We start from the raw sequence: 115,343 nt of genomic DNA, 5'->3' as shown, positions 1-115,343 counted from the left end.
TGATTCATATTGTTTAGTAGTTTCATTAAATATATATTTTACATTTATTATGGGACTATGATAATCATACCCTTCCTCCTCACATGAATTAATACCTGATACCACTTTAAAATTTGAGCCTATATTAAATTTAAGTGTTATATCAAGATTATATTCTTTCTGTTTTTCTCCCATTAATATTCTTGCTATATCTTGGAGAATATTATTTTGTATAAAATTATTAGAATTTAAATTATTGCTATCCGAAAATATATTTTCTGGATTAGAAGTATCAATGTTTCTATAGTTTACATTTATAAAATACTTATTTTCCTTTTTTTCTAATATATTATCACCATTGTCTTTTTTTCCAATTAAGTTATAGTGTAAATCTTTTAAATTGTTATTAGGTTCACTACTTCCAGAATCAATGTTACCTAAATTAGCAGTAATTATATTATTATATCTTTTTTCTCTTATACTATTTATTTCATCCTGTAATCCATCCTCATTTAAATTAATACTACCTCCACCAATTATAATTATATTTTTAGTGGCAGCTCCACGTCCTTCATCAATTTTATTAGTAAATGGTTCTCTGATTCCATCATCAAGAATTTGCCCTGCAAGTTTTAATGCTTGGCTTATATTTCTTTTATTAGAATCATATAAATAAATGTTATTAAGTACATTAGTTTTGAATTTATCAGCATAATCACTTTCACTATTACAGCTGATATCAATATCATCAATAGATGTATCACATACTTTATGACAATAAGTAACTATATCATATCTGGTTTTTACACCTTGTAATAAATTATTGCTTAATAATTTATTAAATATTGATTGTTCTACTATTCCATCCACTCCCTTTTGTGGTTTATTATTAGATGCACTTGTATTTTCTCCAATCTTATCTTTCATTGCAGTTGATACATCTAATAAAATAACCACATCTTTAGGACTACTAATTTCACTATTACTATTAAACTTAAATGGTTCTGGTGCTACTATACAATTAAAATTAATATTTTCGTTCAATGTGCATTCATTCTTATTAGATTTAACTTCTGCATTTATATTAGGTAAGTTATTTTCTGATATATTTATATTTATTCTAGACACATTAAGTTTTATATCCTCATTATTCCAAGGAATATTTATAAATGAGTCTTTAAATATATCTTCATAGGTTCCAGGCGCTTTTCCTTTAATTATAAACGAGAATGGCACTGGTTCTGCATGATAAACTACTTCCTTATTATCGCTTCTTCTCTCATCAACTATATATTTTATATTATTTATATTGACTGAATTTCCACCTATATTTAAACTGAAATTATCATTTAAATTTAGATTTAACTTAACATCTTTAATAGTATACCCAGCAATTATCTTGTCACCTATATTGTTAAACACTTCATTTATAGCATTTTCATCTGACATAAAAAATGTTCCATCTTCTCCTACAATTCCGCCCATAGATTCATGTATCTTCTTCATTAACATATTTCCTGTACTATTCTCATCTCCTAGTGCATATCCAATTGAATATATATTATATTTCTTTGTTTTGATTATATTACCTATAGTAGTCGCATAATTAGTTGATTTATCTACATTATTTGATTCTTCTTTACCACTACCTTCAACTCTAGGATTTCTTTTATTAATTTCCCAAATATGATCATCTGTATAAATCATTTCATTATTTATTTCATCATAATATGATTTATACGGAAATAGCTTAAGAAAATCCCACCAATAGTATTTTGCTAGTATAGAATAATAGGTTGGCATTCCATCTGACATAAATACAATAGATTTATCTGCATTCTTATTTTTTTCTAAATCTAAAATATAAGTAGCTTTTCTTAAACCTTCTCCAGTATTAGTTCCGCCATCAGCTTTAATAGAATTTATAATTTTTAATAAATCTTTTTCTGTATTTCCATTATTTAAATAAGTATAACCGCTAGTTGAATAAGTAACTATATCAATATCTAAATTAGGTATTTTCTTTATTTTATTTACAAACTCTATTGCTGCATTCTTCATTTTTTTTATTTTAGAATCTTTCATACTTCCTGAAGTATCTAGTACTAATACAATTTCTTTTTTAGGAATATTACATTTAAAATCACTTGGAATTATCTTTCCATCAACCTTTATGTCTTCTCCAATAACTGGATTTTCTGGAGTTACTGATGTTATTTCCACATCAAATGATGGCTTATCAGAAATTCCTCTATCTATTGCATTGACAACTATAAGTTGCCCACTTATCATAGCCACAATTAAAAAGATACTTACAACCCCAATGAAAGTATCTTTCCTTCTCTTTGTATTTATTAATTTAGACATATAACTTTTGATTTTTCTCATTAAATTCACCCTCTTTATTTTTATATGAAACTCTAAAACTTTCATATACTATTAGGTTTAAATAACTTTGTCTTTAATATTTATTTCTAAATGCAAATTTTACATTCACTGGATATTTTATGTCACTATAACCCATTTTTTTAGATAATATAATCTCTATTTGTGCAGATTTATCATTTCTAGATTTTATATTTATTTTATTTAAATTATTTGACAACCTCTTTGTGCTTATTTTGTTTTTTTCTTCTTCACCTTCAATGATAGTTTCTTTATATTTAACTATAGTAAGCTCTGTACCCTCTTTCTTTATTTCAAATTCACTCTTACTTTCATCTTCATTCAATACTACAAAATTTATAGATTTTACATCATTGTTTTCTTCTTTATAATCCATGCTATTTGCTTGCATTCCAATTTCACTTAATTTCTCTTGTATTGCTTGTCCTTCATTTTGTAAAGTGGATCTAATGTCTACATCAGATATAATTCTATTATTAGTATTAAACATTTGAAATATCATTCCTAATATAACAAGTGTTAACGCCATAACTATTATTAGTTCTGTTAAGGTAAAACCTTTTTTCTTTATCCTAAACATTAAATCCACCTCCCTACTATCTTATTATCTTCCATAACCTGCTACTTAAGAATTTATTTAAATCATAGTCAACATTTATAAATCTTGTTTCATCATCAGTACTATCTTTTAAGTCCTTTGTATCATCAACAAATACAGAATTAAATACATCTTTATTATATTTATATATTTCCTCTATAGTATCGTTATCATAAGTTATAGTCTTATCTCCAAAGCCTTGGACTTTTAAATTTCCTTCTGTAATTATATTTCCTTTAAATTTAACATTTCCATCAATAATTACATCACCAGCTGTAACTATAACAGCATTTAAATTTACATTTCCAGCATCTAATATAATTAATTTGTTATTTTCCCAATCATTACTAGTGGTTGATCCTTTTCCTTTTATAACTATAGTTGTATCAGAATCACTATTAAATATGGCTTTTTTACTTTTATTTATTGAATCATTTAAATCATAACTATTTGGTATATTTTCTAAATTTATAATTGATTCAATAGGATTTTTGTTATTTCCCATATTGTTATATAACTCCATTGCAATATCCTTAGATGTTTCTCTACTTAAATTATAAACTTTCTTACCGAACTCCTCTTTTTTTGATCTTATAGAATCTTCAACATTAATTTCATAAGTTTTATCTTTAATAACTGTATTTCCATTTGCATCTTTATATACAATAGCCCCTATGGCATAAGTTTTTTCTGGAAGCTCTATCCCACCAGTATCAATTATTTCTTTTCTACCGTCATCCCAATAATTAGTAAACTTTTCACTCTTATCTTGAAGATTTCCTGATATATAATTTCCTACATCATAGGGATCATTTGATCTTGCTATTTTCTCGTCTACATAAGCTATATAATTTCCCTTTACCCCTGTTGATTCTCCAGTGGTATATGAAATATCACCATCAGCTATATGTGCAACCCCCATAATATATGCTGAATCTGTTATTTTTACTCCTGATTTTTTATTACCGTTAACTATAATGCTACTAGATGTTCTTTCTAGTTTATCTGAAGTATTGTTTTTAGATGACTCAATATTCTTATCATTTAATCCATAAAATTCTTTTATTTTTATACTTGTATCTACACCTTTAAGTGTTAAGTCATTATCTAATACAGCTTGCCCATTTATATTTAAACTAGAACTTCCCCCAAATTCATTGGCATATTTTCCATCAGTAGTTTTACCTGCAAAAATATTCAGTGCATATAAGTCTCCATTTACTGTGGATTTCGCATTATCTTCAATATTGAATGTACTTGCTGTAGTTACTTCACCATTAAATATAATTTCACTATTATTTATATTTATTCCACCCTTATATTTGTCATAAACACGATTATTCTTGTCTTCTTTATTTCCTTTAACAAATATATTTCCATTAACATTAAGACAACCTAAATGGTTTCCTAAATTATCTTTCCCATCAATTTTCATGTTGCCGCCTACAATCATTGATGACACATTTTTAACATCATCAAATGTACCAACTATAGCCGTACTTTCCCTAAAACTTACATCTTCATTATTAGGGACATTTATTGTATAGGTTTCTTGAACTATTCTAAGATTATTTTTAGTAATATCATTATTGTTTTTGCTTTTATCTATAAATTTTGAAGTTACCTGAATCTTAAATGCATCATTGTTTGAATCATAAGAAATCCCATCAATATCATCCTTTATTGAAGTCAAATCTTTGTCTTTTCCATCTTCATTTACTATTTCTTTTAGCTTATCTACACTATCCTTACTGCATACAAAAAGTTCTGGTTTACTTTCTTCATTTGTAAATTCTATTGATAATGAATATTTAAAATCATTTGACTTTATATCCTCTTCTAGGTTTTTATCTGATAAATCAATATCACTATATCTTTGATTACAAATTGAGTATGCTAGTATGTTGTTAGGTATATCTCCTTCTGAATCAGTGTCTGGACTCTTTTCTTTAGATATAAACACTCTAAAACATCTCTTAAATTCTAAATCCGATAACATTTTTACTTTTTCATTAAACTTTTTTTCTGCTGCTCTTATAGCTTTTCTTCTTTTTTCATCAGTACTATAAGTTTTTTTCTTAGCAGCTTCAAATTCTTTTTTAGCCTCATTATATTTTTCTAAATTAGGACCACCCTTACATTGTCCAGCTTTAAGCTGTCTTGCTTTAAAATCTCCAAATTTAACTGCACCATCAAATGTTTTAACAATAACATCATATGCCACATCTAAACCTGAATCTGATGAATATAAATTTTTAATTTTTCTACTTTCTTTAATTCTCATTTTGTAGTCTCCAACAGTCATAGATAACAATGCTGTTCCTACCGTAATTAAAATAGTAAAAATAATAACTACAGTAATTAAACTAGATCCTTTTTGTTTTTTCTTCATTTAATCACCGCCTACTTTATATAAATATTGTACATAGCATTACCTACAAATTCAGTATTTCCTTTGTTATATTCTATTTTAACTTCTATATCATATAATTCACCTAACCCAAAATCTTCGTTCTCTAATCTATTAGTAAACTCTCTTACTTTCCCTTCTTTAGTAATTAAACCTACTTTTAATTCTTTTGATTTTTGCAATTCTATATTTAATGGAATATTATCCTTATTATATACTTCTATCTCTACATCCTTATATTGAGTTTTTCCGTCTACATTTTCAAATTTTAAATTATAAAAATTAAAAATTATCTTTATCTGATTATCTTTACTACCACTATTTATTGCTTTGCTGTCTTCTAACTGCCCAGATGAATTATTTGATTTTATTAATACATTCTTTTTATTTGAAACGGTCTCTGTTTCTATAATAATATTTAATTTTTCATCAACATTAGTAATTGTAATATTGTTACCTTTACTGTTTTCTATTTTTACTGATGAACCATTTTCATAAGTTTCAATATTGTATTTAAATTCATATACTTTATTATTATTTTCACTTTCCTTATTTAAATAATAATTATTTTCTTCTAAGTTACTGCTATCTTTATCTAAGGAAATGCTATTTACCTTTTTTAAAGCTATCTTTGCACTATATCCATTGCCAAATTCTTTATCCCCTTGAAATTCTTTTTTGTTCTCATTGGAGGAAATCTCTTTAAAGTTTATTCCTGAAAGTTCATAATTTATATCATCATTTTTTTTCATTTCTCCACTCTTAATATCTTCAAATATCTGCTGTCCATATAAAGCAGCTTTCTGTTTAACTTCACCTGCTTTATTATTTCTCATAGATGTCATAACGATTCCATATGTTCCACTCATTATTATTGCAAAAATTGCAAATGCTAATATTACTTCTACCAGTGTGAAACCTCTGTTTTTGTGATTTATTTTTAAAGTAAACTCTCTGTCCCTTTTATACAAATTTTTCATAAATCATCCCTACTTATTATTAACACTTATATTTTTACTATCACCATCTACTGTTACTCTTGCATTTTTTGAATCATCGTTATCTATTTCTACATTAACTAATTTATCAGTTTTATTTATAATATTTATTTTTAATCCTGATTTATCATTTGAATTAACTCTGTTTTCGCTTAAAATTCTTATATTTATATTATCTGAATTCGATGTAAATTCTTGTCCTAATCCATTGTAATCAATAGGATAGCTTCCATTTGATGTCTTATATTTATAGTAGTATTTATCATCCATTTCTGTTATTATAATTTCCGCTTCTTCTACATCATTATTATTTGCATATATATAAGTAGCCTTTGATTTATCATTGCTTTTTCCCATTATAATACTTGGTAATTCTGAAGTTATTGACTTTACTGAAATTAAAAAATCACTATCAAGTTTATCTTGATCTGTTATTACATTTCCAACTGAACCATCTAAGCTAAAAGGCGACGATTTACCATAAATATTATTTACAGTCCAGTTCAAATATTTTTCCAAGTCATCATTTATTTTAGGCATAGCATATATCTCTAAACTCATTGTTCCTGTTACTTGATCTATAGTTTTTTCAGATACAATTATAGAATTTACAATTATCTTTCTTTCATAATTTCTAATAGAATTCAAAAATATGTTTAAGGCAGTATAGCTTCCTGAAAAATTCAATTCAAACTTTATTTGTTCTACCTCTTCCTTGTAGTTACTATCATTTCTACCTAAACTATTTTCATTATCCCTTGATGACTTACTTTTATGTTGTGTATCTTTTGAATCATTTAATAAAGACTCATCTGAATTTGATTCAATTTTTGAATTATCACTCTCAGATGAAGAATTATTTTTTTCAATAATACTATTAATCTTATCATTATATTTTTCAGTCATTTGAGTAATTGTACTTTCCTTTAAATTCTCCTGAGTTTTCTCTGTTTCAGGCACTTCTGCCACCTCTATCTTGTTAAATATAAAACCACCTTCAAGACCACTATCTTTTAACAACTTGTCTAATTCTAATATTAAATGTTCTTGACTTATAGTTGGATAAAACGAATCTGCTTTATATGACACTTTAGTATTTAAAATCTTTATTTCACTTTTCTTGTCATCTAATGAATTTATAGTATTTATAATATTATTATATTTTTGTTCTAATTCATTTTTATTTTTACTCTTATCTGCTATCTTTGAAGTTTGATTTAAGTATATAAATTTATAATAAAAAAATCCAATAAGAACAATCGCAAGTACACTTAACATTACTTTTTCCCTTTTACTTATTTTCATATTAAATTACCCTCCTTTAAGGCACATTTAATATGCCTAATACACATTTAATATCAAAGGAATATTGACCTTCTATTGAACTATCAACATCTATAGAATTAACAAATACTTCTTTCATAATTGATAATTCTTTTAAATTATGTTGAAATTCCCCTACTGCATCCCTACTTGATGATACTCCTTGAATTGTTAAGACATCATTATTAATTTGTAAAGTTTTAAATGAAATTTGAGATGGTATGGTTGAATTGATATCAGTTAATACTAAATCTGAAACATTATTCCTATTATTTACCCTAGATAATACATCATTTAATGTTGTATCATATTTAGTCAAAGTGCTTATTTTATCATTCACTTTTTCAGCTTCAGAAAATTTTTGCTGTATTTCTGAATTATTTAGTTTTTCATTATAATTCTCTATATTTTTATTTAATATTAATATCCTAGCACTATTAAAAATTAAAGTTATGATTATTAATCCTCCAATAATGCCCATAGCTCCATAAATATATATCATAGCACTTCTTTTTTCTTGATTCTTTCCTTTATAGGAACTAAAAAAGTTTATATCTCGCATATTAAACCTACCCCCTATAACCTTATAAGTGAACCAATAACATTAATGAAGTTATCTATATTTTCACCAATATCAATATTAGAATAATTAATTATTTGGGGAATATTTCTTATTTTTATTGTTTCTATTCCAATTCTAGATGTTATATACTCTTCTAAATTTTTAATCCTGGATGTTCTTCCATATATGAATATTTTATTAACATCATCACCAAAATTTTTAGTCTTATAAAATTGTATTATTTTTTCTACTTTATCTATCCATTCATCTAAAGTACCTATAATTATATGATTTTGAAAATCTAGTTCGTCTTCTTTTAAATCTATGTTATTTACTTTAAAATTTTCTAATTCTTCTATTGGAATATTCACATTTTCATATAAAATTTCATCGATATATTTTCCGCCCGCCTTTATTATTCTTGTGAATTTTAATATTCCATTATTATATATATTTACATCCAAACTAGTTGCTCCCATATCAATAAATACAACAGCCTCTTCAATATTTAATTTATGTTCATTTATAACCTCTATATAATTAAGTAATTTATTTAAAGCATTATAGTTAACATCTAAAGCAAGTGGCTTTAAATTTAAAGCCATTAAAAGATCATAATATCCTCTAGCCATCTTTTCTGGATAAGCAATTGCTCTAACTTCTAATTTTTTACCATCATCAGAAAATTCTTCACCTATCATAGTGATTTGTAATATATAATCGTCTAAGTTTATAGGTAAATATTGCTGTATTTCATACCTTACAACAGTATCTAATTCCTCTTCTTTTACATCTGGAATAAGAATTTCTCTATTTATAATTAAAGATGAATTATTTGTACATATTCCTTCCTTTGCATTTATTCCATTATCACTTAATACCTTTTGCAAAGTTGAAACAAGTGCTTGTTTTTTTTCAATACTACCATCAATAATTGCTTCAGCTGGTGTAACAGTGTCTATTAATTTTTCAACCGATAATACACCTTTATAATATGTGCCCTCTGCTATCTTTATATTTGTACTTCCGATATCAAAAGCTACAACTTTTCTCTTTTTTTCTTTTCTAATTTTAATAGATTTATGTTCTTTATTCTCTTTAAATAATTTAGTTTTTAAATCTTTTATGTCTAAATTCATAAAGTCTTTTAATTTACTAAAATCAAAATTTAATTTACCCACTTTATTAAAAATTCCCTCCCTTATTAAAATACTTATCTTTTATGTCATATATTTAATCTGAAAAGTTTATAATTTTAATTTCAAGAACCATGATTATCAAAATTCTTAAATTGTTTTAATTTGTTTTAATTTGTTAATCTTAAACTTTAAATATTATGTATATATTAAATTGTAAAGTTAAAACAAACTTTACAATTTAACTTCTTTAAATATAATATTTTTATTTATCTGCTCCTTTATTTTCAAGATTATATATTCCTTTACCATTTGGATATACTTCTATTACATCTTCACCAGTCTTATTAGTGGTTACAAATACTCTTATATCATCCATTTTATAAATTCCAACTGCAAATTCATATCCATCTAATGCTTTAACTTTAGGATATTTTTCTCCATCAAGTCTAGATTCTACAGCTTTTGTTACATTGTCCGGATATTCTCCAGTGCTTGGCTTAATTGCAATAGTACCATCTGCTATTAGCGTCGCTGCTACTCCATGTAAAGTTTTAGCACTGGCAATATCAGCTGCTATATTTGCATCCTTAGTCACTTGTCCAAACTTAGGAATAGCAATACCTGCTAATATTCCAACAATTGCTACAACAATAATAAGTTCTACTAATGTAAATCCTTTTTTTCTTTTCTTTAATGTGAATCTTAATACTGAATCCTTAAACATTATTAATGTCCCCCTTTAAATGCAAAATTTATATTTTAATTAAAATATAATAACCCACTATGTTATTTTTAAATTTTAACTTTACTTATCTACATATTAGAAAGTGTAAAGCCTAAAATTAGACTTTACACTTAGATATAGTTATTTAATTATTTATTTTCTTTAACTTAAAATTGTCGTTACTTATTATCTTTGTTCTTATCTTTGTCTTCACCTGTTATCTCTGCATATTTTGTAGAATCAGGATATATATCCTTTTCTCCATCAGTTACTGTTATGTCCCCAGTTTTATCATCAATTTTTACAACAAAGTCTTTATTAGTTAATTTTGTTGTTGTTTTTTTACCATCAATATTTTCCCATACTTTATCAGTAGTTATATCTTTTTCACCTTGTGCTACTAGCATTGCTGCTACACCATGAAGATTCTTTGCAGTTGCAATATCAGCTTTTACATTTGCATCCTTAGTTACTTGTCCAAATTTAGGAATAGCAATTGCTGCCAATATTCCAATAATTGCAATAACGATGATAAGTTCTACTAATGTAAAACCTTTCTTCTTTTTCTTTGAGATTTGATTTGACATTGATTTGATTGATAAGTTATTCATAGAGAATCCCCCTTATAAATTATTAATCTTGTTTTAAATTATTATTAATATTTTAGTATAATGGCGAGTTGGCATTGAAATTTGCTTTTTAGAATTCTTAATAAAGATTTGTTGAATTAATTGCTTGTCCAAATATTTCATTTGGAGCACGCATTAATTAGACTAATCTTTGTTCTAGTATTCTTAAAGTAAATTTCTCAGTCCAATGAGCTATATACTATAATATTAAAACTAACCAAATTATTAAATTTGATTATAACTATCAAACATCGGAATCATTATTGAAATTATTATAAATCCTATTATAAGACCCATTATGACTATTAATGCTGGTTCCATTAGTGCAACTGTTCCTTGTATTGTTGTTTCCAATTCTTCATCATAAAAATCAGCGGTCTTATTTAAAATCTCATCGAGAGATCCTGTTTCTTCACCGATTTTAATCATTGAATACAACATTTGTGGAAAAACACCAGTTTCTTTTAATGAGGAGTTTAATGTTTCTCCTCTTACTACTTGTTCTTTAACTTTTATTATTGCATTTTGAGCTATTTTATTATCAATAACACTCATAACTATATCTAAAGCTTGTACTAATGGTAATCCACTTGAAAGTAATGTTGATAAAGTTCTTGTAAATCTGGACACTATAATCATTTCATTAAGTCTTCTAATGACTGGTAATTTGAGCTTTAACTTGCTTGCTGCAATTACGCCACGTTCTGTTTTAAAAATATATTTTATTGCAATAATAATTCCTATTATTGCAAGCAAGATCATAAACCAATTTTCCTTTAATGAACCACTTAACCAAAGTAAAAATCTAGTACTCCATGGTAAACTTATTCCATTTTCAGTAAACATAGTCGTAAATGTAGGCATAATATAAGTTAATATAAATATGACTGCTGAAATTGCTACCAATCCCAATATTATTGGATATATCATTGCATTTTTAACCTTATTATTTACTTTATTTTCTTTTTCATAATGATTGGCCATTCTAAGCATTATGCTATCTAAGTTACCACTTTCTTCACCTGCCGCAACTAAACTTACTAAAAGATTTGGAAAAACTTCATTATGTTTTCTCATGGCATCAGATAGTATTCCTCCTTTTTCTACATCCTCTTCAACTTCTTTTAATGTTTCCTTTAGTTTTTTATTTGTAGTTTGACTAGTCAATATATCTAAACAAGTAAGTATTGGTACGCCTGCATCTAACATTGTATAAAATTGTCTACAAAATATTGAAAGATCTTTAAATTTAACTTTGTTATTAAATTTAAATTCAATTTTTTTACTTTCAATTATTTCTTCTACCATTAAGGGGTAATACCCATTAGATGAAATAAATTCTATGACTTCTCCCTTAGAATCAGCTTCATGAGTTCCTTCAATTTTTTCTCTATCTGTATTCATTGCTCTATATTTAAAGTTAGCCATAGCTTCTCCCCCCTAATAAAATATGATCCTTTGTATAATAATTTATATATATTAATTATATTTTTAATAATTTAAGCTATAATTAGCATTACTATTCTTTTATAAGCGTTACTGTAGCAAGTTCTGTTATTGTAGTTATTCCTTTAACAACTAAGTCTATACACTCCATTCCTAAAGTTGTCATACCATTCTTCAATGATATATCTCTTAAAATATCAGAATTAGCTCCATCATTTATAGCCTCTCTATGCTTTCTTGTCATTTCCATAATTTCATATACACCAGTTCTTCCTGAATATCCTGTGTTATTACAATATCCACAACCTTCACCCTTATATAAAGTTAATTTTTCTCCTGATTTTACTCCTAATATTTCCTTTTCATATTTACTGGCTTCATAAGATACTTTACATTTATCGCAAATCTTTCTCACTAGTCTTTGAGCTAATATTCCAACAAGTGAAGTAGAAACTAAATATGGTTTTATTCCCATATCTATAAGTCTTACTATTGATGATGGTGCATCATTTGTATGGAGTGTACTTAATACTAAATGTCCTGTTATAGCTGCTTTTATAGCTATTTCTGCTGTTTCATTATCTCGTATTTCACCAATCATAACTATATCCGGATCTTGCCTTAATATACTTCTAAGTCCACTTGCAAATGTAAGTCCTGCTCTTGTATTTACATTAACTTGATTAATTCCTGGTAAAGTATATTCAACAGGATCCTCTACTGTAACTATATTTACATTAGTAGAATTTAATTCACTTAAAATACTATATAATGTTGTTGATTTTCCACTACCTGTTGGACCAGTAACTAATACTATCCCATATGGATTTGATATTATTTTATCTATTTTCTTTAAATTTTTTTCATTTATACCCAATTTATCCTTGCTTACATTATAATTAGATGTATTTAATATTCTTATAACTACTTTTTCTCCATGTACTACTGGCAATATTGATACCCTAAGATCTACATCATTTTCTCCTATATTCGCCATTATTCTTCCATCTTGAGGTATTCTTTTTTCTGCTATATTAAGCCCAGCAAGAATTTTTATTCTTGTTATCAATGGACCTAAACTATCTATATTTAAAACATTTACTGTTTGTAATTGTCCATCTATTCTATACCTTATTCTTATCTCATTTTCAAATGGTTCTATATGTATATCTGATGCATTCATCTCTATTGAATTTTTGAACAGATATTCAACCATTTTTACAACAGGTGCGTTCTTTACATCATCTATTTCTTCAATATTTATAATATTTTTCTTTTTTAACTCTGAACTTTCTTGAGCTAGCTGTTTAGCAGCCATACTAATTTGCTGACTACTATAATATACTTCTATGAATTTTTTTATGTCATTCTTTTTAGATATGAATGTTTCTATTTCAAAACCCGTTGAGATTGCAACATCATCTATTGCAAAAATATTAAGTGGATCTACCATAGCTACTTTTATTTTATTATTATCAAATCCGAAAGGTATTAGTGAATATTTGTTACATAAGTTTTTAGGTATTATTGATATTGCTTTTTTATCAAAGCTTATTGTATTTAAGTCTACCTTTTTTATTCCTGTTTGTTGTTCAACAGACTCTATTATTTCTTCTTCTGTAATAACATTACTATCTACTAGTATCTCTCCTAGTTTTTTCCCAAGAATTTTTTGTGATTTTAATGCTTCTTGCAACTGATAACTATTTATTTTTCCTGCATTTATAAGAATATTACCTAATCTTTTTTTTTCAATTGCCATGAAACATTCACCCACTCTCTTCTATTTCTTATATTACAATCTCTCCTATATTTAAAAATATTTTATATTATGGCTACTATTCTAAAATAAATATTTATTATCATGTCTCCCCATAACATATACATAATTGCACCTATGGATAAACATGGACCAAATGCCATGGAATCTTTTGCATCTTTTAGTTTTAAAGCTAAAATAATAACTGCAACTATTCCCCCTATTATTATTCCTAAAAACAAAGTCACAATTACTCCCTTTATTCCTAAAAACAAACCACAAACTAATGTAATTTCAGCATCTCCAATGCCCATACCTTTAGTTATTATAACTATAATTCCTAATGCTAAAAATCCAATTATTCCCCCTAAAATATAAGTTGAAATTGCATTTTTATTAACTAAATAATCTATTATTATAAAAATCACGCTAGATATTACTCCAAATATTATAGTTGATGTATATATATCTTGAGTTTTATAGTCTATCATTCCTATTACTATTAATAATGAACTTAATATACTATATTTAAAAAATTCTAAACTTAATCCATAATTTAAAAATATAATAATATATAATATGGAATTAAGTATTTCCACTAATGGATATATTATTGAAATTTTTTCTTTACAATATCTACATTTACCTTTTAAAAATAAGTAACTAAATATTGGAACTAAATCTATTGGTTTTAATTTATGATTGCAACTTGCACAATGAGATGGTGGATAAGAAATTGATTGCTCAAGTGGAATTCTATAAATACATACATTTAAAAAACTACCTATAACTAATCCTAATATAATTACTAATCCATAATTTAACATTCATATTCCTCCCACTCCAATTCCAATGTGTTTAATTAAATATATTTATATATAGAAAAAACCAACAAATTAGTTAAATTAATTAATTTAACTAATTTGTTGGCCGGGTGCACCATTAACTCATAATCCTCAAGGTGCCCAAATTAAGAGAACTATTCACAGTTTCCAACTTTTATTCTATAATTTATTATTTTTTACTTTTATTATATTTTTTACTTTTATTTGTTAATATAATTATACCAACCTTTTATTAAAATTGGAATTATTTTTTAATTTTTATTATTTATAAAACCATTTCATAATAAATACAAAATTAACTTTATAATAAAAAATAAACCAATTTAAATTGATGTTCTCTCAACTTAAATTGGTTTATCTTATTCAAATTTATATTTTAAAAAATTATTTCTTATTTAGCTTGAGTATCTTCTGGAATCATCATATTCATAAATTGTTCTTGTGTGAAAGTTACTCTATTAACTGGCATTGAAACATCTTTTACTTCTGCCTTCTTACTAGTAGAGTTAACTTTAATATTTATTTTTGCCATACCAGCTATTTGCACGTTCATATTAAATTCTGCAGTATAGCTATCATCAGTAAACTTTTCTTTAGTAGAAATATTTGATCCATTAAGCATAGGTTTTGCTTGTTCTAACATTGTTTTAAATGAAGGATCTTTTACACCCTCTTTTAATGTTTTTATCATTTCTTCATTTAGTCCTAATTTAAATGTAGAATTACTATTATCTAAGTTTTCTGATAAACCTGATATTCCTTTTGATACTAAGTCAACTATTTGATCACTATCCATATTTACAGAATATTCTCTACCATTTTGTTTCATTGGTATCTCTACATCATTATTTTTTCCGAATAATTGAGTAGATAAATTTGATAAATAGTCAGGTGACTTAGTTAATTCTATTAATGAATTCATATCTAATCCTGAATCTATTCCAATATAGTCAGCAGATATATTACTAATACTCTTTGGCGCTTCTATTCCATTTAGTGTGAAATTTTGTGTATAATAATTCTTGCTAATATATGATATTCCGTTATCTAAATACATATCTAATTCTGGTATATTTATTTTTCCTGACTTACTATTAAACTTAAAGTTCATATGACCTTGAGTTTGTCCTTTCATATAGCTTGTACCAGAAAATGTGAAGTTTTCATTTTCTCCATTAGCTTCTATAGACATTTCTCCTGTAAATTCTGAAGATGTTGCCTCCCATTTTGTTAAATTATTTAATTCTTTTGAATAATTCTTTCCTTGCTCGCTACATCCTGCAATAGTAAAAATAGATAATGTTGCTGCCATAACAATTGATAATGTTTTTTTAAGTTTCATTTTTTTACCCCCTATTTATACTTGTTTTTAAATTAATTCAATTTATAATATCTTAAGCTTAATCTAAAACATATTAAAAATCAGATAATTTTTTTCTTTTAAATAAATATATTATTTGCCTTAATAAGTTTTATTTCAAATTAAGAAGTATTAACATTATTTAATAATTTTACTGTCTTTATTATCCTATTATAACTCAATTTTCCTGATACGCATATCAACATTTTCTTAAATTAACCTTAATTTTATAATTGTTTCTATACATCCTTATTTTCACAAATATAGCATGATATTAAGTATGATATTGCTCCGACAACTATTATTGTAATAATAGTTGTAATTCCTATAATTGTTTTATTAGCTATCATAAGATTTAATATATTATTAGGAATAGTTCTTTCACTTAATATAGATGGTAATGCAAATATAAAAAATGCTGGAACCATATATACTAGCATTAGAATAGCTCTTCCCTTTTCCATTCCAAATTTATAATAAACAGAATACTGAATCATGCATACGATTGTAGCAATTATCCCTGCAAAACATATTAAAATAATTTCAGACATCTCGATTGAACCAATATTATAAAAATGTATCATTGTAGAAATTTCTATCACCCATACAATAATATTTAATATTATTAAATATAAAAATCTTCCCATTACCATACTTGATGTTTTAGACGGAAACATATAATACATTTCTGTACTTTTTTTATTGCCTTCTGAACTAAATGGTAATATTGCAACAATAATTAAAACAAAGAATAAGTAACTCATTGCATTAATATTATTCTCTGAATAAAGCATTGATATGGCAAAGGCTATAAAAAACAATGAATAATACTTCAAGTTTCCTTTTATTATTCTAAAATCAAACTTTAAATAATTTATAGCATTCATTATTTATCCTCCTTTCCACTATTTATATAAAATACAATTATTTCCTCAATAGATGGTTTTTCAATTAGTAATTCATCATCTAAATATTTTTTATCCTCAGCATATATTACCCCTTGAAATCCAACATTTGATTTTTTATATCCTATCAATTTGTCCTTGATATTAGTAGTTAAGTCTTCTTTTCCACCTTTGACCACAAAATGTTTTTCTAAAATGTTATCTTTAGTATCATTAAATATCATCTTTCCTTTATTTATAAAAAATATATAATCAGCTATCTTTTCTAAATCACTTGTAATATGTGTGGAAAATAATACGCTCTTTTCACCATCTTCTATATATTCCTGTAGTAATTCTAAAATATTATTTCTAATAACAGGATCAAGTCCACTTGTTGGTTCATCTAATATAAGTAATTTAGTTTTTCTTGCAAATATACTTGCAAATGTTAGTTTTATTTTCATTCCCTTTGAAAACTCTTTAATTTTTTTATCCCTTGGTAGTTCCCACAAATTTACATAATGATTAAATTTATCTTCATTAAATGATGGATAAAAATCTTTTAATGTATTAATCACGTCTTTTAACTTAAAACCTTGTGGGAAGTAACATTCATCCCCCACAAATCCAATCATATCTTTAAATTCAACTTCATTTCCTTTGTACTTCTTTCCAAATACACTTATTTCTCCACTATCTGCTTTTAACTGCTGCATAATAAGTTTTATAGTTGTAGTCTTTCCTGCCCCATTTTGCCCTACATACCCTAATATATATCCCTTAGGTAAGCTTAAATTTATATTTTCTAAGCTAAAATCTTTAAATTTTTTATTTAAATTGCTTATTTCAAGTGCATTCATTACTTATCCTCCTCAATCAAATTTTCTAAAATGATAATAAGTTCACTTTTTGAAACCTTTGCTAATTTTGCATTTTCAATTGCAGCAGTAAAAGCTTCTTCAATTCTTTTTAAATATTGCTCTTTTACCATTTCATTATCCTTAGGAAGTACAAAACTTCCCTTTCCCCTAATAGTTGCTATAAATCCTTCTTCTTCTAAATCTGAATATGCCCTAGTTGTTGTAATAACACTTATACCTAAATCCTTAGCTAATTGTCTTATTGATGGTAAAAATTCATTTTCTGCAATTTTACCAGACATTATCTGTTCCTTAATCTGTGTTTTTATCTGCTCATAAATAGGTAAATCAGATTTATTAGATAATAATATCTTCAATCAGTTTTTCCTCCTTAAAGTATGTACTGTATATGTTGTATTATATACAGTATGAACACTATAGTCAATAGTTACTAAAATTTTTTCTATAATAGTTGCTATGTCTCAAAATAAATGTACTATATAAAAAAAGTTGATATTGCTCATAAAGCTTATAGGCAGAGGATTTTAAAAGTAACTTACACAGAAAAAGAGCCATTGAATTCACATTACTAAATTCAATAACTCTATTTTAAAAATTGGCTATGTTTTAAAACAGTGTTGATATATGCAATAGGTGAAGTGGCATTGTAAATGGACTTTTAGAACCCTTAATGAGTATTGTTACATTTACTGCTTGTCCTAATTTTATATTGGGAACAAGCTAAAATGGGACTATACTCATTTTAGTGTTCTTAAGTTCAATTACTCCGCCCACTTTGCTTATGCATATATCAACACTCTGCTAAAACATATCCTAAAAATTATAAATTAATTTTACCTTCTTGTCTGAAATAAAATATTCAACTCATATTTAAACTATTATTTTACTTCATATAATAATTCATTAACTGGTAACCCTATAACCTCTGCAATTTCTTCTAAATTTAATCCCATCAATAATAATTTACTTGCAATTTCTAATGATTTTTCTTTTTTTCCACGCTCTTCGCCTCTTTTTTCTGCATTACTAATCATACTAGCACTTTCATATAGAGAGCTTTCTTTCCACCATAAATCATTATTATAATCTTTTTTTTCAATCTTATTTATTATTTTTTTTATTGCTAAATCCATTCCTATTACTTCTTTTAATGTTATTTTAGATTTTATAATTTCCATGAGAATTGACCACCTTTCAAATATATGTAGTGTAGCCCAAGCTAAACTTATTGTATTTATTTTATTAATAAACTACATATGAACAATGTAGTTTAAGTTTATTTTTTAAAATTCTATATTTATATCGTACATACGTTCGTATATTTTTGCAAGTTAATTTATTAATCTAAAGATTAATTCTTCACATATTTTTCTAGTTTTATCTCGCTTTTTCTTTGTTTTTCTAATCCATAAATTTTATTTTTATTATTGGTTGTATTTTAAATATATGTTAATATATGCAATAGATAAAGTTCAATTACTACGTCCAATTTGCTTATGCACATATCAACACAATACTAAAAATTTCCCTATTATTATATTAGGTAATATAATGTATATCTTTTAAAACACTATTTATACTTTTGTACTCAAGTAATTCATTGTTAATATTGAATTTAAATTACCTTTGTGGGATAATTTACTTGTATTTATATTTTGACCTTATTATTACATAAAACAAGGGGGAAAAACTTATGAAATTAAATAAGTACTTATTTCCAATAATATTAGGTATATTATGTAACATCTTTATCGCTTTTGGTACAGATAACTCTATTGTAGAATTATCTTTATCACTAATTACTCTGCTTATAATAATTTCTTATTTATATTACTGTGATAAATCTAAATCCAACGATAATAGTGATGATAACGATTTATCAAATGATAAGGATACAGTATTTAAAAATGTACACTCTATGATTGAAACAATGGGATTTGATGTTGAACATCTTTTATGGATTTCAAAACAAAGTAAAGAAGCATTTTCTCATTTAGTTGAAAAAAATAAAGTTATTTCTGACTTTTCTACTACTAACTTAGCATGTATTGAAACTGTTGAATCTGGTATACATGAAGTTGTTTCTAGTTGTGAAAAAATTGATGAAAGTATATCAACTGTAGAAACCGAAACAAATGATACCCTTACAGTACTTGAAAAAAGTAAAACTTCTATTAGTAATATAATTTCACTATTATCAGAAATGAAAATAATTTCTGATGATTCTTTACAAATAAATTCAAAATTACATGATTCTTCAAAAAGCATAATTAAATTTGTTGAATACATACATGATATTTCTAGTCAAACAAATTTACTTGCTTTAAATGCATCAATTGAAGCTGCTCGTGCTGGTGAAGCAGGAAGAGGCTTTGCTGTTGTAGCTAATGAAATACGAAAACTTGCTGATGAAACAGATAAATTTGCAAGAGAAATAGATGGTATAGTTAAAGATCTTCTTGATAATATAACTGATACTAATTCAGCTACTGAGAATTCTAAAAAAACAATAACTGAACTTGATTCTATTTCTAATGAAACTATTGAAATTTTATCTGACAGCTATGTAGCTATGGGACATATTAAGACTTCTATTTTAAATTTAACAGATGTATCAAAATCAAATACTCAAATTGCATTTGATATTGAACAAGCTCTTACACATTTAACTCATACTATAGAGGATACAAATAGAGAAACTCTTGACTCAATAGATATGATTGAAAGACATGAAAATAAAACTGATCAATTACTTGATTATTGTGCTGCACTAAGTAGTGTATCTGAAAATTTACAATATCAAATGAGTCACCTTAAAGGAGAAAATGAAGTTATAGTTGGTATTAATCCTTTCACATCTCCTGCTGATATAAAGAAGATGTATCTTCCTATCCTAGAAAGATTACTTAAAGGAATCAACTTAACTCCAAGAATGATAATTGTTAAAGATTATGATGCTCTTAGCGATCAAATCAAAAAAGGTACTATTGATATGGGTTGGTTTTCACCATTTGCTTATGTTATAGCTAAAAACAAAGCAAATGTCACACCACTGGTAACCCCTAGAGTTAATGGCAAAACTTATTATAATGGATATATAATAGCTAACAAAAATTCTGGAATTAAAACATTAGCAGATTTGAAAAGCAAAAGCTTTGCTTATGTAGATAAAAATAGTGCATCAGGATACTTATATGCTAGACATATTTTAAAAACAAATAAAATGGATCCTGATAGATTATTCTCTAATGTTTCTTTTGCTGGAAGCCATGATAATGTAATAAATGGAGTTTTAAATGGATCATTTGATGCTGGTGCAACTTATAATGAGGCTCTTGATAAAGCAAAAGAAAATGGTATTAATTTAGATGATTTAATTATAGTTTCTATGACTGATAATATTCAAAAAGATGCTATTGCTGTTAGTCCAGATATGGATTTAGACAGAGCAGAATCTATTAAAAATGCCTTTGTACACTTCAACAATTTCCAAGGTATAACTACACCAGTTAATGGATTCATTGAAGCAAATGATAATGACTATAACTTAATTAGATCAGTTGTGAAAGATTAATTCATAACTATCTATTTTTAATTAACCATTATACTTTAAAATATGTTAATATATGCATACGAAAAGTGGACTAAGTAATTGAAATTAGTCCACTTTTCCTATTGCATATATCAACATGTTAGTAAAACATAGCCGTTAAAAATCTTATTTTATTTCTACAACATCATAACCTTCTTCCTCTATTGCTTCTTTTAAAACAGAATCACTTTCTGTTGTTTCTACTGTAGCACATTTTTCTTGTAAATTTACTTCTACTGATGTTACATTAGCTAAGTTTTCTAATGCCTCTTTTACATGACCTACACAATGATTACAGCTCATTCCTTCAATTATAATTGTCTTTTTCATAAATCTATTCCTCCTTAAAATATTATTTTCTATTTACACTTTAAAATAAGGCTATGTTTTAAAACAGTGTTGATATTGTAGTATAATGGCTAGTCTAACATTAAGCTTTAAAGTTCCTTAGTCTTAGTGCATTTAATAATACTGATACTGAACTAAAACTCATAGCACCTGCAGCTATCATAGGATTTAGTAATGGGCCACCAAATATATGTAGTATTCCCATTGCTACTGGTATTCCTAATATATTGTATCCAAATGCCCATGCTAGGTTTTCTTTTATATTTCTAATGGTTGCTTTACTTAGTTTTATTGCTGTAGTAACATCCATTAAATCACTTTTCATAAGAACTATATCTGCTGATTCAATTGCTACATCAGTTCCTGAACCAATTGCTATACCAATATCAGCTTTAGCAAGAGCTGGAGCATCATTTATTCCATCTCCAACCATTCCAACTTTATCTCCATCTTTTTGCAATTTTGCTACTTCATTTGCTTTATCTTCTGGCAATACTTCTGCTAAAACTATATCTATTCCAACTTGTTTAGCTATTGCGTTTGCAGTATTCTTATTATCACCTGTAATCATGGCAACTTTTATCCCCATTGAATGTAAACTCTCTATAGCTTCTTTACTATTTTCTTTTACAGTATCAGCAACAGCTATTATGCCTTTTAATTCAGAATTTATTGATATATACATAGGTGTTTTTCCCTCATTAGACAATCTTTCTGATTGTTCATCTAATGACGATATATCTACATTTTTTTCTTTCATTAGCTTCTTATTTCCCAGGAAAATATTTTTTTCGTCAATTAATACCTCTATACCGTGACCTGGGATTGCATTAAATTTATTAATTTCTTTTAACTTTAATTTCCTATCTTCAGCTTCTTTTACAATTGCTTCTCCAAGTGGATGCTCTGACCCCTTTTCAGCACTTGCTGCTAAGCTTAATATTTCATTCTCAGTTATATTATTAACTAAAACATCTGTAACTTTAGGTTTTCCTTCAGTTATAGTTCCTGTTTTATCAAATACTATTGTGTTTAATTTATATGTTGTCTCTAAGGCTTCTCCACCTTTTATTAAAACTCCATTTTCTGCACCTTTTCCTGTTCCAACCATAATTGCTGTTGGGGTTGCAAGACCTAATGCACAAGGACATGCTATTACTAATACAGATATAAATATAGTTAATGCAAATATCATTGACTCTCCTGCTACAAGCCATGCAACTGCTGAAATTACAGCTAAACCTATAACTATAGGTACAAAATATGCTGAAATAACATCTGCTAATTTTGCTATAGGTGCTTTTGATCCTTGAGCTTCTTCAACTAATTTAACAATTTGAGCTAATGCAGTATCTTTTCCAACTTTAGTAGCCTTATATTTAATAAATCCAGTTTTATTTATACTTGCGCCAATTACAGTACTTCCAGTTTCTTTTTCTACAGGAATACTTTCACCAGTAAGCATAGATTCATCAATTGATGTAATGCCTTCTATTACTTCACCATCTACAGGTAATTTTTCTCCTGGTTTTACTAAAACAATGTCTCCAGCAACAACTTCTTCAACTGGAATAATAGTTTCTATGCCATTTCTTATAACAGTAGCATTTTTAGGAGCTAAACCCATTAATGCTTTTATTGCTTGAGATGTCTTTCCTTTTGATACAGCTTCTAAACATTTACCAAGTGTTATTAATGTTAATATTACAGCTGCTGATTCAAAATATAAATGCATTGCATATTCACTATTACCTTGATTTATCTTAACTATTGCAAATATTCCATATAAAAATGCTGCTAAGGTTCCTATTGATATTAATGAATCCATATTAGGACTTAATTTAAAAAGATTCTTTATTCCTACTTTGTAAAATTTATATCCAACTAACATAACTGGAAGTGTCAATACAACTTGTATTAAAGCAAAATTTAATGGATTGATAATTGGATCAATTATACTTGGAAGATACATTCCCACCATATGCCCCATACTAATTATTAGTAATGGAACTGTTAGTATCGCAGAAATTATAAATCTATTTAGCAATTCTTTAGCTGGATTGCTATCTTTATTACCTTCTTTAGCTTTATATTCTTTTTCAATTTTATAACCTGCTTTTTCTACAGCAGCTTTTATGTCAGAATATCCTGCTAAATCTTCGTCAACCACTATAGTTATCTTTTCAGTAGCAAAATTAACATTTGATTCCTGAACACCTTCTAGCTTTTTAGTTACCCTTTCAACTCTATTAGCGCATGCTGAACAAGTCATTCCCTCTACTTTTAAGTTATAAGTTTTTATATTTTTCTTAACACCATATCCAGCTTTTACGACTTTTTCTTCTATGTCTTTATCTTGTAGTTTATTTTCATCAAACTCAACACTAAGAGTTTCAGTTGCAAAATTAACGTTAGATTTTTCTACTCCATCTAATTTTCCAACAACTCTTTCAACTCTATTTGCACAAGCTGAGCATGTCATTCCATTAATCTTAAATGATTTTTTTTGCATACATTATTCCTTTCTTTTTATAAATATATTTATTAGCAATATTGATGTTATTGTATATAGGCGCAGTGGCATTGAAATTTGCTTTTTAGAATTCTTAATGAAGATTTGTTGAATTAATTGCTTGTCACAATGTTTCATTGGGAACACGCATTAATTAGACTAATCTTTATTTTTAGATTTCTTAAAGTAAATTTCTCAGTCCACGAGCTTTTATACTATAACATCAACACATTTAAAATATGTTGTAAATTATATTTTAAATCCTACTTAGAAAGTATTTTTTCTAATACTTTATTCATTTCTTCTATCTTTTCATCGGGATTATTATTAAGACATGCTTCTTTAACACAATGACGTAAATGCCCTTGTAATATCATTAAATCAGCTTTTTTAAGTAATGATTGTGCCGCTAATATTTGATTTGCTACATCTATACAATACCTATTATCTTCTATCATTTTTATTATCCCTTCAATTTGTCCTTTTGCTGTTTTTAAAGATTGTAATGCTTTTTTTCTTTCTTCACTCATGCTTTATCCTCCCACCCCCGGGTAGGGGGTCTGTATTTATATCTAATTATAGACTTGTTTATAAATTTGTCAAGAATATTATATTTTTTACCAGATTTTTAAATTTAGCTATGTTTTAAGTGAATGTTAATATTTTATAATTTCTTATACAAAAAAATACCTTAATAAACTTAGTATTTTAAATTTATTAAGGTATTATTCTTATAACTTATGTCTTTTTTTAACCAATATCGATAAAGCTTCTTCTGATAAATTAGCAAAGTATTTAGCACAATTTATTATTGCATTTTCATCTACTGCAAATTTAGGGTGATGATGTGCAAATGATTTGCCTGTTCCAAAAATTATGAATGCACCTGGAATAGTTTCTTGATAATAAGCAAAATCTTCTCCTTCTAATCCCATTGAATTTTCACTTACCTTATATCCCATTCTTTTTCCTATTTGAGATGCAATATTTACCCATTCTTTTTCATTATTTGTAGCTGGATGTCCCTGATGCCATATGAATTCAGCTTTTCCTCCAAATGACTCTGCTATTCCATTAATAAGACTACTCATTCTTTTTGGAATCAACTCTCTTGTTTCTTTATCTAATGTTCTAACTGTTCCTTCCATATAAGCATAGTCAGGTATTATATTCCATGAATTTCCACTTTCTATATGAGTTATACTTAAAAGTGCATCATTAATTGGACTTACATTTCTACTTATAATAGTTTGTAGAGCATTTATAATATTTGATGATATTATAATTGGATCAATGCTTTTTTCCGGTTTTGCTGCATGACTCCCAATACCTGATATCTTTATTTCAAATCTATCCACAGCTGCTGTCATTGCTCCAGATTTTATTCCGATTATCCCAACATCTAAATTAGGAACATTATGCAAACCGAAAATAGCTTCAACATCATCTAAAGCTCCTGTATCAATTATTTTTTTAGCTCCTTTTGAACTTTCTTCACTAGGCTCAAATATAAATTTAACTGTTCCTATTAAATCTCTTTGGCTTTTCTTTATTAAATAAGCTGCACCTAAAATTGCTGCCATATGAAAATCATGACCACACGCATGCATTTTACCATTGTTTTTAGATTTATAAGACAAAACACTTTCTTCTTTTATAGGTAGAGCATCTATATCGCATCTTATTGCAACTATTGGTCCATTAGGATTACCTTTCACTTCAGCTATAAGGCCTGTCTTTAAATCAGTATGTAAAATATCTATATCTACTTCTTGTAGTAATTTTTTTATCATATTTGTAGTTTCAAACTCTTCATTTGATAGTTCTGGATTTTGATGCAAAATATGATACAAGTTTATAAGTTCTTCTTCCAAATTATCTATTTTCTCTAACAGCTTATCATTAATCATTGTTATTCCCCCTGTAATATACCTTAAATTATAGCATCCATTTTAGTTATGTAAATATATACTACTGTATAAACTACCTTTTAATAATTATTATATTATATGTCTTGATAAATAATAATAATTATTATATAATATTAAATATATTCGGAGGTGAATATTATGATTAACATAGGTGAATTAGCTCCTAATTTTACTCTTCAAGGGTGTGATGAAAAAATCCACAGTTTAAATGATTATAAAGGTAAAAAAGTAATTTTATATTTTTATCCAAAAGATAATACACCTGGATGTACAGCTGAGGCTTGTGATTTCAGAGATAATTATAATATTATTGAAAATAAAAATACTGTAGTTATCGGAATAAGTAAGGATAATTTAAATTCACACAATAAATTTATAAGCAAATTTAATTTGCCATTTATCTTATTAAGTGATGAAGAAAAAACAGTTTGCAAGTTATATGATGTTATAAAAGAAAAAAATATGTTTGGTAAAAAAGTTCTTGGAATTGAACGAAGCACTTTTATAATCGATGAAAACGGAATACTTGTTAAAGAATTTAGAAAAGTTAAAGTAAAAGGACATATTGAAGAAGTGTTATCTAATATATAATTATATTTAGAAAATCAATTTAATTTTGTATTTTCTTTTAATAAATTTTTAAAAACTAATTTTTGATTCACATACCTAATTTTTAATTATAGCTGACTTTATTGTCAGCTATAATATTTTTTATATAGATCCTCTCTCCTATCATCTTTAACATTAAATTTCGCTCTTGATTTAAATACTTGCTCTAATTTAATTTCTTGTATTATAAGTTCTTCTTTATCGCTTAAATCATTTAATATATCTCCCCATGGACTGACAATAGCAGATTGGCCATTATATTTTATTCCGTCACCTTCTCCTAATCTATTGATACCTATAATATAACTTTGAGTTTCTAGCGCTCTAACTTTTAAAAAGCTTATCCATTCTTCAATTTTTGACTTTGGCCAATTAGCTGCGACAGTTATTGCCTGCGTATTTCTTGAAGCTACTTGAAAAATTTCAGGAAACCTTAAGTCATAACAAATAAATGATGCTAAAGAAAATTGTCCTATTTTATAATTTTGAATGTTCATACCATTATGATATGCTTTTGGCTCTCCACCATATGTAAACAAGTGTATTTTAGTATAATCAGATATAACCTCTCCAAAATTAGATATTATAAGATAATTATTCAATGCCTTGGAATCAATTTTCTTACCATATCCAAGACCTATATTTATATTATTTTTTATAGCTAATTCACGACACCATTCGATTATTTTATCTTGTGATAAAGTTAACTTATTTATATTTAATGTTACTCCTGTTAAAGTCATTTCTGGAAAAAGTATTAATTCTACATTTTTTCTTGATGCTTCTTTAATTAAAGTTTCAACTTTATTCATGTTTATTAATTCATTTTCCCATATTATATCAATTTGACCAATTCCTATAACCATATTAACGCCTCCTTCTTTATTAATATTAATATATATTTTATTTTTAATACAACTAAAATTAACCAGTTTTACAAATAAAAATACCTCAAACTAATTTCAGTTCAAGGTATTTCATTCTTTAGCAAATTATATTTTATTTTTTTATCTAGGTAAATTACTTAACTGTTCTGCATAATCAATGTACCAATCTTCTACATCACCAAATGTTCCAACTATATCCATATGATCCGTATTTATAAGTGTTGGCATAACATTCCATTGACCAACTTTAGGTTGTCCGTTGAATTTTTTAATCACATCATTAGAACCTAATCTAGGACCTTCTTGACTTATTGAATTTACAATGCCATCATTATCAAACCATTCGTCATCTATAATAGGACCTTTATAATTACGTGTATAGTTTCCCATTTTAGTTGCACTTGGATAAAATAATGGATTCATAGGACCTATTTGTGGTACAGCATAACCTGTTATTAATAATTTTTTTGTAGCTTTTGTTACCCATGAAAAATAATATACATCAGGTTGAGCTTTTACCCATTTATTTAGTTCTTCAGCTCCATAAGTTGATAAATCATATGGTCCTATATCTTTTGTTCCAGACCATATATTACTATCTAAAACCCTTTTATTATAATTTATATATGATTCTCCAGGTTGTTTTTTTAGTCCAAATTGGTCTAATTTAAAATCATATAAACAATTAGATAAATTATCTTTCCCATTTATTGTTCCTAATATTCCCAATGAAACATTTATCAATTTTTTTGCTGGCATTACATCTGATAATGTTGTTCCATCATTAGGTGTTGATATTGTGGTAACACTTCTAACCCAATGTTTTCCACCCATAAATAAAGCACATATATTTTCTTGATCATAATTTCTTTCTTCTTCACTACCTTCACTTAAAAGTTGAGTAAGTGTACGTACTGTTTGTCCACCCATACTATGACCTATAAGATGAATTTTATTAGCATCACTTACATCTTTATATATACCTTCAAAAGTTCTGCCATATCTTTCATGTCCATATTTTTTAGCATGTGCTGCACCATAATCAACTGTTCCACCAACTATGTATGCGTATAACTCACAAGCTCTATCCCAGTTACTTGAAACAGGACCTACTGTTGCTGTGTAAGTTTCGTATCCTTGATTCCTCAAACTTTCTTGAATATCAACAATACCACCCCAGTATTTATATCCTAATAATTCATCCCTTCCAAATCCCATAAATCCATGAACTAATACTATCGGATATTTGTTTCCTTCCTCAATAACTTCACTTTTAATATCAGGATATTGTAATGGTTCTTGTTCTATAATTTCACCTTGAGCTTCAACTTTTGATTTACTATCGAAATCTTCACTATTAGGTAATTCTATTGTATCTGGTATTTCTAAACCTTCAGCTTCATTCTCCGTTTTTGATTCTTTTAAAATTTCTTTAACTTCATTTAGCTGATCTTCTTCTTTTTTATTATTTGATTCATGATTTAAACTTTCATCATTTAAATTCTCTTTATTATTTTCTATAGTTGGTTCATTTTTTGTGCTATTTTCAATTTCATTCAAAATAAAATCATTAGATGATTTACTCTCTTCTATAATAATTGAATTTGTTGATTCAACAGCCATAACAGGTGCTGAAAAACTTGTAAAAGCAACTGAAATTGCTAAAGCAGTAATTCCTAAAATTTTTACTAAAGATCTCTTCATTACACTTCACCTCATTAAAATTAAATTTAGGTAATTTAAAAGCAAAGACATTATTTCAAGAATTAGAGAGAATTTAACTTCCCTCTAAATTCTTTAATTTTTAATTGTTTTCTGGTAATGAACTTAATTGATTACAAAGATTTAAATACCATCCTTGAACATTAGCAAAACGTCCTATTATATCTTCATGATCTAAATTTATAAGTGTAGGCATTGCATTCCATTTTCCTATTTCAGGATTTCCATTATAATCAATTATTACATCATTAGATCCTAATTTAGGACCATTTTCACTTATGCAGTTTACATAACCATCATTTGGCCACCAATCTTTATTAATTATTGGTTTACCATTTTCATGACGAGTATATTTACCCATTGCTAAAGTATTCTTATAGAACATTAAATTCATTACTCCTGGTTGCGGAATAGAGTGACCTGTAAGTATTGATTCCTTTGTACCACAAACTGTCCATGAGAAATAATAAACATTAGGTTGTGCTTTTACCCATTTATTAAGTTCTTCTGCTCCATATGTTGTTAAATCATAAGTACCAATATCTTTAGTTCCACTCCAAATATCGCTACTTAATACACGTCCAAGGTAATGAAGTTGTGATTCATTGTCCCTCTTTGTTAATCCCCATTGATCTAATTTAAAATCAAATACATTTTGAACTAGAGAATTATGACCTGTTGCTGATCCTAAAACTCCAAATAGTGGGCTTACAACATCTACTACAGGATTAGCATCTGCTGCTGTTGTGCCATCATTTGGTGTTGCTATTGTTGTTACACTACGAATCCAATCATTTCCTCCTTTAAATAACGGTGAAAGATTGTTTTGATCATAGTTTCTTTCTTCGTCACTACCTTCACTTAAAAGTTGCGTAATTGTACGCACTGTTTGTCCACCCATACTATGTCCAACTAAATGAATTTTATTTTTATCACTTATTTTATTATATAATCCTGGATATGTTCTACCATACCTTGCATGTCCATACTTTTCAGAATGAGCTGCACCATAGTCTACTCTTCCACCAACTATATAAGCATAAAGCTCACAAGCTCTATCCCAGTTACTTGAAGCTGGTGCTACAGTTGCTGTATAAACTTCATATCCTTTATCTCTCATTTTCTCTTGAAGGTCTATAGCGCCTCCCCAGTATTTAAATCCAGCTACTTCATTTCTTCCCCATCCCATAAATCCATGTACTAGAACTATTGGATAATCGTTACTTTGTGAAGTCGAGTCTAAATTTGATGTATCTAGTGCTTCTATTGGTTCTTCAGCTTCAATTGCCTGTGTTGATTCTGTTAAAATTGATGAGCCTTCTGTAATTTCAGTAGCATTAACCCCTGCAGGAAAAGTGGTTACAGTCATTGCTACTGCTAATAAAGAAATTCCTAATAATTTAGTTAAAGACTTTTTCATTTCTACACCCCTATACAATATTTTTAACATAATAATCTCTTAATCTCTTCTCTTGTTAAATAACTGCATAGAATTAATAAATATTTACATTTAAAAGTTAGATATTAAAATACCTTTGTAATAAGACTTGTCTACATTACTTTTATATTAAATGTAAAATATATTAATAATTCTTATTTATTAAATATATTAAAATTTAAAATATATCTACTGCTATAAATAAGTTGAATTTTTATTTTTTAATTAATTTCTCAGTGTTAAATTTTATAGGTTATTTAGAATTTTTAATTTATAGAGAATTTTTCTAGTGTTTATTGATTTGATAGTTTAATTAATTTTTTAAAGTCCCCCCCCTTTTTTATAAACTATTAACTATTTATATGTTAAAAGTGACAATTAATTATATAAATATATGAAAATAACATTACTCTTAATTTAAACGTTTACTTAAAGGCTTGTATACATATTATTCATATATTTATTAACTACATATTTAAATTGTGTTAAGTAAAATAGTTAATTTATCTTTAAGAATAGATATATTAAATAAAAATATATATTTAATCATTTTAAAATAATAAGATTTTATTTATAGATATTACTTAACTAATTAAAAATTTTATGTATTATTTCTAAAAATCCTTTTTTATGAAATTTACTTAATTATATTCCTAGTTTTTTGAATTTTCAATATTTTTTGGTTTTTTTTCAAAATTTTATTATAATGTGATTTTATTATACATTTATTTACTTTTTTGATCCTGTATATAACTATTTTTTATCATTTTTTTATCTATAATCTTTTTATTTTTAAATATAATTTTAATCTTAGTAAACAAGCTAATCAAAAATATAAGTCATTGATTAGCTTGCAAAAGTCTATTTAATAAATATTAAACTATTATTCTGGTAATGAGCTTAATTGTTTACAACGATCAATATACCATTGAGTTACATTACCATAACGTCCTATTATATCTTCATGATCTACATTTATAAGTGTAGGCATAGCATTCCATTGACCTTTTACAGGTGTACCATCATATTCTCTTATAATATCATTTGAACCTAATTTAGGACCATTTTGGCTAATACAGTTTACATAACCATCATTTTGCCACCAGCTCTTATCAATAACGGGTCTGCCTGAATTATCATTACGAGTAAATTTACCCATCATAAGTGAATTAACATAGAAATTCTTATTCATAACACCTGGCTCAGGGATATGATGTCCAGTAAGTTTTGATGGTTTTGTTGCACTAGTTGTCCATGAGAAATAATAAACATTTGGTTGTGCTTTTACCCATTTATTCAATTCTTCTCCACCATATGTGCTTAAATCATAAGAACATATATCTGTAGTCCTCTCCCAAATTCTACTACTTAAAACACGTCCTATATAATGTGCTTGAGTTTCATGATCTTGTTTTGCTAATCCCCATTGATCTAATTTAAAGTCAAAATAATCACTTAAAATACTATTTGATCCTGTTAATACTCCAGCTACACCACATAGCGGAGTTATATAATCAACAAATGGTATTGAATCTGATAATGTTGTTCCATCATTTGGAGTAGATATTGTTGTTACGCTATGAATCCAATCATTACCACCATTAAATAGTGGTGACATATCGTTTTGACCATAGTTTCTTTCTTCTTCACTACCTTCATTTAACAATTGTGTAAATGCACGAACTGTTTGTCCACCTTGACTGTGTCCAACAATATGAATTTTATTTTCATTACTTATTTTTTTGTATATACCTGGATATGTCTTACCATATCTATCATGTCCATATTTTGCTGCATGAGATGCACCATAATCTACTCTACCACCCATTATATAAGCGTAAAGTTCACAAGATCTATCCCAGTTACTTGAAATAGGTCCTACTGCTGCAGTATAAACTTCATATCCTGCATCTCGCATTTTTTCTTGAAGATCTACAGTTCCGCCCCAGTATTTAAAACCTAATTTTTCATCTCTTCCCCAGCCCATGCATCCATGAACTAATACAATAGGATATTTATTGTGATCTCCTTTTAATGTTTCTAAATTAATTCCATCTTCATTTAATGACTCTTGTATTGCTATCACACTATTTTGTGTTTGTGAATCTGCACTTTCTGCCGCTTCCTCTATTGTTGGTTCGTTAATTGAATCAAGTGCTTTTACATTGGTTGGAAAAGTAGTTACTATCATAGCAACTGCTAATAAAGAAATTCCTAATATTTTTGTTAAAGATTTTTTCATTTTTACACCCCTATACAATATTTTAACTAATCTCTTAATCTCTTCTCGAGTTAAATTGACTGTATAGAATTAATAACTATTTACATTTTAATTTTGTAATTGTTTACAAAGAAGATAAGTAACTTTACTCAAAATTAAATATAAAACTTAGCAGTTAATTCTTAATTTATTAAATATATTAAAATAATAAATATATCTACTATCAGTAATAAATTAGTACCTTAACTTCAGCATTTAGATTTAATGTCGCACTAAATTTAATATAGCTTTTTTCAGTAATGTTTTCTTAATAAAATTCATTTAAATTTTTAGTACATAAATAGTTATTATCTTTTGTAAAATTTCTTTTAATATTGTTTCATTATCCCAATTTAACACTTCACCCCTATACGTCCCCCCTCATTTTTTAATTGTTAACTATTTTCAATACATACTTTTTAATTTAACAATATATTAGAATCATTAAATATATGTCTACAATTCTTTAATATTTACAAGACTATAATTTAATATGCTACAATAACTGTTAATGCATAAAGTAAAATAGTTAATTGATCCCTAAAATAAATATAATAAAATATTAAAATATATTTAATCTTTTTTAATATAATGTATTTTAGTTCTACTAATTCAGTAAATTACTCTTTTTATCTAGTCTATATTGTAAATCATTTTATGTTTTTATAATGTTAATATAAATTCAAGTTATTTTTTACACATTTAATTTTATATTCTATTATTTTTTATTATATTCCTACAATTTTGAATTTTCAATCTTTTTAAGTACATAATTGTAAATTTGTTTTTAATTTCCATATAATAATATAAGGTTTTAATATGATTATTTTTTATTATATAAACTAATTTTTAATATTAATTTATATTTAATAAATCTAAAAATCACCAAATTCTCAATAATTACATGTATATTATAATAAAATATTACAAAAATGTATTAATTTATATAATATTTTTAATTGATATGCTATAATAATTGTTGTAAATATTTACCGTTACATTTTTTAAAATATTTTTATTATATGGAAGGGGAACAATTTATGAAAAGATTAAGAGATCAAATTATATGTATTAATATAGTTTTAGTTTTATTGGTTTCTGCTGTTATATTACTTATCTCATCTAATCAGATGAAAAATGTAGTAAATGCATCAATTAATCAATATGAACTTAATTTAATGGAAAACTATGATCAAAACATAAAACTACAAGTTGAAAACGTAATTTCTTTATTAAATGGGATTTATGAAAAACAAATAAATGGTGAAATAACTGAAGAACAAGCAAAAAGTTTGTCAAAAGATATGATAAAGTCTTTAAGGTATAACGGTGATGGTTACTTTTGGATTGATGGAATAGATTCAACATTAATTGCACATCCAATGATTCCAGAACAAGAAGGAAGTAATAGAACTAGTCTTAAAGATGCAAATGGACATATGATAGTTCAAGAAATAATAAAAGTTGCTAGAAATGGTGGCTATACCGATTTTTACTTCACAAAACCAAATGAAGAAGGTACTCATCCAAAAAGATCTTATTCAAAATTATTTGAACCATATGGGTGGATTATAACAACAGGAAACTACATAGACGATATAGACCAAGCAATTAATATGAAAACAGAAGAATTGAAAAATAATTTTAATCAGAATAGAAATATATTATTATTTGCATTATTCATATTGTTAATTATAACTGTAATATTATCATTATTTATTATTCGTCCAATTACAAGAGCTCTAAATAAAATAGTAGCCTTAGCTGAACGTTTATCAAATTATGATTTCTCAAATAATATAGAAGTTAAATCAAAAAATGAACTCGGTAGAGCTGGTATATCTTTAAATAAAGCTCAAGAAAATATAAGAAATTTAATAAATAGTATTATTCAGAAATCTAGTGATTTATCATCTTCTGCAGAAGAACTTTCTGCATCTACAGAAGAAGTTTCTTGTAAATTAAGTGAGATAAATGAATCCACTGAAGGAATAGTAAATAAAATGTCGGATAGCACAACTGTAGCACTTGATGTCAATTTAACTATTTCAAACATAGCAAAAAATACTAATACTCTATCTACTAGTTCAAAAAAAGAAACTGAAACTCTTATTAATTTTAGAGATAAGGCTCTAGAATTAAAAAATCATACAAATGAAGTTTTAAAATATATAAATAATTTATATCATGAAAAAGAAATTAATATTAAAGATGCTATTAAAGCTGGTAAGGTTACAGAAGAAATATATGTTATGGTTGAAACTATATCAAGTATTGCTAATCAAACTAATTTATTAGCTTTAAATGCAGCAATTGAATCAGCTCATGCTGGAGAAGCTGGTAAAGGTTTTGCAATTGTAGCATCTCAAGTAAAAGCATTATCTGAACAATCTATGGAAGCTGTAAAATCTATTGAAGATATTGTAAATAAAGTTCAACTAGTATTTAAAAGTTTATGTGCTGATAGTAATGATATACTTGAATTCTTTAACAAAGACATTACTCCAAAATTAGATGAATTCTTAAAAGTATCTGAATATTATTATAATAATTTAAATTTGGTAAGTAATGCAGCTAATGAAACGTATACTATATCTAGAAATCTAAATTCATCCACAAGTGAAATAGCAAGTGCTATTGATAATATGTCTAGCAATTCAACACAAGCTTCTAGCAGTTCAGAAACTATATTAGAAAATATAACAGAAACTGTTAATAATATGGATGTAGTTGCAGAGACTGCTGAAATACAAGCTAACTTAGCATGTGAATTAATTAATTTAGTTGATAAATTTAAATTATAATATAATATTAAAAATTTAAAAACTTTTGGGACAGTAGATAATTTTTGTATAATATAAGCATAGATGAAAGTCACATTAGTGATAGACATCTATGCTTATTTTTTTGTGTAAATACAAAATTATCTACTGTCTTTAAAATTCATTTTAAATTATTTAATATGGAGTATGGTTTTGTATTATTTTTTATTGTACCTTAAATTTTTCAATTAACTCACTTAACTCTTCTGCAATAATAGCTAAACTTTCACCTGAATTTGCAATCTCTTGAATTGTTGCTGCTTGTTCTTCCATTGATGCAGCTACTTCTTCTGTTCCTGCTGCATTTTCTTCTGAAATAGCAGATAAATTTTGTGTAATTCCTATAATCTTATTTTTGTTATTAATCATTAATTCAGCTGAGTGATTTAATTTTTTAATAATATCTTTTACTGAATCTATTGCCATTGCTATAAGATCAAACTTATTTTCTGTATCTTTTACACTTCTTGTTTGAGAGTCTACGATACCTTTTACATCTTCCATAGTTTGAACTGCATCTTGAGATTTTAACTTTAACTCATCAATTACTACTTTAATATCATTTGTAAAACTATTTGATTGTTCTGCAAGTTTCCTGATTTCATCTGCGACAACAGCAAATCCTCGACCTGCTTCTCCTGCTCTTGCTGCTTCTATTGCTGCATTAAGTGCTAAAAGATTAGTTTGATCAGCTATATTTTGAATCATAATACTAGCTTCTTCAATTTTTTCTGCACTTTCATTATTTCCTACTATAATTTCATATACTGATTTTGTCGCTTCATTGCTTTGATTTGTCTTATTTACTAGCTCTTTTAATATATGAAATCCTTCTTCTTTCTGAATATCTATATTAGTTGTAGCCTTATTTAATTCTTTAATATAATTTGAATCATCTTCAATTATTCTTCCCATTTCCTCTATACTTTCAGCAGTTTCTTCAGTATCTTTTGCCTGCGCGCTTGCTCCACTTGCTATTTGTTCAATTGTCTTTGCAACTTCTTCTGAAGTAGTAGCAGTTTGATGTGATGTAGCTGTTAACTCTTCAGATGAAGCTGCTACTTGCTGTGCCACATCAGAAGTTTTTATAATAAAATTACGCACATTATCATCCATTATCTTAATAGAATTTGCCATACTGCCTATTTCATCTTTTCTTGTTATATAATTTATTAATTCTGATTTCTTATCAACAGTAAAATCCAAATTTGCTTGTTTATTTATAAGTTTTGTAATTACTGTTATAGGCTTTACAATTGACATTCCTACAAAATAACTTATTGCTGAAGCTATTACTAAAACAAGAATAACTAGTAAAGCTACAGATTTAATTGTAGACATCATACCTTCATTAATTATTGACTCAACAGATTCAATAGATTTACCAACAAAGTAAATTCCAATAATTTTTTTATCCTTATCATACATAGGTGTATACTTTGTTATGTATTGTTTTCCAAGAATATTTGCTTCACCAAAATATACATTTCCATTTGCTACTTCTTCATATGCCTTTCCTTTATTATCTAATTTGGTGCCAATAACTCTTTCACCATTCTCCTCATTAATTGTAGTAAGTATTCTTGTATAATCATTACCATTTTTAACAAAAACAGTTGCAACAACATCCATACCTTTAGATAACTTATCTATGTACTCAGATCTCTCCTCAATAGGATTTCCAAAACTATCCACCATCTTACCATCACCATCAATACTCAATGCTCCAAACTGTTCATTAAGATATATTTCAAGCATATTGTCTGCTGAAGTCAATTTATCTTCAAATTGTGCTTGAACAGTTTTTTTAGTTACATTAAATCCATTTATTAATCCAATAGTAACTGTAGATAATGATGAAACTATAACTAAAATTAAAATAATGCTTATAATTTTCCCTTTTAAACTTTTCATCTTTAATTAGCCCCCTTTTATAAACTTTTATTTAAATAAAAGTTATTGAATTAAATATGATAAATATTAATTCTTTAACACCTTTATTCAACTCAATTTTTGTTTTTAAGTATATCTATATTAATTATTTATATTGTCGAATAATATATAATAATGTTTAATTTATTATATATTAAAAACTAAAAGAGGACTAAGAGATTTTTCCCTTAATCCACCTAATAAGCAATATATTATTTAAAATATCCAAATATATTAATATATATTTTTGCTAAAATATCTTTCTCCTCTATCTGGTAATAACGTTACGATATTACCACTATCTATTTTACTTGCTAGTTTAAGAGCTGCTGCTACTGCTGCTCCAGAAGATGTCCCAACAATTAATCCTTCTTTTAAAGCAAGTTGTTTTACAATATGAAATGCGTCTTCATCATTAACCTTTATAACATCATCAACATAAGTCATGTCCATAGTTTTAGGAATAAAGTTATTTCCTATCCCTTCTATGTCATAACAAGCTTCTTCTCCGCCTCCCATAGTTGACCCCTCTGGATCTACTAAAACTCCTTTTACATTAGAATTCTTTTCTTTTAAATACTTTAATATACCAGTATACGTTCCTCCACTACCTGCACCACAAAGGAAATAGTCTATTTTTCCATCTAAATCTTTATATATTTCAGGACCTGTAGTTTCATAATGGGCTAATGGATTAGATTTATTCTCAAATTGTTTTAAAGTTATAGAATTCTTTATTGTTTTTAAAAGTTCATTAGCCTTTTCAACAGCTCCTAACATTCCGTCTTCTCTAGGAGTATTTACTATTTCTGCCCCAAGGGCCTTCATTAACGTCTGCTTTTCTACAGAAAATTTTTCTGGTACAACAAATATTACTCTATACCCTTTATTTATGGCTGCTAATGCTATACCAAGCCCTGTGTTACCTGCTGTAGCTTCTATTATTGTATAGCCTGCTCTAAGTAATCCCTTATTCTCAGCATCTTCTATCATGTATATACCTATTCTATCTTTAACACTTCCACCAGGATTTAAAAATTCTAATTTAGCAAATACATTTACGCCAGCTTTTATTCCCATATTATTTAGTTTCATAATAGGTGTATTTCCTATATGACTTCTAATGTCATCTATATATCTCACTACTAATCCCCTCTTTTAATATTAATTTAATATATTCTTTTGCTGCAAACAATGAATGATCTCTATAATTCCCACATTGAAATTTATTTGTTGCTGGTATTTCTTCTGTTTCTAATATTTTATTTAATGAATAATTTAATGCTTCTATTACTTTCTCCACTTCAGGAGTTCCCCATGCAACCATATAAAATCCAGTTCTACATCCCATAGGAGATATATCTATTATTCCATCTAATTTTTCTCTCATATATCCAGCTAATAAATGTTCTAATGTATGCATTGCACCTGTTGGCATCTCTTTTTCATTTGGTTGTAAAAATCTTAAATCAAATTTAGAAACTATATCTCCATTATTACCCTTTTCAAAGCCACATTTTCTTACATATGGTGCTTTTACCTTTGTGTGATCTAATTCAAAACTTTCTACTTTAACCATTAATTTTCCCCCATTCTAATGCTTTTTCTAAATCCTCAATAATATCTTGTGCACTTTCTATCCCAACTGAAAGTCTTATCAAATTATCAACAATACCTACCTTTTGTCTTATTTCATATGGTATTGCTCCATGAGTCATACTTGCTGGGTGGCATGCTAAAGATTCCACTCCTCCTAAACTTTCTCCAAAAGTTATAAATGCTAATTTTTCAAAGAATTTTTTATAATCATATCCATCATTTAATACAAAAGATATCATTCCACCATATCCTTTTGCTTGTTTTGATTGAATATTATATCCCGGATGTTCTTCAAATCCTGGATAATAAACTTTATTAATTTCTGGTCTATTTTTCAAAAATTCTGCTATAGATTTAGCATTTGAATTGTGTCTATCCATTCTAACTGCAAGAGTTTTTATACCTCTTATAAGTAAGAATGAATCAAATGGTGATAGTATACCCCCTGTAGAATTTTGTATAAAATGAATTTTTTCTTTTAATTCCTCATTATTTACTACTATTAATCCAGCAATTAAATCACTATGTCCTCCTAGATACTTAGTACCACTATGAATAACTATATCTGCTCCTAATGTTAGTGGCTTTTGCAAGTATGGTGTCATAAAAGTATTATCCACTATTGTAAATATATTATTATCTTTAGCTATTTTAGCTACTTCTTCAATATCTGTTATATCCATTAATGGATTTGTTGGTGTTTCTATATATATTGCTTTTACAGTCTCATCAATAGCTTCTTTAATTTGCTTTAAATCTGTTGTATTTACTATCTTATATCCTATATTAAAATTCTTAAAAATTTTATCTAATACTCTAAAACTTCCACCATATAAATTATCTGAAATTATTATATTATCTCCTGACTTAAAAAGAGAAAATATTGCTGTTATGGCTGCCATACCTGAAGAAAATGCAAATCCACCAACACCTTCTTCTAGATCAGCTATAAGTTTCTCAAGAGCTTCTCTTGTAGGATTACCAGTTCTTGAATATTCATATCCTTTATTAATTCCTAAGCCTTCTTGTTTATACGTAGATGTTTGATATATAGGAACATTTACTGCTCCTGTAAACTTATCTCCGTCAATTCCTCCGTGTATTAAAACTGATTCAAAATTCATAATATTTTTCTCCCCTCTTATAATTTTTTAGCACTTGCTATAAATATTTTTGTTTCTGTATATTCGCCTTTACTTGAATACCCTTTGCAATATAAATCCGTATTTTCTATTTCTACATTTTTAAAATTATATTTATTTAACCAATTAGTTATTTGATCATTTGAAAATCCTAACCATTCATCGTACATTTCCTCTTTTGCCCATTCTCCATCATGTTCTGTAACATCAGAAATTACTATACTTCCACCTTTTTTTAATACTCTATAAATTTCTGATATAGCTTTTTCTATATTAGCTACATGATGTAATGCCATATTTATAAATACAACATCTACTGACTCATCAAACAATACAATATTTTCCATATCAGACTTAATTGGATATATATTTGTTATATCTCTTTTAGAAACTTCTTTTTTTAATTCCTTCAACATGTTATTAGATTGATCTAGAGAAAATATTAAATTTGCTTTTTCTGATAAAGCTAAAGATATAAAACCAGTACCACATCCTAAGTCTGCTGCAATCTTATTTTCTATTGATGCTTTAGATAAAACTTTATATTTTAATTTTTCCTCAAAATATTCACTTCTTATTACATTCCAGCTATCTGCTATAGAATCAAAGTAATTTAATGACTTCATAATTAATCTTCCCCCTATTTTATAACTCTTCATTCTTAAATATTTTTAAATTCTTATACTATATTGTTTGTGTAAATTCTCTGAGATTTAGATAAATATTACTACTACTTTAAAAAATTTCATTTTAATTCTAGAATTACTTAATAAACTTATATATTAAATACGTATTATACAGTTTTATATTTTTATATAAACAAAAAAAACCCTACCTCATTTAGAGGCAGAATTTTTATTCCGCGGTTCCACTCTAATTATTATATACAAAAAATATAATATCTTATTTTGGTACAAACATACCTCAACGCTATAACGTGCGTACACGCTGACTCCTACTAAAAACGTATTTTTTCGGGACAGTGCTCAAAGATGCATTCTCATAAGTTATAACTAAAGTCTTTTTCAGCCTAGAAGACCATTCTCTGAAAGTTTCCCTCATGATACTATTTCTTTTCTTAACATATAACAATATAATATTTTATTATAAAACATATTATTCTTATAGGATTACTCTGCTTTATAATAAATAATATATCCCTATTATTTTAATTTGTCAATATATTTTTTAATATAAATTAAAAATATAGGTATAGGTGATATTTAGATATAATTATTAATAACCAAATCTTTAGTTATTTCTTTTCCAAAAACGTAGTTAATAATTTTCTTAAATATCTCATATATTGTTGTTCTTAGCTTCATAATATCCTTAATTACAAAATAATCAAAGGTACCATAGTTCCTCTTATATAGGAAATATGGTACCTTTTCGTTATCTCTATTTATAAAGTTTTCTACATATCTTTATTCAAATATGCTTTCAATTTCTTTCTTTGTTAAATCCCTATAATCACCCATTTTTAAATATTCATCTAACTTTAATTCACCAATAGATATTCTTTTCAAATATATTACATAACAACCTACTGCCTTTAACATTCGTTTAACCTGATGTTTTTGCCCCTCTGAAATAGTAAGATACCCTGAAACAACAGGCTGATGATCTTTATTCTCTAAATTATTAATAGGAATTTCTTCTTTAAATTCTATATATGATCCTGATTTATGTACATCTATTTTTGCAGGCTTTGTTAATACTTCATTATTTCCAATAAAAAGACCTTCTTCTAATTGCTTTTTATCTTCATCATCTAAAGAACCTAATGCCCAAAAGAAATAAGTTTTTTCAACATGTTTTTCTGGATACATTACTTTATGCTCAAATTCACCATCATTAGTAAGCAACAATAATCCTTCAGTATCTTTATCCAATCTCCCAACATGGAATACTCCACTCATATTTTGATTGTTAAAATAATCAAATACTGTTCTATGAATATTATCTTTTGTTGCAGTAATGCATCCTGATGGTTTATTAAACATATAATATACCTTACCAGTATGAATAACTTTTTTTCCAAGGTATTCTACATCATCAAATTTTTCACTAATATCTATTGAAGGTTCAGTTATAATTTCACCATTAACCTTTACCATTCCATCTTTAATATAAGTTCTAACAGTTTTTCTTCTACCAACAGCTGATTCTGCCAAAAATTTATCTAATCTCATACGTTTATAATTTCGCTTCCTTTGTAAATTTTCGTATCTCTTAAAATAATTATTATATAATTTAGCTAAATAATTTTTATTTAAATATATTAATATAATACCATTGATATTTTACTAAAAAAAGTTTCACTTAAATTTTTATGTATTTAATCCTAAACTCTCTTAAAATTAACCTTAAGTTTCTTTATATATTTTTATTACTAAATTAAAAATCCAAGTATATCATAATAAAAGAGAGCGATTAAAGTAAATATATACTTTCTCGCTCTCTTATAAAATATATCCTAAAAATATATTAAATATTATTCTTATCTTATAATTAATAAATGCTAATATTACAATTTTCTATTGCTCTAACTTAACTCTTATATACCTTTCTCATTTAAAAAATCCTTTATTAAATTAATACATACCCTTTTTCTATAATCGGCTGAAACTCTACCCTTTGTAGGTATAATTTTTTGTTTATATGCATCAATGAAATCTTCTTTTATTTTACTTGCCTCCACTAATGTTTTACCTATCATCATTTTTTCTAATTCTTTAAATCTTAATACTGTACCTGACACTGCTCCAAAAGCAATTGCAATATCTTTTATTATTTCATCATCAATTTTTATTATCCCAGCAAATGAAACACGAGATATCGCTAATGCATTTCTAGCTCCTATTTTCTTATAGTAATAATTCTCTAAACCAGTTTTAGGCAATAAAATTTCTACTATCAATTCATCTTTTCCTAAATCTAGCTCTTTTCTTCCTTTATAGAAATCATCAATATTAACTATTCTAGTATTTGAAGCAGATGATAATACTATTTTTGCATCTGTAACATATTCAATCAATACAGAATCTGCCTTTGCTGAACCATTTCCTATATTACCTGCCATGGTTCCAGAATTTCTTATAGCAGGTGCAGCAATTCTTGAAACAGCTTGTTTCATAATTTCAGGAACAATATCAGATTCTAATACCTCAGTAAAAGTACATGATCCTCCTATTCTGATATACTCTTCATCTTCAACAATACATTTCATTTCAGGAACTTTATTTAAAAACAAATAGTTAACATCTTTTTGTCCTTCAATCATTAAATCTGTTCCCCCACCATATGGAACAACATCATAATTTGAACGAATATCTAAAGCTTCCTTTAAAGATTTAGGCATAAAACCATTTACCATAATCCCTTTCCCTCCTCTGCTGAAATTTTAATTGCCTTTACAATAGCATTATATCCTGTGCAACGACATAAATTTCCAGAAATTCCTTCTCTAATTTGTTCTAATGTAGGATTTGGATTCTTAGATAATATAGCTTCTGTAGCTAGTACCATTCCTGGAATACAATATCCACATTGCACTGCTGACACATCAGCATAAGCTTTATCTATTACTTTAAAACGTTCTGTTTCTCTAAACCCCTCTATAGTAACAATTTCACTTCCTTCACATCTTCCCATTGCTACCATACAAGAATTAATTAATTCACCATCCATAAGAATAGAACATGCTCCACATTCACCTTCTTTACAACCACATTTTACACCTTTTAAATGATAATAATCACGAAGCACATCTAATAATCTATCAGTAGCTTTTCCATCATATATTACCTCTTTACCATTTAGCTTAAATGTTATATTATTACTCATCTTACTCTCCCTCCTCCATTAAAACTTTTATTGTATCTTCTGCTGTAAATGGTGCATGATTAACCTTTGCTCCATGTCCAAGTGCCTGTTCAATAGCTTCAGCATAAGCCCCTGGTGCTCCAACTAAAGGTAACTCTCCTGCACCCTTAGCTCCATAAGGTCCATAAGGATATTTTTCATCTACATACATATCTACTTTAAGATTAGGTACATCAACTGCTGTTGGTATAATATAATCTGAGAAAGAGTTGTTTCTGATACGCCCCTTAGCATCTGCCACCATATATTCTGTTGAAGCATATCCTATACCTTGTAAGAATCCACCCTCCATTTGACCAACAGCAATGTTGTAATCCATAGGCGTTCCTATATCAAAGCATCCATATGCTCCTAGTATCTTTGCAAGACCTGTGTAAGTATCAACTTCAACTTCTATTGCATTAACTGCCCAAGAATAAGTTGGATAAGCATCACCTTGGAATTTATCAATATAAAATGGAATCATAAAATCTGGTTCTTTATAATGCTCTTCTATAATTTGATCTTCTCCTTCTATCCATTGATCACGAAGTTTTATAGCTGCACGACGTAAAAGTTCCCCAACAGTCATTAAACTACGTGAAGCAACTGTAGGACCTGAATCTGGTACTACATCCGTATCTGGATATTCATAAAATACATTTTCTAAAGGTAAATTTAGCTCCTTTGCCACTATCTTAGGAAAAGTTGTACGAAGTCCTTGTCCTATATCTGTATTTGAAGCAAGTACTTGAACTCTTCCATCAGGGTATTTGTGTAATTTAGCTACTGCCTTAATAATGTCCCTTTCACCTGAACCTGTAAAACCAGCTCCATGAAAATACATAGATATTCCTATTCCTTTTCTATATCTTCCATTTTGATCATTAGAATATTCTTTATGTTTTCTTCTAAAGTCGCAAGCTTTATCGATGCGTTCAATCATATTTGGAATTGGTACTGGAAAATGATACTTACCAGAAGTTGAAGTACTATCTCCTTGTTTTACTAAATGCATTTCCTTAAATTCTAAAGAATCTTTTCCTAAATCCTTTGCAATATGATTCATCATGACTTCAGCAGAGAAAAATGTTTGTGGTGCTCCAAATCCCCTATATGCTCCACTAGGAGTTGTATTAGTTTTTACAGCTCTTCCACGTACTTTAAGATTTGTAATATCATAAATGCCATTTGCGCATATAATTCCCCTTTGAAGAACAACCGCTGATAAAGTTGTATAAGCTCCTCCGTTGAATTTTACATCTATATCCATAGCTGTAACCCTTCCATTTTTCACAGCTACTTTATAAGTATTTAATGAAGGATGTCGCTTTGATGTAAACTCCAAGTCTTCTCTTCTATCAAAGATACAGCGAACTTTTTTTCCAGCTTTTTTTGCAGCTACAGCAACTTGACATGCTAATATAGATGGGAATGCTTCTTTTCCTCCAAATCCACCACCTGTAGCATCTTGCGCTATTCTAACTTTATCTGGACCAAGATTCATAGCTCTCATAACTGCACCTTTAACATAATATGGACATTGCATAGATCCATGTACGTAAACCTTTTCATCTTCTAGAATTTCAGCCATGAGTCCTTGAGTTTCTAAATAAGTTTGATCTTGATAACCTGTTTCGAACTCTTCTTCATATATTTTATCTGCCTCTGAAAATGCCTTTTCAACATCTCCTTTTCCAAATCTATAATCAAAAAAAACTGTATCAAAGTCTCTTATATTAATAACAGGTTCTAATTCTTCATATATAACTTCAATTTCAGATAATATTTTATTTATAATTTCTTCATTAGGACCACAAACCATCCCTATAGGCTCTCCGATATATTCTACTGTGTCTGTTGCATAAACAGGTGTATCGTCTTTAACTATGTTAACCTTGTTATCCCCAGGTACATCTGTTTTATCCACATAGTAATATCCATCTAATAATTTAGGAACCTTAACATCAATAATTTTTGCTTTTGCCTTTGTTGACCTTAGCATTTTACCTATTAAAATATCATCTTCTTCATAATCTCCTACGTAGATAGCTTTTCCTGAAATTTTTGAACTATGGTCTCTTTTAACCACTGATTTACTAATCTTCTTCATATCTACCTCTCCTTTACCCTTTAATGCCCCAACATATTTGTTAATATATGTTAATTATATTGCAATAAAAAAATATCATCAAATTCTTCTTAAAAAGAACTTGGTGATATTTCATAAATAACATAATACCTTTACCAATTTCAAATTGATAATCTACACGATCATTTATTAGCTCTTATATCCTATTCTGCCAATGACTGAAACAGTTCTTTCATTGCAGGATAAATCTGACGGAATTTCTGATAACATTCATCATATTTTTTTACTAATGTTGGTTCAGGTCTTACAGTATCAACTATCTTTACCAGTTTACCTGTTGCCTCTTCTACTGAAGAAAATTCACCACATCCCACTGCTGCAAGAATAGCGCCACCATAACCGGGACCTTCCTCGCTTTTGACCACATTAACTGTCAAATTAAGCACATTTGCAATTATCTTTTTCCATAGTGGACTTTTTGCTCCACCACCACAAATTTTTGTACTTTCAATTTTAATCCCAAGACTTCTTGCCACTTCTAACGAATCTCGTAACCCAAATGCAACACCTTCTAATACTGCTTGTGTCATTTCCTCTCTATTAGTATCCATTGTCATTCCAACAAAAGTTGCCCTTGCATTTGAATCATTATGCGGTGAACGCTCTCCCATCAGATACGGTAAATAAAATACCTTATTTTCACCAAGTTTTAAAATTCTTTTCTGTTCTTCTTCATATTCCTTAGTATTAAGAATTTCATCCATCCACCATTTATTACAAGAAGCAGCACTCAACATACATCCCATTAAATGATAATACCCATCAGCATTAACAAATGAATGTAGTGCATTATTATTATCCACACTAAAAGTTTTACTAGAAATAAAAATTGTTCCTGAAGTTCCTAATGAAACATTACACATGCCATCACCTACTGTTCCAGTTCCAACAGCAGCTGCTGCATTATCTCCAGCTCCTGCAATAATTTTTACATTTGATGAAAGCCCAAACTTTTCTGCAATATTATGCTTTAATTGTCCCACAACTTCATAGCTCTCATATAACTTAGGCAACTGATTTTCTGTCACACCACATATTTTCATCATTTCTTTTGACCAACATTTATTCTTCACATCAAGCAATAACATTCCAGAAGCATCTGAATAATCTGTACAATGAACACCACTTAGGCTATATGCTAGATAATCTTTTGGAAGCATAATTTTTGATATTCGTTCAAAATTTTCTGGCTCATGTTTCTTCATCCAAAGAATTTTTGGAGCAGTAAATCCTGCAAATGCAATATTTGCCGTATATTCAGAAAGTTTCTCCTTTCCTATAACTTTATTCAAATATTCTGTCTCGGTTTGACTTCTTCCGTCATTCCATAAAATTGCTGGACGAATCACCTTATCATGCACATCTAAAACAACTAAACCATGCATTTGCCCTCCAAAGCTGATACCAGCAATTTCTTCCTTTTTACAATTCAAAATTAACTCTTTAATTCCTGCCAAAGTCTGTACATACCAATCCTCTGGATTCTGCTCTGACCAACCTGTATGTGGGAAATACAACGGATATTTCTTAGAAACAACATTATGTATTTTCCCCGTTTCATCCATTAATAATAATTTCACAGCTGATGTACCAAGATCAACTCCAATATATAACATATAATACCTCCAAAAATAAGAAACCAGGGATTTAGAATATAATTTCACTAAATTATTCTTAACCGATTTCCGTCTTTCTCTGTAAAATTTCACTCCAAATCTTAATGTAACAATCATATTTACCAATTAATATAAACTTTATATTTCTTTAATTTATATTATAATTCTATTATTATCACAAATTAATTTACTTTTAGTTTACGGTAATCCTTTTCAAGAAGCACCTCTGAAATTCTCACAAAGTCATTCCAAAGGTGTTCTTAAAAAATAAAATATTATTCCTACTCTGCTTCAGAAATACGAATAACTGCCTTTACAATATCAGCTTTGTTATTTACACTATAATCCATTGCTTTTTTTGCTTCATCCAATGTGAATATATTTGTCACAATTCCTTTTAAATTTACCTTTCCAGCTGCAACTGCGTCAATTGCCATTGGATAAATATGACGATAACGGAATACAGTTTTAAATGTCAGTTCCTTATCTAATGCCAGACTCATTGGCAATGTCATTTCTCCTGTCTTACTATAACCTACAAGTACAATAGTCGCATCTTTCTTAGTCATGTGTATAGTCTGTATTGTTGTAGTTTGTGTTCCTGCTGTTTCAATTGCCAAATCACAACCTTTTCCATTAGTAAGTTTCATGATTTCTTCAACAGTATCCTTTTCACTTCCATTAATAATAGCATCTGCTCCTAATTCTAATGCTTTCTGAAGACGTTTTTCCATGATATCCACAACATATACCTTTGAAACTCCCATTGCCTTTAATGCCATCATTGTAACTAAACCTATACATCCAGCTCCCATAACTACCGCTATCTGTCCTGCTTTAGCATTTCCTTGCATAGCGGCATGGAATCCTACTGCCAAAGGTTCTATCAATGCACCTTCCATTGTACTTACATTATCAGGTAACTTAAAACAAAGACTAGCATCATGAGCAACATATTCTTGAAAAACACCATCTATTGGTGGAGTAGCAAAGAATTCCACGTCTGGACAAAGATTATATCGTCCTGTTTTACAGAATTCACAATGTCCACATGTTTTTCCTGGTTCCAACGCTACCCTATCTCCAACCTTTAAATCCTTTACATTCTTTCCAATCTCTATCACAGTTCCACCTGGCTCATGTCCAAGAACAAATGGTGGTTTAACCACATAATCACCAATAGCACCGGTTTCATAATAATGCAAGTCACTTCCACAAATACCTACATATTCAAGTTTTACTAGAACCTCATTATCTTTTGCTTTAGGAATTTCACGTTCCTCAAATTTCATCTGACCAATTCCAGTCATAACTGCAACTTTCATTTTTCCTTCCATAACATTTCCCCCTTTTTTTACTTTTAAAAATACTTTTTAAAATACTTTTATTATGTGTTTATATTTTATTATATGCACACATATTTGTCAATATATAGAATCACAGATTTTTTATATTATGTCACCTTACATACAGACAATTAATAAACTATTAAAATTTATTCTAAAAAATAAAAACTCAACTTTGCAATATAACTTATTCTTAGTGAAAAGAAATTCTATATAAAAAAAAGAGTTCTCTGTTACGAGACCTCTCTTTGAGCACATTTTAACATTATACTTGTTTAATAAATGCTTCTATTACTTTCAACGCAGCCCCAAAAGCTGCTGCACCAACCTTATAATTACACGTTTTCACAAACATACCATCTTCCGAAAATGTATTTCTTTGTAACACTTTCTGTCTTATGTCATTAATATGATTTTCTAAATAACTTCCTACGTATCCTCCAAGAATAATATCACAATCTAAAACCATATGAATATTATTAATAGCTACTGATAGATAGGTGGTATACTTATCCCATATATTAAGAATTTCTTTTTCTTCTCGTTCCAATGCTGTAAAGAAAAGTGACAATTTACCATCTGTAACATCAGATAGATTTTTTGCTGAGCAATATACATCTAAACAACCTAATTTTCCACAATAGCATGGTACTCCATCTGGAATAACTGTCATATGTCCAACCTCTCCACATCGGAAATTTTCCCCTTGGATTGGTTCATCACAATTAAAAATAGCTCCTCCTACTGTGTTGCTTAATGATAAATAAAAAAATCTTTTTTGAAATTCCTTATTAATCCCTTCCGCATATGCTCCTGCGTTAGCATCATTAAGAAAACAGCATGGATAAGAAAAGAATTGGCTTACTTCTGTGAATGATAATGCTTGTAACCCTAACATATGGGAATATGAAATAATCTCTTTCTCTAAGTTTACAATCCCAGGAAAAGAAATTCCAATTCCAAGAATTGTTTCCCTATCTCTAAGATTCTTTCCTAAAAACTCTTCTATCTTTTTGTCTATCTCACAATAATAGAATTCTTCATTGCTATATTGATAATCGAAACGATCATATTTCAAAATTTCCCCTTTAAGATTTGTCAACAACAACCCAAAATGATTTTTTGTAATATCTAGCCCAACTGCTAATCTAGAATCAGAAATAACAGAAAATGCTTTTGCTCTTCTTCCTCCAGTAGACTGAAACTCTCCTATTTCTTCAATCAAGCCACGCTCCATTAACTCTTTAGTATTCTGTGCTACTGTAGGCAAACTCATCTTAAGTTCATAAGCAATTTCAGAATTTGAAGTCTTATCACATTTACAAAGATATCTGAAGATACGATTTCTATTATTCTTTTTTACTTCCATATTATTAACTTGTTTTTTAATCATCACACACCTCTATACTTTATAAAAGTAGTTTCTTTAGTATAGCATTTATGTCTTTAAAGTGCAATTTATATTAACTAATGTTCTTTTTTCATACCATCATATCCTTAAAAAGGAAGACTTTAATGCCACCTCCAAATTTCTAATTTTGAAAAATGGAAATGGCGGTTTTAAATCAAGTCATATCATCCCGAAGCGCGTCAATAATATTTTCTTTTTTTATCTTGCTAATGGCATACAGCATTGTAATGAACACGATAAAGAACACACTGAACACGCTGATTGCCATACTGCCCCACGGGAACACAAAATCGATATTGTCCGTCCCGCCGACCATCCATTTGTAAATCAGCCAAGAAGAGATTGCCGCTATGGGAAGCCCGAAGAGCAACGCCCTCATGCCATAAAAGGCACACTCGAAATTCATCATCTTTTGGAAATCGCGGTCAGACATCCCCACAGAGCGAAGCATGGCAAGCTCCCGTCTACGTAGTTTGATATTCGTGGAAATTGTATTGAACACATTGGCAACTGCAATTAGCGAAATCATGATGATAAAAGTATAAGCGAACACGTTCGCAATGAATACGTAATTGCGGCTCTCATCAAGCATTTTATGAAAATTGTACAGAGTATACTTGGATTTAATTTCCGCACCCTTAATCATCGCTTCCATTTTAGCCGCCGACTGTGTGGGATTCTTTGACCGAAATGTCAAGCCCTTAATAGCCACATGGGTATCGGAGGTTTCAAACTTCTCTTTGAGCGAATAGGGGACCATCACCCTAAAAAAGAACGGATTCTTCGACCCGGAGTTTTCTGGGATCGGGGGTCCATCAGGCGGCACGGTATTAACAAACTTAATGCTTACGTTTCGCCCCTGTTCCATCTTCGGATTGCCATTTGTTTCGGGAGCGATGGTAAAATTCATGGAAGAACTCTTGAACAGATCACTAATATTCTCAACCTCTTCCTCCCGATTATCTTTCATGTGGTTTGTCATTTTGGCAACGGCGATCATTTTCGCATTTTGCCCGGTATATTCCTCTGCGGGCAAGCCCAAGCCTTTGATAATATTAAGATAGGCGCTGTCATCAAGAAACTGGATTTCCATTGGCAGATTAACCGTTTCATCCGGTGAATGTAAACCTGCGTCTTCCCAGTAATAGTCTGAAAGATCGCTTGCTTTGGCAGCGCATGAATACTTCATAAGCGCTTGATACGAGCCTTCGTAAACACCGTCGGCGGTTTTTAGTTTGTCGTAAAGCTGCAACATTTTGCTATCGTCCATGTCCTGCGTGGCCAAAACGATGTCAAAGTTAGTAACCACTACTGCCCGCTCCGACACCTGCTTAAAATGCGTTACAAAAGCACTGGTCGATATAAACAGCACAACGCTTAAAACAAGGGATAGCACAATGCTGCGATAGCGTTTCTTGTTTCTTTTAAAATTCTTTAGTGCAAGAGTTCCCTCCAAACCGTAAATGCGCTGTGCCAGTTTTGACATTTTTACGGCTTTGGATTCAACCTTGACCTCGTTAGTCTGGCGGATACACTCCATCACTGGCGTGTTTGCAGCCTTTCTTGCCGGGATATAGGCCGAAATCAAAATCGTAACCATGCTGACCGCTGCCGCAACGACAATTACGGGGATAGACACTGTCAAGGTTAAAGGTACGTTGCTATACATAACGTTCCCGAAATTCCTGGCGACAACGGAAATCACAAGTTCGATGCTGCCTATGCCAACGATAACGCCAATCGGTATGCCCACCGCACCTATACAAAGGCCCTCAAACAGCACTGAATTTCGCAGTTGCTTTGCTGTGGCTCCCACAGATGAAAGAATCCCGAACTGGTGTGTGCGTTCGTTCAGCGATATGTTGAACGAATTATAAATCAGAAAAATCGAGCCTATCATAATAACGGCAACCAAAATGCCACCAACCGAGTACAGAAACACGTTGAACACATTATCGTCCGAAAGACCCATGAAGCGCAACACATTATCGTTAAAGACATAGCTATGGCTTCCGGCTATGCTGCTTGCGTAAGCATGTACTTGTCGCGGATTTTTAAGCGTGACAAATAGGTTTAAGCTGTCCGCTTTGTCTTGTGCATCTGCTTTCGTTATCAATGTATATCCCGGCGCGGAATGTTCCTCAAAGCTGGGTCTTTGGCAGATACCAACAACCGTGTAAGTTCTCTCGTCTTGTGGCACAAGAGTTTCGCCCCCAGAAGTGTACGGGTCGTGTTGACCAAGACTCTTGTTGCCATTCATGCGGCTTCCGACAGCAAGTGAAAGCTTGTCACCCTCCGCGAATTTAACACCACCGTTTGCTTCAACGCTCATCGAAACAAGAATCTCCCCACTGTTTTTCGGCAATCTACCTGAAACCAGGGTTATGGGCAAGGTACCAAAAGCCTCCTTGCTAAATCCGGCTATAGAAAGATATGGCTTGTTGGGGTTTTTCCCTCCGTCAAGTTTTGCGTAGCCGATATTTTCAAATGTTACAGTGTTTGCAACTCGATTGTCGAGAGTTCGTTCCTGTGCGAAAGAGGAATCAACGTTCAAAAACTCGACGTGCCAACCGCCGTATTTCTTGGCCGCTCCGTTTGCCAAATAGTTCAGCAGGGAAACGCCAAAGGTAGCGACTGCAGTAATCATGGCGGCGGACAGAATAACTCCGATAACCGTTACAATTGTTCTGGTGCGGCTTTTTTTCATTCCTTGCAAGGCAACTTTATTTAAAATATTCATGTTCTCACCCTCTCATCCCGAACTACTTTTCCGTCTGCAATACAGATAATGCGGTCTGCTTGCAAGGCTATGTTTTCATCATGTGTAACTATTATAAGAGTCTGGTGATATTTGTTATGACTTTCTTTCAGTAGCTGAATAATCTCATGTCCATTACGGCTATCTAAACTACCAGTTGGTTCGTCTGCAAGCATGACCGCTGGTGCATTCATCAATGCGCGACCGATTGCAACACGTTGCTGCTGGCCACCCGAAAGCTGATTCGGCAAATGTATTTTTCGTTCTTTTAATCCAAGCAGCTCCAACAGGTCATTCAGTCTCTCCTTGTTGACCTTCCGCTTGTCCATCAGTATAGGTAATGTGATGTTTTCCACCACATTCAGAGTAGGAATAAGGTTGTGAAACTGATAAATCAGTCCTACCTGACGTCTACGAAAAATAGCAAGTTTTTCATTACTCTGGGCATATACATCCTGACCCTCTAAGTATATCTTTCCGCTTGTCGGTACATCCACACCAGCTATGGCGTGCAGCAAAGTTGATTTACCAGAACCAGAGGAACCGATAATTGCGGTAAATTCACCCTTTTCGATTGTAAGCGAAACATGATCAAGGGCAGTAACTTGGTTTTCGCCATTGCCGTAGACCTTACATAGATTTTCAACTTTTAAAAATTCCATTATGTGAGTCTCCTTTCTTATGGTTTATCTATATAATATAACCTTCAACTTACATCTGTGTGACTTTCAGGTGAGAGATTCGTCACTTTGGGAAACGAATGGAAAATATCGCACCACCATGCGGGTGATTTTTTGTGGTAATCGTCCCACCCTGCTGTGTTATAATCATCTTACAAAGAGCCAATCCAATCCCATATCCTGTAGCATTTGGTACTTTCCCTCGATAAAATCTGTCAAACAGGAATGGTAAATCTTCTTTTTCAAAACCCGCACCGCTGTCGTGGATGGCAATCTCGGTAAACAATGAATTGTCCGTGCAGACAATCTCAATCTTCCCATTCTCTCCTGCGCTTTCCATGCAATTTTTTAGAATGTTTTGAATTGCTTCCGAAAGCCAAGCAGAATCACCCTGAATAATTATCTTTTTCGGCACATCTATTTGCACAACAATATCGTGCAACTCCATTCGGATTAGAAACGGACGAAGTGCAGCGCATATCAAGTTATTTACATCTATCTGCTCACTTTGGAACACCACAATGCCAGCATCCAGGCGGGATAATTTCAACAATGAAGTAAGCAGCCAATCCATCTGTACAAACAATTCCTTTGTTTCCCGTATCAATGCTTTTCGTTCATTTTCGTCAGAGTTATTCTCTAACAATGACAGAATAAGGCTTACGGATGTAAGAGGGGTGCGGAGTTGGTGGGCTATGTCAGCCAGCGAATCGGCAAGATGTTCTTTTTCTTTTTTCAATGCGTCATTTTGTTCCCGAATACGCAACATCATTTTTGTTATCTCGCTTTGCAGAATGGAAAGTTCACCCTCGTCTGATTCACCAATATACAGATGATCAGCGTTATGAAGCACAAGATCAATTTGATCTGAAATCTTCGCAATACTTTTATATCTAGCTTTGGTAAAAGCAAAAAATACTGTTCCAAAGGTAACTGAAGAAGCAATGGCAAGGATTCCAGCCAACCTATTGATTGCAAATCCCAGCGTTACAGTGGCAACAACTATTAAGAAGAACAAAATGGCAAGCTGCCTAAACTCTCTATTCCGAAGCATACCCGTCCCCCAATCTATATCCTGTCCCACGAACTGTTATAATGATTTGCGGGCTTGCTGGATCATTCTCTATCTTCTCCCGTAAGCGTTTGATGTATACTGTCAATGTATTGTCATTGACAAACTCGCCCGCTGCGTCCCACAATTCGTCAAGCAGCCTGACCCTCGTGATAATACTTTTAGGGTTACTAATAAATATCAACAACAAACGATATTCTAAGGCTGAAAGAAAAACTTCACTGCCATCCTTTTTCACAACTCCACTTGCCATATCAACATGAAGCCCGCAGATTTCAAAAGCCGATGGAGAACGTCCGCTTTTTCGCAAGGCTGTTCTGATTCGTGCAATCAGTTCACGCGGACGAAAAGGCTTAGTGATATAGTCGTCTGCTCCAATGTTCAGCCCAGTAACAACACTTGATTCATCGCCGGAAGCTGTCAAAAAGATGACTGGGATATCTTGCTTTTCTTTGATTTCCGTACAAACCGTAAAGCCATTTCCATCAGGTAAAGAAATATCAATCAACGCCAAGTCAAATTTATTCCCAGCAAGCGTTGTAATGGCTTCACTCCTCGTAGTGGCGTGAGTAACTGTAAATCCCTCCGAGCGGAGCAGAAGCACAAGGTTTCTGGCAATTGCCTTATCATCCTCAACTAAAAATATCTGTTTCATTTATTTTCACCACCTTTACTTTACTGCTCTTGTATCGTCCGTCAGCCGGTTTTTCAGTGTCAATCAGAACAAGCCATGTATTTCCTATTTTTTTATCTCCATTAATACGTCCAGCAGAACAATGGTACACTACCATTCTGTCTGTGATTCCCCAATTTTTCGCTGCTTCTTTTGTAGTTATATAATCCACGCATAACACCTCTATAATTTTATTATATTTCTTTCGACGGAAATATACAAACCGAGGTATAAAAATAGCAAGAAAAAAGACGCTCATTTCTGAACATCTAAACAAGAGAAGAATAGGTATCATTTTAACGGTACCCCTTTGATTCTTGACCTTTATTTTATTGTATCCCCACACTCTATATCAACTACCACAGAAACATTGATATAGTTCTTAATGACCTTATTTCTGATTTTATCCCATCACCAGTGAAAATAATATATTTGAAAAAGTTCCTAAAACAAAGGATTTCTACGTATCTGCTCGTTGTAACAACACACAGCACTCCACATGACTAGTTTGTGGGAACATATCTACCGGCTGAATTTCAATAATCTTGTATCCTTTTTCATCTAAGATTTTTAAATCTCTAGATAATGTACTTGGATCACATGAAACATAAACCACTCTTTCTGGTTTAACTTCTCCAATTGCCTCTAATAATTTAATGTCACAACCCTTTCTTGGTGGATCTACAACTATTATATCAGCTTTTATTCCTTCATTTATAAGATTTGGAATTACTTCCTCAGACTTACCCACAAAAAATTCTGCATTATCCACATTATTAAGTTTAGCATTTTCTTTAGCGTTAATAATTGCAGGTTCTATTATCTCAACACCGTACACTTTTTTTGCTTTTTTAGATAAAAATAAAGTTATTGTTCCAGTTCCACAATATGCATCAAAAACAGTTTCATTACCTGTTAACCCTGCATATTCTAATGCTTTATTATACAATATCTCAGTTTGAATTGGGTTAACCTGAAAAAATGATAATGGAGATATATTAAATTTAAATTCTCCTATGTAATCTTTAATAGTATCTTCACCATATAATGTTATACATTCTTCACCTAAAATAACATTTGTATTTTTAGAGTTTATACTTAATATTATACTTTTTATTCCTTTTATATTTTCTAATATTATATTTTTAAATTCATCTAATTTAGGAATGTTTGAAGTAGTAGCAACAAGAACAACCATTACTTCATCTGTTTTAAATCCTCTTCTTATCATTAAATGTTTTAAAATTCCGTTAGGATTAAATTCACCATCAATTGTTGAAGGTTCAATGTTATTTCTTTTAATCCATTCTTTAGTAAGCTTTGCCACTTCATCTGCAACTTTATCTTGAATTAAACAATAATCTAAATCTATTATGTTATGGCTTCTTGGAGCATAAAATCCAATTACAACTTCACCATTTACTTTTCCAATTGGAAGTTGAACTTTATTTCTATATCTATACGGATCAGCTTCCATTCCAATAGGATACTTAACTAAATCTTTAGATAATCCACCAATCTTCTCTATACAGTCTTTTACTCTTTCCCATTTAAAATCTAATTGTTTTTTATAAGTCATATGTTGAATTGAACATCCACCACATCTTTTATAATTTGAACATTTAGGTTCTTCTCTATCTTCTGATGAATTAAGTATTTTTTCTATCTTACCATATGCATAATTTTTCTTAACTTTTATAATTTTTGTTTTAACTTTTTCACCTTGTAAGGCTCCTTGAATAAATACAGGATACCCCTCTATTTTAGCTACTCCTTCGCCTTCATATCCTTGTGATAATATATCTAAAATGTATTCTTTATTTTTTTCTATCAACTTAAAATCCACCTTTATTTAATTATAACTTCTATAAATTATATCACATTATAAGTTTTATATAATAGCTTAATTAACAAACCTTTGAGTTTTATATTTCCTTACTAATTATATATTTAATTATTCATCCATAGTAAACAAATATTCATTAGTAGAAAAATCTCTAAGGCTAATATGAATTAGTAGATTTATATATAATCATATATATGCTAGAAAAAACTTTATAAAAAATATTATTTTACAAAAGTTTCACACATAGCCTTAAACTGATCATTTTTATCAACAGAAATAGCTACATTTCTTGATTCACATTTTCCTGAAGAATTAAAAAAACAATTTACTGCCTGACAATTAATTTGAGGATTCATCTTTACTTCATCCATAGAAGAAAATAATTGCATTACTTCTCCAACATAATTAGTATTAGCAAGTGCCTTTACTTGGTTAATGAATTTATTTGACTTATAACTGGAACATTTTGTTTCTAAAGTCGTTGTTGAATCATTTCCTTCAATTAATATATATCCTGCTTGACACATTCCTGCTTCATTATGTACGCAACTCATGGCTGCACAATTTAACATAGTCATAATTATCACTCTTTCTTATATTTTCCTTATGACTTATTTTGCTCCATTATAATAAAACTTATTCTTTGCTCAGTCCACTTTGCTTATTCACATATCAACACACTAAAAAACCATAAAAAAAGGCACCCCTAAGGGTGCAAATAGAGAATCAGTTGCCAATTAATTCCTTATTATAATTATTGTCTAATACAATAAATAATATACATTCTATCATAACATAATATAATTATTTTGTAAATTATTTGTAAATGATTTTTACATTTAATTATTTAACTAAAATTATTTGTAAAATAATTAATAAAAAGAATAAAAAAGCTCTCGAATAAAATCGAAAGCTTTTTTATTATAAATTTATTATTCTCCTACTACGCTAACTTTTAATAGGTTAGTTGTTCCTGTTTTATCAACTGGAACTCCAGCAGCTAAAACTACTGTATCACCATTTTTAACATAGTTATGTTCTTTTGCTATTTCAACTGATTTTACCATCATTTCGTCAGTTGAAGACATTTTATCAGCAACTATTGGATAAACTCCCCATGAGAATGCTAATTGTTTTGCTACTACTTCATCTGGAGTAACAGCTATGATTGTACAATCTGGTCTAGATTTAGATATTCTCTTAGCAGTAGCTCCTGTTTGAGTTGAAGAAATTATAGCAGTTGCTTCTAATTCATTAGCTGCATTACATGCTGCTCTTGAAATTACTTCTGACATAGAAGATTTGTTGTTAGAGTAAGCAACTTTATGAGCTAATTGTTTTTCAGTTTCTTCAGCAATTTTAGCCATAGTTCTAACAGCTTCTACTGGGTAAGTTCCGTTAGCACTTTCTCCTGATAACATTATAGCATCTGTACCATCTAAGATAGCATTAGCTACGTCTGAAACTTCAGCTCTTGTTGGTCTTGGATTTCTGATCATAGAATCTAACATTTGAGTTGCAGTAACAACTGGCTTTCCAGCTGCATTACATTTTTGGATGATCATTTTTTGAACTGCTGGTACTTGTTCTATTGGAATTTCAACACCAAGATCTCCTCTAGCTACCATTACAGCATCAGAGATTTCTAAGATTGAATCGATGTTATCAACACCTTCTTGGTTTTCGATTTTAGGGCAGATTAAGATGTTCTTTCCACCATTTTCATCAAGAACTTTTCTTATAGCTACTACGTCAGCTGCTTTTCTTACGAATGAAGCTGCTATCATAGTAACTCCCATTTCACAACCAAATATTAAATCTGATTTATCTTTTTCTGTAAGAGCTGGTAATTGAATTGAAACTCCTGGTACATTTACACCTTTATGAGTTCCAACTAATCCAGTATTTTGAACTTCACAGATAACTGCGTTTCCTTTTACTGATTTAACAGTTAATCCTACTAAACCGTCATCTATTAAGATTGTGTTTCCTGGCTTAACATCATTAGCTAATCCTTCATAAGTAACTGCACATTTTGTAGTGTCTCCAACTACTGACATGTCTCCTGCATATACTGTAAATTCTGTACCCTTAACTAATTCAACTTTGTTTGGTTCGAATTTTCCAGTTCTTATTTCTGGTCCTTTTGTATCAAGAATGATAGCTATTTCTTTATCAAGTTTCTTTGATAATTCTTTAACTTTTTCTATTCTTCCTCTATGTTCTTCGTGATCACCATGTGAAAAGTTATGTCTTGAAGCATTCATTCCTGCTAACATTACTTGTTCTAATATTTCTCTGTCTTCACTTGCTGGTCCAATAGTACAAATCATTTTAGTCTTTCTCATGTAAGTACACTCCTCTTTATTCTAATTAGTTTATAAAAATTTATATAAATAAAAATTTATTAGCGTGATAATACTTCTGCTACATTATATAGATCTATATCGAATTTGCTTTCCATAGCTAATGCTTCATCTATATCTTGGTCTATAATTTGATTATCTCTAATTCCTATTACTCTTGAAGTTTCTCCTTGTAGAAGAACATCTACTGCTCTGGCTCCTAATCTTGAAGCTAAAACTCTATCGGAAGCTGATGGTGCTCCACCTCTTTGAATATGACCTAAAATTGTAGCTCTTGCTTCTATTCCTGTTAATTCTTGAACATATTTTGATAGTTCTTCTGCTCCACCAATTCCTTCTGCAAGAATAACTATACTATGAGTTTTTCCATGGTTTTTACCTTCTAATATAGTTCTGCAAAGAGCATCTCTATCGAAGTCACCCATTTCTGGAACTATTATAGCTTCTGCTCCACTTGATATACCAGCATGAAGAGCTAAATCTCCACAATCTCTTCCCATAACTTCAATTATTGAAACTCTTTCATGAGAAGTTGATGTATCTCTTATTTTATTTATTGCATCAACAATAGTATTTAATGCTGTATCAAATCCTATTGTGAAATCAGTATAAGCTAAATCATTATCTATTGTTCCTGGTAATCCTATAGTCTTGATTCCTAGTTTTGATAGTAACTTGGCTCCCATGAAAGATCCATCTCCACCAATAACAACTAAAGCATCTACACCATAAGCATTTAGTATTTTAACTGCTCTTTTTCTTACCTCTTCATCTTTGAACTCTGGGCATCTAGCAGTTCTTAGGATTGTTCCACCTCTTTGAATAATATCAGATACTGATGTTCTATTCATTGCAAATAGCTCACCATTAAGTAATCCACTGTAGCCTCTTTGAACTCCCATAACTTCAAGTCCTTTATCAATGGCTGTTCTTACTACTGCTCTTATAGCGGCATTCATTCCTGGGGCATCTCCACCACTTGTTAAAATAGCTATTTTCTTCATAATATATTCCTCCTTAAAAAACAACTAGGACACCCAAAGTCCTACCTGCGCATAGTTTATGCATATCTTATTAACCACTAACAATTGTACATAAAAATGTAATATTTATCAATCATATTTAGATAAGTTTTGATATTAATATATTTTTATCTAAAAAATCCATAACATATTTAGTGATTTTTTAGACAATATTATATATAATTCTTTATTTATCATGATAATTATTAAATAAAATAGTGTTAACATATTAGATTATATACTAATTTTATATATTTTTAAATAACACTCAACTTATATTATAACCAAGTAAAATTAAAATCATATACTATTATGATTATTTTTTATTTTACACTATTAGATATTATACCCTTAATAACTATAATTCTATCACTTTTACATTTTCATCTCCAACAAATTTTCTTAGTAAATCTAAAGATTCTTCATTCATATCTATCCATCTATCTCTTGGAACTCTAAACTGCTGTCTTTGCTCTGCTGCAAAAATATAAATAGGTGTATCACCTTTATAATTTTTTATTAAGTCCTTTAAATTTAAACTTAATTCTTTTGCTTTAATAGTATTTTGTACTCTTAAATATATTTTAGAAGCATTTATTTTTTCCAAAGGTTCTATACTTTCACATATTAATTTAGGCAACTCATCTGTTTTTAGACTTATTCTACCTTTAATTATTACTAGATCGTCCTCATTGCATAGTTCTCTAACTCTATCTAATACTTTTGGAAAAACTATAACTTCTATGGTTCCAGTTAAATCTTCTAATTGTAAAAATGCCATGATTGTGTTATTTCTTGTAACTTTTTTATTCACTTGTGTTAATATTCCACCAAGAATCACTCTATCATTATCATTAATTCCAGATTCATTATTAATAATAACATCATCTAGCATTGGAATTTCTAAAGTATCATCTAATAACTCATGATGTGAAAATATTTTTCCTATTTCATTTGAAGTTTGAAATTTTAAACTTTGTACATAATCATCTAATGGATGACCTGATATATATAATCCCGTCATCTCTTTTTCCATTGTTAATAATGAACGTTTATCAAATTCATTTATATTTGGATATTCTATTTCTGGTACATAAATATCATCTGATGCAAACAAACTTATTTGTCCATCTATATTTCTTTTTCTATCACTTGAAATACTATCAACCATTTTTTCATATACAGCCAATAATTTTGATCTATATATCTTAAAGCTATCAAATGTTCCTGATTTTATTAAACTTTCAATAGTTCTTTTGTTTATAGCAGATAAATCTATCTTACTAATGAAATCAAATAATGAATCAAATTTACCTTTATTCTCTCTTGTTTTCACAACACTATTTATTAAATTCATACCAACATTTTTTATAGCTGCCAAACCGAATCTGATAGTTTCTCCTTTAACAGTAAATTTAGCAAAACTTTCATTTATATCTGGTGGAAGTACTTGTATACCCAATTCTTCAGCTTTCGAAATATAATATACTACTTTTTCACTACTTCCCATAAATGAATTTAACATGGCTGCTATCATTTCTACAGGATAATATTTCATTAAATATGCAGTTTGATATCCAACTACTGCATATGCTGCTGCATGGGATTTATTAAATGCATACGAAGCAAAATCCATCATATTATCAAAGATCTTATTTGCTGCTTCTTCACTAATTCCATTTCTAATACATCCTGGAACTACCACTTCATCATTTTCTATAATTCCATGAATGAAATTCTTTCTTTCTTCTTCCATGACTTTATGTTTCTTCTTTGACATGGCTCTTCTAACCATATCACTTCGTCCCATAGAATATCCTGCTAGCTTTCTAACTATCTCCATAACTTGCTCTTGATATACCATTACTCCATACGTTACATCTAGTATTTCTTCTAGTTCTGGTGCATCATATTTGACTTTCTCAGGATTTCTCTTACATTCTATATATCTTGGTATTTCAGCCATTGGACCTGGTCTATATAATGAAATTCCGGCAATTATATCTTCTAAAGAATCAGGCTTTAATTCTTTCATGAATGATACCATTCCAGGAGATTCTAATTGGAATACTCCCGCAGTCTTCCCTTCCCCTATCATCTTATAAACTTCTTTATCGTCAAAATCGATTTTATCTAAATCTATATCTATATTTCTATTTTCTTTTATAATTTTAAGTGCCTCATTCATTACAGTTAATGTTCTAAGACCTAAGAAATCCATTTTCAATAATCCTAGTTCTTCTAATGTAGTCATTCCAAATTGAGTTACTATCATTTCATCATTTTTTTGTAAAGGTACGTATTGAACCAATGGCGTTGATGCAATAACTACACCAGCTGCATGAGTTGATGAATGTCTTGGAAGTCCTTCTAAGTCCTTTGACATATCTATTAATGACTTAACTCTTTCGTCTTTATCATATATCTCTTTAAGTTCAGGATTAAAATCAAGTGCCTTTTCTATAGTTATACCAAGCATTGTAGGTATCATTTTACATATCTTATCAACTTCACTATAGCTATAATTCATAGCTCTACCTACATCCCTAATACATGCTCTAGCTGCCATTGTTCCAAAGGTTATAATTTGAGATACATTATCTTCTCCATACTTTTCTACTACATAATCTATTACTTCCTGTCTTCTCTCATAGCAAAAGTCACTATCTATATCAGGCATAGATACTCTTTCTGGATTTAAAAATCTTTCAAATATTAGACTATACTTTATTGGATCTATCTTCGTTATTCCTAATGTATATGCAATTATTGAGCCAGCGGCGCTACCACGCCCAGGTCCTGTTGGTATTCCATTATCATTAGCAAATTTAATAAAATCCCAAACAATTAGGAAATAATCAATATATCCCATTTGTTTTATTATCTGAAGCTCATATTCAAGCCTATCTATAAGATCTTTTGCAGAATCATTTTTAGATTTTAAGTCATCTAATTTAGCATAATCTAGATCCTTCCCCCTAAACTCTTTAAATTCCTCATATCTCTCTATTAATCCCATATAACAAGTATTCTTCAAATAATTATAAGGTTCTTCACCTTCTGGTAATGGAAATTTAGGTAACTTAGATTCATGGAATTTATATTCATAATTACACTGCTTAGAAATTTTCACAGTATTCTCTAATGCTTCAGGTATGTAAGAAAACATTTCCCACATTTCTTCAGGAGATTTTAAATAGAACTGGTCTGAAGGATATCTTCTTCTATTAACATCATCCACAGTTTTTCCTGTTTGAATACACATTAATATGTCATGTGATTTATAACCATCTTTTTTTATGTAATGAACATCATTAGTTGCTACTAATGGTATTCCTAATTCTTTAGATAACTTTATATTTTCTTCATTTACTTTTCTTTGTTCATCCATGCCATGATTTTGAATTTCTAAATAGAAATCCTCTTTAAATATTTCTTTATATAAAAGTGCTGTTTCTTTAGCCTTTTCATAGTTACCTTTCAACTCATAAGATTGCACTTCTCCGCCTAAACAAGCGCTAAGAGCTATTAGCCCTTCACTATGTGCCTTTAAATACTCGTGATCCACTCTAGGCTTATAATAGAACCCTTCTATTGATGCTGTAGATACTATCTTCATTAAATTTCTATAGCCAATCTCATTTTTTACTAACAAAACCAAATGATATGTTGAATTATCTTTATCAGGTTGCTTTATTTTCATAGATTTTCCTGCAACATATACTTCACATCCAAGTATTGGTTTAATCCCATATTCAATGGCTGCTTTATAAAAATCTACAAGTCCATATAAAACTCCATGATCAGTTATAGCTATACTATTCATTCCAAGTTCTTTTGTTTTTGCCATGATTTCTTTTATTTTTCCCGATCCATCTAATAAACTATATCCAGTGTGAAGATGAAGATGAACAAAGTCTTTTCTTTCCTTATCAGCTATCCCTATTTCTTTCTCATTTTTAGTTGACACCATCTCAGTAATGTACCTCCCTTCCATAAAAATTAAATATATCTAATTATTTTTACTATTATCCTTATATTTTAATATCACATGCTCTTTACTTTCCTCTAAAAATATTTCTAAGTAAGCTAATTTTTGAAAGCAAAAATCTTCAATTTGCTTTTCACTAGACTCTCTCTGATAATAATCATGAGTGTATCTATTTCTTAACTTCACTGCCATAGATAAACAGTTCTTTAGATTTTTATCAAAAAATCCCTCATTAAAAGCTTGTTCTATTAATTTTAATGAAGTTGTAGTACTATTCACTCTTCCATCGTTAATGATTATATAATTTTCGCACATATCAATAATATATTCACAGAAATCTTGAAAAAATGCAAACATAGCTCTTCTAATTATTTTACTATTAGTGTTTTTATATTGATTAATAGATTCCTTTAAATCACTTAAGTTATTATAAGCAGCCTTATATTTTTCTAAGAACTTTTCTTTTTATACTTATAGTAAGGACTCATCTATCACACCTCCAAAATAACTATACTGTTCATCTATCTTTAAAATCTTCTCCAATCGTTCATTATTTCTAACAAATTTTAAAACATAGTGTTGAAAATCATACCATGCTTCTTCATCAACTATATATTTATTATTACTATCTACTGCAATCCTTGCATACTTGCTTTCGAATTCCTTAAATAATATAAATGTAAGATGAATTTTATCATAATTATAGTATTCCATTGCTAATTCTACAAGTTCCTCTTCAATATCTAATGTATCAAGAAAACTAATGTTTGATTTTACAATCACAGCTAAGTCAATATCACTTCTATCCCTTATCCAATATTCAGTTCCGTAACTACTAAATTGAGCTATACACACAATACTATTAAATTCTCTAAGCTTATTTAAAAATTCAACTTTTTCCAAAAAGTAATCACCACCTATATATAATTATAGACTAACAATATTAATTCTTAAACCAAAACACTAACTTTAGTAAAATTCTTTTATAATACAATATGCGTAAAATAAGTGTATTGTATAATTAATTTAAGAGGTGTTAAATATGCGTAAATTAATTCCTATTAGTATTATAGCCATACTACTAATTTCATATATCAATTATAACAAAGTTGATAGGTTTCCTAACGAAATCCCTACCGTAAAATTAATTATAAATGAAAAAAACTACAATACTAAGATGGAGAAAGCTACGTTAGATACAAAGCATCTAACGTAGCTTTTATTAAATTCATTCTAAAAATCTAATGACTTACTACATTCTACATAAGGTCCAACAACCTTTTTAACTTTTTCCACATGATATTCATTAATATCATAAGCTAAACAGTCTTCCTTAGAGTCGAATCTAGTTATAATTCCAATATCAAAGCTTCTTTCACTTCTTATAACATCAACACCAACTTCTAATTCCTTAAGTTCTTCAATCTTTCCATTCATACTTAATAAAGCTTCCTCAACAAACTTTATATTTTCCTTAGTTGGGTCCTTTAATTTAAAAAATACTATATGAGTAAACATAAATTCATCCTCCCTTTTTATAGTCTTATTATTTTTTTGAATGTGCCTTAGTTTCCGGTTCTTAATTCTTCTGCTATTTTCTCAATTTTTCTTAGTCTATGATTTATTCCAGACTTCCCAACTTTTGGATCAAGCATTTGTCCTAATTCCTTTAATGACTCATCTGGATAATTTAATCTTAATTCTGCTACTTCTCTAAGATTTTGTGGTAATCTTTGTAATCCTATTTTATTTTGAATTAATCTAATACTTTCAACTTGTCTAACTGCAGCGTTAACTGTTTTAGATAAATTAGCAGTTTCACAATTAACGAGTCTATTGACATTATTTCTCATTTCCTTCATTATACGTATATTTTCAAGTTCTAATAGAGATGCATGAGCACCAATTATATTAAGTAAGTCTACAATTTGTTCTCCTTCTTTAATATAAATTATATGACTACTTTTTCTTTGGATAACTTTAGAATTCAATCCAAAAGTATTTATAATATCCTTTAAATCTATAGCATATTCTTCACTATGAGTAACAAATTCTAAGTGATATGTTCTTTCTGGATTACTTATACTTCCACCACCAATAAAAGCACCTCTTATATAGGCTCTTCTGTTCTCTTCTGTTTCAATCATACTCTTATTAATTCTGTAATTTAAGTTCATTATGCCATCAATATCTTGCAGTATTCCAGTCTCGTATAATAGCTCTCTAACACCCATATCTTCTAAAATAACAACCATATAAATATTATTCTTTTTTAGAGAATTACTTTTTTTAACCATAAGCTTTGAGTGTATATTAAAATGTTCTTTTAAGAGAGTAAATATTAGTCTTGCACTTGCTGGATTTTCTGTGGTCATTTTGAAGCTTAAACCACTTCCACTAAAAGCTATGGTTCCACTCACTTTCATTATTGCAGATATTTCTGCTAATGCATCTTCTTTACACATATCCACATATCTACATATTTCGCCTTTAACTTTAGATGAAAATGACATCCTATTTCCCCTTATCTATAATTTTTTTAGAATTGATTTAGTTTTCTCTTCTTTTACTCTTTCTTTAATACGCTGAGATAAATACATATATTCTATTATCTTTTTCTTATCATATAGCAATTTCTTTTCCATAATAGTATCAACTAAAACTTGAGCTAATTTATCAGCATCATGCTTTATAAATCCCTTACTTATTTTAACTAAATTGTCACCAATTATTTTTATTCCTAAGTTATCTACAGCTTCACTATCTAGTTTAACTAATTCAGCATCTTCTAATTTATACTTTTCTTTTAATTCATTTTCCACTTCACCAACATTAGCAATAACATAATTCACTATATCTTTACCACCATATTTTTGTAACACCTTTAAGTGATCTGATACTTTAAACTTTGTAGTTTCACCTGGCTGTGTCATTATATTAGATATATAAAACTTTAATGCCTCGCTTTTTCTTACTTCTTTTGCTATATCTTTTACTAATAAATTAGGTATTATACTTGTATAAAGGCTTCCTGGTCCCATAACGATGGCATCAGCTTCTCTTATAGCTTCTATAGCTTCTTTTAATGGCTTTGCATTTTCAGGTATAATTCTAAAATTTCTTATTTTTGAATTTTGTTTTATAGCTTCTTCCGGTATTTGAGATTCTCCCCTAATCACTTTTCCATTTTTAAGGGTTGCTTCAAGTTCCATATTATCTAAAGTTACTGGAACAACTTTTCCTGTAACTGCTAATACAGAACTCATTTTTTGTACCGCTTCTTCAAAATTATCAGAAATTCCATCCATTGCTGCTAAAAATAAATTACCAAAGCTTTGGTTTTTCAGTTTTCCTTCTTTAAATCTATATTGAAGTAAATTCTCCATTATAGGCTCTGTATCTGCTAAAGCTAATATACAGTTTCTTATATCTCCTGGTGGAAGCATTCCTAAGTCTTCTCTTAAATCTCCGGATCCACCACCATCATCAGCAACTGTTACTATTGCAGTTATATTAGATGTATAGTACTTAAGTCCCCTAAGCATAGTAGAAAGGCCTGTTCCGCCTCCTATAACTACTATCTTAGGTCCCTTTATTAATAATCTCTTTTCCTCTATAAAACTTTCTATCTTTTTACTGTCAAAAGATACTTTTATATATCCTCTATTTACTAATGCTATTATTGATTTCATACTTTCAGTTACCGAAATATACAAAACAAAAATTCCTGTAATATTTAAAAATACATAAAATATTTTATAATATAAATCATATACTCTATGAGTTACTAATTCTGTAAATCCAAATGCAATTAATAATATCCCAAATATACCAAAGAAGAGCCACCTCTTAACTTTGATTCCCGGTTTAATTAATTCCTTTATCCTCATAGTTTCTTTTCTCCTCTATGAAGATCTTCACCAACATCTCTATGCTCTATCTTTGCTTTGTAATTTCCTTTATTTAATCTTTCATGAATCTCATTAGCAATTGCTACAGAACGATGTCTTCCCCCTGTGCATCCTATAGAGATTATAAGTTGTCTTTTTCCTTCTTTTATATAATTAGGTACTAAATATTCAAGCATATCTTGTAACTTTTCTATAAAAGTAATAGTTTCTTCCTGCTTTAATACATAGTCCTTTACTGATTTATCATTGCCTGAATATTGTTTAAGTTCAGGTATATAAAATGGATTTGGTATAAACCTTACATCAAATACTAAATCTGAATCCACTGGTATACCATATTTGAATCCAAAGCTTAATACAGTAATTGATAATTGCTTTTCTGATTCAATATTATCCCCATAATGTTCATTCATCTTTTCTCTTAAATCTCTTATAGCATATTTTGATGTATCAATTATTATATCTGCTCTGTCTTTAATTTCTCTTAATTTGCTTCTTTCTTGAATTATTCCATTTAAAACTCTACCATCTGGTGATAATGGATGACTTCTTCTTGATTCTTTAAACCTCTTTATAAGAACTTCATCTGAGGCATCTAAAAATAATATTTCATATTTAAATTCATTTTCCTTTAAGTAATTTAAAGTTTCAAATAAATCATCAAAGAAGACTCCTCCTCTTATATCAATTACTAATGCAACTTTATCAATTTTCCCATCGCTTTGAGAACATAACTCTGCAAATTTATTTATTAATTTAGGTGGCAAATTATCAACACAAAAATATCCTAAGTCTTCTAAACTTCTAGTTGCTTGTGTTTTACCTGCACCTGATAATCCTGTAACTATCACAAATCTCATCTAATAAGACCTCCTTATCTATAAACGATAACTTATTTAATAACTATCATCTTAAAATTATAACATATTATAGAGTATACATTGTAATAAAAAAAGTTCTATGACTGTTTTTAATTAAATGTTTTATCAATATTATAAGAACAAAGTAGTTGTATCACGCCTTTTAGTTTAAAATAAAAAGATTAGAATTGAAAACTTGGGTTTAAAATCCTAAAAATTTTCTACTAAATATCTACTTTAAAAATTCCAATATAGAGTTTTTTTAGGCTCTGTTTTAAATGCATGTTGATGTATGCAATAGGTAAAGTGGCATATATCAACACTCTGCTAAAACATAGCCTTTTTTTAAAATAAAGAACTCAAAAGCATTAACGCTTTTGAGTTCTTTATTTTTTTAAATATTATATGATTAATCTTCACCTATTATTCTAACTTCTGGATATAAATCTACATCAAATTGTTTCTTTACTTCTTTTTGAACATATTCTATTAAATCTAGAATATCCTTAGCTGTAGCATTCCCTTTGTTTATTATAAAACCACAATGTTTGCCTGATACAGCAGCTCCACCTAAAGTAAAACCTTTTAATCCTGCATCTTGAATTAACTTACCAGCAAAATGACCTTCAGGTCTTTTAAATGTGCTACCTGCAGATGGGAATTCTAAAGGTTGCTTTTCTTCTCTTTTGTTTGTTAATTCAGATACTCGTCCTTCAATCTTGTCTTTTTCTCCAGATTCAAAGCAGAAAGTCGCACTTATTACTATATAATTTTTTTTCATTATTATTGATGTTCTATAGCCTAATTTTAATTCCTCTTTTGACAGAGTTATTATATTTCCCTCTTCATCCATAACTTCTGCTTCTTTAATTACAAAAGAAACCTCTCCATCGTAAGCACCTGCATTCATAAACACAGCTCCACCTACACTACCTGGGATTCCACATGCAAATTCAAATCCAGTTAATGATGCTTTCAAAGCTTCAGCTGATACATCTTTTAATAACGCACCACTTTCTGCTTTTATTATATTTCCATCTCTAACTATATTATTAAATTCAGATAACTTTATAACAACTCCTCTTATTCCAGAATCTTTAACTAAAACATTAGATCCATTTCCTAGAACATAAAAAGGTATCTTATTTTCTTTACATATCTTTATTGTTTCTACTATTTGTTCTTTAGTATTTGGAGTTAAAAGTATATCTACTGGTCCCCCAACTCTAAAATTTATATGCTCACTCATTTTTGCATTTTCTTGCATTTGTGTATCTCTGTATAAATTGCTAAATAAAACTCTATAGTTTTTATTTTGATTCATGATAAAACTCCTCAAATACTTATATTGATTTTTTAAGTAAATATTATTATTTCCGTATTATTATAGCATAAATTATGAATTATGTTCATGTTTTTTAAAATAAGATATAATACTATCTGCAGCCTTATTATCTATTGATTCTGTAGATAATAATTCTTCTAATTTAGCATTTTTTATATTCTCAACACTTCCAAATTTCATAAGTAACGCTCTTCTTCTTTTTGCACCAATATTAGGTATATCTTCTAATATTGAATGTAGTGTTCTCTTATCTCTCAAACTTCTATGATATGTTATTGCGAATCTATGAACTTCATCTTGTACTCTTCTTATAAATTGCATAAGATTTGAGCTTCTATTTATAATAATCTCTTCGTTATTATAAATAATCCCTCTAGTTGAATGGTGATCATCTTTAACTAATCCGCATACAGGTATCTTTATATCCAACTTATTTAATACCTCTTTAGCTACATTAACTTGACCTTTTCCACCATCCATCATAATTAGATCTGGAAAATTAGAGAACTTTCCATTTGAAAACTTAAGATTTCTCTCTTGTATTTCTTTTACTTCTTTTAATCCATGAGTAAATCTTCTTTCTAAAATTTCTCTCATGCTATCATATTCATTACCATTTTTAACATATTTTATACTAAACCTTCTATAATCACTATTCTTGGCTTTTCCATTTTCAAAGACTATCATAGAACCAACTGAATCTACGCCTTGTATATTAGATATATCAAAAGACTCTATTCTATTTGGTATATCATCTAAATTCAAAAGTTCCTTCAGTTCTTCTAAACACCCTCTATTTATTTCCTTGTCCATTAATAACTTTTCTTTAAATTGTTCTAAAGTAAGCTTTGCATTATTTTTTACTAATTCTAACATTTCTTTTTTACTTCCCTTTTTAGGCACTTTAACATTAACTTTAGAACCTCTTTTTATTTTTAAAAATTCTTCTAAAATTTCAGTATCTTGTTCTTTAGGGATATAAATATGTTTAGGTACTTTAGGCGTTCCCCCATAAAAAGAAATCATAAACTGAGATAGAATACTACTTTCCTCTTGATATGTACTATTTTCCAATATAAAATGTTCTCTGCCAGTAACTTTTCCACCTCTAAGAAAGAATACTTGAACACAACAATCTTTTTCATCTTTATACAAATTAATAAAATCTTCGTCTCCTTCTTGAGATTTAAAGATCTTTTGTTTTTCTACTATATTATCTATAGCTATTATTTTATCCCTCAATGAAGCTGCCTTTTCAAATTCCAAATTTTGTGAAGCATTCTCCATATCTTTTTGAAGTTTATTCACTAAATCTTTATTCTTTCCACTTAAAAGTTCCATTACTTCACTTATCATATTTCTATATTCTTCTTTAGATATGTATCCTGCACAAGGTGCATTGCATTTTTTTATATGATAATTTAAACATGGTCTAGTTGGATTACCACCTTCTGTTATAGCTTTCTTACATGTTCTTATTGGAAATATTTTTTTTATTAAGTTCATAGTTTCATAAACAGAAGCTATATTAGTGTATGGTCCAAAATATTTATTACCATCTTTTGCATATTTTCTAGTAATAAAAATTTTAGGAAATTCTTCGTTTATAGTAACTTTTATAAACGGGTAAAACTTATCATCCTTTAAAAGTATGTTATATCTTGGACTATATTTTTTTATTAGATTACATTCTAATATTAATGCTTCCATTTCTGAGTCAGTGATTATATATTCAAATTCTGCAATATTCTTTACCATAGCTTTTACTTTTTCAGAATGATTTTTTGAATTTTGAAAGTATTGTCTTACTCTATTTTTAAGTATTTTTGCTTTTCCAACATAAATAACTTCACCAAGAGAATTCTTCATTAAATATACCCCAGGCTTATCTGGTAAAATTTTAAGTTGATTTTTAAAGTCAAATATTATCATCACCTCCGCAAATTATATTTTTCTGTATTCTAATAATGTTGATATTATAATATACTATCGATATTACAATATCAACATTTAGTTAACGCTATGTCTAGATAGTGTTACATTATACACACCATCTAGACATAGCGTTAGTTAAATATATTTAATTTTAGCTTTGTTTTAAATATGTGTTAATTATGTAATAGATAAAATTGGACTATACTTATTCATATATAAACATAAATTTAAAACAGAACTTATTCTTTTATTTTTGATTTGATAATGCAGATTGTATAACTTCACCTGCAACTTGGGCTGCGACTCCTGATCCATATCCACCATTTTCAACAATAACAGCTATTGCAACTTTAGGATTATTCTCTGGTGCAAAACCTATGAACCATGAATGAGGTTTAGCATCTTGGCCATTTGGTAATTGATAATCTGCTGTTCCTGTTTTACCACAAGTTTCTGTACCTCTAAATATACTCCAACTACTATTTAATTTAGAATCAACTAAATTTTTCATATAATCTGTTATTATAGCAGCTTCATTTGCATCCATAACTTGTTTTAATTTTTCAGGATTTACTGTTTTTACTGTATTTCCATCCTTATCAATAACTTTATTAACTAATTTAGGTTTCATCATAGCTCCATCATTAGCTATTGTGCTAGATACTAAAGCCATTTGCATAGGCGTAGATAATATACTACTTTGACCTATTCCTGTTTGTGCTATACTTCCAACTTCATAACTTTTTAGTGTTGGAAATTGACTTTTTTGTATTGTAAATCCATCAGCTTCTATAGAATTATTAAATCCAAATTTTTCTGCTGTAGATTTCAATTTATCATTGCCTAATTCCATTGCTAAACCACCAAAGACAACGTTACTTGACACTCTAAATGCATTTTTTAAATCCAAGCTTCCATAAGCTGCTCCACCTGCATTGCTTAATGAATGACTATCATTGAATACAAGCTTACCATCATCTTGGAATTGTCTATTAGTTATTCCTGCTATATTTTCTAAAGCACTTGTAAGAGTCACTGTTTTAAATGTTGAGCCTGGTGGATATAATCCCCCAGTCGCTCTATTTATAAGTGGACTATCATCCGCACTTCCTTCATTAGCTGCTTTCATTGCTGCCTCTAAATTATTGGGATCATATGTTGGCTTTGATACCATTGCAAGAACTTCCCCTGTTTTAGGGTCTAATGCAACTACTGCACCTTTATTCTTTCCAAGAGCATCATAAGCTACCTTTTGAATATTGGTATTTAAAGTAGTTATTATACTATTACCTATTTTATTTTCTTCTTTTTTTCTCTGCTTAAAAGCATCCTTTAAATTATCCATTGAAAAATCTTTAGTTAAGTTTAAAAATGTATTACCAATAGAGCTATACTCTGATAATTCTTTATCATATGCTGCTTCTAGGCCTGTAGCTCTATATATTGGATCTACGTATCCTAAAGCATGAGTATATAAATCACCATATATATATTCTCTTTTCTGAGTAAGAGCATTATTCTTTTCACTTTTAGTTAAAGCATTGTCATTTCTATCATATATAGTTCCTCTAAGTACTTCATTTCTTCTTGCACTTAATCTTTTATTTCCTTGTTGCTCTGCTATTTTCGGAGCATTAAAAACTTGAAAATATGCTATATAAGAAATAAGAGCTACGAAACAAAATAGAAAAACTATCATCACTTTTTTTACACTATCTGAAATATCCTTCATAGTTAGTCCTCCTCTGATATTTTTTGCAGTATTGAAAGCGCAAAAAACATGGTTATAACTGAGGAACCACCATAACTAACAAGGGGTAAGGTTATACCTGTTAATGGTATTACCGCGAAAACCCCACCTATGATAACTAATACTTGACAAGCTATCATGGCACTAAAACCAACTGCAGTTAATTGAGAAAATCTATCTTTTATAAAAACAGCACTTCTCATTCCTCTATAGAACATTAAGAAATATATAATCATAACTCCAAGACCTATTATTATTCCAAGTTCTTCACAAATTACTGCAAATATAAAATCCGAAGTATTAACTGGAACAAATCCTGGATATCCTTGACCAAGACCACTGCCAAATAATCCTCCTGATGCTATAGCATACATTCCTTCAACTATCTGATATCCTTGACCAGTTGTATCACTCCAAGGATCTCTCCAAATTTCTACTCTTTGTCTCACATGACCAAATAACTTATAAGCAATAAAAGCACCTACTAAAAATAGAATTAAACTTATTATTACATATTTCTTTTTTCCTGTTCCAACATAAAGCATTGTAATTGCTATTCCAAAGAATATTAAAGCTGATCCTAAATCTTTTTGAAGAACCATACACCCTAATGAAAACATAACTACCAAAGCCGGTTCCCAAAGTTGTTTAAAATCCTCTTTTATATTATTTTTATCTTCATAGTTTTGAAGTGCTGCAGCAAGATACAGTACAAATGCTACCTTTCCAAATTCCGACGGTTGAAAGCCCATTCCTCCAATAAATACCCAGTTAGTAGCTCCATATATTTTCGAACCAAACATTAATGCTAATGGCATTAACATTAATGTTATAATTAAGAATACATTTTTATATTTTACAAACTCCCGTATATCAGGTATTGAAAGTACTATAAACATATATATTACAATCCCTGCTATAACCCATATTAATTGTTTTATAGCCACTGTAACATCTAATCTATATAATACAGCTATACCTATAACTGATAATATACATGAAAATATAAATAAAAATTTATCTCCATTAGGATAAAACTTATTCATTAAAATCTTAGCTACTGTTATTAACACACATATTATTGCACCCATATATATGGCACCCTTATCTATAGGATCTTTTAAAATTGCTAAATTCACAAAAAGAGCCATGCACAATATATAAGTTAATATCATTAACTTAGTATCACCTTTTCGTCTCACTATCTCACCTCATCCGCTAAATCTCTAGCTTAGAACTTTAAATGTAGAAGTACCTATTCTTATTTCATCTTTGTTAGATAACTTTTGTTTACCTTTTATTTTATTTCCGTTAACATAAGTTCCATTTGTACTATTTAAATCTTCAATAAACAATCCAGTATTTCTTACAAATACTCTCGCATGATTACCTGAAACGTGCTGATCCGAAAGAGAAATAGAATTTTCTTCTTTTCTTCCAACAGTTAAATCGTTTCTTATTGGAATTACCGAACCTTCTTTTAAATCAGTAGACTCGCCCGGTTTTAATACCTCTAAACCAAAATTACCTCTAGAATTAGTCGGTCTTCTTCTTCTTCCTCCACCTTTTATATCTTTATACATTATTTTTAATGCATAATAAATTATAAAATATAAAACCACAATGAAAATTGCTGCAAATATTCCTGCGGATATTTTTGAAAAATCCATAACTTCACCTCAATACATATTTACTACATCATAATAATGATTATACAACAAAAAGAGTAATTATGACATTATAAACATATCATTTTGTTTTTATCAGTAAAACGTACTATTTTATAATATTCCTATGTTTTCTATAATTATCAATTTATTTTCACATTATATTTAATATCATATTTATATTGTAAAATTTATCGTATACAAATGTCTATATTATAAAAGCTCGTAGATGATATCTTAATAAAAAATTAATAACTTAAAACCAAATTACAATAATTTCTTTAAATACTTACCAGTATATGATTTATCACATTTACTTATTTGTTCTGGAGTTCCTGTTTTTACAATAGTTCCTCCTTTATCTCCACCCTCTGGACCTAAATCTATTAGATAATCAGCACATTTTATCATATCTATATTATGTTCAATAACAACAACTGTATTACCCGCATCAACTAATCTTTGTAATATTTCTATAAGTCTGTTAACATCATCTATATGTAAACCAGTTGTTGGTTCATCTAGAATATATAATGTTTTTCCTGTGCTTCTTTTTGAAAGTTCTGATGCAAGTTTAATTCTTTGCGCTTCTCCACCTGATAATTGAGTGGATGGTTGACCTAATCTAATATATCCTAATCCAACATCATTTAATGTTTTTAATTTATTTTTTATTCTTGGTATATTTTCAAAGAACTCTAATGCTTCTTCTACAGTCATATTTAAAACGTCATCTATATTTTTACCTTTGTATTTTACCTCTAAAGTTTCTCTATTATATCTTTTTCCTTTACATACTTCACAAGGTACATAAACATCTGATAAAAATTGCATTTCAATTTTTATTATTCCATCACCAGAACAAGCTTCACATCTTCCACCTTTAACATTAAAACTAAATCTTCCTTGCTTATAACCTCTCATTTTAGCTTCATTAGTTTGAGAAAATAATTCTCTTATTACATCAAAAGTTCCTGTATAAGTTGCAGGATTTGATCTTGGAGTTCTCCCTATTGGGCTTTGATCTATATCTATGATTTTATCTATATTTTCATAACCTAATATCTCTTTGTGGTTTCCTATTGGATTTTTGCTTTTATTTATTAATCTGTTTAATCCTTTATATAAGATTTCATTAACAAATGTACTTTTTCCTGACCCTGAAACTCCAGTTACTATTGTTAAAGTTTCTAAAGGAATTGATGCAGTTATATTCTTTAAATTATTTTCCTTTGCACCTATTACCTTTATTTCTTTTCCATTTCCTTTTCTTCTTTCCTTAGGAATTTCAACATACTTTTCACCTCTTAAATATTGACCTGTTATTGATTCTTTACATGATTTAATTTCATCTACAGTTCCTACTGCAACGACTTCTCCACCATGTTCTCCTGCTCTTGGTCCAATATCAACAATACAATCAGCTTCCATTATTGTATCTTCATCATGTTCAACTACAATAACTGTATTTCCTACATCTCTTAAATTTTTCAAGGTACTTATAAGTCTATCATTGTCTCTTTGATGCAAACCGATACTTGGTTCATCTAATATATATAAAACGCCCATAAGTGATGATCCAATTTGTGTTGCTAATCTTATTCTTTGAGATTCTCCGCCTGATAAAGTACCAGCTTTTCTTGATAAATTTAAATAATCTAATCCTACATCAAGTAAAAACTGAAGTCTATTTCTAATTTCTTTTACGACTTGTTCACTTATTATCTTATTTTTAGGTGAAAATTCTAAACTATTTAAAAATTCCAACTCTTCATTTATTGGCATTGTAGTAAATTCATATATATTTTTTTCACCTACCTTAACAGATAAGGCTTCTTTCTTCAACCTTGCTCCCTTACATTTAGGACAATAACTATCACTCATGTATTGTTCTATTTCATTCTTTATGTAATCTGAGTTAGTCTCTCTATATCTTCTTTTTAAAGAATTTATCTCTCCATCATAAGAATAATTATAAGTAGCTTTTACACCTTCTTTTACATAATCAACTTTGATTCTCTTTCCATCTGTACCATACAATAATAAATTCAATTCTTCTTTACTTAAATCTTTTATTGGTACATTAAGTCGTAAATCATATTCTCTTTCTAATGCCTTTAATATAGCAAATGTCCACGATTCTTCTTTTAGTCTACCTGCACCCCAACTTGCTACTGCGCCATCCATAATACTTAACTCTTTATTAGGTATAACTAAATCTTCATCAAATTCAAATAAAGTTCCTAAACCATCACAACAATCACATTTTCCAAAAGGTGAGTTAAAAGAAAATAGTCTTGGTGCTAATTCATCTATACTAATACTACAATCTGGACAAGCAAAATTTTCACTAAATAATATATCCTCTTTACCAACTACATTAGCTATAACTAAACCATCAGCAAGCTTTAATGCCATTTCTATAGAATCAGTAATTCTTTTTTCAATATCTTCCTTTATTACTATTCTATCTATAATAGCTTCAATATTATGTTTTTTATTTTTATCTAGTTTAACCTCTTCTTCAGTTAAATCATACATTTCTCCATCAATTCTAGCTCTTATAAAACCATTCTTTTTAATATTTTCTAATATCTTTTCATGAGTTCCTTTTCTTCCACGAACTATTGGAGCTAAAATTTGAATTTTAGTTTTATCCCCATAAGATATTATTTTATCCACTATTTGATCCACAGATTGTTTAGAAATTTCCTTACCACACTTAGGACAATGCGGAATGCCTACTCTTGCATATAGTAATCTTAAATAGTCATATATTTCTGTTATAGTTCCAACAGTAGATCTTGGATTTTTACTTGTAGTTTTTTGATCTATTGATATAGCTGGAGATAATCCTTCTATATATTCAACATCTGGCTTATCCATCTGTCCTAAAAATTGCCTAGCATAAGAAGATAGTGATTCAACATACCTTCTTTGCCCTTCTGCATATAATGTATCAAAAGCTAAAGAGGATTTCCCAGAGCCTGATAATCCTGTAAATACTATTAATTTATCTCTTGGTATCTCTAAACTCACATTTTTTAAATTATTAACTTTTGCACCTTTAATTATTATCTTATCATTCATCTTATCCCTCTTTTCTTTTTAATTCTTCTATCTTATCTCTTAACTGTGCTGCTCTTTCAAATTGAAGATTTTTAGCTGCAAGCTTCATTTCGTCTGTATATTCTTTTATAAGTTTCTTTATTTCTTTATTAGTTAAAGATTTTGTTTCTTCAACGCCATATTCTGTTGATTCTTCTGCTACTTTAGTAGCCTCTATTACATCTCTAACCTCTTTATTAATTGTTTGTGGTATTATTCCGTGCTCTTCATTATACTGTGTTTGTATTTTTCTTCTTCTTTCAGTTTCACTAATGGCCTTTTTCATTGATTTTGTAATATTGTCTGCATACATTATTACTTTACTTTCTGAGTTTCTAGCGGCTCTTCCTATTGTTTGAATTAAAGAAGTTTCAGATCTTAAAAATCCTTCTTTATCGGCATCTAAAATTGCAACTAGTGCAACTTCTGGTATATCTAATCCTTCTCTTAAAAGATTTATTCCAACTAAAACATCGTATTCACCAAGTCTTAAGTCTCTAATAATTTTCATTCTTTCAATAGTGTCAATATCTGAATGCATATAAGTGGCTTTTACACCTAGTTCAATCATATATTTAGTTAAATCTTCTGCCATTCTTTTAGTTAATGTTGTAATTAATATTCTATATCCTCTTGATATTGTTTCCTGAATTTCTGTATATAAATCATCAATTTGACCTTTTACTGGTTTTATAACAATTTCAGGATCTAACAATCCAGTTGGTCTTATAACTTGCTCCGCTATAGACTGTGAATGATCTAACTCATATTGTGCTGGTGTTGCACTAACAAACATGACTTGATTTATCTTTTTTTCAAATTCTTCAAACTTTAGTGGTCTATTATCATAAGCGCATGGTAATCTAAATCCATAATCAACTAACGTATTTTTTCTTGACCTATCTCCAGCATACATTGCTCTTACCTGAGGTAATGTAACATGACTTTCATCTATAAATAATAAAAAATCTTCTGGAAAATAATCTATTAATGTCTTTGGCGGTGTACCTGGTGCTCTTCCATCTAAAATTCTAGAATAATTTTCTATTCCGCTACAATAACCCATTTCTCTTATCATTTCTATATCAAAGTTTGTTCTTTGTCTTAATCTTTGAGCTTCTAATAACTTTTCTTGTGAATTCAATTCTCTAAGTCTATTTTCTAATTCATTCTCTATTTCACCTAATGATCTCTCTACAGTTTCTTTTGAAGTTGCAAAGTGAGATGCTGGGAAAATCGAAACATGATTTCTTTCCCCTATTATTGTTCCCGTTAACACATCAAATTCTCTTATCCTATCAATTTCATCACCAAAAAATTCTATTCTTATACCTTTACTAGAAGTTGATGATGGAATGATATCCAATAAGTCTCCTCTTACTCTAAATGTTCCTCTTGAAAAATCTATATCATTTCTTTCATATTGAATCTCTATGAGTTTTTTTATTATCTCATCTCTCTCTTTTTGCATTCCTTTTCTTAAACTTATAGTTAATTTTTTATATTCATCAGGATTACCAAGTCCATATATACAAGAAACTGATGCCACTATAATTACATCTCTTCTTTCAAAAAGTGCTGATGTAGCTGAATGCCTAAGCTTATCTATCTCATCATTTATAGATGCATCTTTTTCAATGAAAGTATCAGTTTGTGGTACATATGCTTCTGGTTGATAGTAGTCATAATAAGATACAAAGTACTCAACTATGTTTTCTGGAAAAAACTCTTTAAATTCAGAACATAATTGAGCTGCAAGAGTCTTATTATGAGCCAAAATCAGAGTTGGTCTTTGTAAATTTTCTATTATATTAGCCATAGTAAATGTCTTACCAGATCCAGTTACTCCTAATAAAGTTTGAAACTCATTACCTTGCTTTATTGACTTTAATATAGTATCAATAGCTTGTGGCTGATCCCCCATAGGTTTAAATTTTGAATGTATTTTAAATTCTCCCATAATTAACACCTCTTTTTTGCGAACAAACATTCGTATGCATTTTATTATATTTTACTTTTCATTATAACCTAAGTCAACATAAACTCATTCAATAATTCATCAACAAAGTTAATTCTCTACTTCTAATACTTGATTTTTAATTCTAAATTAAAGTATTCTAAATTATTAGTTTTTTCAATTTTCAAAGATTTTATAAATTATTAGGCTATGTTTTAAATATGTGTTGATATATGCAATAGGTAAAGTGGTATATATCAACGCACTGCTAAAATACAGCCAATTATTAAAGAAAAAAGCCAGTAAATTCAATAAGAATTACTGACTTTATATTATATACTTTCTACTTTAAGCCAATGTTGATATTTTAATATAATTGCGATCTGACATTGGAATTACACTAAAATATCAACTGTTTTTCAACTTATAAAATAAAACTACTAGTGTTTTTCTTTTACATTTTTTAATATCTTAGAAAACTTATTTTCTTTTATACATATTTTATCTTTCTCTTTTATTGTTCTTGGAACTAAGAGCATACCAAGTCTCTTACCTTTACTAGTTTTAACTGGTATTTCTTTTATTATTCCACTTAAGTCTTTAATTTTAAAAGTAACATTGTAAAAATTTTCTTTTAAAATAATAAGTACATCTGCTTCAGAATTTACAACACTATTATTCACTGAGATTAACTTATTTCCTGGCTTTATTCCTAAATTATATGCTATACCTCTAGGAACAACCTCCAATACAACTAGTCCTTCTTCATCGCTAATGAATTTAGGCTTTTGTTTATTTTCGTTATCTCTTTGGATTTTTAACATCACTTCATGTGCAAGTGGAGCAAATATTATTGCTACTATTTCAAAACCAAGTCCAAATCTTGCAATTTGAGCTATTAAAGTTAAACATATTCCATAAAATAATATAGAAAGTCCTGAGTGAACAGCTTTTTCTTTTTTACTTTTTGTAAATGTAATTGATGAATAACCTATTACAGCATAAAATGGCATTATTGATATTGTGCTTAATGCTAATAATTTATTTGTTAAATTTCCACTTATAAATGGCCATCCTTTAGGTGTTGATATAGTTGTTGTTATGTAATTGCTTGTATCATTATTAGACAACGCTAATATTAATATTGCTATAGATAAAACCCAATATCTATTAAGAGAAAATCCACCTATTATCTTTCCATTTTTGTTACTAAAAATAGGAATAGAACCTCTATCTCCATCTATCATTACTAAAAAACCTTCAACAATATGTAATACACCTATAAATGTCATAAGATATATTATATCAATATTGAAAATTGTAGTACTCTTTAATGACGGAAATACATTTGATAATAGACTAATTGCTATACTTATAATTCCTAATATAGCTCCAGAATAAGAAAAACATATAAATCTTGGTTTTACAAACATTAAAATTATTGAAATCATAAATAAATATATTATACCTGAGTTTTCCCAAAATCTTATTCCTAATATGCTAAGTATAACACTGCCTATTGCACCTGCTATTATTCCTAATACAATTTGTGATAAAGTTAGTTCTAGAGGAGTGTTTATATTGTCCCCTAGAATTAATCTTTGCATCATAACCAAATTTCTATTTTTAAAATATAATATTATCCCTAAAAAGATTAGTACAATCATTAATCCTGGATTTACTATTGCACCAGCGACCCCTCTTAATGTATAAAATGTTAATTCCATATTAATCCCCCTAATTAAGCTTCTCAGTTATAAGCTGTAAAGCTTTATTAAATTGTGGATCTATATCTCTAGAATATTTTTCTTTAAATAAATCTTTAGGTATCTCCACATCATAATCAGGCGCTATGCCTTTTTTATGAATATTTTCTCCATTAGGGGTATAATATTTTGAAACTGTTACTTTAAGTCCACCTATATCATTTGAAAATCTAATAGGTTGTTGAACTATTCCTTTTCCAAATGTAGTTGTTCCAACAATTGTTGCTACTTTATAATCTCTTAACGCTCCTGTAACAACCTCTGAAGCACTAGCACTTCCTCCATCAACAAGTAATACTAATGGAAATCCTTCTGCTATTCCTCCAATAGATGGTGATTCAGCTTTATTATTATATTTATCAATAGTATATGTTATTATTTTTCCCTCTGGTATAAATTGAGATGCTACTCCAACAGCTTGTGAAAGCAATCCACCTGGATTTCCTCTTAAGTCCAATATTAAACCTTTCATCCCAGAATTCTTTAATTCATTTATCTTGTTTTTAAAATCGTCAGTAATATTTTCATCCATGAAAGATGTTAATTGTATATAACCAATAGATGAATCAATCATTTCTCCTTTTATTGATTCAACTTTTATAACATCCCTTGTTACATTTACATCAAATGGACTATTTTGACCTCTAGCAATAGTTAATTTTACTTCTGCTTTTTCTTTTCCACTAATCATAGATATTGCTTTATCAAGATCTGTTCCATCTAATTCAACATCATTTACTTTTTGTATTACATCACCAGATTGTAATCCTGCTGAAGCTGCTGGTGAGCCTTCAATAGGAGATATTATTGTTATTTGATCATTCTTTACCCCAACTTGAACTCCTATTCCCATAAAACTACCAGTAGTTTGTTCCATAAACTTACTAAACTCTTCTTTATTCATAAATACTGTATATGGATCTTCTAACGATGCTGTCATACCTTTAATAGCACCCTCTAGCAATGTATTATCATCTATATCACCATCAAATTTTGATATTAAAGCTTCCCTTACTTGAAATAGCGCTGAATATTTATCTACATCTTTCATTTGTTTTAATTCACTTGAAACCTTTTGTGAAGCTGTAGTTAATAATATACCTTTAGTTGCTAAATAATTTCCTACAAATATGCATCCAGTTCCAATCACTAGTAACATAGCAGTACTTATGATTATTCGCCACGCCTTACTTATTCTAGACTTTTCTTCGTCTCTTCTTAAATCACTCACAGTTCTAGACTTCCTTTCGTATTCTGTGTTATAAAAATATTTCTAATATTTATATGTATTTTGTTTTTTTATTCTTAAAGGTTGTTAAATTTTAATTTTAACTACTATCTAAAACTTAGAAATCGTTATCCAACAATGTACAACCACAATATATTAAATCAATACCTATTTAATTATTTATATAGTTATTTGGGCTTATAGATATAATATAAAACATTTAAAAAAAATAATAAACCATTACTCTTTAATTATTTTACTTATTTATATTATTAGAATAAACAAAGTATTAATACTCTATTTATTCTAATAATTAAAAATATTTAAAGAATATTTGGTCCATTATTTTTATTTATAAGTTAATTTTATTCTTATTTATAAGAAATTATACTATTAAGAATTTTCTTAAAGCTGATGCACTAGCTATTCCACCAACTAAAATTCCACCAATTACAAATTCCAATAACATTACTTTTAAAACATATATAGGAGGAACAAGAGCGACAAACATCATCATTGATGCTATCCAACTAAACACTCCCTTATAAGCAAAGAATAACACTATACATGATAATGTAGAACCTAAAACTCCAATTACCATACCTTCTATTATAAAAGGCCATCTTATAAACCAATCAGTGGCTCCTACAAATTTCATTATTCCAACTTCTCTTCTTCTTGAATAAACTGTTAATTTAGTTGTATTCATTATTAAGAAAATAGATACTCCAACTAGAACTATAAATAATGCTCCACCAACTACATTTATACCTTTTACCAATTTTACAATTCCGTCAACAACCTTTTTTTGATTATCTATCTTTTCAATTCCTGTAAATCCATCTAAAGCTTGGCTTATATTTTCCGCATCTTCTGGTGATTCTAATTTTACGGTAAATGATGCTGGAAATGGATTATGTTCTAAAGTATATCCTTGTAATAATCCTTCATTTTCACTTGTTGTTTTTTGAACTTTCTTATATGCTTCTTCTTTTGATTGATATATAACATCTTTTACGCCATCTACTTCTCTTAATTTTAATTCTATTTCTCTTTGATCAATAAGTTTTATATCATCTTTAAGAAATATTTCAAGATCAACTTTATCTTTAACGCTACTAATAGCTTGGTTTACATTACCTGCTAATAATATAAATATTCCTAAAACAAAGAAAGTTATAAGTACTGTAAGTATTGAGGCAAAACTTATAGTTCTATTTCTTTTTAAACTAGTAAATGCATCTTTTATAAAATATGTAATTGTATTAATTCTCATCTTCGTACTTACCTCTCTTTTCGTCTCTTACTATTTCTCCTCTATCAATTGCTATAACTCTCTTTTTCATATAATCAACTATATCCTTTGCATGTGTTGCCATTAAGACAGTTGTTCCTGATTTATTTATATCATCTAATAATTCCATTATTTCTCTAGCTGTTTCTGGATCTAAGTTACCTGTTGGTTCGTCAGCTATTAAAACAGATGGATTATTTACTAATGCTCTTGCAAGTGAAACTCTTTGTTGCTCTCCACCAGATAATTCATTAGGAAACATTTTATATTTATGAGATAAACCTACTAATGATAATACCATAGGTACTCTTCTTCTTATTTCTCTTGGTGATGCTTCTACTACTCTCATAGCAAATGCAACATTTTCATATACATTTAAATTAGGTATAAGTCTAAAATCTTGAAACACCATACCTATTTTTCTTCTATAATAAGGTATTTGCTTTCTAGTTATAGCTGATAAATCCTTATTTCCTATTGTTATTTTCCCATTAGTTGGTTCTACTTCTTTTAATATCATCTTAATAAATGTTGACTTTCCTGATCCACTTGGTCCTACCAAGAAAACGAATTCGCCTGAATTTATTTCTATATTTACATCACTTAACGCTTTTACATTATTATCATAAATTTTCGATATATTTTTAAACTCAATCATATTAACTCTCCTTTGGATGAAATTATACAATTTCTCTGTAAAACTTACAAAATAATTATATCATAGAAGAGTTTTTAATGTTATACAAATTTCTTAAATATAAAAATTCTATTATATTTAATCCATTTGTATATCTTTAAAGCCTTCTCCCAAGACTTCATGCACTTCTCCAACTGCTATAAATGCCTTTGAATCTGTCTCCTGTATAAATCTTTTTAATTTTATAAACTGATTTCTACTTAATACAGCATACAAAACTGTTGAATTATCTCCAGTAAAACCGCCTATTCCTTTTAAAAAAGTACAGCCTCTACCTAATACATCCATTATATATTTGCTAATTTCATCATTTTTTTGACTAATAATTATTACTTGTTTACATATATTGAATCCTTCTATAAAGTTATCTACAAGAATTCCTAATATTATTACACTAAGCATTGAATATAGACCTATATCTATTCCAAATACTAAAGCTGCTGCAAACGTAATAATAAAATCTACTATAAGCAATGACTTTCCTATATCTAAATTTAAAAATTTATTTAACATTTTAGCTAATATATCAGTTCCTCCAGTAGATGAGTTTTGATTAAAAACTAATGCCATACCGAAAGCTGCTATTATTGTTCCAAATATTGTTGCTATTATAAGATCGTTTGTTATAGCAACTGGACTAAAGAATTTCTCTACAATCCACATTATTATTGATAATCCTAAACTTGCATATATTGTTTTAACCCCAAAATCACCATTTATAAATATAAATGACAAAACTAATAATATAGTATTTAATATAAAAGTTATTCCTCCAACTGAAATATTAGGTGCAAATTCATTTATTATAATACCTATTCCAGTTATTCCACCACCAGCAAGTTTATTAGGTATAAAAAAATACTCATTTCCTAATGCAACTAGTATTATACCTATTGTCATTATTCCATATTCTCTTATTAAACTTCTCATAATCATTCCCCCTATTTATAAATATATATCTATATTTCCACTATTGCCTTTTATTATTCAAAGTATGTAATAACTCCTCTATATTTTCCCATTATTTTTTTACAATATCAATATTCTTTTTGCTAAATAAATTTCTACTTTACTATTTTAAATCTAATTTGACTATATCTAAAATTTTATACTTATTATTAAACATTTTTAGCCTAAAAAATCACATACTTTACTTATATCAAAGAAATAAAAATAAGGTAGCAATAAATAAAAATATTGCTACCTTAATAATTAAAATTAATTATCTCTTAATTGATACTGCTTTTTTAACTTTTTCAACTATTTTCTCAGTTGTTAATCCATATGCTTTTAATAATTGTTCTGGCTTTCCACTTTCACCAAATGTATCTTCAATTCCAACTTTTAATACTGGAACTGGCATTTCTTCACATAATACTTCTGATACAGCAGAACCTAATCCACCAATTATGCTATGTTCTTCAGCAGTAACAATAGCACCTGTTTCTTTTGCTGCTTTTATTAATAATTCTGAATCTATAGGTTTTATAGTATGAATATTAATAACTCTTGCATCTATTCCATCTTTAGCTAATTCTTCTTTAGCTTCTAATGCTAATTTAACCATTATTCCTGTTGCTACTATAGTAACATCATTTCCATTTGCTAATGTTACACCTTTTCCTATTTCAAACTTATAGTCAGCATTGTCATTTACATTTTCAACTGCTAATCTACCAAGTCTTACATAACAAGGTCCCTTATATTCTGATACAGCTAAAATAGCTGCTTCAGTTTCAATTGCATCTGCTGGATTTATTACTGTCATATTAGGGATACTTCTCATTAATGAAATATCTTCAACTGATTGATGAGATGCTCCATCTTCTCCTACTGTTAATCCTGCATGTGTTGCACAAACTTTAACATTAAGTTTTGGATAACAAATTGAATTTCTAATTTGTTCAAATGCTCTACCTGCTGCAAACATTGCAAATGTACTAACAAATGGAACTTTTCCACAAGTTGAAAGACCTGATGCAACTCCCATCATATTAGCTTCTGCTATTCCCATATTTATAAATCTTTCTGGTGCAGCTGCTTTAAAATCTGCTGTTTTAGTTGACTTTGATAAATCTGCATCTAATACTACAACATCTTTATTCATGTTTGAAAGTTTTACTAATGCTTTACCATAAGCTTCTCTAGTTGCTATTTTATTACCCATTAGTTTTCCCCTCCAATTTCTTTTAATGCTTGATCACGTTGTTCTACGCTTGGTGCTGCTCCATGCCATCCTGCTTGGTTTTCCATGAATGAAACACCCTTACCTTTTACTGTTTTACATACTATAACTGTTGGTTGTCCTTTTGTGTTTTTAGCTTTTTCGATTGCAGCTAAAATTTGATCATAATCATGACCATCTATTATTAAAGTATTCCATCCAAAAGCTTCAAATTTCTTATCAATTGGAGCTGGATTCATTACATCTGAAATATTTCCATCTATTTGTAGTCCATTATAATCTACAAATGCAGTTAAATTATCTAATTTATAGTGAGCTGCTGACATTGATGCTTCCCAAACTTGACCTTCTTCAAGTTCTCCATCACCTAATATAGTGTAAACTCTATAATTTTTATTATCTAATTTACCTGCTAATGCCATTCCAACAGCTGCTGAAATTCCTTGTCCTAATGAACCTGTTGACATATCAATTCCTGGTAAATCATTCATATTAGGATGTCCTTGTAATCTAGATCCTATCTTTCTTAAAGTATTTAATTCTTCTACATCAAAATAACCTTTTCTTGCTAATGCACTATATAAAGCTGGTGCAGCATGTCCTTTTGATAATACAAATCTATCTCTATCAGGATTCTTAGGATTTTTAGGATCTATGTTCATTTCATTAAAAAATAATACACTCATTATATCCGCTATTGATAAAGATCCACCCGGATGTCCTGATGCTGATTCAGTAAGCATAGTTACTATATCTTTTCTTATAAGCTTTGATATTTCTTGAAGCTTTTCTTTGTTATTATTCATACTATAATCCTCCTATGATTAAATTCCTCACCTAGAACATATTCTTTTCATTTTTCAACAGTTTTATTCTATCATGATTTATTATATTTGTATATATTAATAATTATATTGTATACGTTATTTTCTTATATTGTATACACTATTTATTAATATGCTATACTTTTTCCACTTCGATAACCCATAATAATTAATATATGCCATGAAATTTGTTTTTCATGGCATATACAACTTAAGGATTATCTTAAAAACAATATTTAAATTTGAAATTTTTTTATTGGCTCTGTTTTAAATATGTGTTGATATATACAGTAGGTAAAGTTCAATTACTCTATCCACTTTGCATATGCAGATATCAACACCCTACCTTAAAATATAATTTATGTATTTTAGATAATCGATTTATTATATAATGAGTTAAATGGTTATTAATTTAAATAGTGTTTAAAAATTTTATTAATTAGAATATACCTAAAGCTCCTAAAATAGCACCAGCACCTATAAGTATTCCCATTATTTTAATTGGAGAAACTCCTTTTTTAACCATTTGTAATACTATTAATGTCAAAGCAAACGGTATTAATCCTGGCATTAATTTATCTAAAAGATCTGTTTGTAAACTGAAATCAACTTCTCCCATATTAAAACTTATATTAGTTTTTAAATCAACAAATCTACCAACAAGACCACCCATTACAAGAGTACCAAGTACAGATGCAGTTTCAATTACTTTATTTATTTTTCCACCTTGTAATATTTGTTCCACAGCTTTTTTACCAAGGTTGTACCCACTCATCCATAAGCTAAATGATATACCACCCATTATAGCAAATTGTGATATTAAAAATATTATTGGTCCAGCAATATTTCCTGTATTAGTAATACCTATACATATTGCAAGCAAAATAGGTGTAATAATCCCTTGTGTTAATGTATCACCAACGCCTGCTAAAGGTCCCATTAATCCTGTTTTTATAGCATTAAATCCTTCATCACTTATTGGCTTACCATTAGATTTTTCTTCTTCCATAGCTATAGTTATACCATGAATTACAGATCCACAAATAGGTTCAGTATTAAAAAATGCTAAATGTCTTTGTACTGCTGATTTTCTATCCTCTTTATCTTTATATAACTTCTTTACTATTGGTAACATTGAATGTGCAAAGGATGTAGCTTGCATTCTTTCATAGTTATAATTTGATTGTGCAAACATAAACCATCTAATCCAAGATTTTATTACATCTCTTTTAGTTAAAGTTTTAATTTCATCATTTTCAACCGGCTTATTTGTAGGCATAACATTTAATTCTGACATATATAGTTCCTCCTCTCAAATTCCTTTTATGCATTAGAAGTAGAATTACTATTCTTTATAGCAGTTACAGTTAATGCGATTACCATTCCTATTATTGATATAATAACTATATCAAGCTTAAAGCAAACTGACATTATGATTCCTAATACAAAGAATGGCATTGTAAATGAGTTTCCTATTAATTTTAAGTTCATTGCAATACCTAATGCTGGTAACATTGCACCTATTACATTAAATACATGTAATACATTAGGACTTAGAACTTCTAATAGTCCTGATACTGCATTAGGTCCATAATATACAACTAATGCTGCAGGTATGAAGCTTAGTAAAAAAAGTGCTATTTGTGGCGGTATTACATTTATAAATCCGACGGCATCAATATTTCCTTTTTCAACTTCTTTATCTGCCCAGTGAACAAAGAATGAGTTGATTGTCATTTTTCCTATCCATAGAATTGTTGCAATAGTGCCAAGAGGAACTGCTATTGCCATTGCAGTTTCAATATCTAAATCTGAAATTATTGCAAGTGCAGTACCAACATATCCAGCAAAAGCAGGATCTCCCATTTGAGCTCCTCCTGCTGATATAAATCCTAAATAAATAACATTTATACCAGCTCCTATTAATGCACCTTCTAAAGGATGGCCTAATATTATTCCTGTTATAAATCCAGCTACTAAAGGTCTGTTAAATGTAAAGAATCCTGCATAAGTAAACCAAGGACTCCATGATATATAATAGAAAAATCCTATTAATACAGCTTGTAAAATTGTAACATTCATACTGATCCCTCCTATGTATAGTTAAAGTTTATTTGTTATATTTTATCTAATTGAATTTGCTTTGCATCAGGAACAATTTGCACAAAAACGTTTACACCTAATTCCTTAAGCTCTTTAAATGCTTCTTTTTCTTCATCTGAAACTGAAATATTCTTATAGAATTGTTTTCTACCTTGTTTTGCACCCATTCCTCCAAGATTCAATTCTTTTATTGCTACTCCAGCTTTTACAAGACTAAGAACAGGCATTGGAGTCTTAATTAAAACTATTACTCTTTCTCCGTCATCATCTTTATTTAAAGCATTAATAGCATCATTTACTCCGTATATTTCAACTTTAATTGAAGATGGTGCCGCTGATTTTAAAACCATTTCCATAAATGGATCTTGAGCTACTGCATCATCTACTACTATTATTTTAGTTGCCTTTGTAATTTTAGACCAAGCTGTTGCTACTTGACCATGTATTAATCTATCATCTATTCTTGTTAAAACAATATTTAACATATTTATCCTCTCCTTTTTAATTAATTACTCTTTTTTAATAATTCCATTTCTTTAAATAATTCTTTAATTCCTTTTGTTCCTGTTTCCACGCAATGATCAGTTAAATTATCTAAGTTATAAACTTCTCTCATTGTAATTGCTTCAAGTAATATTGGTAAATTAACACCTGTTATACATCTAAAGTTAATACTTGATAATTTACTTGAATTTAGAGCAACTACATTATAAGGACTCCCCCCCATAAGGTCTACTAATACTAAAACTCCATCACCATCTTCTAAAGATTGAACTGACTCCTTAACCTTATCACCTAACATTTCAACACTATCTCCATGTTGAAGTCCTAATGTTAATATTTTTTCTTGTTTTCCTACAATAAGTTCCGCACTCTTTACTATTTCTTCTGAAAATTTTCCATGAGTCACCAATAAAATTCCTATCATCTTGCCTTGACACCTCCTTAGTTTTTCTTATACTTATTTATTAAGCAAGTCCCTTGCCAAAAAATTAATATAATGTGTATCAAAAATAGTATTTTATAATAGATATCCCTTTAACCCTAGTAATGTTAACGTTTAAATAAACAAAAATCATATAATATTTCATAAAATAATTTTATTTAATGCTAAATAAATTAATTATATACATTTTAATTTAGTATCACTCTATGTGTATTAAATGTGTATTAAACGTGTATTAAAAAAAACTAAATGCAAATACACATTTAGTTTTTTATTTATATAAATACACATTTTTTTTACATTTCAGCTCTGTTTTAAATGTGTGTTGATATATGCAATAGGCCAAGTGGCATTGTAATTGGATTTTTAGAACACTTAATAAGTATTGTCAAATTTACTGCTTGTCTCAATTTTATATTGGGAACAAGCTGAAATGGGACTATACTTATTTTAGTGTTGTTAAGTGAGAGTCGGAATTTTATATTTCGCTCCTCGAACTTACTCAGCGACTATCAGAAGTCGAGTTTCCTTTTTTTACATTTTGTCCACTTTGCTTATGCATATATCAACACTTTGCTAAAACATAACTTTAATTTTTTGTTATATTAAAACTAATATCAACCATCTCAACTATGTATGCTAATTCTGAGTCCGGAATAGAAATCCCAAATATCTCTTCAACTAATTCAAAATTGTTTTTTATAATATTAAAAAGTTTATTCTTACTATTTTTTATTGTTAAAAATTTTTTATATGGTAAAGACTCATTTCTTATAACTCGTTCTATCATACAAGAACAATGAAATAAAAATTTTATATACAAGCTATCATCAATTTTATTACCACAATCTGTAGCTATTTTTTCTAAAACTTGATTTAATATTTCTGATGCTTTTTCAACATTTAAGAATGTAAGTGCCTCATCTAATAACTTTATAATATGTTTTTTCCAATTTATATTTTCATAATTACTTCCTATTTCCAAATTTCTTGAATCTATATTTTCTGTGTTTACTTTTACTCTACCTCCAATTAATGAGCTAACATTCTCTATATTATTCACTAATATATCCATATTTATATTTGAAGTCATAGCTTTTCTTGCTGCTTCAATAACCATAGGTGTACTAACCATTTTTATAGTTCTTGTTTCTATTCCTGTTTTTTCCGTAATCACATCTCCAAATGTTGCTAAAGATCCCATATCAACTAGTAGTAAAACTCCACTTCCTTTATTTATTTTACTAACTGTATTTATAGCTTTCTTTAAAGTGACCTCAACTTTTTCTTCTAATGGCATATCTAATGCATGTATACAATCATATCCTAAAAGCGTCTTTGCAACATCAACCATATTAGTTGCAGTTCCATGACCATGCGCAATTACTAAAACTTGAATATTTCCATGTTCTTTTTTAGTATTTACAGAACGCAAGAACATAGTTATAAATGCTAATTCATCATTAGGTATTTTAACAAAAAATTTTTCTTCTATTTTAGATTTTATTAATGTTGCAAGATTGTATTCTTGTTTATAATTTTTATAATTATCTTCAGATTTAGGGTATATAACTATGTTTCCTATTCTTAATCGTTCCAAAAGAGTTTCTATATGTAATGCCAAACTATACATTAATTTAGTATCTATATTCTTAATACAGTCATGTGAATCTTCTACAAATGATTCTTTAATAATCTCAACAATCTCTGGTGTTACTATTTTGGATAATACTTCTTTATCAAGTTCTAAGTCTTCAGATTTTTCTATAGATGCTGTATTATTAAATCTATATTGTATTTGATTAACTATATTTTCCCTAATCTGTTTTATAGATAATCCGTCTACATAAAACTTCTGAGCTTTTTGTAGCATTAAATCATAAAAATCTCCTTCAGTATTATAGTTGTCATACAATAATAATCCATTTAAATTGTCGTCTGATTCTTCGCTTGAACCATTAAATATTATAGATTCAAAATCATTTAAATCAAAATATTTAATTAGTTCTTGTCTTTTATCTTCAATTGTAAATAAACCTTCTTTAAATCTTTGAGAAATTTGAGATAACTTTACATATACATATTCATATTCTTCTGTAATATATTCAACAAATGCATTAGCACAAATAAGTTGAATATCATTCTTTAACTGACCGATATTACCAGGACATTTATAAAGTAGTAATACTTTTAATACTTCTTTAGATACTTTTAATGGAGCCTTAATTTTTACAGATTCATTTTTAAAAAATTGGCAAATAAGCTCCATTCGTTCCTTTAGTGAACGTTTACTTAAACTAGGCAGCTTGATTGTTACAGGAATTCTTCTTAAAAATGTTCCTAAAATAGCTGATTTAGGATTTTCTGTTGTTGCTGCTATAAATAATATGTTAGCTTTTCTTGCATTCTCAGATTCTCCTAATCTCCTATAACTTCCCCTATCCATTAATGAAAATAGCATTTCCTGTCCTTCCGGAGATAGACGATGTACCTCATCTAAAAATAATATTCCACCATTAGCTTGATCTACCAATCCTTTTTTTTCACAACTTGCACCAGTAAATGCTCCTTTTACATGTCCAAATAAATGTGAAAGTAAAAGCTGAGAATTTTCTGCATAATCTGCACAATTAAATATAATATATGGAGAATCCTTCGTAAGTTTTCCTGATTCTATTGCATATATATACATAGCTTCAGCAAATGTAGTTTTCCCAACACCTGTAGGTCCGATTAATAAAGTATGTAATCCATTAGGTGGATATAATATTGTTGCTTTTGCTTGCTTAATTTGTGATTTTAATGAATCTTCACTACCAATTATGCTTTTAAAAATAGTTTTTTTATATTTAGGTAGTTTTTCTTTATCTAATTCTCTAATATCTTTTATATTTTTAAACTCTTCATCTTTTTTCAAACTTATTTCATTTGTTAATATTTTACTTAATGAACTATATTGGGCTATTACTGATTCTTTTATAGTTATACCAAATTTTAGTTCTAAATAAATCTTATCTAGATATAATACTGGTTTGCCCTGAATTTTAACTGCCAGCTCTTCATTTACAAGACAATTTAATTCTTTACTCACATTATTTCTAGATATATTTAATTCTTTAGCTATGTAACTAGCTTCAAATCCTATTTTTTCTTCTAACGTTTCACTAAAATTTATAGTTTTAGTAAGATCTTTTAACTTTTTATATACTCGTTCTTTTCTACTAAATTTATCTTTTGGTTTATAATCATCAAACACTGAAACATCTCCTTTTTTATAAATTAGATATGTTTTAAATAAAAGAATCTTTAGCTAAAGTAAAAATTTAATTTATTATATAATAAAAGACACTTTCCTTAGTTTATATGCTATTACTATAGAAAGTGTCTCTGTATGCTTTAAAAGGATAGATTCACTCTATCCTTTTTTTAATTAAGATTTAGACTTATAATCAAAGATTTATTTACTTTCTTCATATCACAATCAGTCATATGTCCAATTTTTTCCTTTAATCTTCGTTTATCTAAAGTCCTTATTTGTTCTAATAATACAACTGAATCCCTATTTAAACCATACTCCTCTGAAGATATTTCAACATGAGTAGGTAGTTTAGCCTTGTTTATTTGTGATGTTATTGCTGCTACAATAACAGTAGGACTATATCTATTTCCTATATCGTTTTGTATTATAATAACGGGACGTATTCCGCCTTGTTCAGATCCTATAACAGGACTTAAATCAGCATAAAATATATCTCCTCTTTTTACTACCATAGTTGCCATTTCAAATAATCACTCTCCGCAAAGCCATATCTCATATTCATTAATATCACTTAATAGCTTTTCAACCCCATCTCTAGAAAGTTCCAAATTTAATTCTGCCATATCTTGATAACCCTTTATCATTGAGTATTCAAAATCGACTAAACTCATATCTTCAATCGTATCATCAATATATAATATTATTGAGTCGCTCATAAATTCACTCTTTTTTTTATTTGTACAAAATATATCGTAATTTTTTTTATTATCCTTAAAATGTGACATAATTTCTCCTCCATAGTAGTAAAAATCCTATGTATATATCTATTATATTGCAAATTATGTCAATTTGTCAAAAGAATTGTCCTTTTTTTGTTATATATTTTTTATTAAACTAAGAGTTTTATTTATTTATATTATTTGTAACAATTATTTACTTAAAACGTATGTATCTTTATGATACTTTCTATAAAATAATTTTAAGCTAATGTTATTTTGATATTAATATGGCTTAATTTTATTTAATTCCAATGTTTTTTACTTATTTAATTCTTAGGAAGAACATTAACTACAAAGATAATATAAAAATTTCAATTTTTATGTGGTTTCCATTCTTCCTTATCATCATAGGTTATCTTAAAAAACATATATTGATTAAAACAACTCATCACTTAAATTCTTTTCAATTTTAAAATCTTTATAAGTTATAATAACTCTTTCAATTCCGTTAATATCAAATATTTTTAATAATATAGGTGACTTTGTTTTTTTATCTATATAAAATTTTCCTTTTTCAAAATGTTTATTATTCATATCATACTTCAAATCAATTTCCAGGTAGTTTCCATCACCCCATTCTTTAACGTTTTCTTTTATTTCACCTAACATCTTATTAGATAAAATATTGTTTATTGATGCTAGTGGATAAATAACGTCCATATTCCCATCAAGTTTAAATTCATCACCTTGATAGTCCTTAACTTGTATTTCTCCGCTGTTATATACTTTTATTGTTTTGTTATCTTGTCCAAATTCAATTCTCAATCCTTTATTATCGCTATAATATTGTGTAGTTAATTCTTTAATTTCACCTCTTGAATTTTTAAATATATATTCTACGCCTGTACTATATTCTTTTATGTTCTTAACATAATTTAAAATGTCTTCATTAGTCGGAAGTAAAATATGTCTAAATAAAACTATCAATAGAATAGTGATAATTGGTATAAGTAATAAAGTAGATAAAAGCATTTTACTTTTAATTGTCTTTTTTTTCTTTTCCATTAATCCTCCAAAGCTTTATTAATACTTTATTACTATTATGAAAAGTTTTTTTATTTTATTCTTAATTAATTAAGAATGTTATTAATTTTTGTTGGTAAATTATTAATAATATCTCTTGCATTAACTATAAAAGAGTTTTGCGAAATTTCATCAGCCAATTTTCCATGTATATAAGTTCCTAAAACAGTTGCTTCTTCAATGTTTACTCCTTGAGATATTAGTCCAGTTATTATTCCTGTTAAGGCATCACCCATTCCACCTGATGCCATTTTGCTATTACCCGTTTCATTTATGTAAGTTTTATTATGAACACAAATTACTGTCTTATAACCCTTTAACAATAAATTTATTCTGTAATCCTTAAAAAATTTCTTTACTACGCTAATTCTATCATCTTCAACTTCACTAATTTTTATATCTAAAAATCTAGCTAATTCTCCTGGATGTGGTGTCATAATTGCTCTATTTTCTAAATATTTTAGTAATGACTTATTTTTTGACAATAATGTTATTGCGTCTGCATCAATGATTATTGGACAAGTTGTTTCCTTTACAACCTTTTCAAATAGTTGTTTCTCTTTTTCTCCAGTTCCAAGTCCTGGTCCAATGGCAATGACTTGAGCTCCTTTTAATAGCTCATTTAATTTTTCATCTTCTGTATTTAAAGTCATAGCCTCTATCAATTTATTAGATAATATAGGTTGTATTTCTTTAGGACAAACTAAAGTTACTAATCCAGCACCACTTCTAACTGTACATTCAGTAGTTATAAAGGCTGCCCCTGTAAACCCACTGCTACCTGCAATTATAATTGCTCTACCATAGTTTCCTTTATGTCCATAAATATTTCTTTTTGGGATTAACTTTTTATATTCAGGATCATCTAATATACAAATTCCATCATTATTTTGTTTTTTAATTTTTTGGGGAATACCTATATTTACAACTTTAATATTTCCTAAATATTCAATTGCTTTATAACTTAAGAATCCTTTTTTTATAACTTCAAATGTATACGTATAATTTGCTCTTATTGAAATTCCTTTTGGTACTCCCTCATCACAATCTAAGCCAGATGGAACATCTACTGATACAATTATATTTGAGTTAACATTAATTTCATCTATAATAGTTTTAAACAAACCTTTAAGATCCCTATTTAATCCAATACCAAAAATAGCATCAACTACGACATCAAATTTTTTAATATCGTTAACTAAATTAATATCTATATCTTCTTCTGATCTTATCTTTTTAATTTCTATGTTCTCTAGATTGGTTAATATTTTTAGATTTAATTTAAAATCATCACTATAATTTTCATTAACTCCAACAATATAAACTTTTACCTTCTTACCATTATTGAATAAATGTCTAGAAATCGCTAAACCATCTCCACCATTATTTCCTTGACCACATATTACAAGAAAACTATCACCCATATTATATATTTCCTTATATATTGATATAGCTGCATTTTCCATTAAAACAATACTAGGAATTCCTATTTCATTAATTGTTAGCTCATCAATTAGTTTACACTTTTTAGAAGACATAATTTCCATGTTATATCACCTCTATTATTGCATATGCTATAGCGTCAGTATTACTATGAGATATACTTATAAAAATATTATAATTATCTAAATTAAACATTTTATATAATTTATCACTTAAATTCACTATTGGCTTTCCTAGTTCATCTCTTAATACCTCTATATCCTTCAATCCAAATCCTCTAAAACCGCTACCTAATGCTTTACTTACAGCTTCTTTTGCTGCAAAATTTCCTGATATAGTATTAGCATTAAATCTTCTTAATTTAAAGTATTCAATCTCTTTTTGCGTAAAAAATCTATTTATAAAATTTGGATTACTTTCAATAGCTTTTTTTATTCTTTCAATTTCTATTATATCTGTTCCAATTCCTCTTATCAAAATATTACCCCTTTCTCAGAAAGTTACTTTATTTAGTATATACTAAATAAAGTATTTAAGTAATATTTAACAATTAATTTGCAACTTCCTTTGAAGTAAAATTGTCAAATTCACATACATGCTCGTCTACATACTCACCAATAATGTCTATAAGATGTAGTGGTGAAACTCTGTTTTCATATAATTTAGTAAGTAAAGCTTTAACATTGTGTCTATTTATAGAAATTAAATTTACTGAATCCTTTTCATAAAATACCTCATTAGTGGTATTTGAGTTTTGGCTTTGTACTTCTATGCCATATCCTGTTATTCCTTTATACAGTGATTTGGTTAACCTATATTTATACTCAAAATTGTTTTCAGTATCTATAGATGTATATTCTTCTATAATATCCATATAATTACTCAACCCCTTTTAAATTTGTAACACATGTTAATATTATCACATTAACCTTTTATAAAATGTCAAAGCATGTCCCGATAATTAGTTATTTATATATTTTTTATTGACAATAAATTTTCAAACTTGCTATTTATCACCGTATAAATAAATATATTTAAAATTAAATTTAAAGTATTTGTCGAATATTAATCTAATTGCAATAATTTAATTTTAATTTTAATATATATCTTATATTTATATATGTTTATACATTGTTATAGAATAAAAATAAACCACCTTAAATAGCCTAAATCTATTTTAAGATGGTTTATTTTTTCCCATTTTAACCCCATAAATTTCATTGTAACCATAATTGAAAATTGAAAACTGAAAACTTTTTAGTTATCGTTTACATTATTTATTATATCACATTTATTTATTAATTCAATATTTGGTATATTATTTCTTAAATTTTTCTAATATTTTAAAACTTTATAAATAAAATAAAGTCCTAAAGAATAAAAATAACTCCGTCAAGTAGGTTTTACAACAGTATTTTTTACTGCATCTACTTAACAGAGTTCACTTCAATTTTATTCACTTGCAGAAAATTAAAATTATATATTATTTTAATTTTCTGCAATAACTTTTTCCGGCCTTTTGTTTCCTAAGAACTTAAAGTCTTCACCAACAACTTCTGCTATGTATTTCTTATTTCCGTCTTTATCTTCATAACTTCCAGTTCTTAATCTACCACTTAAACTTATACTATCGCCCTTTTTCATATAGCGACATATAACTTCTGCTTTTTTGCCCCATACTACTATGGGAATTAAATCAGCTTTTCTAGTACCATCTAAACTTTTAAATGGTCTATCTACAGCTATTATAAATTTACTGTATGTTTTACTATCTTTTTCAGTATACATAAGTTCAGGGTCCTTTATAAAATTTCCTACTAATACTATTTTATTCATTATATTACACCTCCTGAATATTTCTTTATTGATTCTATCCAGTTAATATAATTATATTCAGTAAAATACAATATTCTTATAATTGGTTTTTAAATTCATCTAACACACAATTTATTTCTACTCCTAAAATAAATAAAATTGAAACTAAAAACAACCAAGTCATCAATATAAAAACAGCTCCAAGACTCCCATAAAATCTAGAAAAATTCCTAAAATTATCTATATAAAAAGAAAATCCATAAGATGTTATTATCCATCCTATTGTACTAAATATAGATCCTGGTATTACTTCTCTCCATTTTAATCTTTTTGACGGAGTAAATCTATATATTGACGCAAATATAAATATCATCATAATCACAACAAAAGCATATCTACATATATTCCATAAAATCATAATTATTTTTGTAAAAGGAATCATTTTTACCAAATAACTTCCTATTACATTTCCAAATACAAGCATAGACAATGATAATATTATAATTACTGCCAATGCTACTACACTAAGCATAGAAATTATTAGTCTTTTTATAAATGATCTCTTTTCTTTAAAACCATAAGCTTTATTAACACCTTTAATTACAGCTCTAAAACCTGATGATGAAGTCCATAAAGCTAATAAAATTGAGATTCCTAATAAACCTGTATATTGTTTATCAAAAACCTCAACTATTATAGATGAAGTTAATTCAAATACCGCTTCTGGAACTATAGCTTTTATTCCATTTAATACTTGTATAGAATCCATATTACTAAATCCTATTAACGTTATTAAGAAAATAATAAATGGAAAGAATGATAAAAGTAAATAATATGCTAATTGAGATGCTAATGCAAAAATATCATCATTTTTTACTTTTACAATCAAGTGTAATAATAATCTTAATTTTTCTCTTAAACTCATCTTCGTATGACTCATTAAATCACCATTTCCTATCTTTAGATATTATCATCTCATTTAATTCTTATATAAAATTATATTTATACCACATTCCCTTTATCCCTTTAAATGAATTAATTATGATAACAAGCCATAAACAGATTTCATAATTTCCTACAAAGCTTACTAATTAAAATATTTAAAATCTTTACCCATTAAACATTATATCTCTATTCTCATATTTTATAGATAAAATTTATAAAATATTCATAATATAAAAATAAAGTTTATTTTAAATAAATATTCATGTTTTCAACAAAATTATAGGACTTAATGCTTACTCAGCACTAAATCCTATAATAAACTAAACTTTAAATATTTTTGCTATGTTTTAGAACAATATTGACATTTTCTCAAAACATAGATTAGTATCTAAATCAATATAATTCTATAATTTATAAATCTTATCTCTATTGTTAACTACATTCTTAGTTGCATTTCTTGTATCATAAACAACTTTAGCCTTACTTACTATATCTTCATAATCATAACAGCTATGGTTAGTTGTTACTATAACAATATCGCTGTCATCAATTACTTCTTTCCAATCTACAGAATTATAGACTTTATTCTTATATTTGGAAACTTCACAATATGGATCATTTACAATAACATCTGCTCCATTTTTTTCTAAAAGTTCAATAACTTTAAATGCTGGTGATTCTCTATAATCATCGATATCATTCTTATATGCAACTCCTAATACCAGAACTTTTGATCCATTAAGTGCTTTTTTATGTTTGTTTAATATTTTCATTACATTATCTAATACAAATTCAGGCATTGAATCATTTATTTCTCCTGAAGTTTCTATTAATCTTGTATGATAATCATATTCCTTTGCTTTCCATTCTAAGTAAAATGGGTCAAGCGGTATACAGTGTCCTCCAAGACCTGGACCTGGATAAAATGGCATAAATCCATATGGTTTAGTTTTAGCTGCATCTATAACTTCCCATACATCAATTCCCATTCTGTTACATAGTATAGCCATTTCATTAGCTAATCCAATGTTAATATTTCTAAATGTATTTTCTAATATTTTTTCCATTTCAGCTACTGCTGGTGATGAAACAGTATGTATTTCACCTTCTAAAATATTTCTATATAATGCTGCTGCAACTTCTGTACAATCTGCACTACATCCTCCAACAACCTTAGGTGTATTCTTAGTGTTAAAGTTTTTATTACCTGGGTCAACTCTTTCTGGTGAGAATGCTAAGAAAAAGTCTTCTCCACATTTTAATCCACTTTCTTCTAATATAGGTTTAAGAACTTCTTCTGTTGTTCCTGGATAAGTAGTACTTTCAAGTACTATTAACATACCTTTATGCATATATTGTGCAACACTTTTAGTTGATTCTACTACATATGATAAATCTGGTTGCTTATATAAATCAAGTGGTGTAGGTACACATATACAAATAGTATCTACATTTTTTACAAAGCTAAAATCTGTAGTAGCTCTTAGTATTTTATCATCAACTAACATTTTTAACTTTTCATCTACTACATCACCTATGTAATTACTACCTTCATTCACCATTTTAACTTTTTGGTCTTGAACATCGAATCCAATAGTTTCATATCCTGCACTTGCTTTTTCTACAGCTAATGGTAAACCAACATATCCTAATCCAACTACGCCTACTTTAGCAGTTCTATTATTTATTTTTTCTAATAATTGTTGCTTTAATCCTGACATCTATTTTATACCTCCTAAATCTACACACTCAACTTTTTCATCAGATTTTAGATATTCTTCATTACAACTTTCACAAATTGCTTTGTTATTTTTAAAATCTAACTTTGAGCCACATTTACATACATATCCTTTAACTATTGCTGGATTTCCAACAACTAAAGCATAATCTGGTATATTTTTAGTAACTACAGCTCCTGCTCCAATCAAAGCATACTTTCCTATGTTATGACCACATACTATTGTTACATTTGCTCCAATTGATGAACCTTTTCCTATAATAGTCTTTTTATATTCACTTTTTCTTTCTATAAAACTTCTAGGATTTATTACATTAGTAAATACACAAGATGGTCCTAAAAACACATCATCTTCACAAATAACGCCAGTATACACAGATACATTATTTTGTATTTTAACTCCATTACCTAGTTTTACTCCAGGAGATATAACTACATTTTGACCTATATTACATTTTTCACCCATTATAGAATTACTCATAATATGAGAAAAATGCCATATTTTTGTTCCTTCTCCTATTTCAACATTATCATCTATATAACTGGACTCATGTACAAAATACTTCTTATCCATAAATTATACCTCTCTATTCCTTTATAGAATCAATTATATATCTTATTTGCTCTTCTGTTAATTCTGGATAAACAGGAATTGCGAATGTTCTATGTGAAAGATATTCTGCAACTGGCATATCCCCTTCTTTATATCCAAGATCTTGATATACTTTTTGTAAATGTAATGGAACTGGATAATATACCCCTGCTGCCACACCTTTATCTTTAAGCTTATTTAACATTTTTTCTCTGTCTTCTGTTTGTAATACATATTGATGATATACTGATTCATTTTCTTGTCTAACACTTGGTGTAACAACTTTTGAATCTTTAAAGTTTTCATCATATATTTTTGCTATTTCTTTTCTCTTTGAATTCCATTTATCTAAATGAGGCAATTTCACCTTTAATATTGCTGCTTGAATGGCATCTAACCTAGAGTTATATCCTATTAAATAATTGTAGTACTTTAATGGATTATATACTGTATCATCCCCAGTATTAGATCTATCTATATCTTCATTTATATTATTTAATAAATTATATGCTTTTTGTCCTGTTTCTCCACTTCCATGAGTTCTTAATGCTCTAGCTATAGTTGCTATATTATCATCAGATGTTACTATCATACCACCATCACCAGCACATGAAAGGTTCTTTGTTGGGAAGAATGAAAAACAAGCTATGTCACTTAATGCCCCTATCATTTTTCCTTTATATTTAGCCCCAACTGATTGACAAGCATCTTCAATAACTTTTAAGTTATATTTTTTAGCTATTTTATTTATTTCATCCATATCAGCACTTTGTCCAAAGATATGAACAGGTATAATTGCTTTTGTTTTTTCAGTAATTTTTTCTTCTATTTTGCTTGGATCTATATTAAAAGTATCTTTTTCTGCATCTACAAAAACTGGCTTTGCTCCTACAGCAGATATACATTCAGCTGAAGCAAAGTAAGTAAATGTTGAAGTTATTACTTCATCACCTGCTCCAATTCCTAAAGATTTTAATGCAATAACTAATGCATCTGTTCCATTTCCTACTGAAATAGCATGCTTAACGCCTATATAATCTGCAAAATCCTTTTCAAAATCAGATACATTTTTTCCCATAATATAATTTGCAGAAGATAATACTTCCTTAGTTACTCTATCTAAATCTTCAGAAATAGACTTATATTGAGCTTTTAAATCAATTAATGGAATATTCATTTTCCTCGCTCCTTTGATTTTACTTATATTACCAATTTATTGTTTTGATAATTCATTTCTACTAAATTATAACAAATATTTAAATTCTAAATATTAATTATTTATAAAAATTATCTTATCTCATTAAATTAGTTATCATAAAGCTACTTCTTTTGATAAACTAACATGAATATTTTAACATACTTAAATAGATAAATAAACTTTTTATTTTATATGAACAAAAAACAAAAAGTGTACACTAATACTACTTTAAAATAACATGTATAAGAGTATTTTTTGTATAAATATAATAAAATATTACAAAACTTATTATATTTCTTTAAAAAACACTTACTCAAATAAATTATAATTTATTTGAGTAAGTGTTTAATTAATCTCTTCATACTCTTATTCCTCTTATTTAATTAATGCACATTCAAATAAATAACTAGTCAGCATACTAGTTTATTTTATGAACTGCTTCTTCCTTTGAACCTTACTAATAGCACAACTATTGGCAGAACCCAAGTCATTGTATTTTACAAAATATCCATTGCATCTTTGATTTATTATTTATTTTCATATGCCTAATCTGCATGATATTCATTTACTATTTTTTGCACTAATTTCTTAATTACACTTGCTTCTGCTATTAATGATAAAACTAATAGAAAGACTGTTATTCTTTCTTCTTCTGATTCTTTTAAATTTAAGCATTTAACTCTTTCTTTTAATTTTTTTTCATTTTCTAAGGATGCTTTTAAATATTCATCTAAACTTTCATCCTGTATTTCTGAAAATATTTTATAAGCATCTTGCCAACAAATTATATCATCATCTCGTTCATTTATTTCGTTAAATGCTAAACTAAAGACTTTTTTTATTTCATCAGTAGTTAGCACTGGTCTCATATAACTTAATAATACAAGCTGAACTAAATGTATTTTAGTGTATCCTCGTTTTTTACCATCTTCTGGTTTTGTGATAACTTCACTTTTTATATAATTTTGAACTATGTTATTAGTGAATTTTTCATCCATAAATTTATCATTTAAGTAGTCTATAACTTGAGATAAAAATAAATCATACTTTGGTAGATCTTCACATGAAACTAAACTATTTTCAGATATTTTTTCAACTATTTCTTTTATATAAGACGACTCCATATGATTATTCATATAATATCCCACACTTTCTTAGTATATTTAAATAAATTATATAGTAAAAATAAACTTATTACAAGTTATTTTTACCATTATAATAATCTGAATATGTTTTTATTATATATGATAATTCAAAAATTTAGTATATAAATTATAATTTCTATTTTTTAATTGTTTTATATTTTCTGTTTTATTTATAATTGTTTTAAATTATTATATGGAAAAATAATATTTTTTGTCTGTTTAAGACAATATGCATTGTTTTTTTATATATTTTTAAATTTTTTTGTGTTTTTTAATATTTATATGACAAATTGGTAATTATCCATATTTTCTAATTTTTACTAATTGTTTTTACTTTTTTTATTTTAATATAGGCTTATCCCATTTAACCTCAGTAGTAATGCAATTTTTTATATTAAAATCATCTTATATTGTATAGTAAAAAATTCTAAAAATTCTATTGACATTTCTAAAATATGGTAGTATATTTTATATATAATGTTTATTAAAGTTGAAATTTGTAACTTATTATACAAAAAACATAAAATATATATTGACTTTATATTACATACTTGGTAATATGTCAGAGTAGAATGTCGAACATTGTAATTAGGAGGAATTTTTATGAAATCAACAGGTGTAGTTAGAAGAGTAGATGAATTAGGTAGAATTGTTATTCCAATAGAATTAAGAAGAACTTTAGATATTGCTGAAAAAGACGCTTTAGAAATTTATGTAGACGGTGAACAAATAATCCTTAAAAAATATGAACCAGCTTGTATATTCTGCGGAGATGCAAGAGACGTTATAAACTATAAAGGAAAAAATGTTTGTACTAATTGTTTAGATGAAATAAAAAACAATAGATAATATCTATTAATTATACTTAATGACAATATTAGCACCTCTAAAATTTTAGAGGTGCTGTTTATTTTATATATCAATTGAAAATTTATAAACTTCACTTTTAGGTATACCTCTATCTTTAGCAACACATTTAATTGCTTCTTTTTTGCTTATACCTTCATTTATATATTTTATTATATGATCTTGAATTGATAAATCAATCCATTCACTTTCTCTTTCTTGTTTTATTTCTTCAAGTTTTTTTCCTTCAAGTACAAGTACAAACTCTCCTCTAGGTTTATTTTCTGTAAAATAATTAATAGATTCTTCAACAGAGCCTCTAAATATTTGTTCATATAATTTTGTTAATTCTCTACAAACTGCAATTTGTCTATTTCCAAACGAGTCATATAAAAAAGATAACGTATCAATTAATCTATGAGGAGCTTCATAAAATATTAAAGTTTCTTGACTTTGAAGTAATTCTTCTTTTATTATATTTCTTTCTTTATTTTCTCTAGGTAAAAAACCTCTAAAAATAAATTTAGTTGTATCTAATCCAGAATATACCAGAGCTGTTGTTATAGCTGTTGCACCAGGTAATACACTAAATTTTATTCCCTGTTCTATACATCTTCTTACTATAACGCTCCCCGGATCTGATATTCCTGGTGTTCCCGCATCAGATACTAAAGCTATACTTTGACCATTTAATAGTTTGTCGATAATTTCATTACTCTTATCCTTCTCATTAAATTTATGATAGCTCATTAATGTTTTCTTTATATCAAAGTGATTTAATAACTTTAAAGTCTGTCTAGTATCTTCAGCTGCTATGATATCCACTTCTTTTAGTATTTCTAAAGCTCTTAATGTTATATCTTTTAAATTTCCTATTGGAGTTGGTACTAAATATAAATTTCCTACTTCCATTTTATATCCTCCCATATATTTTATCTATTTGCTTTGTATAAGATCCATCCTCATTGTGAACATATAAAGGAATATCCCATTTCAAATATGCTCCACCATCTCTTTGCCCTTCTACCAATACTATATTTGCTGCCTTACCAGGTTTAGGATATACCATTTTAACTCTTTTAGGCTCTATTTTATATTTTCTCATTAACGTAAATATATCTGCTAATCTCTCTGGTCTATGTACTATAAACATTCTGCCATTATCTTTTAGTAATACTTTAGATGCATAAATCACATCTTCTAGATTACATAAAACTTCATGCCTTGCAATAGCAAGTTTATCACTAGGATTTATAATTCCTGCATTATTTAACTTGTATGGTGGGTTTACAGTAACTACATCAAACTTATCCATTTTCTTTAAATACTCTATATTTTTTAAATCTTCCCTTATAAATCTAACCTTATCTTCTAATGCATTTAATTTTACACTTTTCTCTGCCATATCAACCATCTCTTGTTGTATCTCTAATCCATAAATTTCTTTAGGACTATACTTTCCATATAACAAAAATGGTACTATCCCTGTACCTGTACATAAATCAATAACTCTATGTTTATTCTTAACATTTGCAAAATCAGATAATATTACGGCATCTACTCCAAATTTAAATCCATTAACCTTTTGTATTAATCGTAATCCCTTTAATTGTAAATCATCTATGACTTCATCTGTATCTAAATTAATTAAATTATTTTCAAGCATAGTTATCTTCCTTTATCCATATATTCTAAATAATTATAACTTATACATTTATTCTAAACAACTTAATATGATTTTAGTATTTTATTTTCTAGTTGTGTTTTAGCAAAGTGTCTATATATAATTAAGTCTTATAACTATAATTTCATATATTGTAGTTAACTTTAAATAGAACTAAATTTTATATACAACAAAATAAGGCTAGACAATTACATATCTAGCCTTATTTTAAATATTATATATTATAAAATTCTTCTAGCCGCATAGAATTTATATACTGATGATACTTTTACAACGTCTCCTGTTTGTGGTGCATGAATCATGCTACCTCCACCAACGTATATACCAACATGACCTGCATGAGTAAATACTAAATCACCTGGTTGTAATTGATCTTGTGATACAGGTACTCCTACCCCTATTTGTGAATAAGTAGTTCTTGTTATATCAACACCTGCCGCTTTTCTATACACATATTGAGTAAATCCTGAACAGTCAAAGTTGCTTGGACCTGTTGCTCCATATACATAAGCTTTTCCTAAATGATTATAAGCTTCATTTAATATAGCTTGAGCATTACCTGCTGATGGAACAGTAACATTTGTAGAACCTGAATTTCCTCTGCTTGGAGTATTACTTGAAGCTGCTGCTGATGCCGCTGCTGCTCTTTTAGCTTCTTCTTCTTGTTCTTTTTGTGATACTGTACTCTTTGCACTTTCAATCTTTGCATTTACTTCTTCTATAACTATTGGGCTCTTAAGTTGGCTATCTCTTAAATTTCTTAATTGAGAGATTGCAGATTTTAAATCACTAAGAGAACTGCTTGAACTATCTATCACATCTATTTGTGATTTAACAACATCTCTTTCCATTTGTGATAAATATTCTTCATCAAATTTCTTCTTTTCTTCTTTTGTCTTTCCAACTAATACTTCTTGATCTTTCTTTTTAACGTCTAATTCTGATAAGCTCACTTGAACTTCTGCATTAAGCTTGTCTATTTCTTTCTTTTTATCTTCTAAAGAAGTTATCTTTTCATTTAATGAATCTCTTTTTTCAGCTATTTCTTTTATAGCTTTCTTATCTCTACCTAAAATTCTACCTAATGATTCTGCTCTTGTAAAAAAGTCACTAGTAGATTCTGATTCAAATAAGAAGTTTAAATAACTGAACTCCATATTTCCTGACATATATATAGCTTTAAGTCTTTCACCTAATGCTAAATCTAAATTAGTAATTTCCTCTTTACATTGTTCTATGTCTTTAGTTGTGTTATCAATTTGTGTATTAATATTCTTAACTTCTTTTTTATTATTAGTAACAGTTTGCTCTAAAGGCTCTATTTGAGCATCTAAATCATAAATTTTATCTTGAATTTCACTTATATTACGTTCTATTTCAGCATATTTTTGTCTTGTTTCACTTAATTCTTGATTTCCAGGCGTAGCAAAAGCTGGCGCTGAAGACCCTGCAATAATCATAGTAGCTAACATTGCAGCTAAAATCTTTTTTCTCATCCAATGCCGGTTCTTTTCGAACCTTCCCTCCTTCATATTAACAAAATGCGTTTACATATCTAAAATTATATCACTTTACATAAATATGGACAACTTTTCTACAGCATTAATTATAAGCATTATCCTATATTTTTTTTAAAATAGTCCATAATCCCCTACTTTTCTAAACGATGCTACATAAAACCCATTGATAATAGGGTGTTTTAATATATTAAGTCATATCTTTAGAAATATAAATTAAAAAACATGAATACAGTTTCTGTAAAAGTTTACATTATATTATTATGGTAACATAAAAATGAATAAAATTGAATTCTTGACATAAGTTTTTTTTGAGAATATAATTATTTTTATCTGTACTATTTAATACAACATAAAAAACTTAAGGCATTCCCTTAAGTTTTTTTTATAACTTTTTATAAATAAAAATGGGGGACCTTAATGTTAAATAATATAAAAGCTGCAATATTTGATTTAGATGGAACATTAGTGGATTCAATGATGATTTGGCAACAAATAGATATAGATTATCTAAAAGAAAAAGGACTTGAATTACCTAAAGATTTAAAAAATGATATAATTCATCTAAGCTTTAAACAAACAGCAGCGTATTTTAAAAACAGATTCAATCTAGAAGATTCTATTGAGACAATACTAAACCATTGGCATGATATGGCCTTTGAATACTATTCAAAAAAGGTAAAACTAAAAGATGGTGTAATAGAATTTTTAGATAAACTAAAATCTAAAAATATAAAGATTGGACTAGCTACAAGCAATTCTAATGAATTATTAGAAGTTTGTTTAAAAACAAATAATATATATCATTATTTTGATTCAATAACTACTACTGGTGAAACTGAAAAAGGTAAGGATTCTCCAGACGTATATTTACTCGCTGCTAAAAGATTAGATACTACCCCTGATAAATGCGTAGTATTCGAAGATATACTTCCTGCTATAAAATCAGCAAAAGTAGCTGGAATGAAAGTTATTGCAGTAAAAGATGAATTCAGCATAGATTCTAAAGAAGATATTATAACTGCTTCTGATAAATACATAACTTCATTTTTTGAATTAATATAAAGTAAACGTGGATACACTCACTTCTTATTTAGTTCAAAGTAAATAGATAAGCATTAAGCGTTACAAAAATTATATATATATATATATATATATATAAAAGTGGTTTTATAATAAAACCACTTTTTCTATTACTTATAAATAGTAATATCATTATTTTCTTTCAACACCATATTTATCTGATAATTGTTTTATCATTTCTAAATATTTGTTTTGTTGTCTTTCATTTATAAGTTGTTTTAACACTGCATCCTTAACTTGATCAAATGGTACAGTTGTGCTTTCAGTTTTGTTTTCTACTAATATTAAATGATAACCGAATTGTGTTTTAACTGGTTCACTAACTTTTCCAACTTCTGATTCAAAAGCAACTTTTTCAAATTCTGGAACCATAGCTCCTTTTCCAAAGTTCCCTAAACTTCCACCTTGTTCTTTAGATGGACAAGTTGAATATTTCTTAGCAGCCTCTTCAAATGCTAATCCATTTGCTATTTCTTCTTTTATAGAATTAGCTTCTTCTTCAGTCTTAACTAAAATATGTTTTGCTGAAACTGTTGGTGGATTTATAAACATACTTGCATTATCATCATAATACTTTTTAACATCTTCATCAGTAACTGTAACATCAGCTAATACTTTGTTAATTGCTAATTGAGTTAATGCCTCTTTTGCTAATCCTTCAACTAAATTTTTATATTCTTCAGTCTCATCTATTTTTAACTCTTTACCAAAGTTACGCATTAATTCAAAAGCAACTACTTGTTCTAATAATGCTTCTCTTCCTTGTTCTCCTTGGAACATAGCTCTTCTTTCTTGTGGATATCTATTTAGTACTGCATCTAAATCTTTATCTTTGATTTCGTTTCCGGCAACAATTGCCACTACCTTATTTTCCATGTTAATTCTCCTTTTAACTAATTTTTTATATACCTCTATATTTTAACAATATATATCTCTACTAACAATAAAAAAAGAAAATTTATTATTTTTTTATAAAAATGATATACTAATTATGGGTGATTTTATGAATAACATATTAAAAAATGATTGGAATAATTACATAGGTAATGAATTTGAAAAAGATTATTACCTTAAATTAAGGAAAAATTTATCACAAGAGTATAAAACAAAAACAATATACCCTGATATGTATAATATTTTTAATGCTCTTCATTATACAGCTTTTGATGATGTTAAAGTAGTTATATTAGGGCAAGACCCTTATCATGGACCAAACCAAGCTCACGGATTAAGTTTTTCAGTAAATCCAGGAGTTAGGACTCCTCCATCACTTTTAAATATATATAAAGAATTAAAAGATGATATTGGATGTTATATACCTAATAATGGTTATCTAAAAAAATGGGCTGACCAAGGTGTTCTATTATTAAATACAGTACTTACTGTAAGAGCTGGCGAAGCTAATTCACATAAAAATATAGGCTGGCAAATATTTACTGATAATATAATAAAGGTATTAAATACTAGAGAAAAACCTATTGTATTTATACTTTGGGGAAATAATGCAATAAGAAAAGAAGAACTTATAACAAATCCCAAACACCATATAATAAAATCAGTGCATCCTAGTCCTCTTTCTGCCTCTAGAGGTTTTTTTGGTAGTAAACCATTTTCAAAAACTAATGAATTTTTGAAAAATGACAATAAAACTCCTATAGATTGGCAAATAGAAAATCTATAAATATTACTAAAAGTGGATACTTACAGTTCATAGTATAATCAAAAGTTTACAGACTTTTAAAAGATCAATTAAGAAATTTAAGGATTTTTACTATTTACTATACTAATATCCACTTTTAAAATTAGAATTTATATAATATTGACTCTTACCAATTTTTAAATTAATGCTATGTTTTAGTAGAGTGTTAATATATGCATAAACACAGATTTAAAACATACCCTAAATTTAAAAGAGTCTTAATAAATTTGCACATGTTTAAATTATGTTTTGATACGCTTAATAATGCATTTCTTTTATGGTTTATTATATATGATTTTCTTTATACTCTTCTATTTTAGAATAGATTAATGAGCCTATTATTCCTAATACTCCTCCTGCTGCAAAGAAAAACACTGCATTATCAAAAATTGTACCAATAATAGTTCCAAATCCAACTCCCATTGCAATTCCTTTGGCTAAATTTTCATATTCCTTATCAGTTAACATAATCTTTTCTAACATTAAACTCATCTCCAATCTAAAATATTTTTATTTTATAATACTAATTTTACATCAGTACTCTTAAAAGTTTATTAATTCAAAATTAAGGATTTCTTATTATTATTTTATATCACTATAAATTTTTATTTGTTACATATCTGTGTCCTAATTCTTACAAAATGGTTTCATTTTATATTATTTATTATCAGACTATGTTTTGGTATATTATTTATATATTTCCAAATAAATCTACATAAAATAATTGAAATTTCATCTTATTTATTACAAATATCAATACATATTTAATACATAATATATTACAAATATATTGTTATGTACATTAAAATTATATGATATTATATAATTATTATTAATTTAGTTAAGGAGAGAAATTTTATGGAATATAAGTTTGTATATGATGATAAAGAATATGTATTAAATAAAGAAAATTGTGACGGTATATTTTTAGATTCTGATAATGAAGTTGAAGAAATTGAAGGCTTATCATTAGATATAATTTTAAATGCTTTATGCGAAGGAAAAGTTATTAATTTTTCAAAAGAATTTTATGGCGATAAATGTTACTGTGATTCTCAAGAAAATATAAATAAATCTTATGCTTATTTAGAATATCATTTTTATGTTTATACAAAAGAAAATAAATACATAATAAATACACTATGTAAAGAATACGAAAATACATCTTATAACAAGCTTTTTAGAGTTGGAAAAATAGATGATAGTTATATTGTTAGCATAGTTATTTGCCCTTGTTGTGGTAATTACACCGTTGAAATTGAACAATGTACAGTTTAATATTTTTATGAGTATAGATCAGTTTTAAAACATCTATGCTCTTTTTTATTGGCTCTGTTTTAGCATAGTGCTGATATATGCATAAGCAAAGTGAGCGGAATAATTGAACTTAGGAATGCTAAAATGAGTATAGTCCCATTTTAGCTTGCTCCCAATATAAAATTGGGACAAACAGTAAATGTG

General features: G+C 28.2%; 96 protein-coding genes, 1 riboswitch and 1 other annotated feature (1 of these 98 running past the window's edge). Of the genes, 7 read left to right on the top strand and 89 right to left on the bottom strand.

Annotated elements, in window-relative coordinates; all coding sequences use genetic code 11:
- From NG901_RS00480 to NG901_RS00400, 17 genes are all read right to left on the bottom strand, one after another.
- Nucleotides 1-2,367: the 5' portion of a vWA domain-containing protein gene (locus NG901_RS00480; protein ID WP_252211687.1), read on the bottom strand. Its footprint begins 588 nt before the window's first position; 2,367 of the gene's 2,955 nt are visible here — the first part of the coding sequence; the start codon lies at nt 2,365-2,367; the stop codon falls past the left edge of the window.
- Nucleotides 2,368-2,440: 73 nt separating this feature from the next.
- Nucleotides 2,441-2,965, bottom strand: coding sequence for a PilW family protein (locus tag NG901_RS00475; RefSeq protein WP_252211686.1), 525 nt, complete (start codon nt 2,963-2,965; stop codon nt 2,441-2,443).
- Nucleotides 2,966-2,981: 16 nt separating this feature from the next.
- Nucleotides 2,982-5,375 carry a hypothetical protein gene (locus NG901_RS00470; RefSeq protein ID WP_252211685.1) on the bottom strand — a complete coding sequence of 798 codons (2,394 nt, stop codon included), beginning with the start codon at nt 5,373-5,375 and terminating at the stop codon, nt 2,982-2,984.
- Between the two features lie 11 nt (nt 5,376-5,386).
- Nucleotides 5,387-6,373, bottom strand: a complete 987-nt coding sequence (locus NG901_RS00465; protein WP_252211684.1) for a type IV pilus modification PilV family protein — start codon at nt 6,371-6,373, stop codon at nt 5,387-5,389.
- Nucleotides 6,374-6,382: 9 nt separating this feature from the next.
- Nucleotides 6,383-7,696: a pilus assembly protein PilO gene (locus NG901_RS00460; protein WP_252211683.1), complete on the bottom strand. Its 1,314-nt coding sequence runs from the start codon at nt 7,694-7,696 to the stop codon at nt 6,383-6,385.
- 16 nt (nt 7,697-7,712) lie between these two features.
- A complete protein-coding gene (locus NG901_RS00455; protein ID WP_252211682.1) occupies nt 7,713-8,276 on the bottom strand; it encodes a PilN domain-containing protein in 564 nt (187 codons plus the stop codon).
- Between the two features lie 14 nt (nt 8,277-8,290).
- The gene (gene pilM, locus NG901_RS00450; protein ID WP_252211681.1) at nt 8,291-9,457 is read right to left on the bottom strand and encodes a pilus assembly protein PilM; all 1,167 of its coding nucleotides are present in this window, start codon (nt 9,455-9,457) and stop codon (nt 8,291-8,293) included.
- A gap of 220 nt (nt 9,458-9,677) precedes the next feature.
- Nucleotides 9,678-10,139, bottom strand: a complete 462-nt coding sequence (locus NG901_RS17050; RefSeq protein ID WP_286673918.1) for a type II secretion system protein — start codon at nt 10,137-10,139, stop codon at nt 9,678-9,680.
- Nucleotides 10,140-10,318: 179 nt separating this feature from the next.
- Nucleotides 10,319-10,750 (bottom strand): prepilin-type N-terminal cleavage/methylation domain-containing protein, encoded by a 432-nt coding sequence (locus tag NG901_RS00440; protein ID WP_252211680.1) that lies wholly within the window; start codon nt 10,748-10,750, stop codon nt 10,319-10,321.
- A 243-nt stretch (nt 10,751-10,993) separates the two neighbouring features.
- Complete coding sequence (locus tag NG901_RS00435; protein ID WP_252211679.1) at nt 10,994-12,196, bottom strand: type II secretion system F family protein; 1,203 nt, start codon at nt 12,194-12,196, stop codon at nt 10,994-10,996.
- 91 nt (nt 12,197-12,287) lie between these two features.
- A complete protein-coding gene (locus NG901_RS00430; RefSeq protein WP_252211678.1) occupies nt 12,288-13,976 on the bottom strand; it encodes a GspE/PulE family protein in 1,689 nt (562 codons plus the stop codon).
- Between the two features lie 62 nt (nt 13,977-14,038).
- On the bottom strand, nt 14,039-14,800 hold the full coding sequence (locus NG901_RS00425) for a prepilin peptidase (RefSeq protein WP_252211677.1): 762 nt from the start codon (nt 14,798-14,800) through the stop codon (nt 14,039-14,041).
- 92 nt (nt 14,801-14,892) lie between these two features.
- Nucleotides 14,893-14,976: riboswitch (cyclic di-GMP riboswitch) on the bottom strand.
- A gap of 233 nt (nt 14,977-15,209) precedes the next feature.
- Nucleotides 15,210-16,160: a hypothetical protein gene (locus NG901_RS00420; protein ID WP_252211676.1), complete on the bottom strand. Its 951-nt coding sequence runs from the start codon at nt 16,158-16,160 to the stop codon at nt 15,210-15,212.
- Nucleotides 16,161-16,417: 257 nt separating this feature from the next.
- Nucleotides 16,418-17,065, bottom strand: coding sequence for an ABC-2 transporter permease (locus NG901_RS00415; protein ID WP_252211675.1), 648 nt, complete (start codon nt 17,063-17,065; stop codon nt 16,418-16,420).
- Nucleotides 17,065-17,925, bottom strand: coding sequence for an ABC transporter ATP-binding protein (locus NG901_RS00410; protein ID WP_252211674.1), 861 nt, complete (start codon nt 17,923-17,925; stop codon nt 17,065-17,067). Before NG901_RS00410 ends, NG901_RS00415 begins: the two co-directional genes overlap by 1 nt.
- Nucleotides 17,925-18,302, bottom strand: a complete 378-nt coding sequence (locus NG901_RS00405; RefSeq protein WP_252211673.1) for a GntR family transcriptional regulator — start codon at nt 18,300-18,302, stop codon at nt 17,925-17,927. Before NG901_RS00405 ends, NG901_RS00410 begins: the two co-directional genes overlap by 1 nt.
- A gap of 522 nt (nt 18,303-18,824) precedes the next feature.
- A complete protein-coding gene (locus tag NG901_RS00400) occupies nt 18,825-19,124 on the bottom strand; it encodes a hypothetical protein (RefSeq protein WP_252211672.1) in 300 nt (99 codons plus the stop codon).
- A 515-nt stretch (nt 19,125-19,639) separates the two neighbouring features.
- On the opposite strand from NG901_RS00400, the gene phnD reads away from it, so the two are divergent.
- Complete coding sequence (gene phnD / locus NG901_RS00395) at nt 19,640-21,520, top strand: phosphate/phosphite/phosphonate ABC transporter substrate-binding protein (RefSeq protein WP_252211671.1); 1,881 nt, start codon at nt 19,640-19,642, stop codon at nt 21,518-21,520.
- A 144-nt stretch (nt 21,521-21,664) separates the two neighbouring features.
- Here phnD and NG901_RS00390 read toward each other — a convergent pair whose 3' ends face one another.
- The 4 genes from NG901_RS00390 to NG901_RS00375 form a co-directional block, all read right to left on the bottom strand.
- Entirely contained in the window at nt 21,665-21,868 is a 204-nt protein-coding gene (locus tag NG901_RS00390) for a heavy-metal-associated domain-containing protein (RefSeq protein ID WP_252211670.1), read from the bottom strand.
- A 100-nt stretch (nt 21,869-21,968) separates the two neighbouring features.
- Nucleotides 21,969-24,398 carry a heavy metal translocating P-type ATPase gene (locus tag NG901_RS00385; RefSeq protein ID WP_252211669.1) on the bottom strand — a complete coding sequence of 810 codons (2,430 nt, stop codon included), beginning with the start codon at nt 24,396-24,398 and terminating at the stop codon, nt 21,969-21,971.
- A gap of 263 nt (nt 24,399-24,661) precedes the next feature.
- The gene (locus NG901_RS00380; protein ID WP_252211668.1) at nt 24,662-24,928 is read right to left on the bottom strand and encodes a metal-sensing transcriptional repressor; all 267 of its coding nucleotides are present in this window, start codon (nt 24,926-24,928) and stop codon (nt 24,662-24,664) included.
- 201 nt (nt 24,929-25,129) lie between these two features.
- On the bottom strand, nt 25,130-26,308 hold the full coding sequence (locus NG901_RS00375; RefSeq protein WP_252211667.1) for an amidohydrolase: 1,179 nt from the start codon (nt 26,306-26,308) through the stop codon (nt 25,130-25,132).
- 159 nt (nt 26,309-26,467) lie between these two features.
- Here NG901_RS00375 and bcp point away from each other — a divergent pair, with 159 nt between their 5' ends.
- On the top strand, nt 26,468-26,920 hold the full coding sequence (gene bcp, locus NG901_RS00370) for a thioredoxin-dependent thiol peroxidase (protein ID WP_252211666.1): 453 nt from the start codon (nt 26,468-26,470) through the stop codon (nt 26,918-26,920).
- A gap of 104 nt (nt 26,921-27,024) precedes the next feature.
- Here the strand turns inward: bcp and NG901_RS00365 are convergent, their stop codons facing one another.
- From NG901_RS00365 to NG901_RS00350, 4 genes are all read right to left on the bottom strand, one after another.
- Complete coding sequence (locus NG901_RS00365; protein ID WP_252211665.1) at nt 27,025-27,804, bottom strand: nitrilase-related carbon-nitrogen hydrolase; 780 nt, start codon at nt 27,802-27,804, stop codon at nt 27,025-27,027.
- A gap of 141 nt (nt 27,805-27,945) precedes the next feature.
- The gene (locus tag NG901_RS00360) at nt 27,946-29,529 is read right to left on the bottom strand and encodes an esterase/lipase family protein (RefSeq protein ID WP_252211664.1); all 1,584 of its coding nucleotides are present in this window, start codon (nt 29,527-29,529) and stop codon (nt 27,946-27,948) included.
- A gap of 100 nt (nt 29,530-29,629) precedes the next feature.
- Entirely contained in the window at nt 29,630-30,967 is a 1,338-nt protein-coding gene (locus tag NG901_RS00355; RefSeq protein ID WP_252211663.1) for an esterase/lipase family protein, read from the bottom strand.
- A gap of 901 nt (nt 30,968-31,868) precedes the next feature.
- Nucleotides 31,869-33,227, bottom strand: coding sequence for an esterase/lipase family protein (locus tag NG901_RS00350; protein WP_252211662.1), 1,359 nt, complete (start codon nt 33,225-33,227; stop codon nt 31,869-31,871).
- Nucleotides 33,228-34,285: 1,058 nt separating this feature from the next.
- Between NG901_RS00350 and NG901_RS00345 the strand changes: the two genes are divergently transcribed.
- Nucleotides 34,286-36,049, top strand: coding sequence for a methyl-accepting chemotaxis protein (locus NG901_RS00345; RefSeq protein WP_252211661.1), 1,764 nt, complete (start codon nt 34,286-34,288; stop codon nt 36,047-36,049).
- Nucleotides 36,050-36,232: 183 nt separating this feature from the next.
- On the opposite strand, the gene NG901_RS00340 is transcribed toward NG901_RS00345, so the two are convergent.
- From NG901_RS00340 to NG901_RS00050, 59 genes are all read right to left on the bottom strand, one after another.
- Nucleotides 36,233-37,981, bottom strand: coding sequence for a methyl-accepting chemotaxis protein (locus NG901_RS00340; RefSeq protein ID WP_252211660.1), 1,749 nt, complete (start codon nt 37,979-37,981; stop codon nt 36,233-36,235).
- 252 nt (nt 37,982-38,233) lie between these two features.
- Nucleotides 38,234-39,142 (bottom strand): PLP-dependent cysteine synthase family protein, encoded by a 909-nt coding sequence (locus tag NG901_RS00335; RefSeq protein ID WP_252211659.1) that lies wholly within the window; start codon nt 39,140-39,142, stop codon nt 38,234-38,236.
- Entirely contained in the window at nt 39,126-39,578 is a 453-nt protein-coding gene (locus tag NG901_RS00330) for an S-ribosylhomocysteine lyase (protein ID WP_252211658.1), read from the bottom strand. The genes NG901_RS00335 and NG901_RS00330 overlap by 17 nt, the downstream gene beginning before the upstream one ends.
- The gene (locus tag NG901_RS00325) at nt 39,571-40,722 is read right to left on the bottom strand and encodes a trans-sulfuration enzyme family protein (RefSeq protein ID WP_252211657.1); all 1,152 of its coding nucleotides are present in this window, start codon (nt 40,720-40,722) and stop codon (nt 39,571-39,573) included. The genes NG901_RS00330 and NG901_RS00325 overlap by 8 nt, the downstream gene beginning before the upstream one ends.
- 17 nt (nt 40,723-40,739) lie before the next feature.
- Nucleotides 40,740-41,366 (bottom strand): class I SAM-dependent methyltransferase, encoded by a 627-nt coding sequence (locus tag NG901_RS00320; RefSeq protein ID WP_252211656.1) that lies wholly within the window; start codon nt 41,364-41,366, stop codon nt 40,740-40,742.
- Between the two features lie 213 nt (nt 41,367-41,579).
- Nucleotides 41,580-41,829: a binding site (T-box leader), on the bottom strand.
- A 338-nt stretch (nt 41,830-42,167) separates the two neighbouring features.
- A complete protein-coding gene (locus NG901_RS00315) occupies nt 42,168-42,935 on the bottom strand; it encodes a pseudouridine synthase (RefSeq protein WP_252211655.1) in 768 nt (255 codons plus the stop codon).
- 365 nt (nt 42,936-43,300) lie between these two features.
- On the bottom strand, nt 43,301-44,119 hold the full coding sequence (locus NG901_RS00310; RefSeq protein WP_252211654.1) for an FAD binding domain-containing protein: 819 nt from the start codon (nt 44,117-44,119) through the stop codon (nt 43,301-43,303).
- Entirely contained in the window at nt 44,113-44,589 is a 477-nt protein-coding gene (locus tag NG901_RS00305; protein ID WP_252211653.1) for a (2Fe-2S)-binding protein, read from the bottom strand. Before NG901_RS00305 ends, NG901_RS00310 begins: the two co-directional genes overlap by 7 nt.
- Nucleotide 44,590: 1 nt before the next feature.
- A complete protein-coding gene (locus tag NG901_RS00300; protein WP_252211652.1) occupies nt 44,591-46,720 on the bottom strand; it encodes a xanthine dehydrogenase family protein molybdopterin-binding subunit in 2,130 nt (709 codons plus the stop codon).
- A 182-nt stretch (nt 46,721-46,902) separates the two neighbouring features.
- Nucleotides 46,903-48,375, bottom strand: coding sequence for a xylulokinase (gene xylB, locus NG901_RS00295; protein WP_252211651.1), 1,473 nt, complete (start codon nt 48,373-48,375; stop codon nt 46,903-46,905).
- 281 nt (nt 48,376-48,656) lie between these two features.
- Nucleotides 48,657-49,712, bottom strand: a complete 1,056-nt coding sequence (locus tag NG901_RS00290) for an NAD(P)-dependent alcohol dehydrogenase (RefSeq protein ID WP_252211650.1) — start codon at nt 49,710-49,712, stop codon at nt 48,657-48,659.
- Between the two features lie 274 nt (nt 49,713-49,986).
- Nucleotides 49,987-51,114 (bottom strand): ROK family transcriptional regulator, encoded by a 1,128-nt coding sequence (locus tag NG901_RS00285; protein ID WP_252211649.1) that lies wholly within the window; start codon nt 51,112-51,114, stop codon nt 49,987-49,989.
- Nucleotides 51,115-51,286: 172 nt separating this feature from the next.
- Nucleotides 51,287-53,872 (bottom strand): ABC transporter permease, encoded by a 2,586-nt coding sequence (locus NG901_RS00280; protein WP_252211648.1) that lies wholly within the window; start codon nt 53,870-53,872, stop codon nt 51,287-51,289.
- Nucleotides 53,869-54,552, bottom strand: coding sequence for an ABC transporter ATP-binding protein (locus NG901_RS00275; RefSeq protein ID WP_252211647.1), 684 nt, complete (start codon nt 54,550-54,552; stop codon nt 53,869-53,871). Before NG901_RS00275 ends, NG901_RS00280 begins: the two co-directional genes overlap by 4 nt.
- 82 nt (nt 54,553-54,634) lie before the next feature.
- Nucleotides 54,635-55,624 carry a sensor histidine kinase gene (locus NG901_RS00270; protein ID WP_252211646.1) on the bottom strand — a complete coding sequence of 330 codons (990 nt, stop codon included), beginning with the start codon at nt 55,622-55,624 and terminating at the stop codon, nt 54,635-54,637.
- Nucleotides 55,611-56,297 carry a response regulator transcription factor gene (locus NG901_RS00265; protein ID WP_252211645.1) on the bottom strand — a complete coding sequence of 229 codons (687 nt, stop codon included), beginning with the start codon at nt 56,295-56,297 and terminating at the stop codon, nt 55,611-55,613. The genes NG901_RS00270 and NG901_RS00265 overlap by 14 nt, the downstream gene beginning before the upstream one ends.
- Nucleotides 56,275-56,496 (bottom strand): helix-turn-helix domain-containing protein, encoded by a 222-nt coding sequence (locus NG901_RS00260; RefSeq protein WP_286675150.1) that lies wholly within the window; start codon nt 56,494-56,496, stop codon nt 56,275-56,277. Before NG901_RS00260 ends, NG901_RS00265 begins: the two co-directional genes overlap by 23 nt.
- Before the next feature lie 279 nt (nt 56,497-56,775).
- A complete protein-coding gene (gene rlmD, locus NG901_RS00255) occupies nt 56,776-58,149 on the bottom strand; it encodes a 23S rRNA (uracil(1939)-C(5))-methyltransferase RlmD (protein WP_252211644.1) in 1,374 nt (457 codons plus the stop codon).
- A gap of 233 nt (nt 58,150-58,382) precedes the next feature.
- Entirely contained in the window at nt 58,383-58,739 is a 357-nt protein-coding gene (locus tag NG901_RS00250) for a DUF1540 domain-containing protein (protein WP_252211643.1), read from the bottom strand.
- Nucleotides 58,740-59,093: 354 nt separating this feature from the next.
- Nucleotides 59,094-60,509 carry a pyruvate kinase gene (gene pyk / locus NG901_RS00245; protein WP_252211642.1) on the bottom strand — a complete coding sequence of 472 codons (1,416 nt, stop codon included), beginning with the start codon at nt 60,507-60,509 and terminating at the stop codon, nt 59,094-59,096.
- Between the two features lie 59 nt (nt 60,510-60,568).
- The gene (gene pfkA / locus NG901_RS00240) at nt 60,569-61,531 is read right to left on the bottom strand and encodes a 6-phosphofructokinase (protein ID WP_252211641.1); all 963 of its coding nucleotides are present in this window, start codon (nt 61,529-61,531) and stop codon (nt 60,569-60,571) included.
- Nucleotides 61,532-61,907: 376 nt separating this feature from the next.
- Nucleotides 61,908-65,522: a DNA polymerase III subunit alpha gene (locus tag NG901_RS00235; RefSeq protein ID WP_252211640.1), complete on the bottom strand. Its 3,615-nt coding sequence runs from the start codon at nt 65,520-65,522 to the stop codon at nt 61,908-61,910.
- 39 nt (nt 65,523-65,561) lie between these two features.
- A complete protein-coding gene (locus tag NG901_RS00230) occupies nt 65,562-65,909 on the bottom strand; it encodes a HepT-like ribonuclease domain-containing protein (RefSeq protein ID WP_252212090.1) in 348 nt (115 codons plus the stop codon).
- Between the two features lie 102 nt (nt 65,910-66,011).
- Nucleotides 66,012-66,443: a nucleotidyltransferase domain-containing protein gene (locus tag NG901_RS00225; protein ID WP_252211639.1), complete on the bottom strand. Its 432-nt coding sequence runs from the start codon at nt 66,441-66,443 to the stop codon at nt 66,012-66,014.
- Between the two features lie 330 nt (nt 66,444-66,773).
- Entirely contained in the window at nt 66,774-67,058 is a 285-nt protein-coding gene (locus NG901_RS00220; protein ID WP_252211638.1) for a Dabb family protein, read from the bottom strand.
- A 47-nt stretch (nt 67,059-67,105) separates the two neighbouring features.
- Nucleotides 67,106-68,053 carry a DNA-binding protein WhiA gene (whiA, locus tag NG901_RS00215; protein ID WP_252211637.1) on the bottom strand — a complete coding sequence of 316 codons (948 nt, stop codon included), beginning with the start codon at nt 68,051-68,053 and terminating at the stop codon, nt 67,106-67,108.
- A gap of 15 nt (nt 68,054-68,068) precedes the next feature.
- Nucleotides 68,069-69,430, bottom strand: a complete 1,362-nt coding sequence (gene mgfK, locus NG901_RS00210; protein ID WP_252211636.1) for a gluconeogenesis morphogenetic factor MgfK — start codon at nt 69,428-69,430, stop codon at nt 68,069-68,071.
- A complete protein-coding gene (gene rapZ, locus NG901_RS00205; RefSeq protein WP_252211635.1) occupies nt 69,427-70,311 on the bottom strand; it encodes an RNase adapter RapZ in 885 nt (294 codons plus the stop codon). The genes mgfK and rapZ overlap by 4 nt, the downstream gene beginning before the upstream one ends.
- A 409-nt stretch (nt 70,312-70,720) precedes the next feature.
- The gene (murB, locus tag NG901_RS00200) at nt 70,721-71,635 is read right to left on the bottom strand and encodes a UDP-N-acetylmuramate dehydrogenase (RefSeq protein ID WP_252211634.1); all 915 of its coding nucleotides are present in this window, start codon (nt 71,633-71,635) and stop codon (nt 70,721-70,723) included.
- Between the two features lie 72 nt (nt 71,636-71,707).
- Nucleotides 71,708-73,582 (bottom strand): excinuclease ABC subunit UvrC, encoded by a 1,875-nt coding sequence (gene uvrC / locus NG901_RS00195; protein WP_252212088.1) that lies wholly within the window; start codon nt 73,580-73,582, stop codon nt 71,708-71,710.
- Between the two features lie 256 nt (nt 73,583-73,838).
- Entirely contained in the window at nt 73,839-75,323 is a 1,485-nt protein-coding gene (locus tag NG901_RS00190; protein WP_252211633.1) for a peptidoglycan D,D-transpeptidase FtsI family protein, read from the bottom strand.
- A gap of 2 nt (nt 75,324-75,325) precedes the next feature.
- Nucleotides 75,326-76,516, bottom strand: coding sequence for an FtsW/RodA/SpoVE family cell cycle protein (locus NG901_RS00185; protein WP_252212086.1), 1,191 nt, complete (start codon nt 76,514-76,516; stop codon nt 75,326-75,328).
- Between the two features lie 51 nt (nt 76,517-76,567).
- Nucleotides 76,568-77,011: an FHA domain-containing protein gene (locus NG901_RS00180; protein WP_252211632.1), complete on the bottom strand. Its 444-nt coding sequence runs from the start codon at nt 77,009-77,011 to the stop codon at nt 76,568-76,570.
- A 264-nt stretch (nt 77,012-77,275) separates the two neighbouring features.
- Complete coding sequence (uvrA, locus tag NG901_RS00175; protein ID WP_252211631.1) at nt 77,276-80,098, bottom strand: excinuclease ABC subunit UvrA; 2,823 nt, start codon at nt 80,096-80,098, stop codon at nt 77,276-77,278.
- 1 nt (nt 80,099) lies between these two features.
- Nucleotides 80,100-82,076: an excinuclease ABC subunit UvrB gene (uvrB, locus tag NG901_RS00170; RefSeq protein WP_252211630.1), complete on the bottom strand. Its 1,977-nt coding sequence runs from the start codon at nt 82,074-82,076 to the stop codon at nt 80,100-80,102.
- 437 nt (nt 82,077-82,513) lie between these two features.
- A complete protein-coding gene (locus NG901_RS00165; protein ID WP_252211629.1) occupies nt 82,514-83,800 on the bottom strand; it encodes a PDZ domain-containing protein in 1,287 nt (428 codons plus the stop codon).
- A gap of 10 nt (nt 83,801-83,810) precedes the next feature.
- Entirely contained in the window at nt 83,811-85,070 is a 1,260-nt protein-coding gene (locus tag NG901_RS00160; RefSeq protein WP_252211628.1) for a S41 family peptidase, read from the bottom strand.
- Between the two features lie 382 nt (nt 85,071-85,452).
- A complete protein-coding gene (gene ftsX, locus NG901_RS00155; RefSeq protein WP_252211627.1) occupies nt 85,453-86,343 on the bottom strand; it encodes a permease-like cell division protein FtsX in 891 nt (296 codons plus the stop codon).
- Nucleotides 86,333-87,019: a cell division ATP-binding protein FtsE gene (ftsE, locus tag NG901_RS00150; RefSeq protein WP_252211626.1), complete on the bottom strand. Its 687-nt coding sequence runs from the start codon at nt 87,017-87,019 to the stop codon at nt 86,333-86,335. The genes ftsX and ftsE overlap by 11 nt, the downstream gene beginning before the upstream one ends.
- A gap of 117 nt (nt 87,020-87,136) precedes the next feature.
- A complete protein-coding gene (locus NG901_RS00145; RefSeq protein ID WP_252211625.1) occupies nt 87,137-87,988 on the bottom strand; it encodes a YitT family protein in 852 nt (283 codons plus the stop codon).
- A 292-nt stretch (nt 87,989-88,280) separates the two neighbouring features.
- Nucleotides 88,281-89,225, bottom strand: coding sequence for a transketolase family protein (locus NG901_RS00140; RefSeq protein WP_252211624.1), 945 nt, complete (start codon nt 89,223-89,225; stop codon nt 88,281-88,283).
- The gene (locus tag NG901_RS00135) at nt 89,225-90,049 is read right to left on the bottom strand and encodes a transketolase (protein ID WP_252211623.1); all 825 of its coding nucleotides are present in this window, start codon (nt 90,047-90,049) and stop codon (nt 89,225-89,227) included. The genes NG901_RS00140 and NG901_RS00135 overlap by 1 nt, the downstream gene beginning before the upstream one ends.
- Nucleotides 90,050-90,506: 457 nt before the next feature.
- On the bottom strand, nt 90,507-91,364 hold the full coding sequence (locus NG901_RS00130) for a PTS system mannose/fructose/sorbose family transporter subunit IID (protein WP_252211622.1): 858 nt from the start codon (nt 91,362-91,364) through the stop codon (nt 90,507-90,509).
- Nucleotides 91,365-91,390: 26 nt separating this feature from the next.
- Complete coding sequence (locus NG901_RS00125) at nt 91,391-92,149, bottom strand: PTS mannose/fructose/sorbose/N-acetylgalactosamine transporter subunit IIC (RefSeq protein ID WP_252211621.1); 759 nt, start codon at nt 92,147-92,149, stop codon at nt 91,391-91,393.
- Between the two features lie 35 nt (nt 92,150-92,184).
- Nucleotides 92,185-92,655, bottom strand: coding sequence for a PTS sugar transporter subunit IIB (locus NG901_RS00120; protein ID WP_252211620.1), 471 nt, complete (start codon nt 92,653-92,655; stop codon nt 92,185-92,187).
- Between the two features lie 20 nt (nt 92,656-92,675).
- Nucleotides 92,676-93,098 (bottom strand): PTS sugar transporter subunit IIA, encoded by a 423-nt coding sequence (locus NG901_RS00115; protein WP_252211619.1) that lies wholly within the window; start codon nt 93,096-93,098, stop codon nt 92,676-92,678.
- Between the two features lie 607 nt (nt 93,099-93,705).
- Nucleotides 93,706-96,372: a sigma-54-dependent transcriptional regulator gene (locus NG901_RS00110; RefSeq protein WP_252211618.1), complete on the bottom strand. Its 2,667-nt coding sequence runs from the start codon at nt 96,370-96,372 to the stop codon at nt 93,706-93,708.
- Between the two features lie 170 nt (nt 96,373-96,542).
- The gene (locus NG901_RS00105) at nt 96,543-96,896 is read right to left on the bottom strand and encodes a type II toxin-antitoxin system PemK/MazF family toxin (RefSeq protein ID WP_286673916.1); all 354 of its coding nucleotides are present in this window, start codon (nt 96,894-96,896) and stop codon (nt 96,543-96,545) included.
- 9 nt (nt 96,897-96,905) lie between these two features.
- Nucleotides 96,906-97,160 (bottom strand): hypothetical protein, encoded by a 255-nt coding sequence (locus NG901_RS00100; protein WP_252211617.1) that lies wholly within the window; start codon nt 97,158-97,160, stop codon nt 96,906-96,908.
- A 369-nt stretch (nt 97,161-97,529) separates the two neighbouring features.
- Nucleotides 97,530-98,159, bottom strand: a complete 630-nt coding sequence (locus NG901_RS00095; RefSeq protein ID WP_252211616.1) for a germination lipoprotein GerS-related protein — start codon at nt 98,157-98,159, stop codon at nt 97,530-97,532.
- Nucleotides 98,160-98,224: 65 nt separating this feature from the next.
- Entirely contained in the window at nt 98,225-99,724 is a 1,500-nt protein-coding gene (locus NG901_RS00090; protein WP_252211615.1) for an NAD(P)H-hydrate dehydratase, read from the bottom strand.
- A 1-nt stretch (nt 99,725) separates the two neighbouring features.
- Nucleotides 99,726-100,097, bottom strand: coding sequence for a holo-ACP synthase (acpS, locus tag NG901_RS00085; protein WP_252211614.1), 372 nt, complete (start codon nt 100,095-100,097; stop codon nt 99,726-99,728).
- Between the two features lie 73 nt (nt 100,098-100,170).
- Nucleotides 100,171-100,494, bottom strand: a complete 324-nt coding sequence (locus NG901_RS00080) for a DUF6514 family protein (RefSeq protein WP_252211613.1) — start codon at nt 100,492-100,494, stop codon at nt 100,171-100,173.
- A 614-nt stretch (nt 100,495-101,108) separates the two neighbouring features.
- On the bottom strand, nt 101,109-101,456 hold the full coding sequence (locus tag NG901_RS00075; RefSeq protein ID WP_252211612.1) for a single-stranded DNA-binding protein: 348 nt from the start codon (nt 101,454-101,456) through the stop codon (nt 101,109-101,111).
- Nucleotides 101,457-101,532: 76 nt separating this feature from the next.
- On the bottom strand, nt 101,533-102,375 hold the full coding sequence (locus NG901_RS00070) for a YihY/virulence factor BrkB family protein (RefSeq protein WP_252211611.1): 843 nt from the start codon (nt 102,373-102,375) through the stop codon (nt 101,533-101,535).
- 409 nt (nt 102,376-102,784) lie between these two features.
- Nucleotides 102,785-104,101, bottom strand: a complete 1,317-nt coding sequence (locus NG901_RS00065; protein WP_252211610.1) for a nucleotide sugar dehydrogenase — start codon at nt 104,099-104,101, stop codon at nt 102,785-102,787.
- Entirely contained in the window at nt 104,102-104,692 is a 591-nt protein-coding gene (locus NG901_RS00060; protein ID WP_252211609.1) for an acyltransferase, read from the bottom strand. It abuts the gene before it with no gap.
- 13 nt (nt 104,693-104,705) lie between these two features.
- Nucleotides 104,706-105,887 carry a DegT/DnrJ/EryC1/StrS family aminotransferase gene (locus NG901_RS00055; protein WP_252211608.1) on the bottom strand — a complete coding sequence of 394 codons (1,182 nt, stop codon included), beginning with the start codon at nt 105,885-105,887 and terminating at the stop codon, nt 104,706-104,708.
- A 566-nt stretch (nt 105,888-106,453) separates the two neighbouring features.
- The gene (locus NG901_RS00050; protein ID WP_252211607.1) at nt 106,454-107,044 is read right to left on the bottom strand and encodes a DUF1836 domain-containing protein; all 591 of its coding nucleotides are present in this window, start codon (nt 107,042-107,044) and stop codon (nt 106,454-106,456) included.
- A gap of 612 nt (nt 107,045-107,656) precedes the next feature.
- On the opposite strand from NG901_RS00050, the gene NG901_RS00045 reads away from it, so the two are divergent.
- On the top strand, nt 107,657-107,902 hold the full coding sequence (locus NG901_RS00045) for an AbrB/MazE/SpoVT family DNA-binding domain-containing protein (RefSeq protein WP_003369321.1): 246 nt from the start codon (nt 107,657-107,659) through the stop codon (nt 107,900-107,902).
- Between the two features lie 63 nt (nt 107,903-107,965).
- On the opposite strand, the gene rsmI is transcribed toward NG901_RS00045, so the two are convergent.
- The 3 genes from rsmI to NG901_RS00030 form a co-directional block, all read right to left on the bottom strand.
- Nucleotides 107,966-108,811 carry a 16S rRNA (cytidine(1402)-2'-O)-methyltransferase gene (gene rsmI / locus NG901_RS00040; protein WP_252211606.1) on the bottom strand — a complete coding sequence of 282 codons (846 nt, stop codon included), beginning with the start codon at nt 108,809-108,811 and terminating at the stop codon, nt 107,966-107,968.
- 1 nt (nt 108,812) lies between these two features.
- Entirely contained in the window at nt 108,813-109,565 is a 753-nt protein-coding gene (locus tag NG901_RS00035; protein ID WP_252211605.1) for a tRNA1(Val) (adenine(37)-N6)-methyltransferase, read from the bottom strand.
- Between the two features lie 239 nt (nt 109,566-109,804).
- A complete protein-coding gene (locus NG901_RS00030; RefSeq protein WP_252211604.1) occupies nt 109,805-111,079 on the bottom strand; it encodes a C40 family peptidase in 1,275 nt (424 codons plus the stop codon).
- Between the two features lie 441 nt (nt 111,080-111,520).
- On the opposite strand from NG901_RS00030, the gene NG901_RS00025 reads away from it, so the two are divergent.
- Nucleotides 111,521-112,165 carry an HAD family hydrolase gene (locus NG901_RS00025; protein WP_252211603.1) on the top strand — a complete coding sequence of 215 codons (645 nt, stop codon included), beginning with the start codon at nt 111,521-111,523 and terminating at the stop codon, nt 112,163-112,165.
- 150 nt (nt 112,166-112,315) lie between these two features.
- Here the strand turns inward: NG901_RS00025 and NG901_RS00020 are convergent, their stop codons facing one another.
- The gene (locus tag NG901_RS00020) at nt 112,316-113,059 is read right to left on the bottom strand and encodes a peptidylprolyl isomerase (RefSeq protein ID WP_252211602.1); all 744 of its coding nucleotides are present in this window, start codon (nt 113,057-113,059) and stop codon (nt 112,316-112,318) included.
- Nucleotides 113,060-113,186: 127 nt separating this feature from the next.
- Between NG901_RS00020 and NG901_RS00015 the strand changes: the two genes are divergently transcribed.
- Nucleotides 113,187-113,864 carry a uracil-DNA glycosylase gene (locus NG901_RS00015; RefSeq protein ID WP_252211601.1) on the top strand — a complete coding sequence of 226 codons (678 nt, stop codon included), beginning with the start codon at nt 113,187-113,189 and terminating at the stop codon, nt 113,862-113,864.
- Between the two features lie 303 nt (nt 113,865-114,167).
- Here the strand turns inward: NG901_RS00015 and NG901_RS00010 are convergent, their stop codons facing one another.
- The gene (locus NG901_RS00010; protein ID WP_252211600.1) at nt 114,168-114,365 is read right to left on the bottom strand and encodes a hypothetical protein; all 198 of its coding nucleotides are present in this window, start codon (nt 114,363-114,365) and stop codon (nt 114,168-114,170) included.
- A gap of 375 nt (nt 114,366-114,740) precedes the next feature.
- On the opposite strand from NG901_RS00010, the gene NG901_RS00005 reads away from it, so the two are divergent.
- A complete protein-coding gene (locus NG901_RS00005) occupies nt 114,741-115,160 on the top strand; it encodes a DUF3785 family protein (protein WP_252211599.1) in 420 nt (139 codons plus the stop codon).
- Nucleotides 115,161-115,343 lie beyond the last annotated feature (183 nt).

This window comes from Clostridium sp. CMCC3677 (assembly GCF_023845585.1).
Lineage (GTDB): Bacteria > Bacillota > Clostridia > Clostridiales > Clostridiaceae > Clostridium > Clostridium aquiflavi.
Note: the sequence above shows the minus strand (reverse complement) of the source record. Positions and strands in the feature narration are given on the sequence as shown.

What these genes read in the sequence shown, in the direction of transcription:
- NG901_RS00380 (WP_252211668.1), bottom strand. Translation starts at nt 24,928, where the DNA reads ATGAGTGAAGAAAGAAAAAAAGCATTACAATCTTTAAAAACAGCAAAA.
- NG901_RS00460 (WP_252211683.1), bottom strand. Translation starts at nt 7,696, where the DNA reads ATGAAAATAAGTAAAAGGGAAAAAGTAATGTTAAGTGTACTTGCGATT.
- NG901_RS00420 (WP_252211676.1), bottom strand. Translation starts at nt 16,160, where the DNA reads ATGAAACTTAAAAAAACATTATCAATTGTTATGGCAGCAACATTATCT.
- NG901_RS00340 (WP_252211660.1), bottom strand. Translation starts at nt 37,981, where the DNA reads ATGAAAAGTTTAAAAGGGAAAATTATAAGCATTATTTTAATTTTAGTT.
- NG901_RS00475 (WP_252211686.1), bottom strand. Translation starts at nt 2,965, where the DNA reads ATGTTTAGGATAAAGAAAAAAGGTTTTACCTTAACAGAACTAATAATA.
- mgfK (WP_252211636.1), bottom strand. Translation starts at nt 69,430, where the DNA reads ATGAGGATAAAGGAATTAATTAAACCGGGAATCAAAGTTAAGAGGTGG.
- uvrA (WP_252211631.1), bottom strand. Translation starts at nt 80,098, where the DNA reads ATGAATGATAAGATAATAATTAAAGGTGCAAAAGTTAATAATTTAAAA.
- NG901_RS00120 (WP_252211620.1), bottom strand. Translation starts at nt 92,655, where the DNA reads ATGTTAAATATTGTTTTAACAAGAATAGATGATAGATTAATACATGGT.
- NG901_RS00300 (WP_252211652.1), bottom strand. Translation starts at nt 46,720, where the DNA reads ATGAAGAAGATTAGTAAATCAGTGGTTAAAAGAGACCATAGTTCAAAA.
- NG901_RS00435 (WP_252211679.1), bottom strand. Translation starts at nt 12,196, where the DNA reads ATGGCTAACTTTAAATATAGAGCAATGAATACAGATAGAGAAAAAATT.
- pyk (WP_252211642.1), bottom strand. Translation starts at nt 60,509, where the DNA reads ATGAGAAAGACTAAAATGATTTGTACTATTGGACCAGCAAGTGAAGAC.
- NG901_RS00390 (WP_252211670.1), bottom strand. Translation starts at nt 21,868, where the DNA reads ATGAAAAAGACAATTATAATTGAAGGAATGAGCTGTAATCATTGTGTA.
- NG901_RS00140 (WP_252211624.1), bottom strand. Translation starts at nt 89,225, where the DNA reads ATGGGTAATAAAATAGCAACTAGAGAAGCTTATGGTAAAGCATTAGTA.
- NG901_RS00360 (WP_252211664.1), bottom strand. Translation starts at nt 29,529, where the DNA reads ATGAAGAGATCTTTAGTAAAAATTTTAGGAATTACTGCTTTAGCAATT.
- NG901_RS00430 (WP_252211678.1), bottom strand. Translation starts at nt 13,976, where the DNA reads ATGGCAATTGAAAAAAAAAGATTAGGTAATATTCTTATAAATGCAGGA.
- NG901_RS17050 (WP_286673918.1), bottom strand. Translation starts at nt 10,139, where the DNA reads ATGTTTAAGGATTCAGTATTAAGATTCACATTAAAGAAAAGAAAAAAA.
- NG901_RS00070 (WP_252211611.1), bottom strand. Translation starts at nt 102,375, where the DNA reads ATGAGTCATACGAAGATGAGTTTAAGAGAAAAATTAAGATTATTATTA.
- NG901_RS00265 (WP_252211645.1), bottom strand. Translation starts at nt 56,297, where the DNA reads ATGAAACAGATATTTTTAGTTGAGGATGATAAGGCAATTGCCAGAAAC.
- NG901_RS00145 (WP_252211625.1), bottom strand. Translation starts at nt 87,988, where the DNA reads ATGAGAAGTTTAATAAGAGAATATGGAATAATGACAATAGGTATAATA.
- NG901_RS00065 (WP_252211610.1), bottom strand. Translation starts at nt 104,101, where the DNA reads ATGTCAGGATTAAAGCAACAATTATTAGAAAAAATAAATAATAGAACT.
- NG901_RS00315 (WP_252211655.1), bottom strand. Translation starts at nt 42,935, where the DNA reads ATGAGATTAGATAAATTTTTGGCAGAATCAGCTGTTGGTAGAAGAAAA.
- NG901_RS00425 (WP_252211677.1), bottom strand. Translation starts at nt 14,800, where the DNA reads ATGTTAAATTATGGATTAGTAATTATATTAGGATTAGTTATAGGTAGT.
- NG901_RS00180 (WP_252211632.1), bottom strand. Translation starts at nt 77,011, where the DNA reads ATGGATTTTTCAAAAATATCCGCAGGAATATTTGCAGCAATTTTCATT.
- uvrB (WP_252211630.1), bottom strand. Translation starts at nt 82,076, where the DNA reads ATGGGAGAATTTAAAATACATTCAAAATTTAAACCTATGGGGGATCAG.
- NG901_RS00020 (WP_252211602.1), bottom strand. Translation starts at nt 113,059, where the DNA reads ATGGAAAATAAGGTAGTGGCAATTGTTGCCGGAAACGAAATCAAAGAT.
- NG901_RS00125 (WP_252211621.1), bottom strand. Translation starts at nt 92,149, where the DNA reads ATGAATGTTACAATTTTACAAGCTGTATTAATAGGATTTTTCTATTAT.
- murB (WP_252211634.1), bottom strand. Translation starts at nt 71,635, where the DNA reads ATGAATCAAAATAAAAACTATAGAGTTTTATTTAGCAATTTATACAGA.
- NG901_RS00045 (WP_003369321.1), top strand. Translation starts at nt 107,657, where the DNA reads ATGAAATCAACAGGTGTAGTTAGAAGAGTAGATGAATTAGGTAGAATT.
- phnD (WP_252211671.1), top strand. Translation starts at nt 19,640, where the DNA reads ATGAAATTAAATAAGTACTTATTTCCAATAATATTAGGTATATTATGT.
- NG901_RS00030 (WP_252211604.1), bottom strand. Translation starts at nt 111,079, where the DNA reads ATGAGAAAAAAGATTTTAGCTGCAATGTTAGCTACTATGATTATTGCA.
- NG901_RS00330 (WP_252211658.1), bottom strand. Translation starts at nt 39,578, where the DNA reads ATGGTTAAAGTAGAAAGTTTTGAATTAGATCACACAAAGGTAAAAGCA.
- NG901_RS00385 (WP_252211669.1), bottom strand. Translation starts at nt 24,398, where the DNA reads ATGCAAAAAAAATCATTTAAGATTAATGGAATGACATGCTCAGCTTGT.
- whiA (WP_252211637.1), bottom strand. Translation starts at nt 68,053, where the DNA reads ATGTCATTTTCATCTAAAGTTAAAGGCGAAATATGTAGATATGTGGAT.
- NG901_RS00280 (WP_252211648.1), bottom strand. Translation starts at nt 53,872, where the DNA reads ATGAATATTTTAAATAAAGTTGCCTTGCAAGGAATGAAAAAAAGCCGC.
- NG901_RS00410 (WP_252211674.1), bottom strand. Translation starts at nt 17,925, where the DNA reads ATGAATGCACTTGAAATAAGCAATTTAAATAAAAAATTTAAAGATTTT.
- NG901_RS00415 (WP_252211675.1), bottom strand. Translation starts at nt 17,065, where the DNA reads ATGAATGCTATAAATTATTTAAAGTTTGATTTTAGAATAATAAAAGGA.
- NG901_RS00375 (WP_252211667.1), bottom strand. Translation starts at nt 26,308, where the DNA reads ATGATTAATGATAAGCTGTTAGAGAAAATAGATAATTTGGAAGAAGAA.
- NG901_RS00220 (WP_252211638.1), bottom strand. Translation starts at nt 67,058, where the DNA reads ATGTTTACTCATATAGTATTTTTTAAATTAAAGGACCCAACTAAGGAA.
- NG901_RS00050 (WP_252211607.1), bottom strand. Translation starts at nt 107,044, where the DNA reads ATGAATAATCATATGGAGTCGTCTTATATAAAAGAAATAGTTGAAAAA.
- NG901_RS00075 (WP_252211612.1), bottom strand. Translation starts at nt 101,456, where the DNA reads ATGAATAAAATAGTATTAGTAGGAAATTTTATAAAGGACCCTGAACTT.
- NG901_RS00440 (WP_252211680.1), bottom strand. Translation starts at nt 10,750, where the DNA reads ATGAATAACTTATCAATCAAATCAATGTCAAATCAAATCTCAAAGAAA.
- NG901_RS00090 (WP_252211615.1), bottom strand. Translation starts at nt 99,724, where the DNA reads ATGGAAATTATGTCTTCTAAAAAGTGTAAACTAATTGATGAGCTAACA.
- NG901_RS00355 (WP_252211663.1), bottom strand. Translation starts at nt 30,967, where the DNA reads ATGAAAAAGTCTTTAACTAAATTATTAGGAATTTCTTTATTAGCAGTA.
- NG901_RS00060 (WP_252211609.1), bottom strand. Translation starts at nt 104,692, where the DNA reads ATGGATAAGAAGTATTTTGTACATGAGTCCAGTTATATAGATGATAAT.
- NG901_RS00055 (WP_252211608.1), bottom strand. Translation starts at nt 105,887, where the DNA reads ATGAATATTCCATTAATTGATTTAAAAGCTCAATATAAGTCTATTTCT.
- ftsE (WP_252211626.1), bottom strand. Translation starts at nt 87,019, where the DNA reads ATGATTGAGTTTAAAAATATATCGAAAATTTATGATAATAATGTAAAA.
- NG901_RS00010 (WP_252211600.1), bottom strand. Translation starts at nt 114,365, where the DNA reads ATGTTAGAAAAGATTATGTTAACTGATAAGGAATATGAAAATTTAGCC.
- ftsX (WP_252211627.1), bottom strand. Translation starts at nt 86,343, where the DNA reads ATGAGAATTAATACAATTACATATTTTATAAAAGATGCATTTACTAGT.
- NG901_RS00310 (WP_252211654.1), bottom strand. Translation starts at nt 44,119, where the DNA reads ATGGTAAATGGTTTTATGCCTAAATCTTTAAAGGAAGCTTTAGATATT.
- NG901_RS00325 (WP_252211657.1), bottom strand. Translation starts at nt 40,722, where the DNA reads ATGAATTTTGAATCAGTTTTAATACACGGAGGAATTGACGGAGATAAG.
- rsmI (WP_252211606.1), bottom strand. Translation starts at nt 108,811, where the DNA reads ATGGAAGTAGGAAATTTATATTTAGTACCAACTCCAATAGGAAATTTA.
- NG901_RS00185 (WP_252212086.1), bottom strand. Translation starts at nt 76,516, where the DNA reads ATGATATTAACTTATATATTGTGCATGGCTCTTTTTGTGAATTTAGCA.
- NG901_RS00100 (WP_252211617.1), bottom strand. Translation starts at nt 97,160, where the DNA reads ATGTCACATTTTAAGGATAATAAAAAAAATTACGATATATTTTGTACA.
- NG901_RS00235 (WP_252211640.1), bottom strand. Translation starts at nt 65,522, where the DNA reads ATGGTGTCAACTAAAAATGAGAAAGAAATAGGGATAGCTGATAAGGAA.
- NG901_RS00350 (WP_252211662.1), bottom strand. Translation starts at nt 33,227, where the DNA reads ATGAAAAAATCTTTAACAAAAATATTAGGAATTTCTTTATTAGCAGTT.
- NG901_RS00285 (WP_252211649.1), bottom strand. Translation starts at nt 51,114, where the DNA reads ATGATTAAAAAACAAGTTAATAATATGGAAGTAAAAAAGAATAATAGA.
- NG901_RS00270 (WP_252211646.1), bottom strand. Translation starts at nt 55,624, where the DNA reads ATGCTTCGGAATAGAGAGTTTAGGCAGCTTGCCATTTTGTTCTTCTTA.
- NG901_RS00105 (WP_286673916.1), bottom strand. Translation starts at nt 96,896, where the DNA reads ATGGCAACTATGGTAGTAAAAAGAGGAGATATATTTTATGCTGATTTA.
- NG901_RS00135 (WP_252211623.1), bottom strand. Translation starts at nt 90,049, where the DNA reads ATGAATAATAACAAAGAAAAGCTTCAAGAAATATCAAAGCTTATAAGA.
- NG901_RS00130 (WP_252211622.1), bottom strand. Translation starts at nt 91,364, where the DNA reads ATGTCAGAATTAAATGTTATGCCTACAAATAAGCCGGTTGAAAATGAT.
- NG901_RS00365 (WP_252211665.1), bottom strand. Translation starts at nt 27,804, where the DNA reads ATGGTTATAGGAATTGGTCAAATTGATATAATATGGGAAAATGAATTA.
- NG901_RS00165 (WP_252211629.1), bottom strand. Translation starts at nt 83,800, where the DNA reads ATGGAATTAACATTTTATACATTAAGAGGGGTCGCTGGTGCAATAGTA.
- pfkA (WP_252211641.1), bottom strand. Translation starts at nt 61,531, where the DNA reads ATGAAGAAAATAGCTATTTTAACAAGTGGTGGAGATGCCCCAGGAATG.
- NG901_RS00465 (WP_252211684.1), bottom strand. Translation starts at nt 6,373, where the DNA reads ATGAAAAATTTGTATAAAAGGGACAGAGAGTTTACTTTAAAAATAAAT.
- NG901_RS00320 (WP_252211656.1), bottom strand. Translation starts at nt 41,366, where the DNA reads ATGAAGTCATTAAATTACTTTGATTCTATAGCAGATAGCTGGAATGTA.
- NG901_RS00250 (WP_252211643.1), bottom strand. Translation starts at nt 58,739, where the DNA reads ATGACTATGTTAAATTGTGCAGCCATGAGTTGCGTACATAATGAAGCA.
- xylB (WP_252211651.1), bottom strand. Translation starts at nt 48,375, where the DNA reads ATGTTATATATTGGAGTTGATCTTGGTACATCAGCTGTGAAATTATTA.
- NG901_RS00345 (WP_252211661.1), top strand. Translation starts at nt 34,286, where the DNA reads ATGAAAAGATTAAGAGATCAAATTATATGTATTAATATAGTTTTAGTT.
- NG901_RS00080 (WP_252211613.1), bottom strand. Translation starts at nt 100,494, where the DNA reads ATGGATATTATAGAAGAATATACATCTATAGATACTGAAAACAATTTT.
- NG901_RS00400 (WP_252211672.1), bottom strand. Translation starts at nt 19,124, where the DNA reads ATGGAAATTATAAAATCTAAAATAACATTAAAAGAAGTAATAGGAATG.
- NG901_RS00305 (WP_252211653.1), bottom strand. Translation starts at nt 44,589, where the DNA reads ATGAGTAATAATATAACATTTAAGCTAAATGGTAAAGAGGTAATATAT.
- NG901_RS00470 (WP_252211685.1), bottom strand. Translation starts at nt 5,375, where the DNA reads ATGAAGAAAAAACAAAAAGGATCTAGTTTAATTACTGTAGTTATTATT.
- bcp (WP_252211666.1), top strand. Translation starts at nt 26,468, where the DNA reads ATGATTAACATAGGTGAATTAGCTCCTAATTTTACTCTTCAAGGGTGT.
- NG901_RS00190 (WP_252211633.1), bottom strand. Translation starts at nt 75,323, where the DNA reads ATGAAGGATATTTCAGATAGTGTAAAAAAAGTGATGATAGTTTTTCTA.
- NG901_RS00035 (WP_252211605.1), bottom strand. Translation starts at nt 109,565, where the DNA reads ATGCTTGAAAATAATTTAATTAATTTAGATACAGATGAAGTCATAGAT.
- NG901_RS00015 (WP_252211601.1), top strand. Translation starts at nt 113,187, where the DNA reads ATGAATAACATATTAAAAAATGATTGGAATAATTACATAGGTAATGAA.
- NG901_RS00095 (WP_252211616.1), bottom strand. Translation starts at nt 98,159, where the DNA reads ATGGAAAAGAAAAAAAAGACAATTAAAAGTAAAATGCTTTTATCTACT.
- NG901_RS00115 (WP_252211619.1), bottom strand. Translation starts at nt 93,098, where the DNA reads ATGATAGGAATTTTATTGGTGACTCATGGAAAATTTTCAGAAGAAATA.
- NG901_RS00025 (WP_252211603.1), top strand. Translation starts at nt 111,521, where the DNA reads ATGTTAAATAATATAAAAGCTGCAATATTTGATTTAGATGGAACATTA.
- NG901_RS00455 (WP_252211682.1), bottom strand. Translation starts at nt 8,276, where the DNA reads ATGCGAGATATAAACTTTTTTAGTTCCTATAAAGGAAAGAATCAAGAA.
- NG901_RS00290 (WP_252211650.1), bottom strand. Translation starts at nt 49,712, where the DNA reads ATGGAAGGAAAAATGAAAGTTGCAGTTATGACTGGAATTGGTCAGATG.
- NG901_RS00275 (WP_252211647.1), bottom strand. Translation starts at nt 54,552, where the DNA reads ATGGAATTTTTAAAAGTTGAAAATCTATGTAAGGTCTACGGCAATGGC.
- rapZ (WP_252211635.1), bottom strand. Translation starts at nt 70,311, where the DNA reads ATGAGATTTGTGATAGTTACAGGATTATCAGGTGCAGGTAAAACACAA.
- NG901_RS00005 (WP_252211599.1), top strand. Translation starts at nt 114,741, where the DNA reads ATGGAATATAAGTTTGTATATGATGATAAAGAATATGTATTAAATAAA.